Below are 111,718 nucleotides of genomic sequence, written 5' to 3' on the forward strand. Positions count from 1 at the left end.
TTCCTCGGTATGCAGGCGTCGGTGGAGGCGATGAAGGCCGCCGGCGGCGGTTCGATCATCAACATCTCCTCGATCGAGGGCCTGCGCGGCGCGGTGATGGTGCACCCATACGTGGCGTCGAAGTGGGCGGTGCGCGGGCTGACGAAGTCCGCCGCACTGGAACTCGGCGCGCACAACATCCGGGTGAACTCGGTGCATCCGGGGTTCATCCGCACTCCGATGACCAAGCATTTCCCCGACAACATGCTGCGCATCCCGCTGGGCAGGCCCGGCCAGCCCGAGGAGGTGGCGACCTTCGTGGTGTTCCTGGCCAGTGACGAATCCCGGTACTCCACCGGAGCGGAGTACGTGATGGACGGCGGGCTGACCAACGACGTACCGCACAAGTAGCGCATACGGCCCTGCGTAGAGTCAGCTCTCGTGAGCGCACGGGCCGGAATCGTGGTGACGGGGACCGAGGTCCTGACGGGACGGGTGAGGGACCTCAACGGTCCCTGGCTGGCCGACCGGCTGCTCGAACTAGGTGTCGAGCTCGGCCACATCACCCTGTGCGGGGATCGGCCCGCCGACATCGAGGCGCAGTTGCGTTTCCTGGCCGGGCAGGGCGTCGACCTGATCATCACCAGCGGCGGGCTCGGCCCGACCGCCGACGACATGACGGTCGAGGTCGTCTCGCGGTTCTGTGAGCGCGATCTGGTGCTCGACCCTGGGCTGGAAGCCAAGATCGCCGACATCGTGACCGGGTTGATGGCGCGCTTCCCCGGGGTCGATCAGGACGCCGTGCTGGCCGCCAACCGCAAGCAGGCCCTGGTCCCGTCCGGCGCCGAAATCCTCGACCCGGTCGGTACCGCACCCGGTGTCGTGGTCGCCGGCACCCCGACGGTCGTGGTGCTGCCGGGCCCACCTCGCGAACTGCAGCCGATGTGGGACGCCGCGGTCGCGACCGACGCCGTACAGCGCGCGATCGCCGGCCGGGTCACGTACCGGCAGGAGACGATCCGGATGTTCGGCCTGCCCGAGTCCGGGCTGGCCGACACGTTGCGCGAGGCGCAGACCCGGGTGGCCGGATTCGACCGGCTGGAGATCACGACGTGCCTGCGGCGCGGTGAGCTGGAGATCGTCACCCGGTACGAACCCGAGGATGCGGCCGTCTATTCGGAACTGCTGAAAGTGCTGCGGGACAAGCACTCCCGCGAGCTCTTCTCGATCGACGGCTCTTTCGTCGACGATCAGGTCGCCACGCTGCTGGCGGGCCGCACCATCGCCACCGCGGAGTCCTGCACCGCGGGGATGGTGGCAGCCCGGCTGACCGACCGGCCCGGGTCGTCGGCTTACGTCGCCGGGGGTGTGGTGTCGTATTCGAACGCGGCCAAGATCGAGCTGCTGGGGGTCGACGCGGCGCTGATCGACGCGCATGGCGCGGTGTCCGAACCGGTCGCCGAGGCGATGGCGGCCGGCGCGCTGCGCCGGTTCGGCGCCGACACCGCGGTCGCCACCACCGGGATCGCCGGGCCCGGGGGCGGCTCGGAGGCCAAACCGGTCGGCACCGTGTGCTTCTCGGTCGCGCTGGCCGACGGCACGTTCCTGACACGCACGTCACGGCTGCCCGGCAACCGCTCCGATGTCCGGGAACGGTCGACGACCGTCGCGATGCATCTGCTTCGTCGGGCCCTCACCGGCGACCGTTAGGGTGGGGCGCACGCCCGTGCACACGCATCCGAACACACCCCTGGAGAACACACACATGGTTGACACCGACGAGCGACAGGCGGTCTCCACGCTCGCCGAGGAGGCGGGCTGGAATCACCGCGTCGAAGACCGCAACGACTACTTCGACAAGGGCGTGGTCCGCATCCACATCGTCTGGCAGGGTGACGCGAAGATCAGCGGGGGGACGCTCTACCACGACGATCTGATGCAGACGTACAGCCACGACCTCGGGACGGTCAGGGGCTGGCTGAAGCGCTGACGCGGTGGGACGTCACCGCGTCTGCGCGTCGTCCCACAGATCGGTCATCGCCCGCATGATCGCCTCGGCCTCGCCGAGCCCACCGAGGTGGCTCTCGCCGGGCAGGGGATGGAACTCGGCGTCGGGCAGTAGGCCCACCACGTGCTTGCCGTGCTCGAACGGCACGATGTGGTCGCAGTCGCCGTGCCACCACCGGACCGGGACCCTGACCTCGTCGAGCCGGAATCCCCAGTCGCGGGCGAAGACGACGACGTCGGCGAACGGCGCTGCCAGCTGTTTGCGGCTGCCGTTGAGCAGATCGTCGAGGAACATCGCCTTGAACTCGGGGCGCACCAGCAGCCGGCGGTCCCCCTCCGGGGAGATGCTGGCGTACAGGTACAGCACGGGTTCGGCGACTGGTTTGATCAACCGGATCAGCCCGGTCGCGACGGCCGACAGCGGGGTTCCGACGTGCTCGAGAACCGGTGCCACGGGCAGTCCGATCTTGCCCATCACGCCGCCACCGATGCCGTCGGAGCCGCGGGTCGGGGCGACACCGCCGAGGATGCCGACCGCGACCACCCGATCCGGCATCGCCGCGGCACATCCCAGCGTGTACGGACCGCCGCCGGAGAGGCCGATGATCTCCATCTTGTCGATGCCGAGGGTGTCTGCGACCGTGCGCAGGTCGTCGGCGAAATCGATGACCTTCTGATACTCGTGCGGGGTGGAGGACCCGATCCCGGGACGGTCGACGCCGATCAGCCGGATACCGTTCTTCTCGGCGAACACCCGCGCCTCGACCGGGATCTGCCGGCGCGCACCCGGCGTGCCGTGCAGCCAGAAGATCGCCCGGCCCTGCGGATCTCCGAATTCGGCGAAACCGAGCTTGCGGCGGTCACCGACGGCCACGTTGCCTTCGAGTTTCGGGCGAGCGATGTCGACTGCCATGGGCGAAAGTGTCCCACGCCCCGATCGGGCCCCGGCTCGGCTCCGCCGAAACCCGGTCAGCGGCTCACGCGCCTCCGATCCACCCCGGGGGCCGACGGTCCGCCCACGGCAGGGCCTGCTCCAACTGCGCGGCCAGCTGCAGCAGGATCGTCTCGTCGGGCGCCATCAACTGCACGCCGATCGGCGTCCCCTCGGGGGTGGTACCGAGCGGCAACGACACCGCTGCCCAGCCGGTCACGTTGGCCAGCGACGTCCATCCGGTGGTGGCGAACTCGACGTCGAAGAACCCCCGGACGCTGCCGCGCGGCCGGTCGAGCAGCCCGTACGGCGGCGGGCCGGTCAACAGGGTCGGGACCAGCAGCACGTCCGAACCGCTCATCTGGCCGGCGAAGCGGCGTGTCTGGGCGTGCACCGTCGCGATGGCGCCGGCGTACTCCGCCCCGGTCGTGACGAATCCCTCCCGCACCATCTCCCATGTGCTGGGTTCGAATTCGTCCTCCCGTGGTTCCCGGCCGAGCACACCGCAGGCAAGCTCGTAGAGCGCCACGTTGCTGACGGCGTGCAGTACCGCGACCGCCGACGCCACGGCATCCGGGTCGACGGCGGGGAACCCCGGTTCGACGACGTGCCCGAGCCGTTCGAGTGTCACCCCGGCGTACTCGACGGCCGCGACCACCGCCGGTTGGGTGGCGGGCCCGGGGAACGGTGACTTGGTGGTTATCGTGATCCGTTGCGGTGGAGGGGTTTCGGAGATCGCGGCGAGGAAGGGCCGGGGTGGCGTGGGCGCGGAGTACGGGTCTCCGATCCCGGTGCCGGACACCGCGTCGAGCAGGGCGGCGCTGTCGCGCACTGTGCGGGTCAGCGCGTGTTCGTTGACGAGTCCTTCGAGGCCGTGTCCGCCGCCGGGGGCGAACGACGTGCGGGCCCGCCTCGGCTTGAGGCCGACCAGCCCGCAACAAGACGCGGGCACCCGGATGGACCCGGTGCCGTCGCCGCCGGATGCCGCGGGCACGACTCCCGCCGAGACCGCCGCGGCGGATCCTCCACTGGACCCGCCGGGCGACATCGTCGGCGACCACGGGTTGGCGGTGCGCCCGAACAGGGACGGCTCTGTCGTGCAATGGTTTCCCCATTCGGGGGTGTTGGTCTTGCCGAAGACCACCAGCCCCGCATCGAGATAGCGTTCGACGATCCACGCGGATTCGGCGGCCACATGGCCGCGAAGCGCGCGGGAGCCCATCGCTTCCGGGGCGCCGGCCAGTGAGGCGCCAAGATCCTTCAGCAGGAACGGAACTCCGCAGAGCGGGCCCGCGTCCCCGGTGCGCAGCGTGCCGGATGCGTCGAGGGCCGCGGCCTGGTCGCGGCCGCGCTCGAACAGGTCGGTGATGACGGCGTTGAGATCACGTGACTTCTCCAGCCGGATGATCGCAGCCTCGAGGAGTTCGACCGCGGTGACCTCACCGGCGGCGGCGAGGGCTGCTTGGCCGACGGCGTCCCGGGACGCCAGTTCGACCGCCGCCGATGTGTCCATGACGCGGATCATGCTGCTCCCTGGGCCCGCCGGCAACTCAGGGAGCGAAGGGATCCTCAGCCGACCGCGGTCGAATAGGCCACCACACCCGCGCCCAGGGTCAGGATGCACAGTGCGAACGTGCCGACGGCGAAGGGCCACGCGGTATTTCGCCGCACCAGCGCGACGATCGTCACCGCCATTCCGGCCACGCCGACGACGGCGCACGCGAGCAGCGCCGTGAAGACCGCGTTCACGGCACCGTCCACGCTGCACCGCGGCGGCGGGCAGTGGTCCAGGAAGGCCAACGAGAACAGCCCGAGGAACGCGGCCACGAGGCCGAGCAGCGCGGTTAGTACCAGCACGACGATCGAGATCGCGATGTCGGCGCCTGAGCGCCGTGGCGGAACCGGGGGCGGCGCGACGTGCGGATGACCCACCGCTTCAGCGCTCCGTCCGCGTCTGCTTGGCGACGATGCCGTCGGTGATCAGCAGCGCGATCAAGATGTCGGCGAAGGTGACGAGCAACCCCCACCAATACATCCAACGGAGTGTCGGATCTGGCTGCGCGGCGAAGTAGACGAACAGGAAGATGGGCCCGACGATGCCGAAGCCGAACGTCATCAGCTGAATTCGCACGTACACCCACAGTGTGGACATCGCGCGAAGTGTCCCGCGTCTTGGTCTGTCCGTCAACGCGAACTAATCTGACCAGGTGACGACCCGCGGGCGCCTCCGGGGACGCTGATCAGAATCGAGGACGACATGCGTCGTATCGCACGTACCTCAATGGCTGCGGTGATCGCGGTGAGCGGATCCGTGATCGCGGTTGCGGGAGCAGGAGGCGCCTCGGCTGAAACCGGTGCGGGCGCAGCGGCTGTCATTCCGTTCACACAGACCCTGCGGCGCTGTGATTTCTCGAAGTTCGCCTATACGGGCGGTGGGTACTACGGCAGGCCGAACGCTTTCATGCGGATCGAGGGTGCAGATGTCGTCGCCGACATCCAGTTCGCCACCGGGGTGCCCAACACCGCGTACGAGGTCAGGCTCATCCAGTTGCCGCGCTCGTCCGCGCGCACCTGCAATCCCGGCGATCCGGGGGTCTGGGTGGCGACGCTGTTCACCGACGGCGCGGGTGGCGGGGCCGTGACGGTGCGCGGGCCGGTCGATCCCGCAGCCACCGGCGCCTGGATCTCGATGACCCGTCCTGGACAGTTCACGCAGAAGCCCGAAGAGTTCTATACCAGCGATTTCGTCTTCGACTACTGAGGCGTGGGCTACGGGGATGGCTACCGGGAACCCCCGGGTGCTAGGCCGGCACCACCACGGTGATGTGGCTGTCCCGGCGTTCGACGCGCATCCCGGCGCGGCGGGCTACCGCAGCGACCGCGGTCGCGTCGCCGGGCTCGGCCCGGCTGCCTGCCAGCGCCCGCGCCAGCCGGCCTTTGTGTGCCTTGTTGAAATGGCTCACGGTGCTGCGCCGTCCATCGGAATGTTCGGCGACCACGTCGACTGTCACCGCACCGGGCACCTTGCCCAGTGCGGCGTAGGAGCCCGACCGTAGATCGACCACCAGCTCCCCTTCGGCGATTCCGGCCAGCACAGGCTCCAGGGCGGGCTTCCAGAAGGCCGCCAGCGTCGGGCGGCCCGGCAGTTTGGAGCCGGCCGACAGTCGGTATGCCGGAATACGGTCGCCTGCGCGGACCAGTCCGAACAGCGCGGAGACCACCGCCAGCCGCTGTCCGGCCCGCGCCGCGGCCGCACCGCGCAGCGTCTCGACGTCGAGCGCGTCGTAGAGCACCCCGGTGTATCGCCGGATCGCGGGCAGCGTCGGGGAGGTGTACAGCGCCGCGTTGCGTTCGATTTCGGCGTCCTGGGACTTCGACAGGCCGAGCGCTGTGCGGCACGCCGCCGGATCGGCCGCGAGCTTGACCAGGTCGTCGACCAGATCGTGGCGGGAATCGGTCAGCGCCGGGTTGGACAGCGAGTCCAGGTCGAGCGCGGGTCCGTCCCCGCCGTGGCGCTTGGTCTCAGAAGGCGGCAGCAGCACGATCACGGCACAGACCGTATCGTCTGCCGGGCTCAGACCGGGGCGCCGGGCGGCGGGGGAGGAACCGGGGCGCCGGGCGGCGGGGGAGGAACCGGGGCGCCGGGCGGCGGGGGGACCTCGTGGCCGGCCATCACGATCGGTTCCCCGGGCGGGGGCGGCAGCACGTTCAGCGGCGGTGCGAGCGTCGGATCGGGCGGGGGCGGCATGTCGGCGGGCATGGGCAGGAACATGTGGTTGGTGAACTGGTCCTGGTAGGCGCCTCCGCCTCCGACCTTCACCCCGCCGCCCTCGCCGGACGAGACCGGGGTTCCGTCGGGCAGCGTGACGGCGGTGTGGCCGCTGTTCCAGCCGACGACCAGCGCACCCGGCTGGGTGCCGTACTGGAAGCCTCGCGAGAGCAGCGCGCTTTCGATATTCCCGGTGTGGAACCTGTCGCCGTAGACCGGTCTGCCGGTCGCGGCGTTGGTCACCCACGACACGAGGCCTGAACAGTCCGTGCCGGCGGGGGAGTCACCGCCGACCACATACGGAGTTCCTGACACCTGGTTGACAAGTGTCAAGAGCGTGGCGATAGCAAACATGTCGACGGACGTTAACAGAGGGTCTCTAATACAGCCAAAATCTGTGACGGTCGGCACATTGCCCGCCGATCAATGCGCATCGTCACGAAAAGCGTTGAATCAGGGCCATTTTGGCTGATGTGTGCGGTGTGACCCGATCGCCCCGAAAGGCGTTGTCGACCAGCGTCGTTCACACTTATCGCGTGCGGACGTGGCGCGACACGGCCGAGTCACGTTTTGGCAAAGTTCTTTGCTGTGAGCTCGTGGGAATTGTGCCGGGCGGGTGCTCAGCGGTGGGCGAGGAGCAGCGGCACCCGTTGTTCGGCCGTCGTCAGAGATCCGTGCTGACCCACCAGCGAAGATTCGATCGGCTCGGCGGCCCGCCGCAGCAACCCGGTCGAGCCGCGGGCCGCGGCCACCACATCGCCGATCCTGGCGCGCACGGCGGGGCCGACCCGTTCGCCGAACCACCCGGCCGCGACCGCCTCGTCGCGGCTCACCACCCAGGCCCGGTCGCCGAGGGTGGTGCGCCACGCGGCGAGCACATCCTCGGTCGCGCCGTCGCGGGTGTAGATGTGCCGTGCCCTGACCTCGCCGCCGATCGCCTCGGTGCCGGCGCGCAGCTCGTCGCGCTCGTCGATGTCGACGACGGTGTCGTCGAGCGAGACCATGCCGTGGTCGGCGACCACCGCGAGCAGGCCGCCGAGCGGCAATCCCTCCACGATCGACTCGACCAGCCGGTCGACCTGGCGCAGCTGCATTCGCCAGGCCTGTGACCCCGGTCCGTGCAGATGCCCGACGAGGTCGAGATCGCCGTGGTAGCCGTAGCAGAATCCCCGATCGGCGAGCACCGAACGCACGGTCGCCGCCAGATCTCCGATCGCGTGCACACCTATATATCTGCCGCCACGCAGCACCGCCCGCGTCAACCCGGAGCCGGTGAACTGCGCGGCGGACACGACGCTGACCGCGACACCGGCCGACGCGGCGCGCTCGAACACGGTCGGGTCGGGCTGGATCTGTTCCGGCGGCACTTGTTCCCGAAGGTCCGGGCCCCACGGGTGCGCGGTCCAGCGCAGTGCGTTGATCACTCCGACGTCGGGGAGCCGGAACGACATGCCGACCATGCCGTGCTCTCCCGAGCGGCGCCCGGTGCCCACCGCGGCGAGACCGGCGGCTGTGGTGGCCGGGAATCCGACGTGCAGACTCCTTCCGCGCATACCGGCCAGCACCGGCGCGTCGGCGGCGTAACGGTCCAGCAGTTCGGCGCCGAGCCCGTCGACGAGCAGGACGCAGGCTCCCGCGACATCGAACGGCAGATCGATCCTCGGGTCGAAGCCGTCCACCCCCATGGCGGCCAGCACCGACGGGGCGACGTCCGCGAGGTGCGGGACGGAGTGGTCGGGGCGCGGTAGATCCATGGGCAGGACCAGGTCAGTACTGCGGAAGCCGGACCACCTGAACGAAGAACTCGTCGATCTGGCGCACCGCGTTCATGAACTGGTCAAGGTCGACGGGCTTGGTCACGTAGGCGTTCGCGTGCAGCTTGTAGCTGCGCAGGATGTCCTCTTCGGCGGCCGATGTGGTCAGCACCACGACCGGGATATGGCTCAGTTCGGCGTCCGATTTGATCTGCTCGAGCAGTTGGCGGCCGTCGTACTTGGGCAGGTTCAGGTCGAGCAGGATCAGATCCGGGCGCGGCGCACCTTCGAAGGGTCCGCGCTGGTAGAGGAAGTCCAGACCTTCCTGACCGTCGTGGGCGACGTGCAGGTTGTTCTTGATCTTGTTGTGTTCGAATGCTTCCCGCGTGATCAGCTCGTCGCCGGGGTCGTCTTCGATGAGCAGGACGTCGATTGCGCGTTCGGCCGGTGTCATGACGCCGATCCTTCCAGGGCGGTGTCGGCGGTGTCACCCTCGGTGACCGGCAGCGTGAACCGGAAACGGGTGCCTTCCTGGTAGGACGTATCGATCCCGATCGTGCCGCCATGGTGCTCGACGATCTTCTTGCACAGGGCCAGCCCGATGCCGGTGCCGGTGTAGGCGTCCCGGCCGTGCAGGCGCTGGAAGATCACGAACACCTTCTCGGAGAACTCCGGTGCGATACCGATCCCGTTGTCGGTCACGGTGAACGTCCAGTTCGAGGACTCATCGTCGGCTTCCCGATCGCAGTCGATGACGATGTGCGGCGCCACGCCGTCGCGGTGGAACTTCACCGCGTTGCCGATCAGGTTCTGCCACAACATCGTCAACAGCGTGGGGTCGCCGTTGATCGTCGGGAGCGCGACGGCGGGGCGCTCGATCACGGCGCCGGACTCCTCGATCGCCGCCGACAGGTTGCCCAGCGCGACGTCCAGCGCGGCTCCGAGGTCGACCTCGGACTCGGTCGCGTTGAGCCGTCCGACCCGGGAGAACGTGAGCAGATCGTTGATCAGCACCTGCATCCGCTTGGCGCCGTCGACGGCGAAACCGATGTACTCGACGCCGCGCTCGTCGAGCTTGTCGCCGTAGCGCTTCTCCAGCAGCTGACAGAACGACGCGACCTTGCGCAGCGGTTCCTGCAGGTCGTGGGATGCGACGTAGGCGAACTGCTCCAGTTCGGCGTTGGATCGGCGCAACTCCTCGGCGTGCTGGTCGAGGGTCTCCGTCGCAGCCCGCGACGCCTCCAGTTCGGCGACGATCCGCTGCCGCATGTTGTCGACGTCGACGCTGATCAGACGGATGTCCCGGGGTCCGTGCGGGACGATTTTCTCGCCGAAGTTGCCGCCGGCGATGCGCCGGCACGATTCGGCCAGCTGGGACAGCGGCCGCACCAGCGCGTGGCGTAGCAGCACCGCCAGCGCCACGATGGTCACCGCGAACATCACAGCCAGGCCCAGCAGCACCGCGTTGCGCAACGTCCGGATTCTCTGCAGTTCCGCGACGCCCTCGTCGCGGGCCTGGCTCAGATGCTCGTTCTGGGTGTCGAACAGCGCGCGCAGGGTGTCGAAATCCCGCTTGCCGATGTCGGTCAGCGCCGTGTCGACCGGCCCGGGCGTACCCGGTCGGACGCCGGCCATCACCGGTTCGGCGTACTCGACCCGCCACGCGCCGGACGCCTCCTCGATCGCGTCAAGATCCTGGAGCAGATCGGGCCGGGCCTGCTCCAGCCGGCGGATGTCGGCGGCGGCCCGCTGTTCGGTGACCCGGCCCTCGTCATAGGGCAGCAGGAACTGTTCGTCGGCGGCGATCAGATAGCCGCGCACCGCGGTCTCCTGGTCGCGAAGCGCCGCCTGCAACTGATAGGCGGCCACCCGGGCCGGCTGGATCTCGTTGATCAGCTGATTGGACACCTGGTCGGTGCGCTGCAGCAGCACCGCGACCGCGATGCCGCCCAGCAGCACCACCACGCCCGTCACTGCCAGCACGACGTACTGCCAGCCCTGCACCGTCAGGGCGCGTATGCCCCGCTGGTCGGGGCTCATGCGGTCCGGGTCCGCTCGACCCGGACGACGGCGATGTCGTCGCTGATGCCGCCGTGCGAGGCCGCGCGCTCCTCGACGGCGTCGATCAGCGCGTCGACGAATGCGGGGCCCGGCAGATGCGCCAGCGAGCGCGCCAGTTCGAGCAGTCCCGCCTCACCGAGGCGCTCGTTGCCGCGGCCGATGTGACCTTCGAACAGGCCGTCGGTGAGCAGCACGAGCCCCATCCCGTCGGGAAGCTCGACCTGTTGCTCCGCCCAATCGCTGCCGTGCAGGCCCAGTGCCGGACCGCTGGCCGGTTCCACCCATTCGACGGTGCCCCGGCCGTGCAGCAGCATCCCGGGGTGGCCGGCCCGAACCGAGGTGATCGCGGTGCCGGCGGGCGGGATCCGCAGGCTCAGCACCGTCGCGAAGATGCCGCGGCCGGCGCGTTCGGCCCGCAGGATGCGTTCCAGTTGCTTCATCCGCTCGGGACCTTTGAACCCGGCGAACGTCAGCGCGCGCCACGCGATGCGCAGCGCCACCCCGAGGGCGGCTTCGTCGGCACCGTGCCCGGCGACGTCACCGATCATCACGTGCACCGTGCGGTCGGGGGTCTGGACGAAATCGTAGAAGTCGCCGCCCAGCAGCGCGTTCTCCCGGCTCGGACGGTACTGGGTGACGATTTCGACGCCCGGGTTGTCGAGCAGCAGCGGCGACGGCAGCAGGCCGCGCTCCAGCCGGGCGTTCTCCCGGGCCCGTAACTGGCTGGCGTGCAGGTCGACGGCGGTGAGCTCGGCGCGCTTACGTTCGATCGCATAGAGCACGGCGCGGCGCAGCACCTCGGGGTCCACCCGGTCCTTGATCAGGTAGTCCTGCGCGCCCGCCGACACCGCGGACACCCCGAAGTGCTCATCGTTCAACCCGGTGAGCACCACGATCGGGATGGTCGCGTCGAGTTTGGAGATGCGATTCAGTCCGTCGATGCCGTCGGTGTCGTGCAGATGCAGATCGAGAAGGATGCAGTCGGGCCGGGCGATCGAGATCTCCTGTTCGGCCCTGGCCATCGACTGGGCCCACACCACGTCGATATCGGCACCTGCGTCGGCGATCAACTCCTCGACGAGGATCGCGTCTGCGCGATCGTCCTCCACCAGGAGCAGCGACAACGTGTCGCCGTTACTCGGGGCAAGCATGTTCCCCTGGCACCCTTGCCGGCGCGCGCACGGGGCACGGGCCTATGTGTGTGGTTGACAATTCCCCAGGAGGATACCCGTGCGGCGGGGTGCTCGGACACACCGCGGCGCGCGGCGTTGCGGGCCGACTCGGCGCCGGGCTCGCTGGTAACCTGCGACCCGTCGCCGGTTTTCACAGGCGCAGATCGGCCGGGGCCGGATGCGTCGTCCTGCCGAGGGGACCGGCATGAGAAGCCAGGGATTTCACGACCGAAACTCTGGGCCATTCGCTGAGATCTGACGAAATGAGTCGCGTGCGTACCGGAGAGATCAGGGCCCTGTCCGGGCTGCGCATCGTCGCCGCGCTCTGGGTCGTCCTGTTCCACTTCCGCCCGATGATCGCCGAGGCCGCGCCGGGCTTCAGCAGCGCGCTGGCGCCGATGCTCAACGCCGGCGCACAGGGTGTCGACCTGTTCTTCATCCTCAGTGGGTTCGTGTTGGCGTGGAACTACCTGGATCGGATGGGGGACCGCTGGTCGACGCGCTCGACGCTGCGGTTCCTGTGGCTGCGGTTGGCGCGGGTGTGGCCGGTGTACCTGGTCACGATGCACCTGGCCGCGGCGTTCGCGGTGTTCACGCTGTATGTCGGCGGGTTTCCGCTGCCGCCGCCGGTCATCGAATCGCTGAACGCGCTGAGCTGGCTCAAGCAGGTGTTCCTTGTCCAGCTGTGGTTCCAGCCGTACTTCGACGGCTCAAGCTGGAACGGGCCGGCCTGGTCGATCAGTGCGGAATGGTTGGCGTACCTGCTGTTCGGGGGGCTCGTGCTGGTCATCTTCCGGATCGCGTCGGCCACCCGGGCGCGCGGACTCATCTGGCTGGCCGTCGCCGCCGCGCTCGCCCCCACACTGCTGTTGCTCGCCCACGGCGTCTTCTACACCCCGTGGAGCTGGTTGCCGCGGATCATCATGCAGTTCACCGCCGGTGCGCTGGCCTGCGCGGCGGTGCGCAAGCTGGTCCTCACCGATCGCGACCGCCGGACCGCGGGCCTGGCGTCGCTGCTGCTCGGCGCTGCCATCGTCGGTGGGCTCTACGCGCTGGACACGTGGCCCCCGGGCGAGATGCTCGACGCCGGCGGGCTGGTCGACGTGCTGTTCGTGCCGTTCGTGATCGCGCTGTCGATCGGTGCGGGCACGTTACCGGCTTTCCTGTCGACGCGGGTCATGGTCTATCTGGGGCATATCTCGTTCGGGCTGTACATGATTCACGAAATCGTGCACACGGTGTGGAATTGGGCGGTGCTGCAGTTCCGCATCGAACTGGTGCCTAGTTGGTGGGCCAAACTCGTGGTCCTCGGATTGATCCTGGTGGCCGGCGTCGGCGCGGCGGTGCTCTACCACGTGGTCGAGGAACCGGCGCGGCGCTGGATGCGACGGATGATCGAGCCGCCGGCGAGGTCCGCCGACGCGGCCGAGCACACCGCCGGGCGGTTGCAATCCGTCGCGGCGCGGGCCGGGTGACGGTCGGCGAGCGGCGCGTCGTCGGGCCAACAAAGAGCGGCAACCCTAGGCTGGTGCAGTGAGTCGCCTTCTGTCAGTGGTGCTTTCCCTCGCTGTGCTTCTCAGTGCCGGCTACGCCCAGAGTCCGGAACCGCAGCACCGTGAGGTGCGGCACACCGATTTCGTCCGCAATCGCATCGCCGTGATCGGGGATTCGTACACGACGGGCAGTGACCAGGGCGGCAACGGCGCGCAGGGCTGGACCCCGCAGGTCTGGGAGGCGCTGACCGACCACGGCATCGCGGTGACCCCGACGGTGGCTGCCGAGGGCGGCGCCGGGTACTGCGTCCGGGGTAACCGCGGCGGGGTGTTCGAAGACCTGGTCGTCCGTGCTGTGCGACCCGATGACGTGTTGGTGGTGTTCTTCGGCTCCCGCAACGACATACCCGTCGATCCGTCACGGCTGTCGATTTCGATGTACGGCACGCTGCGGCTGGCCAAGCAGATCGCTCGGTCGGCGGACCTGTTGGTGATCGGCCCGCCGTGGCCGACCCCGAACCCGCCGCCGGAGGTGCTGCGGATTCGCGACGTGCTGAGCTATCAGGCCGAACTGGCCGGCGCCGACTTCGTCGATCCGATCGCGGCGGGCTGGTTCGCCGGACGGCCGGAGTTGATCGGCAAGGACGGTGTTCACCCCACCGATGCCGGGCACGCGTATATGGCGCAGAAGATCGCCCCGCTGATCAGTTCGCGGCTGAACCCGTTCTGAGGGAGCCGACAAAAAGAGGCGCCCGGAATCCGGGCGCCCCTTTCTGGTCGGGCTGTTACTCGAGTCCCTTGCCGATGTCGTAACGGTCGGCGTCGAGCACCTTGGTGAAGGCGGCGACGAAGTCCTTGACGAACTTCTCCTTCGCATCGTCTTCGGCGTAGACCTCGGCGAGCGCCCGCAGCTGCGAGTTCGAACCGAACAGCAGGTCGACGCGGGTGCCGGTCCACTTCTGCGCGCCGGTCGCCCGGTCGGTGGCGACGTAGGTGCCGTCGTCGGCGGGCGACGCCTTCCACTCCACACCCATGTCGAGCAGGTTGACGAAGAAGTCGTTCGTCAACGCGCCCGGCTTGTCGGTGAACACGCCGTGCTGGGTACCACCGAAGTTGGTGTCCAGCACGCGCAGGCCGCCCACCAGCACCGTCATCTCCGGCGCCGACAGACCGAGCAGGTTCGCGCGATCGACCAGCTTGAACTCGGCGGGCAGCACACCCGCCTTGCCCAGATAGTTACGGAAGCCGTCGGCCTTGGGCTCGAGGTAGGAGAACGACTCCACATCGGTCTGCTCGGCGGTGGCGTCACCGCGACCCGACGTGAACGGCACCTCGACCGGGAAGCCCGCATCCTTGGCGGCCTTCTCGACGCCGACGACACCGCCGAGGACCACGAGGTCGGCGAACGACACCCCGGTGCCGGAGGCCTGCTGGATCGCCTCGAGCTTCTTGATCACCTGGGCCAGCTCATCGGGCTCGTTGACCTCCCAGCCGAGCTGCGGCTGCAGCCGGATCCGGCCGCCGTTGGCACCACCACGCTTGTCGCTGACGCGGTATGTCGAGGCGGCCTTCCACGCGGTCGACACCAGCTGCGACACCGTCAGGCCGGACTCGGCGATCAGGTTCTTGAGCTTGGCGACCTCGTCGGCGGACAGCTGCTTGCCGGCCGGGACCGGGTCCTGCCAGAGCCAGGTGTCCTTGGGCACCTCGGGGCCGAGGTAGCGCACGACGGGGCCCATGTCGCGATGCAGCAGCTTGAACCAGGCCTTGGCGAACTCCTGGGCCAGCTCCTCCGGATGGTCGAGCCAGCGCCGGGTGATCTGCTCGTAGATGGGGTCGAACCGCAGCGCGAGGTCCGAGGTCAGCATCGACGGATGGGTCTTGCCCTCGCCTTGCGCGACCGGGACCGAGTTCGCCCAGCCGTTGTCCTTCGGCTTCCACTGGTTGGCGCCTGCGGGGCTCTTGGTCAGCTCCCACTCGTTGCCGTAGAGGATCTCCAGGAAGCTGTTGTCCCACTTGGTCGGGGTGTGGGTCCAGATCACCTCGAGGCCGCTGGAGACGGTGTCGTTGCCGTGGCCGGTGCCCTGCGGGTTGTGCCAGCCCAGGCCCTGCATCTCCAGGTCGGCAGCCTCGGGCTCGGGGCCGACGAGGGACGCGTCACCGTTGCCGTGGGTCTTGCCGAAGGTGTGGCCACCGACGATCAGTGCCGCGGTCTCGACGTCGTTCATCGCCATCCGGCCGAACGTGTCGCGGATGTCCTGGGCTGACGCCAGCGGATCCGGATTGCCGTTGGGGCCTTCGGGATTGACGTAGATCAGGCCCATCTGGACCGCCGCGAGCGGGTTCTCCAGATCACGCTCACCGGAGTAGCGCTTGTCGTCGAGCCATTCCTGCTCGGGACCCCAGTAGACGTCCTCCTCGGGCTCCCACCGGTCCTCGCGACCGAACGCGAAGCCCGCGGTGTGGAAGCCCATGTCCTCCAGTGCGACGTTGCCCGCGTAGACGATCAGGTCGGCCCACGAGATGTTCTTGCCGTACTTCTTCTTGACCGGCCACAGGAGGCGGCGGGCCTTGTCCAGGTTGACGTTGTCGGGCCAGCTGTTCAGCGGCGCGAACCGCTGCATGCCGGCGCCGGCGCCGCCACGGCCGTCGTGCACGCGGTACGTGCCGGCGGCGTGCCAGGCCATGCGGATGAACAGCGGGCCGTAGTGCCCGAAGTCGGCAGGCCACCAGTCCTGCGAGTTGTGCATGACCTCGACGATGTCGGCGCGCAGCGCGTCGATGTCCAGCGACTGGACCGCCTCGGCGTAGTCGAAGTCCTCGTCGAGCGGATTGATGACATCGGGGTTCTTCTGCAGGATCTTCAGGTTCAGCTGGTTGGGCCACCAGTCATGGTTGCCGCCGCCGGCGACCGGCGGCTTGAGCCGACCGAAACCTGCGGGGCAACCGCCTTCGGCCACATCCGACTGGGCTTCGCCGACCGGGGGGCTGTCTTCGATAGGACGATCGTCAGGCACTGCGACTTCCTTCCATGGTGATGTTGGTGGTGGTGAATCGGGCTGCGATCACGGGGTCGTGATCGAAGTACCTTGTGCGGCCGCGCAATCGGGGCAGAAGCCCCAGTAGACGACCTCGGCTTCGTCGACGATGAAACCGTCCAGTTCCCCGGTGGGGTCGGACGGCACCAGACACGGTGCGTCACCGACGGCGCAATCGACGTCGGCGATCACCCCGCAGGACCGGCACACGATGTGGTGGTGGTTGTCCCCGACACGCGATTCGTAGCGGGCGACCGAACCGGTGGGCTGGATCCTGCGCACCAGTCCGACCGTGGTCAGCGCGGCGAGCACGTCGTAGACCGCCTGGCGGGACACATCGGGCAGTGCGGCGCGGACGGTACCGAAAATCGTGTCGGTGTCGGCGTGTGGTTGACCGCTGACGGCCTCCAGCACAGCTAATCTCGGACGCGTCACGCGTAGGTGCGCGCCGCGCAGCTGTTGCGCGTAGTCCGAGTTCACACAGACGTTGTACGCCCTTTTCTGGACTCAGTCAAGATTGACGCGCGGAGTAATTCTGTCCTGTTAGGGTGCCCCGGTGATCCGAAGCGTGGTGCTGGCCAAGTTGAAGGCGGGCTACGACGCCGCCGAGTTGTCCTCGATCCAGGACGGGCTGCGGAATCTGAACACCCCGGGCACGGTGCGCTACACGATCGGCATCGACGCCGGGCTACGGGACGGCAACTGGGATTACGTCATCGTCGCCGACTTCGAGGACGTGGACTCCTACCGGAACTACGACGAGGACGCCGCGCACAATGCGCTGCGCGCGCGGCTGGCGCCGTTCGTCGAGCAGATCGCCCGCGCGCAGTTCGAGATCCCTGACGCCTGACGCGGACCTCACCGCGGCCGACCGCGGGCGGTGAGGACAAGTTAACGCGCTCTCAAAGCCGCGCGACGCGGCGCGTTACCGGGGTCGGCCAACCTCTCGTGATGAGTATCTTCGACCACATCGGTGGCCCGCCGGCCGTCACGGCCGCAGTCGACGACTTCTATCGCAGGCTGATCGCCGACCCCGTCCTGACGCATTACTTCGACGGTGTCGCGATGAACCGCCTCAAAACGCATCAGCGCTCTTTCATCGCCGCCGCGCTGGGCGGGCCCGAGCCCTACCTCGGCCGCTCCATGCGCGAAGTCCACTCGCACCTGGCCATCACCGCCGAACATTTCGACCGCGTGGTGGCCCACCTGGCGGACACGCTGACCGACCTCGGGGTCAGCACGGACATCATCGAACAGATCGGCGCAAAGCTGGCTCCGCTCAAGGACGAGGTCGTCAGCACCGGTGACGCCGCGGCTCGCGCCGGATGAGCGTCACAGGCTGCGCGTGTAGCGCTGCACGAAGGTGCGCAACACCGTCATCGGGTGCGTGACGTCGTATCGGCGGGCGTCGTCCTTGAGGGCATCCGCGGTCTCGGGAGCGAAGTAGCCGTGGTTCTTGTACACGTCGATGCGGGTGTAGAGGCCGTCCATGTCGAGTTCGGGATGGAACTGGGTGGCGTAGACATTCGCGCCGACACGGAACGCCTGCACCGGGCAGTCCCGCGAACTGGCCAGCCGGACGACTCCCGCGGGCAACCGGGCCGCGGCTTCCTTGTGCCCGCCGTAGGCGTCGAACGTGTCCGGAAGCCCGGCGAACAGCGGATCGCGGTGGCCCTCGTCGGTCAGATGCACGGTGACCCCGCCGACCGGCTCACTGTGTACCCGGTCGATCTGGGCGCCGATCACCGCCCCGACAGTGCCGACGCCGTAACAACATCCGAGGAACGGGAAGTCGCGGGCGACGACCTCGGTGAGCAGCGCCACCAGCTCGCCCTCGACGCGGGTCTGGGTCGAGGACTTCGTCGCCGCGTCATCGCTGACGTTGTAGGGCCCGCCGCCGAGCATGATGCCGGACCACTGCGCGAGGTCCACCGTGCCGAGCTCCTGCTGGGTCAACCGGATGCGGCGCATCCCGGACTCGTCGAGCCCGCCGAATTGCATCATCGCCGCGTACTCGTCGTCTGCGGCTTCGTCCTCGGCGCGGATCGACAGCAGCAGAAACGGGGCGTCGGCCACGCGGTAAGCGTAACGAGATCGGCGCTGCCGGCCGGATCATTCCGGCTTGCGATACACGACCATCTCGCGTGACAGCACCCGCCGTACCCGAGGGTCGCGGCTGCACGCCACCGCGAACACCGTCAGCAGTATCCAACTCAGCAGTGCACTGGCGAACACCATCGTGAAGGCCGCCCAGGCTCCGCCGGTGAGCTCGGTGGACGCCTTGTATTTCGCCCACAGCCGCCAATAGATCATCAGGTTCACGGTCAGGCCGACGCCGTAGGAAATCGCGAACGACAACAGGAAGGGCCGCCACGTGCCATCGTGCCAACGCGCCGACACCGGCTCGTGCCGTAGGGGATACACCACCGACAACACGTTGCCGACCCCCAGCCAGATGAACACCATCGTCACCAACTGGTCGATCATCGGCACCGGGTTGACCTCACCGGCCACCGCGAGCAGCGCGATCACGGGCAGCCCCGCCGCGGTGATCATCGCAGCCATCGCCAGGTTCTTCGCCACCAGGATCCGCCACAGCGGTTCGCCGCGCTCCAGCATCTCGCGGACCCGAGCCGCCTCGAAACACAGCGCGTTGGTGCAGATCACGCTGCCCACGACGGCCGAGAACAGGTACAGCGTCAACCGTCCGGCGTCGTCGTATCGGGTCAGGCCGGTCAGGTGATAGAAGGTCACCATCGACAGCGCGATCGCCAACGTGACCACGATGCGCGCCAGGATCGCGCGGGGCCGGTCGGCCAGCAGGTGGCGCACCTCTTGCACGACGGGGCCGCGGAGCGACCCGAGCTGGGTCAGCAGGTTCCGCGCCGCGGCGCTTCGCACCGGCGCGCCGGCGGCCTCGGCCGTGGCGCGCCGGGCCGCCGCGACGGCGATCACGGCTTCGGCGAGTGCGACCCGGGCCAGACCGACGGCGACGACGGCGTTCGCGCGCGCCTCCTGTGGCGTCGCCGCGCGCGGAGCGTCGCCGGCGCGACTCTGCGCGCGGGTCCGCCACCACGGATTCGCCGCCGCCGCGGCGATGTCGGGACCGCCGTCGACCGCCGCGAGTTCGGCGTGCGCCCGACTTTCCTCCCGCGCCAGCGCCGCATCGTCATCCCAGTCCGCCGCCGCGGCGGCCGCGTCGAGGTGGCGCAGGGCGTCGGCGAGGTGTCGTAACTCGTCGGTCGGCATGGCGCACACTCAATCATGTCGCGGGCGGCTAGCTTGTCCGACAGTGAGAACGCTGATTGATTTCGACGACGCCCCGGTCTTCGCCATCCCGACCGAGACGGGGGTGCGCGAGGGCGTGCTGCTCGACGGACCGCAGGGCTGGGGCGAGTTCTGTCCGCCCCCTGATGCCGACGACGCCGGAGCGGCGCTGTGGCTGACCGCGGCGATGGAGCCGAGTACCGTCGGCTGGCCCGATGTATGGCGGGGCCGGGTTCCGGTGTCCGAGGGCCGATCGCGGCCCATCGTCGTGATCGACGACGTCGACGACGCCGTGGCGCGCATCGCCGCGCTGGGATCGGTCGAACTGGTGGAGCTGGTGTGCCGGACACCGCAGGACGCCGCGGCGGTCCGGGCCCGGGTCGGCGTGCCGGTGGCCGCCGACGCCGCGTTGCTGGCCGCGGACCGGGCGTGCGCGGACGTCGTGGTGCTGCGGTGCGGCCCGCTCGGGGGAGTGCGCCGGGCGCTGCGCCGCGCCGAGCGGTTGGCGCTGCCCGCGGTCGTCGACTTCACCGGGACGACGAGCATCGGGCTGGCCGCCGACGTGGCGCTGGCCGCGGCGCTGCCGGAGCTGCCCTACGCCTGCGGCCCGGTTCCGCCGTGGCTCCACGATGCCGACATCGTCTCTGCCGCACGGTCACTCGTACCCGCCGACGGGTTCCTGCCGGCGGCCCCGATGCCGGCCGCCCCGGATCCGGAGCGGCTGGCACGGTTTCAGGTCACCGATCCCGAGACGACCGCACGTTGCCGCGGCCTGCTGCACCGCGCCGCCGCACTGCTCTGACGGGTCAGTCCTGCTTGGTGATCAGCCGGGTCAGCGCCTCCCGATCGGGGGCCAACAGCTCGTCGATCCTGGCCTGGTTCACGTCGGCGACGATGATCTCGCCGACCTCCTGGTAGACGTCGCTGAAGATGCCGTGGGACTTCATCTTGTCGGTCTGGTAGATGTTGTCCTCCGTCGGCGTCACGTAGTACACGATCTCGGCCTTGAAGCGGTGGATCAGCCACAGATGGATCACATCCATCAGCCGCTTCTGGCGCAGGTGCTCGGCGAAAGTGTTCTGGTCGCGCACCGTCAGGATGCTGCGACCGTGCCGGTCCTTGATCGGGTCGACGACGACGTTGGCCAGCGGTTCGTCTCCGTCGCCCAGGATCTGCAGGTCGAGCACATCCGAGCCGGCACGGCGCGGACGCAGCTGCACATGCAGCCGTTCCGGCAGCTGATAGTGCTCGCTCCACAGCGCCAGCCATTCCTCCAGCAGCTTCTTGGGCACCTCGGTCTGCACCAGGTGCTGATGCTGCGTGGAGCCCTTGCCCATCGACTTCGTCGTCGCCGTGCGGCCGGACGAGGCCGCCAGCGCGGCATCGCTGCGCGGTCCGCCGACGAGGGTTTGCGGTGTGCGGTAGGGGGATTCGACCAGCCGCATCTTGCGCTGCAACCGGGCCAGTGCGAGCATGCCCTCTTGCCGCAGCGAGGTCGCGAACTCTTCGGACGCCACACCGTCGACCTGGTGCCCGCCGTAGGTGATGAAGTTGAAGACGAACCCGAGCTTGCCGATCTCCTCGGGGAACGCCCGCATCTCCTCGTCGGACATCCCGGTGGTGTCCCAGTTGAACGACGGGGACAGGTTGTAGGCGAGCATCTTGTCCGGATACACCGCGTGGATCGCGTCGGCGAACTGTTTGGCGTCGGCGAGGTCGGCGGTCTTGGTCTCCATCCAGAGGATGTCGGCGAACGGCGCAGCCGCCAGCGATTTGGCGATCGCGTACGGAATACCGCCGCGCACCTGGTAGTAGCCCTCCGGGGTCTTGACCCGTTCGCAGTCCCACGCGACATCGGCACCGAGTTCCTTGGCCTTCTCCCGTGCGGTGTACAGCGGTGCCCGCTCGGCGAACTCCCGCCACTGGGCGACGCTCATCGCCGACGGTTCACCCTCGCGCTCGCGGAACTCCAGCAGCTCGGCGACCGCCTCGCCGTAGGTGTTCAGACCCGCGTCGTTCTCCCATGCCTCGACGAACCGCGACTCCACCTTGTCGAACGCGGCGTCGAGGGAGGATTCGGCGCCGTCCTGCCAGGCGGCGGCGGTGTCGTCGATCAGTGACAGCACGCCCTGGCGGTCCAGCCAGGCCTCGGCGGTCGCGTACTCACCCTCGGGCAGCGCATAGAGCAGATGGCCGTTCAACTCGGTCACGCCCCTGTCGTAGAAGCGGCGCACCATGGCCAGGAAACACGACTTGTACGACGGGATCTTGAGGTTGGTGGCGCCGAGCAGGAACGGCTGGTCGCGCTCGTCGGCGCGGCTGTCGATCAGATTGGCCGCCTCGGCGTCAGTGCGCGCGACGATGATGCCGGGCACCCGCATGACGTCGAGCTGGAAGCGGGCCGCGTTGAGCCGTTTGATCTGTTCGTCGGACGGCACCAGCACCTTGCCGCCCTGATGGCCGCACTTCTTGGTGCCCGGACGCTGGTCCTCGATGTGGTATCCGGGCACACCGGCCTCGACAAAGCGCCGAATCAGATTGCGCACGTGCGGATCTCCACCGTGGCCGGTGTCGGCGTCGGCGATGATGAACGGCCGGTAGTCCACGGGTGGCGTGGCCGCCCGTTGTTCCTCGGTCATCTGCAGTCGCAGGTACTGCTGGTTGCGGTCCGCGGTGAGCAGGGCGCGGACGATGCCCGCGGCCTCCTCGGGCACCTGGCTGAGCGGGTAGCTGGCCAGGTCGGGCCCCGGGTCCTCGCTGATCGACCCCTTCGCCGAGGTGGCCCAGCCGCCGAGGTAGATGCCCTCGATGCCCATCCGCTTCATCACGACGGCCTGGCCGGGGGAGTACGGCCCGAACGTGGTGATGCTGCGGCCCTGGGCGAACAGTTCCCGCAGGTGCGGGTAGAACGCGGCGGCCGCTTCCCGTGCGGTCGGGTAGTCGGCCGGGATGGTGCCGCGCTGCTCGGCGACCTGGCGGGCCGTGTAGAGGCGGGTGATGCCCTCGAACCGGGGGCTGTCGAAATAGCGTTGGGTCTCCGCGACGTCCCGCTCGAACGGGGTCTGAGGCTGGAGGTCAGCTTCGATGATGGCCATGCCCCACCCTACGGCGAGGACGGCGCGCCGGGGAGGGGTTGGGCAGCCCGGACGGGGACTTATTTGGTGCCGAAGATGCGGTCCCCGACGTCGCCGAGCCCCGGCAGGATGTAGCCGTGCTCGTCGAGGCCGCGGTCGATCGCCGCGGTGTAGATCGGCACCTCGGGGTGCGCGCCGGACAGGGTGGCGATGCCCTCCGGACAGGTCAGCAGGCACACGAACTTGATCGACTTGGGCCGGTATTCGCACAACCTGTCGATCGCCGCGACGGCCGAGTTCCCGGTGGCCAGCAGCGGGTCCACCACGACCACGTCGCGCTCGTGCAGATCACCTGGCATCTTGAAGTAATACTCCACGGCGACACGGATTTTCGGATCCCGGTACAGCCCGATATGGCCCACGCGCGCCGACGGGACCACGTCCAGCATCCCGTCGAGGATGCCGGTCCCGGCCCGCAGGATCGACACGAACACCAGCTTCTTTCCGTCCATCACGGTGCCGGTGGTGGCCTCCATCGGGGTCTCCACCGCGATCTCGTGCACCGCGACGTCGCGCAGCACCTCGTAGGCCATCATCGCCGACACCTCACGCACCAGGCGGCGGAAACTGTTGGTGGACGCCTCCTTCCGCCGCATCAGCGTGATCTTGTGCTGCACCAGGGGGTGGTCGACGAGGTGCACGCCGCCGGTTGTCATCAGAACACCGTCCCATCGCTGACGACGCGCAGCGGGGGCGATCCGCCGCGCAGCCGTTGTGCCGACACCCGCCCGGCCGCCCAAGTCCCGCCCTCAAGCACCCGCGCCAACGGCATGCTCTGTGCGTCGGTCCCGAGCCGTTCGCGCACCAGCGGTGCCAGTTCGTCGAGCAGTGCGACGGTCAGCGCGCGCCACTCGACCACCAGTTCGTCGGCCGGGGTCCAGTCTCGCTCGGCCAGCGCCGGGTCGCGCAGCCGCAACACCGCGGTGTCGAGCAGCAATCCGCCGTTGCGATACTCGGGCAGGCCGGTCAGTCCGTCGAGGTCGGTCACGTCGACTCCGGCCCACCGGAACGGTTCGATCAGCGAATAGGTCAGCCACTGGGACAGTTTGTGCAGTGGCATCCAGCCCGCACTGAGACCGGGGCCGGGCACAGCGTCGTGCCGCCAGCAGTCGCCGAGGGGGATGTCGCCGATCATGTTGTGAGACGGCCAGATCGGCGACAGCGACACCAGGACTTCGTCGAGGATGTCGTGTGCGGGCACCGAGTCGCTGCCCCCGAGCCGGTCGAACAGCGTCCCGGGTCGTCCTGTCCCGCCGGCCTGCGCGGCGAGGGTGTCGCCGAGCCGGTGCATCAGCGTGACCCGGCCTGCCAGCCCGACGACCGGGTTGTCCGGGGTCACCTGGAACGCGTCGGCGAGTTGGGCCTCGGTCAGCGCGCGCAGGCCGTCCGCGTCGGCCTGCAGCGGGTGCGCCGGATCGCAGGAGAACAGGCCCGAGACGAACGCATGCCAGCTGGCCACCCCCAGGCCTTCGGAGCGGGTGTACCGTGCGCCGCTCGCCTCCCGGTACTTCCAGTCGGGGCCGGCGCCGGCGTCGAGCAGCACGGCGATCACGGTCAGGTCGACCATCACGCGCGCCCGCTCGCCGGGGTCTGCGCCGGCCAGCAGAGTGTCGAGCTCGGCCCTGCGATCGATCCCGCCTGCCTCGAAATGCCGCCATCGGCTGTGGAACGGGATGTCCAGATCGGGATAGCGGCCGCGGGTCACCGTGGCGACGTCGTCGGCGGCCCCGGGGAGGGCCTCGTCGTCGACGGTGAACCACCGGGATTCGCCGGCGCGGGCGCGGGCGAGGAGGAAATGCGCACGCTCCCGGACGGCGACGGTGCTGCGCAACGCGGCCAAGACATCACCGTCGACCGGGTCCGTCATCGGGCTCTTCGCGCAAGCGCTCATCGGGACCCTCGGCTCTTCGCGCAAGCGCTCATCGGGATCCTCGGCTCTTCGCGCAAGCGCTCATCGGGACCCCAGCCCCCGGCCCTTGACCTTGCGGAGCTCCTCGGCGTCCGGGACGGCGCCGGGGGTGAAGTAGCCCGCCGCGGTCTTGGCGTCGATCTCGACCTGGGCGTCGGCCGGGATCAACTCCTCGGGGATCGAGACCCGTTCACCGACCTCGATGCCCGAACCGGTGATCGCGTCGTACTTCATGTTGCTCATCGACACCAGCCGGTGGATCTTGCGGATCCCGAGCCAGTGCAGCACGTCGGGCATGAGCTCCTGGAACCGCATGTCCTGCACGCCGGCCACACACTCGGTGCGGGCAAAGTACTGGTCGGCGGTGTCGCCTCCGGCCTGGCGCTTGCGGGCGTTGTAGACGAGGAACTTCGTCACCTCACCGAGAGCGCGGCCTTCCTTGCGGGAGTAGGCGATCAGGCCGACGCCGCCGCGCTGGGCGCCCTGGATACACTCCTCGATCGCGTGGGTCAGATACGGCCGGCAGGTGCAGATGTCGGAGCCGAACACGTCGGAACCGTTGCATTCGTCGTGGACGCGGGCGGTCAGCTGCACCGAGGGGTCGGCGAGGGCGCGGGGATCGCCGAAGATGTAGATCGTCTGACCGCCGATCGGCGGCAGGAACACCTCGAGGTCAGAGCGTGTCACGAGCTCGGGGTACATCCCGCCGGTCTCCTCGAAAAGCACACGGCGCAAATCGGATTCACTGCAACCGAACCGTTTCGCCACGCCAGGAAGGTGCCAGACAGGCTCAAGCGCGGCCTTGGTCACCTGTGCCGCACCGGTGTCGAGCAGCACCCGTCCGTCGGGGATCAGCCGCGCCTTGGCGAGGGCATCGTGCACCTCGGGCAGGATCACCTGCGCCTTGGTGACCGCGATGGTCGGGCGGATGTCGACACCGCGGGCGATCTCGCCGGCGAACGCGTCGGCGACGGTGGCGCCCCACGGATCGAGGCTGACGATGGTCGCCGGATCCGCCCACTGCGGATAAGGGCCGATCGCGTCGGTCGGGGAGGTGTTGGTCAGGTCGGCGCGATGGTCGCGCGAGAGCGCGCCCGCGGCGACGGCCAGCGCGCGGTACACGCCGTACGCGCCGCTGTGGGTGCCGATCACGTTGCGGTGTGCGCGTGAGGTGGTGGTCCCGACGACCGGGCCGCGTTCGGCGGCGGTCGGCGCGCCCCAGCACAGCGCCGGTGCGTCGGCGCCGCCACTGTGGGACGTCAACCTGATGTGCCCGCCGGTCATAGGACTCCTCGCTGGAGGGAATCCGCCAGCATAGTCGCGCACGGCGGGTCCCGCCGACGGAGCGAACGGGCCTCAGACGGGCCAGCACTCGCGGCGGTACGCGGCGTCGAAGAACATCCATTCGTAGCGCGACGTCGTCACGAAATGTGATCGGGCAACAGCCTCGTCGGCCGCGGTGAGGGTCGGGCCGATCCGGTCGGCGAGGCAAAGCACCTCGGCGACGGTCGCGGCGAACTCGTCGCCGCCGTAGCTGTCGATCCAGCGCTGGTATCGCTCGTCGACCGAGCCGCGGGTCAGTAGCGCCGCACCGACCTCGGCGTAGATCCAGTAGCAGGGGAGCACCGCTGCCAGCCCGTCGACGAAGCTGCCGCCGTAGACGGTGGCGAGCAGGTAGCTGGTGTAGGCCTGCGTGGTCGGCGACACCGGGACCGCGTCGACGGACTCGGCGGAGAGGCCGAGTGCGGGCAGCAGTTCTTCGTGCAGGGACAGTTCGACGTCGAAGACCTCTGCGGCGTGCCGGGCGAACATCGCGGTGTCGGCCAGTGTCGGCGCCTTGGCAGCGACCACCGCCAGCGCCCGTGAGTAGGTACGGAGGTAGTGGACGTCCTGGGCGACGTACTCGGCGAACACGTCGCGAGGAAGGCTGCCGTCGCACAGCCCGGTGAGGAACGGGTGCGCGAGGGTCGCGTCGAAGATCGCGGCGATGTCGGTCCACAGGCGCGAGGTCCAGGATCCGGGTTCGTGCGCGCCGATGCGCGGGGCCACGGGCATGTCCGAGGTCCTTTCAGCGATGAGTTTCCGTCGGGTGCCGGGTCGGTACCGGTGAACGCATCCGCTCAGCCGAACCGACCATGCTGGAAGGTGACTGTAATGACCGACAACGCCGCGCTGCCGCCCATCGTCGACGCCGAGACCTGGCGGGCCGCCCTCGCGGAGCTGCGCGTCCGCGAGAAGGCCGCCACCCGCGAACTCGACGCGATCGCCGCGCAACGCCGCCGCCTGCCGATGGTGCGGATGCCCGACTACACCCTGATCGGCGCCGATGGACCGGTCCGGTTGGTCGACATCTTCGACGGCAGGTCCCAGTTGATCGTCTACAACCACATGTGGACCGACGGCGCGGAATGGCAGTGCGGTGGCTGCACCGGCTACACGAGCCAGTTCACCCGGTTGGAGTTCCTCGACAACTACGACGCCCGGTTCGTGATCGTCACGGCGGGACCGATCGAGGAGGCGCTGGCCTATCGGAAGAAGGTCGGCAACCAGATGGAGTGGTACTCGTCGTCGCAGAGTTCGTTCGCGGCGGACGTGGACGCAGCTCCGGGGACCGGGTTCGGGGTCAACGTGTTCCTGCGTGACGGCGACGCCGTGTACCGCACCTGGCACACCAACGGCCGTGGGACAGAACAACTCAGCCACACCTTCGCATTGGTCGACGTACTGCCGTGGGGCCGTCAGGAGGTGTGGCAGGACTCCCCGGACGGCTGGCCGCAGAGTCCCACCTACTCGAAGTGGCTGGATTCTCCGGACGTGGCGCTCTGGTACGGCGCCTGACCCCGGCGCGACGGGACGGAACGCGCTTGGCAGACTGTGCCCATGGCACAGATCACTTTGCGTGGAAACCCGATCAACACCGTCGGAGAACTGCCCGCCGTCGGATCCGCTGCACCGAACTTCACCCTCACCGGTACCGACCTCGGCGCGGTGAGCGATGAACAGTTCCGCGGCAAGCCTCTGCTGCTCAACATCTTCCCGTCGGTGGACACCCCGGTGTGCTCGGCGAGCGTCCGCAGGTTCAACGAGGCGGCCGCATCCAGCGGCGTCACCGTGCTGAACGTCTCGAACGATCTGCCGTTCGCGCAGAAGCGGTTCTGCGGTGCCGAGGGCATCGAGAACGTGACGTCCGCGTCCGGCTTCCGCGACAGCTTCGGTGACGACTACGGCATCAAGATCGTCGACGGCCCGATGGCCGGTCTGCTGGGCCGCGCCGTCGTCGTGATCGACGCCGAGGGCAAGGTCACCTACACCGAACTGGTCCCCGAGATCGGCCAGGAGCCCGATTACGATGCCGCGCTCGCCGCGGTGAAGGCGTAACGCGCGACACACCTTAGAGGGCGACGCGCCGGTATAGGTCACCGTTCGGTTCCGGTACCGCATCTGGTTGATCCGCAGTCCTGCGACGACGGAAATGCACCCCATCGGGTGGTGTAGAAGTGGTCATAGTGACTGTTGTTAACCAATGAGTCCAGCGTCGAACGCGGCGCTGGCTTGCGGAAAGCGGGAAAGTGCCATGCGACGCGTCTTCGTCTTCGTGATCGGTTTCGCCCTGTTGTTGGCGACACCGGGCCTGGCGGCGGCTCAGCCCAGCCGTTCGGCGACCAATCAGAAAGCCGTCGACGCCGTGATCGCCCGCGCGCTGTCCCAGCGCGGAGTCCCGTTCGCCTACGGTGGCGGCGGGGCGTCCGGACCGAGCAAGGGCACCGTCGCGTTGCCCGAGCCCGCATCCTCGCCTGACAGCGGCGAGATCGACACGCAGGCACTGGACCTGACGCCCGGCCTGAACCTGCCCAGCGTGGCGCCCAACCCGATGGTGCCGAGCCTTCCGTCGGCGGTTCCCCCGCCGCGGGTCGAGGTCGTCGGATTCGACGCGTCGGGGCTGATGGTCTACGCGTTCTCGGGTGTCGGCGTGAAGCTGCCCCGTTCCTCGGGGGAGATGTACAAGGTCGGCCAGAAGGTGCTGCCCGCGATGGCGCTGCCCGGTGACCTGATCTTCTACGGCCCTGAGGGAACCCAGAGCGTCGCGTTGTTCATCGGCAACGGGCAGATGGTCGAGACCACCGACTCCGGTGTCGCCGTGTCCCCGGTGCGTACCAAGGACATGACGCCGTATTTGGTCCGCATCATCGCCTGACCTTCAGGACGCTTCTTCTGCCGTTCCGGCATCTGCTCCACCGCCGTGCGATCGATGCGGGGTCGGGCCCAGATGCCCGGGCGCTGCGACGCCGTGACGCCGGCAGCGATGGCGAATCGGCGGACGGCGCCCCGCGCGCCATCCGCACCTGACATCTGTGATCAGTCAAGTACCCAGCACATTCTGTAGCTCTGTGAAGCAAACCGATATGTTGTGGCACTACAAAGCATGGCGAGCGAACTCAGGAGATTGCTGAACTGACGGCGGGACAGGCCGAAAACCAGAAGGTGTAACAGCGCTCATGGCGTCTGCGATGTATGCGACTGGTCACTGTTCTGAACAGAACATTGATTAAGTGAGGCGAATTTCCGCTAACTTTTGCGGGATTCACGGCCGTAACTTAATCTCGACCTGCCTGTTAGCTGGACATCCGGGATTTCTGGACTGCCCCACCCGAAGGACCCTCCATGCGCAAGATCCTCGCTGCCCTCGGTGTCGCAGCAGTTGCTGCGATGTCCGTCACGGCGCCGCCTGCCTACACCCTGGCAGCAAATGTCCTGACGATGACTGGCTACACCGCCGGGGGTCTCATCGATCTGGACATGCGCAAAATCCTCAAAGGCGACTTCTGCTCGCCGGAGTCCGGGCACACCTGCAAGTCGGTCGATTACCTGGCGGGAATGCCCGGCGAACTTGCAGAACCGGCCGGCCTGTTGGCGCTGCGCTGGGTGATCGCGACGACGCCGTCGCCGAAGACGGTGGTGGCGTTCTCCCAGGGCGCCACGATTTCGACCCACTGGCTCCAGCAGGACGCCAAGAGCATCTTTGCGCCGAAACCGCAGGACCTGAATTTCGTCCTGCTGGCCAACCCGTTGCGCAAGTGGGGTGGGATCCGTTCGGACATCGGATTCCGGCCCACCCCCGACAACACGCAGTACCAGATCCTCGATATCGCCGTGGAATACGACGGCGTCGCTGATTTCCCCGACAATCCCTTCAATCTGCTGGCCGTGGCGAATGCACTTGCCGGAGCGCAGTACATCCACATCTACGGTTACAACGACGTCGACATCGCCGCAGCGGAAAAGCTGATCTGGAAAGAGGGCAACACCACCTACGTTCTTGTCAGGAGTGGGAATCTCCCGCTGCTGGAACCGCTGCGCAGGATGGGGCTGACCGAACTCGCCGACGAACTCGACAGCCGACTCAGGCCGATCATCGATTCCGCGTACGACCGCAGCTATCCGAACATGGTGGATCCCTCGCAGCACGGCGCTGTGCTGGCGCCGTTCAATCCCGTGTGGTCACAGGTCGGTGGCCCCGCCGCGACGAATGCCGCTGCCCGGACCACCCCGGTCGCGCTGCGCGCAGACGTCTCCGAGTCGGCGCTCGAAGACCTACCTGCACCAGACGACTCACCGGTCCCTGACGACTCCGCAGATCCGGTGGACGTCGAAACCGACTCCGGTTCAGGCGAATCAGACGAGGCCGTCGACATCGGGCCGGACGACGCGGTGGACGACACGGTGGACGACGCGCCCACCGACACCGGCACCGACACGTCAGACGACACCCCCCTCGCCGAGGACTCGCCCGTCACCGAAGACAGCGACGGCACTGACGCGGACGGCTCCGACGACCGCGACGCGGCAGACACCGACACCGGGTCGTCGTCCGGCTCCGGAGCGTCGTCGGACAACGACGACTCCGGCGACTGAACGCCGAATAGGCTGCCGATCACGGTCACTCGGCGCTTCAGCGGGGACTGTCACACAGCCGGCATCGCCCCGGCGACGGTGTACATCAACACCAGACCCGGCAGCAGATTGGTCACCTGGTGGGCGAGGATTCCGGCGCAGAGGTTGTCGCTGTAGAGGCGCGCGAGCCCGATCGGGATCGCCACCACGAGTAGCAACGGGATCCGGCTCCATTCGAGGTGGGCGACTGCGAACACGACCGTGGTGACCCCGAATGCGGCCCAGCGGCCCCAGCGTTGGTCCACCGCGCCCCAGAGCAGGCCGCGGTAGACGATCTCCTCGCACACCGGCGCGACAAGCGCGATGAGCACGAACACCGCGATCGCCCACCCCCAGCCGCCGCGCAGCCCGCCGAACACCTCGCCGGCCGCCGATGTCGCGTCGTCGCCGACGACGCGGATCCACAGCAGCGACGCGGGCACGGTGACGAACAGGCCGCCGACGCCGAACAGCACGCCGATTCCAGCCGCCCGCGAAGACCACTGCAGCCGTAGGTCGATCCGCGGGCCGTTGCCCCGCAGTCGTGTGATCACGACGGCCAGCGCCGCGGCCAGCAGAGTGGGCACACCGACGGCGATCAGTACGACCGAGATGTGGTTGGGCTGTGGTCCGGCGGCCGCGAGCGCCACGAGCATGGCGGTCAGCAGATAGACCGCTTCGACAACGACGAACGCGCCGATACCCCAGCGGTGCCGTCGCGCGGGCAGGTGTAGGTCGGTTGGCACCGCCGAACGCTAACGCACGCTAGGTGATCGGGGTGAACGGGCTGATCACGTCGCGGACGAACTGTGCGATGTTGGTGTTCGGATTGTTGTCCGGAAAGCTCACGGTGGCCAGCACATTGGCGCCGGCGTTCGCGAAGACGGTGTCCGCACGGTCCTGATGCGACGACGACGTCACCAGGATGATCCCCGACGTTCCCGCCTTCTCGGCCAGCGGCACCGAGAAGGCGGCGTTCTGCACGGTGCTGTTGGCCCTGTCCTCGACGATGATGCGCTCGGCCGGGATGCCGTAGAGCCGCAGCATCTTGCCCATCTGTCCGGCTTCGGTGTTGCCGTTGCGCGGGTTGCCTCCGGTCACGATGATCGGCGCCTGCGGGAACATCTGGGCCACCGCCAGACCGGCGAGCACCCGGGTGTGCAGGATCAGCCTCATGGTGCCGTTCGGTTTGAGCCCGTAGCCGAGGATCACGATCGCCGGCTTCGAGAAGTCCTTGGCGACGATCGGTGGTGCGGCCTGCGCGGTGCCGATCGTCGGACCGGCGGCCACCGGGACCACCGCCAGGATCAGCGCCACGATCAGCGCCGCGCAGCGGGCCGCCGAGAGACCGGCGGTCGGGGCAGATCGTTGAGTCATCACTCGGTTCATCGCCGCGCGGGCGCCGGTCATTACGGACCGGTCTCGAAACGTCAACGATGCGTGATCGTCGCGGGTCGCGATCCTCGGTTGTCACCTCGGCGTGGTCAGGTGGATGGCGATGTATCCGATCAGATCGATATCACGCGCGGGAGTGCTGGCCGGGGCCGGCGCGCTCGCCGCCATGCCCCTGGTTCTGCTATCCGCGCCGCAGGCTTCGTCCGCACCGGCCTATGACAGCCGTGGCTATGTCGATTCGACGGCGCGCTGCACGGGTGACAGCACCGTGGTCGTGTTCGGCAGCACGGCCGGCTCGCGGGTCGCGATCTGCCAAGACGGCGACGGCGGCTACCAGTATCGCGGGGTGCGGGTGCGCGACGGCGCCCGCCTGATCGTGCCCGCGTCGAAGTCCTCCGACGGTGCGTTCACCGCGACCAAGGACGGCGTCGAATACCTGGTCACGTCGAAGGCACTCGTGATCAGCCTGGGGGAGAAGGTGATCCGCGACGAGGCGATGCTGGACTTCCACCGCGCCGGATCCGCCGGCACCGGCTCCGGTAGCGCCGAGACGACCTCGACCCAGACACCGTCGACGCAGTCGTCCGCACCGGCGACCAGCGCGGCGCCGTCCACCCCGCTGCCGCCGCCGCTGCCCGCCGAGGTCGGCGGCGACGAGGGTAGCTGACGGTCAGGCCGCCGGGACCGTCACGTCGGAACCCACCTCGATCAAGCCCGAGGTGAGCACCCGGCACACCGAGCCGCCGCGTTGGCTCATCGCCCTCGCCGCCCCGCTGCCGATCCAGTCGTCGAGCAGCCGGCACGGCGCCGCGATGCGGACGACTTCGAGCTCGACCGCGCCGATCTGGAGGCGGCTGCCGGGCCGGGTCGGGATCGAGCCGGTGTCCACGGTCAGGTTGCGGCGGGTGGCACCGGCGTCGATGGGACGGCCGAGGTCGGCCGCGGCGAGGTCGAGCATCTCGCGGGACTGGATGGTCACGTGCCGGTGACGCGTGCCGTGATAGCGATCCCCGACCAGTCCCTTGCCGGCGTCGGCCTCGACGGACGTGACCGAGCGCGTCGGTATCTTGCGCCCCGGCGCGATGTGGATGGCGACGATCTTCACGACGTCCGAGTGTATTGACCCTGGCGACCGAACGGTTCCGCTACAGATACGGGTCGGCCCACGCGCTGATGATCCGTGCCGCCCGTGCCGCCTGGTTCTTGCCGGTGAGCAGATGGTCGGCACCCTCCAACGACACGAAGCTACGTGGGTGTCTGGCCGTCCGGAAGATCTCGCTGGCGTTCTCGATCCCGACGGTGTTGTCGATCGGTGAGTGCATGACGAGCAGCGCCCGCCGCAACGTCGTGATGCAGTCGCGCAGATCGGCGGAGCGGACGTCGTCGATGAAATGCTTGCGCAGCGTCAGCGCCTTGCCTCCGACGCGGAACGGTGCCTCACCGTCGGTTTCGATCCGGCTCAGCAACGCGTCATAACTCCGCTCGACGTGGGCGGGCTCGAACGGCGCGCCGATGCTGGCCACCGCGGCCACCGAAGGGCAGCCGTGGGCCGCCGAGATCACGGCCGCGCCGCCGAAGGAATGACCGACCAGAAGCCGGATGTCATGGCCGCGTCCGTCCATGAACTCGACGGCCCGGATCGTGTCCTGAACCTTGTGCGAGAACGATCCGTCGCCCCAGTCGCCTTCGGAGTCGCCGAGGCCCAGGTTGTCGAACCTGAGCATGCCGATCCCTTCGCTGGCCAACTGCTTGCAGATCCTGCTCGCCGCGGGGCTGTCCTTGCCGAGGGTGAAGCCGTGCGCGAAGACACCCCAGCCGCGGATCTCTCCGTCGGGGTGGTCGATCAGGCCGGCCAGGGTCGGGCCGCTGCTGCTGGGGAAGGTGACGCGTTCAGCCACCGCCACATCCTGTCATCGTCACGCATCGTTGGTGCCGGTGGGAACCCGCCGACCGGTTTCTCGCACGATCCTCAGATTCGCGGGCACAAAGGCGGACCGGGATACGTTGCGCATCGAGAATGCTCTGCGGAAGGGACCAACGCGTGAAGATCCGGTTCGGAGTCGGCCTGGGTGCCGACGTGTCTCCCGGGCACCTGCCCGCCATCGTCGACCGGCTCGAAAGCGACGGGGTCGACTCGCTGTGGCTCTCCGAACTGGTCTATTCGCCGGCGGTGGAGCCGTTCATCGGCATGACATACGCGCTGGCGCGCACCACCCGGCTCAAGGTCGGAACCTCGGTGGCGGTGCTGCCGGGCCGTCACCCGGTGCTGGTCGCCAAACAGCTCGCATCGCTGGCGGCGTTGGCGCCGAAGAGGGTGCTGCCGGTGTTCGGGCTGCGCTCCGCGATGACGGCCGAACGCGATGCGTTCCCGGTTCCCGCCGGGCGCCGGGCCGCGGTGTTCGACGAGTCGCTGCGACTGCTGCGAACCGCACTGGACGATTCCGACGTGTCGTTCGCCGGGGAGTTCTTCACCGTGCGCGACGTTCGGGTGCTGCCGAAACCACAGGCCCGCGTGGACATCTGGCTCGGAGGGGCCAGCGATGCGGGCTTCCGTCGGATCGGCGCGTACGGCGACGGTTGGCTCGGCAGCTTCGTCACCCCCGATGAGGCGCGCGCGGCGGTGCACTCGATCCGCACGGCCGCCGAGGCCGTGGGCCGGACCGTGCCCGACGACCACTACGGGATCAACCTCGCGGTCGGCGACGGATCGCTGCCCGCTCCCGTCGCAGACGCGATCCGCAAGCGCCGGCCCGATCTGGACCCCGACGAGCTGGTGGCCCGCGACTGGGATCAACTGCACCGGCAGCTGGATCGCTATCTCGACGCCGGTTTGACGAAGTTCGTGATCCGGCCCGCGGGGAATCGGAACATCGACGGTTTCCTCGACCGCTTCGTCACCGAGCTTCTACCCCGGGAGAACTGATCACCCACTCGCGCAGCGCTTTCCGGTTCAGCTTTCCACTGGGCAGGGTCGGAATCTGCGCGCTGTCGACGGTGATCCATCGGGTCGGGACCTTGTACGGCGACAACACCTCGCGGGTGCGGCCGGCGACCGCTGCGACGTCGACGGCCGCGCCCGTCGGCACGAGCACGGCGCAGACCTCCTCGCCGCGTTCGGCGTGTTCGACCCCGACGACCACGCACTGGGCCACCTCGGCGAAACCCTCGATCACGGCCTCGACCTCCAGCGGCGACACGTTGGCCCCGGAGGTCTTGATCAGATCGGTGGTGCGGCCGACGTAGAACAGCCGAGGGTCGCCGGGGCGGCGATACACCCGGTCTCCGGTGTGATACCAGCCGTCGGGGTCGAAGGTATCGGCGCGTTCGCGTTTGTTGTAGCCGGCCATCACCCCGATCCCGCGTACCAGCAGCTCGCCGACGACACCGTCCGGCACGAGGGCCCCGTCGGCATCGACGATCCGCATATCGGTGTAGGCGAACCCGCCCGCGGTCTCGGTCATGGTGCGGTGCACCGGAAACCCGTCGGGCACATCGGTCATCGCGATGTCGAGCGGGCCGTGGCGCAACATCGGTGCGCTGGACAGATCGCGGTCGGCGAAGCCGGGGTGGTCGCGCAGCCGCTGGGTGAAGGCCGGCCATCCCACGATGCCGGTGGCGCGCTCGTTCTCGGCGAGGTCCAGCGCGACACCGGGATCCAGGCGGGGCATCACCAGCAGCGTGACCGGTGAGTGCAATGCGCCCATCACCGCCAGCACCCCGCCGATCCAGAAGAACGGCATCGCGGACAGGATGACGGGATCGGCGGGCGAACCGGTGACCGCGCGGATCGCATCGGGCCACGTCGAGGTCTGGCGGACCAACGTGCCGTGGGTGTGCATTACCCCTTTCGGGTCGGCGGTGGACCCGGATGTGTGCACCATCAAGGCCAGGTCGGAGGGGAACACCTCGGCCTCCGCGGCACGCCGGACGGCCTCCGACACCGCGTCGGCCTCGTCGATCGCCGTCGCCCACGGAAGGTCACCGGTTCCGGTGAGCGCGATGGTGCGCAGGTACGGCGCGGCCGGGATCTGCAGCCGGTCGCGGCGGTGCCCGCCGAGGTCAGGGAACGCCACCTCCAACCGTCGCGCGACGTCGATGTCGAGCACCCGTTCGGGCGCCACCAGCATCGCGACATCGGCCAACCGCACCACCTTCGCAATCTCGGCGGGCCGGTACAGCGTGCTCAGCGGCACGGCGACGGCACCGATCCGCGAGACCGCCAGCCACCAGATCACCCATTCCGCACCGTTGGCGAAGAACAACCCCACCCTGGTTCCTTTGCCGGCGCCGTGCGCCAGCAGCCAGCCGGCCAGTGCCGCCGAGCGCCGGTCGGCGCCGGCGTAGGTGAGGCGCTCGGTGGGGGAGACGAGATAGGTGCGGTCGCCGGATTCGCGGACAGCCCGCTCGAGCAGGGCCGGGATGGTCAGGGGTGCGTGCTCCACCGTCTGATCTTCCCCAATTCCGGACCGCTGGTGTCGGATTCCGGTGGCAGGATCGTCAAGCATGACCGGATCCGAACGCGCGACGCCGTTGATGAACAGCGACGAGCGGACGACAGTGGAGTCCTGGCTGGATTTTCACCGGCACACGCTGCTGCTCAAGTGCGCCGGTCTCGATGACGACCAGGTACGCCGGGCCTCGGTCCCGCCGTCGCCGATCACGCTGCAGGGCCTCGTCCAGCACATGGCCGAGGTCGAGCGGAACTGGTTCCGGCGGATCCTCACCGGTGAGAACGCGCCGCCGATCTTCGATCCGTCGGCGGACACGTCGGGCCACGACGGCGGATTCGACCTCGTCGACGGTATGTCCTTCGCCGACGCGGTGCGGATCTGGCAGGACGAGATCGACGCCGCACGCGCCAATTGTGCGTTCTACGAACTCGACGGCACCAGCCCGTTCATGGGCACCGAGGTGTCGTTGCGCTGGATCTATCTCCATATGATCGGCGAGTACGCCCGGCACAACGGTCATGCCGACCTGATCCGGGAGCGCATCGACGGCGCCACCGGTGTGTGAGCACGAATCCACCGCGAAACGGCAACTCGCGGTGCCGATGTCGGCGTAGGGTGCCAGCCATGGCAGTCGACCGCGCAGCCCTGATCGTCGGCGGCATCCGTCTGGCATCGGGTGTCCAGTTCCTCATCGACCCGCTGCGGGCCAACAAGCTGTGGGGCGACCCGGATGAGCCGCCGCCGACGGCGCGGCTTCTGCTGCGCTCGATGGGCTACCGGGACGCGCTGATCGGAGGTCTGCTGGTCGCGTCCGGTTTGCGTGGCGCCGACAGCCGCGGCTGGTTCCTCGCCTCCGGTGGCGCCGACGCGTCGGATCTCCTCGGCGGGATGAGCGTCCACGACAAGATGCGGCCGTCCCAGCGGTACATCGGTCTCGGCGGCGCCGTGATCGGTATCAGCGTCGGCCTCTGGGGCGCGCTGCGCCGCCCCGGGACGACGAATCACGCTGCACAATAGGCTTTCTCACCGCATCCGGGCGAGCAGCCATGCCTCACCGTCGGATTCGTCCGCGGCGATGGGCTGCAAGGCGGCTCCGAACGCACGCACCAGTTCGCCGGCCTCGGCTCGGAACCGGCCCGGCTGTGCGCCGACCTCGCTGAGCACGCTGATCGCGAGCAACCCGCCCTGCGCGATGCGCGCGATCATCGGAGCGTACAGTCGGGGATCGCGGAACCTGTTGCACAGCAGCACATCCACCGGGCTGCCCGAGGGCAGACCGAGGTCGAGATCGGCCACGTCGAAGACACACTGGCCGGCAACGCCACAGCGCCGCGCGAGTTCGTCGGCGTGCGCGATCGCCACCGGCGACACGTCGTAGGCGCGCACCGCAAGCCCGCGGCGGGCCAGCCAGACGGCGGCGGTGCCGACGCCGCACGCCAGTTCGAGCGCGCGGCCGGCTACCGGGAACAGGTCGGCGTGCGGCGCGAAGACCGCAGGCGGTCCGACGTCGTCGAGGCGGGGCGCGGCGATCTCGCGGTACCGGCGATCCCAGCGGTCGTGGTCGTGGTCGGCCATGCCCTGCAGCCTAGAAGTGCTGGGCGCTAGGTTCGGATCCTGATCCTGATCGGACCGCGCCACTCGGCGCCGGGGTCGACCACCTTGCCGCGCTGAGTGATCTCGACGACTCCGGCAGTGGCCAGCTCCCGTGCGATGGCACGCGCATCGTCCATCAACGCCCGCCATCCGTCCTCGTCCCCGACGGCGCGCGCGGCATCCGACGGACAGGTGCTGCTGTCGGGCCCTCGATGTGCGGCCAGGGCTCTCATCGCCGCCTCGAGCCGTTCCCGTACGCGACCGTCGGAGAGCGCGATGCGTGCCGACGCAGAATCGGCACCCGAACCCTGTGCGATGCGCTGCAACTCGGCACGAAGCGGGTCGGTCATACGCCCAGTGTGCAGCAGCCCACAACGCTGCCGGGTTTACCGGTGCGGTCTTGTGGCTAACAGTGAGCCGTACTCGACGACTGCGGGTGCCAACCCGGGAATGGAGTGTTGACGATGAAGTTGAGCCAGGTCCTTGCCAGTGCAGCGGTGTTCGGTGGGCTGACTGCCGGTGCGATGGGAGTCGCGTCGACGGCCGCCGCCCAGCCGGGCTGGACGCCTCCGCCGGCCCCGCCGGCCGGCCCGAACGAGGGCACCCCGCCCGCGGGGGCGCCCCCGAAGCCGGTCGACCCGTCCTGGGCCAACGGCCAGCCGCAGGTCTGGGACGAGGGCTGGCAGCACTGGGGCGTGTGGCTGAACGGCGTGTTCGTTCCGACGTACTGATCGCCCGCGACGCCGAAGGCCACCGCAGACATCGTCTGGGGTGGCCTTCGGGTTTTCCGGGTCGTGGGTCTGTGGATGTCGTGGACGGGCTCAGGCGCCCAGCACCCGCTGGATGTCCGGCTTCATCGCGTTGAGTTGCGAGCCCCAGTAACCCCACCCGTGCGTACCGTTGGGCGGGAAGTTGAACACGCCGTTCCCGCCGCCGGCGCGCTGGTACTGGCGTTGGAAGTTCCGGTTGCTGTCCAGGGTGATGGCCTCGAGCACCTGGCCCGGGACGTCGCCGCCCCCGCCGAGGTCGCCGGGCCGCCCGGTGCCGCAGTACACCCAGATCCGGGTCCCGTTGGCGACCAGCTTGCCGACGTTGACGGTGGGGTCGTTGCGCTTCCACGCCGGGCCGCCGCCCAGCCCCCACATCGCCATGGAGCTGAACCCGCCTGCGTCGCGCATCGCGACGCTGACCAGCAGCGGCCAGACGCCCTCGGACAGGTTCAGGTAGCCCGACAGCGACGCGGCGTAGCTGAACTGGCTGGGGTGGTAGGCCGCGAGGATCAGCGCCGCGCTGCCGGACATGGACAGGCCGACCACCGCGTTGCCGCTTGGGGAGATGCCCTTGTTGGCGGCCAGGTAGGCCGGCAACTCCGAGGTCAAGAAGGTCTCCCACTGGTAGTTGTAGGTGGCGCCGTTGCCGACGGCGGGGTTCTGCCAGTTGGTGTAGAAGCTGGACATGCCGCCGACGGGCATGACCACCGAGAGGCCGGACTCGAAGAACGTCTCGAACGCCGCGGTCTCGATGTCCCAGCCGCTGTTGTCGTCGCGCGCCCGCATCCCGTCGAGCAGGTAGACCGCCTTGGGTCCACCGCCCTGGAACTTCACCGGGATGTCTCGGCCCATCGCCGCGGACGGCACCATCAGGGTTTCCACCGGAAGCCCGGGCCGCGAGTACGCACCCGCGGGCGCGGCGCCCGCGATCGTGATGAGGCCGGAAACGAGTAGTGCCGCGACAGCACCGGCGAAGAATCGTCGCAACACGTTGTGCATCAGATCCATGTGAACTGCCTGTCTTTCGTGCGCATCCGAGAGATGCGCGTGCCTGGTCGCGGCGCACCGGCTTCCCCCCGAACCGGTGCGCCGCATCAGGTACTTCGTCATGTGACGATTCGGCGTTACGCTCGGCGGGCATACGACGGCGATGACGATCTCAGCGCAGGACCTCCGCCGACTCCTCGACGCCGACGACACTTCAGCGCTTGTGCTGATCGAGGGCCGCACCGAGGTGATCAGCGCCGAACAGAAGCACGAGGACGCTTATCGCGGTGCGCTCGAGGTGATCTCCCGCGGCGAACTCATGGAGCGGATCGGCAGCGCGCAACCCAGCGAGGACCAGCTGGCCGCCCAGGCATCCACCCTGGACGTCTCGGTCAACGAGCTCGGCGGATAGCCCGCGCTACCTTCGGCGTACTCCGCTGACCACCGAACGCGGCAGCCGCCCCGCGCGGGAGTACCCCTCGAGCCGGTCACGGTCGACGCGGATGTCGAACCGCAGGTGCAGCCGCATAGGTCGCGTCACCGTCTGGCGCCAGGTCACGGTGTGCTCGCCGGTGCACACGATGTCGGTCACCGGGACGGTCTCGTGGGCGCCGGTCGCGGTCGCGCTGAGTACCCCGTTCCGCTCGGTGAACGTGTACGCCACCGCCAGGGTCCCGATCGGCGTCTTGATCCGCACATCCCAGTCGCCGACGAGCCCTGCGCTCACCACGCTTTCGGTTCCCTGCCGGACTCCGACCAGACGGTTCCCCGGCGCTCGTAGGCGAACATCTGCTCGACGGCGTGGGCGATGCGGGGACCGTACCCGCGCTCGAGCAGGTACAGCGCGAGGTCCAGTCCCGAGGTCACCCCGCCCGCGGTGATCAGATCCCCGTCGTCGACGACCCTGGCCGAGATCGGGACGACGCCGGTCGCCTCGAGGACGTCGACGCCGAGGTGGTGGGTGTTCGCGCGCCGGCCGTCGATCAGCCCGGCCATCGCCAGGGCCAGCGAGCCGCCGCACACCGTCGCGACGGTGACATCGGGGTGGCCCATCGCCGCACGCATCAGGTCGACGGCCGCGGTCTCGCCGAAGCGGGCCAGTAGCACCGGGATGGTCTCGACACCGTCGTCGGGGTCACCCGCCAGCGGACCTACGGCGCCGGGCACGATGACGTAACCGGGCTTGGCCGGATCCAGCCGGTCTGTCGCGCGCAGGGTCAGTCCGCGAGAGCCGCTGACGACCGTGCGAGGCCCCTCCGCGGTGACCAGGTGGACCCCGAGCTCGCCGCCGACGTAGTCGCTGCCGGCGACGAGGACCTCGTACGGCGCGACGACATCGAGCGGGTCGAACCCGTCGAACAAGACGATCTGTGCATCCATCACTTCAGCGTGCATGGCGGATCATGTTCGGCGAAACCGCATTTCGGCCAATCAGCGCCGCGATCCGGCCACCGGCGCGGTGGATCAGCCGGCGTGCCTGTCACGGAAGGTGTTGCGGTAGCTCTGTGGTGCGACACCACTGAGCCGGCGGAACTGCTCCCGGAAATTGGCTGCCGACGTGAATCCCACGTCGCGGCCGATACGTTCGATGCCGTGGGCGGAGCGCTCGAGCAGTTCCTGAGCCCTGCGTACCCGCACCCCGGTGAGCCACTGCATCGGGGTCTGCCCGACCTCGGCCTGGAATCGGCGGTTGAGGGTGCGCACGCTCATGGCCGCCTCCGCGGCGATATCCATCAGCGTCAGGTCTCGGTGGGCGTTCTCCTCGATCCAGGCCAGCACCGAGTCGAGTTCGGTACGCTCGCCGATGCCGTTGGCCGGCAGTTGGTTTCGGACGATGAACTGTGCCTGGCCGCCGCTGCGATGCAGCGGTGTGACCGCGATGCGGGCGGCGGTGGCCGCGGCGGCGGCACCGAAGTCGTTGGCGACCATGTGCAGGCAGAGATCCAGGCCCGCCGAAGCTCCCGCGGAGGTCAGGATCTGTCCTTCGTCGACATAGAGCACGTCCGGGTCGAGATCCACCGCGGGGAAGGCGCCGCGGAACAGGTCGGCCGCCATCCAGTGGGTGGTGGCCCGCCTGCCGTCGAGAAGCCCTGCCGCGGCCAGGATGAATGCGCCGGTGCAGATCGACGCGATGCGGGCGCCGCTGTTGAACGCTCCGCGCAGCGCCGCCGTCACCTCTGCCGGGACCTCGGCGTCGGCGTCGTTGCGGCCGGGTATCACCACGGTGTCAGCCCCGGCGAGTGCGTCCAGGCCGTAATCTGTCGCGATGCGTAGCAGCGGCCCGGCGGAAACGGCGGGTTCGGTACCGCACACCACCAGGCGATAAGCGTTGTCGCCGTTGCCGAGTACGACGCGGCCGAACACCTCGACGGGGACACTCAGGTCGAACGCGATCACGTCCGGCAACGCCAGGATCGCCACCGTGTGCATGGGCGGACCCTAACAGGGGAGAGGCCGAGCGCGGTCGCCCCACGGAGCGTTGTCGACGACGTCCCAGAAAGTCATCGGTGGGCCGCCGTTGACGAGTTGGTGGATGTGAGCAGGGAAGCTGAACGGCGGTGCCTTGTCCGGCTTCGCCGCGATGCCGCGCGCGACGCGGTGGGCGATGGCGTAGCCGAGATCGTCGCGGGGCCACTGCGCGTGCACCCGGTCGGCGAACCCGGGCGGCAGCGCATCCCTTTCGCGGCCGTCGATGTCGAGGGTGATTCCGAGGAATGAGACCGCCTGCACGGGTCCGAACCGGTGCGCCACCCCGAGGCTGGTGTGCAATGCGATCGCCTGCCACACCGGCGTAACCCGATCCTCGGCCACGGCACGGTCGCGCAGAAACCGGGCGGCGGCGTCGGCGCCGTCGACCTCAAAGCGCTGGTCGCCCTCGCCGTAGTCGGTGAGACCGAGGTCGTGCAGCGCGCAGGCCAGGAAGACGAGTTCTTCGTCGTAGTCGATGCCGCCGCGCAGGCCTCTGGCGGCGGCCAGTTCGCGACCGAACACGAAGCTGCGGACACAGTGGTCGGCGAGAAAGGCAGGCGATACGTCGTAGAGCAATCGCATTGCGGCGGAACAGATGTCGGAGTCGGGCAGATTCCATCGGGTGACGGCGGCATCGGTCATGCCTGCCACCATGCTCGATCGGGACGCTTGCCAACAGTGGCGAGATGGTCAGCCGTCGCCGGAATCTGGCCACACTCTCGTGCGGACTTGTCATCCGCCGTGACATTGCTATCGTGACGATACGTACCGTTTCGATAGAGGAGAGTCATGACTACCCCACATTTTCGTGACGAGGTCGGCAAGGTCGCCGTGGTCACCGGCGCGGCGAGCGGCATCGGACGCGCGACGACCCGACTGTTCGTCGAGCGCGGAATGTCCGTCGTCGCCGAAGACATCGACCCGAAGGTGGTCGACGAATTCGCCGACATCGACGCCGTCGTCCCAGTGGTGGGCGACGTGGCCTCCGAAGACACCGCCGCCGAGGCCGTCAGCACCGCCGTCGCGAGGTTCGGCAGGCTCGACACGCTGGTCAACAACGCCGGCACGATCGTGAACAAGACCGTCGTCGAAACCACGCTCGAGGACTGGAACCGAATGATGGCCACGAACGTCACAGGCGCGTTCCTGCACACCAGGGAAGCGATGAAGGCGATGATTCCGCAAGGCGGCGGCTCCATCGTCAACGTCGGCTCCTACGCCTGTTTCCAGGCATTTCCGACCATCTCCGCGTACGCCGCATCCAAAGGCGCGCTCGCCCAACTGACCCGCACCGCCGCCCTGGAGGGAATCGGGAACGGCATCCGCGTCAACGCCGTCGGTGTCGGGGACACCGTCACTAACATCCTCGGTGACCCGGATGCGCTCAGCGCGCACGGTAAGGGTGCGCCGATCGGCCGCGCGGCGGATCCCCGTGAGATCGCCGACGCCATCGCGTTCCTGGCCTCCGACGCGGCGAGCTATGCCGTCGGGGCAGTATGGATGGTCGACGGTGGCATGAGCGTGGCAGTTCCGAACTAGGACAGGGGTGGTCGTGGCATCGACCGGGGTGCGCCCACGGGGATCGGCGGTGACCGGCTCCATCCTGCGCGCAGCAAGGGATCTGATCGAGGAGCACGGGCTGGACTCGCTCACCGCCGAGAAGGTGGCCGCGCGCGCCGCGGTCGGTAAGACCACGGTGTATCGCCGGTGGCCGAACGTATGGGCGCTGGTGGTGGACGCATTTCTGGAGGACGTGAGCGCGCTGGCGCCGATCCGGGAGCAGGACACCGTCCGTGAGAGCTTCCAGTCGTCGATGAGGTCGCTGGCGCGAGCCTACCGGGGCCCGACCGGACAACTTCTGCGCGCGGTGATCGGCCGCGCGCAGGTCGATGCCGTTCTGCGGGAGGAGGTCCGGAACCGGTGGGTGGAGCCGCGCAGAGCCGTGGCGCGCGAACTCGTGCGGCACGGTATGGAGAGCGGGGAACTTCGCGGCGACCTGGATCCCGACGTCGTGCTCGACACGCTGTACGGACCGATCTATCACCGACTGCTCGTGCCCTATACCGAAGCCGGACTCACCGACGAGTACGTCGATCGTGTTGTCGACCAGGTGTTCTCAGGGGCCCAGCAGCCCGGTTGAGGCCGCGCCTCAGCGTGTCGAAGGTGTCCAGGGCTCTTCGTTGCGAGCGAGCCGCGCCAGTTCGTCGGCCCGGTCCTTGGCCCAGTGCTCCTCGAACCGCTGGCCCGGATGCACGTTGGGCAGCCGGTTCATCGCACGGCTGAACCAGGCTGGTGGCTGTTGCGGCTCCCACTGCGGGAGCGCGAAACTGAGCGCGGCGAGACTCTTGAGGACGACGAATACGCCGAACAGTGCATTCGGGGCGTCGGTGACGGCGATTGCAAAGAGTCCGAGGATCAAGGTGAGGTGGACGACGACGATACGACTGAATCCCTGCTTTGCCATCAGCTCGAGTCTGCGGAACGGCCAGCGGCGCACCGTGACCAGATCCACTGCGAGGTCCACACACAGGAAGCCGAGCACCAACAGGCATCCGAATCTAACGCTGTGCCAGTCGATTCCGGCGAGGTTCCGCTGGCCGTTTCGGCCCAGCAGGAAGACGATCACCACCAGGAACACCCCGTGCGCCGCGGTGAACGCGAGGCTGGTGATCAGGAACCCGGCCAGAAACGACGGCCTCGTGGGGCTTTGCGTCGTCGAGCCGGCGGCCTGATACCGGTAGTGCCCGCGGCACGGGGCCAGACGGCGGTGTACCAGAACGCGCGCCGCGATGAGCAGCGTCACCACCAGGGTCTCGAACCAGTACACCACCAGTGTCGTGCCGCCGGACCAGCCGTCGACGAACCACCCGACGAACGGAACGGCGACGATCGCCAGGACGGCGATGACGTGGACGAGGCGGCTCACCGGAGATCAGCCGTGCTGTGCGCGCCATTTGTCGAGGACCCGCCGGTCCCGCTTCGTCGGCCGGCCGGCGCCACGGTCGCGCACCGCGACAGGCACCGCGACCGTCGGCGGGGGCGGGGGAGTGCGGTCCAGATAGCACGTCACCGCGTCGGCTGCTCCGACCCGCTTCTGGATGATCCGGGACACCTGGACGATCCGGGTGACGTCGCCGACGCGGGCCCGCACCTCGTCGCCGGGGGACACCAGCGTCGAGGGCTTGGCCTGGCGACCGTTGACCCGGACCTGACCGCCCCGGCACGCCGAGGCGGCATCCGGGCGGGTCTTGGTCAGGCGGACCGCCCAGAGCCATCGATCGACGCGGGTGGATTCCATGGGGACATCATGAACCGCGTGCCCGTATCGGGGCTACCCGTCGGTCAACCGACCTCGACGGGCACGGCCATCTCGCGGCCGCCGGCGCGGGCGGCGCCGACACCGGCGGCCACCACCGCACCGATGCCGAGCAAGCCCGCAACGCCCGGATTCTGGTCGAGCAGAAGGAATCCGACCAGGGCCGCGAAGGCTGGTTCCAGACTCATCAGGACACCGAAGGTCGCAGTGGTCAGCCGACGCAGCGCGAGCAGTTCCAGCACATACGGGATCACCGGCAGCAACAGCGCCATCCCGAGGCCGATCAGCAACAGCTGAGGAGTCAGCAGCGAGAACCCGATGCTGTCGACGAAGAAGGTCGACACCAGCCCCGCCACGGGCATCGAGATCGCCAGCCCGTTGATGCCGGCGACCTGGTCGCCGACCCGCTGAGTCAGCAGGATGTAGATCGCCCAGCAGACGCCTGCCGCCAGGGCAAGGAAGGCGCCCTTCCCGTCGATGCCGCCGCCGAACGGATGGCTCAGCAGCACGACACCGAGCAGGGCGAGCGCGGGCCACAGCACGCGGGCCCGGCCGCGGCCGTGGAGCATCGCGATGGCAAGAGGACCGAGGAACTCCAGCGCAGTCGCGGTTCCCAGAGTCAGCCGATCCAGCGAGGCCATGAACAGCAGCGAGATCGCGGCGGTGACGCAGCCGAGGACCACGCACATGCCGAATGTGCGCCAGGTGAAGGCCGACGGCCGGGGACGCACGGCGATCAGCAAAATGACGCCGGCCAGCGACAGCCGCAGCCACGCGGTGCCGTCGGAGCCGATCTGGTCGATCAGCCCGACAGCGACGACCAGGCCGAGCTGGATACACATCTGGGCGGCGATCGCCATCAGGACGCCGTTGCGGGCATGGACGGTCGTCACTGGTGAGTTCTCACGTTCGTCGTGCAGTCCCCCCCGGGTACCTGGCTCCGTCAGCCGGTGGCGCCGAGAATCTTGATGGCGAAGATCAGGGAGTCACCCGGCAGGATGCCGGCGCCGGGCTGGCCCTGGGGGTATCCATCGGCGGAGGTCATCGCGACCGCGACGGTGGAGCCGACGTTCTGTCCGGCGATGGCCTTCTGGAATCCGGGGATGACACCGTCGAGCGGGAAGTCGACCGGCATACCGCGCTGATAGCTGCTGTCGAAGATCGATCCGTCCCGCCCGTTGACCCCGAGGTAACAGACCGAAACGGTGGCGGCGGGGGCGACGACAGGGCCCTCGCCTGCCTGCAGCGTGTGCACCGTGGTCTCGTCGACGCTGAACGGCGCCGTGACGCTGACCAGCGGAGAGGCCGTGTCGGTCGGCCCGGTCACCTCGACGCTGCCGGTCGCTCCGGGCAGCGTCCAGTCCGGCGTCCCGCCTTCCTGCGGCGCTCCGGTCGGGCAGGGGCTGGCGGGTGCGGGTGTCTGGGCCTCCGACGACGGGACCGTGCCGGAACCGCATGCCGTCAGGGCGAGAACGATTGCGGCGGCGGGGACGGTGTGGCGCAGGCGAAGGCTGGTCATCGTCGCCACGCTACCGTGGCCTCGTCCCGGCGGGTCACCAGACCAGCGCACACCGCGTCGACGTTTCCCGGTGGCCGAGTCGGGGCAGTGTGAAGACATGAGCGACGAGAACAAAGTCACGGTGGAACGAACCATCACAGCCCCCGTCGATACGGTATTCGACGTGTTGTCCAATCCGCAGCGGCATCCCGCCCTCGACGGCTCGGGATTCATCCGCAGCGTGGACCACGCCGACCGCATTCAGAAAGTCGGCGACGTGTTCACAATGAACATGCACGGCCCGCACATGGGCGGCGAGTACAAGACCGACAATCACGTCACCGGCTACGCGAAGGACAAGCTGCTGGCCTGGCAGACTGCCCCGGCCGGCACCACACCGCCCGGTTGGGAGTGGTTGTGGGAGTTGGAGTCCGAAGGCCCCAACGAGACCCTGGTGCGCCACACCTACGACTGGTCGAAGGTCACCGACAAGAAACTGCTCGAGAAGGTGAAGTTTCCGCTGGTCACGCAGGATCAGCTGAGCGACACCCTCGCTCGGCTCGCCGAAGAGGTGTCATCCTGACCGCTGTCGGGTGATGCGGAAGCCCGACGCCACGGGCCATCCTTGATGCGGGGACCGGTAGAGGTTCTCGGTACATCGTCGAGGAGTCGTCATGTCACAACCACTCGTTCCGCCGTTCACCCTGGCGGACGCCACCGCGAAGGTGCGTGCCGGGGAGAACCTTTGGAACACCCGCGACCCGCAACGGGTGGCGCTGGGCTACACGCCGGACAGCCGGTGGCGAAACAGGTCCACATTCCTGCGGGGTCGTGCAGAGATCATCGAGTTCTTGGCGGGCAAGTGGGCAGCCGAACTCGACTATCGGCTGATCAAGGAGCTGTGGGCCTACGGCGACGACCGGATCGCGGTGCGATTCGCCTACGAATACCACGTTGCCGATGGCCGGTGGTTCCGCGCGTACGGCAACGAGAATTGGGAGTTCGCGGCTGACGGTCTGATGAAGACCCGGCACGCCAGCATCAACGACGTGCCCATCACCGAGTCGGACCGACTGTTCCACTGGGACGACTCCGGGCCGCGCCCCGACGGTCATCCCGGGCTGAGCGAACTCGGGCTCTGACCGGGCTGTCAGCACGCCTGGACCCGTCGAAATCTCGGACGACGCCGTTTCGGGCATAGGTTCTCGCAACGAGTTGTTCCACCCTGTCGACGAATGTTGTGTTCGACGAAGCGAAGATTCGAGGGCTGAGGGAGCGCGACGATACCTCGCCCAAGGTCGTCGATGATGTTGTCGCCCAACGACGCCATCGTCGAGGATGTCGTGGGGGCTGGCGGTCAGGCCGTAACTCAGCGCGGGGAGGTGGGCACACAGCAATCGTTTGAGACGCAAGCGTATGACCACATCAGAGAGAGGTCCCTCAGAAGGGGCAAGTTCTCGAGGGGCAACCTGCGATGCTGACGAGCAGTCAAACACTCTGCGACAGAGCGTCTATTGGTCGAGGAAGAGCTGGATCGCCTCGGCGACCACGTCCGGTGCCACGTCGATAGCGAAGTGGGTTTGTCCGGGCCAGGACATGCGCTGTGCGTGCGGCAACACGGCGGCCAAGCGGTCCATGCCCTCGGGTAAGGGTGGCCAACTCTGGCCGCCTCCATGAGCAGCACCGGCACATCGATTGACGCCCACCGCTGCGTATCGGTGGATTCAGCCGCCATGCTCTCCAGGTCGGCCCGGACAGCGTCGGCGGCGATCCGGCTTGCTTCCGGATCGGCAGCATCCAGTGGGGCCTGTGCCAGCCAGCACGGATTCGGGAATACGCGCGACCTCACGTGCGAACATCTCCAGAGCAGCATCGTATTTCTCTGTTGCACACAGTGTTCGGAACCGGTCGAGAACCGGAGACAGGTGCTCGCCCACCAGAAGTATCGGTGGCTCGAACAAGGCCAATGACGCGACTCGTTCGCTGTCCACGGCGGCCACGTGCAACGCCACGGTGGCGCCGTAGGAGCCGCCGACGACGCGCGCCGCGGGAGCGTCGAGATACTTCAACACTTCGCGGAGGTCGTCGCCCTCTGCCGCGAAGGTGTTCGGCGACGTCCCGACATCGCTGGGCGGATGATTACGGCGCGCGTACCGCACAATCTGGTGGCCGCGCAGTCGCGAACCCACCTGCTGCCAAGTCCCCAGACCGCCGCCTGTTCCGTGGACGAGCACGACCGGCGGGCCGGAGCCGGTCACCTCTGCGACGAGCGTCGTGCCGTCCGGGGCGTCCAGTCCGATAGGCATCGGATCTGAGTATCGGCGGCGCCGCCGCCGGCGCGAAGGTCAAGGTTCAGCCTGCGAACGCCCGGAACACCGACAGACTGTCCTCGTAGATGTGGTGTCGCGTGATAAGTCCGTCCTCGACGGTCACGTGCAGCGCGAATGCGGCGTCGTAGCTGCGCCCGGTCGGTTCGGCGGTGTTGTGCAGTTCCCCGAGGACGACCGCGTCGTGACCGTCGACCAGAATCGAAATCACCTCCGCGGAGCTCAGTTTCGCGACGTGGTAGTCGGCGATGAGTCGGAAGTGTTCCTCGATCCCGCCACGGGTGGACCGCTGCTGGATCCAGGGGATGACGTTGGCGTAGTCGCCGGCCGGCCAGTTCAGTTTCCACGAAATCTGTTCGGCGTAGAGCTCAGCGATGTATGCCTGGTTACCGGACGCGATACGGCGAAGCAGCTCGTTGACTGTCTCGCGGGTGTTCACAGAAACAAGTCTTTCAGTCCGATGAGCGCCGGACCATTACCTCTCAGGTCATCCCCGCCATAATTTCTTCCCGTGGAGGGGCCCGCGGGCGGACACTGGGTAGATGTCCACTGCAGTTTGGATCGTCATTGCGGTCTTCGCGATCGGGACCGTCGTCGGAGGATTGCTGCGAATTCGGGCCTGGCTGCAGAAGCCGGCACCGCCAGAGATCATCGAAGCCGCGCGCCGCAACAACGAGGACGAGAACGAGGACGACTGACGTCACCGGCGCGCGCAGCTGCAGTGGTCAGCCGTTGTCTCGCCAGGCGATCACCTGCTTGAGCGAGGCGACGTCGTAACCGTTGTCGGCGGTGAGTTCAGTTTGGAACAGTGTCACACCCGCCTCGCGGAAGGCATCGGCGCTGTCCTCGCTCTCCCAGAGCGTTGACCGTTCGATGTCGGCGCCGTCGCGGCCGAACGTCGCCGCCAACTCGTCGACGCGGTCGCTGGATCTGCGGAACGCATCGAGATCCTGGAACGCGTGCCAGATGTCGGCGTGCCTGGCGATGGCCGGCAGTGAACGCTTGGGTCCGGTACCGCCGATGAGAATCGGCAGCTTACGCACCGGTGGCGGAATCAGTGCGCCAAGCCGTTTCTCGATACGGAGCAGACTCTCGTCGAACAGATCGAAGCGTGAACCGAATGTTCCGAAGTCGTAACCGTAAGTGGTGTAGTCCTTTTCGTACCATCCCGCACCTAGGCCGAGAATGAGCCGTCCGCCGCTGATGTGGTCCACGGTGCGCGCCATGTCGGCCAGCAGGTCGGGGTTGCGGTAACCCACGCCGGTGACGAGGAGCCCGATTTCGGCGTGTGAGGTGATCTCGCCCCACGACGCGAGTGCAGTCCAGCCCTCGAAGTTGGAGACGTCGGGCTGATCGTCATACATGACGGGTTTGCCGTCGACGATGGCCTTCATCGCCGGGCGGTGGAAGTGGTCGTAGCCGAAGATGACGTCGACGCCGAGGTCATCGGCCGCCAGGACGGCGTCGCGCCACGTGGCGTAATCGGGTGTACCGCCGGGTTGGATCTGTACGGCGACGCGGATGGGACGGGTCATGGCTGCTCCTGGGTCGGGGGAGGGCGACTCTCCAGCCAAGGCATCGGGCGCGTGGTTTATTCCGGACCCTTCGTGCGGGAATGCCCGACCGCAGAGGGCTGTTCCACCGGGTCATGACGACCGAACACCCGTCGGGTGGAGACCCGACTCTCGTCATCGGCGCCGGTGAGCTCGGCGGCAGCGTGGTAGGCGCGCTGACACGACGGGACGACCCGCCGCCAGTGACGGTGTTGCTGCGACCGACGAACAACCCGAGACACGTCGCCCTACGTGCCGGACTCGCCGCCAAAGGAGTGGCTGTCGTGGAGGCCGATATCGGCACGGCGACCGTCGGTGAACTGGCGGGGATCTTTGCCCGGTTCCACACGGTGATCAGTTGCCTCGGATTCGCAGCGGGGCCGGGAACCCAACGCAGGATCACCGAGGCCGTCCTGCAGGCCGGGGTCCGCCGATATCTGCCGTGGCAGTTCGGAGCCGACTACGACGCGATCGGGCGCGGAAGTCCGCAGGATCTGTTCGACGAGCAACTCGATGTCCGTGACCTGCTGCGCGCACAGGACGTCACCGACTGGGTGATCGTGTCCACCGGAATGTTCACCAGCTTTCTCTTCGAGCCGGACTTCGGTGTGGTCGATTTCGCCACCAGTACGGTCAATGCGCTGGGCGGATGGGACAACGCGGTCACTGTCACCACCCCGGAGGACATCGGCATACTGACCGCGGAGATCGTGTCGGCCCGGCCACGCATCGCGAACCAGGTCGTCTATGTCGCCGGTGACACGATCACCTATCGACAACTCGCGGACATCGTCGAACGGGCCCGGGGCGTGCCGGTCATCCGCAGGGAGTGGACGGTCGCGCGCTTGCTCGACGACCTCACCCGACACCCCGACGACTCCATGCGCAAGTACCGCGCGGTGTTCGCCCAGGGCAGGGGCGTCGCGTGGCCGAAAGCCGCTAGCTTCAACGGATCTCGTGGCATCCCGACCACCACGGCGCAGGAGTGGTTGCATGAACGCCTTGCGTGACGGCTCATCCCAGGATCGACCGCGCCGCGCGCTCGGCGATCAGCATGACCGGCGCGTTGGTGTTCCCCGACGTGATGGTGGGCATCGCCGACGCGTCGATCACCCGTAGGCCCGCGACGCGGAATACGCGGCAGTCGGTGTCGAGCACCGTGGCCGCCGACCGTGGCACGCCGTGGGTGTCGAAGGCGCCCATCGCGCAGGTGCCCACCGGGTGGAAGATGGTCGTCCCCAGTTCGCGAGCCGCGGCCTGCAGGTCGTCGTCGCTCTGTAGGTCTGGGCCGGGGAGCATCTCTTCGGGGCGGTAGCGGGCCAGCGCCGGTGACGCCATGATCTGCCGGGTCATACGAAGCCCGCGCACGGCGATCTCCCGGTCGGCGTCGGTGGACAGGTAGTTGCAGAGGATCTTGGGGTGGGCCAACGGGTCCGCGTCGGCCATCCGGACATGGCCGCGCGAGGTGGGCCGCAGGTTGCAGACCGACGGCGTGATGGCGCTGTACGGGTGAAGCGGCTCGCCGAACTTCGGCAGTGACAGAGGCTGCACATGCCACTCGAGATCGGGACTGCTCAGCGCAGGGTCGCTTTTCGCGAAGGCCCCCAGGGTGGACGGGGGCATCGTCAGCGGTCCCGATCGCAGCAGCAGGTACTGCAGGCCCATCCCCGCCCGGGTGATCCAGTTGCGGTACAGCGTGTTGACGGTGCGCGCTCCTCGGATCCGGTAGACCGTTCGCAGTTGCAGGTGGTCTTGAAGGTTCTCGCCCACTCCGGGTAGGTCGACGGCGACCGGCACCTGATGGCGGGTGAGGAGTTCGGCCGGGCCCAGGCCGGACACCTGCATCAGATGTGGTGAGCCGATCGTTCCCGCGCTCAGGAGCACCTCCCGGCGGGCTCGCACCGTGACGATCTGACCGTCCTTCAACAGCCGTACCCCGGACGCGCGGTGCCGGGCCGTGGTCCAGGCACCGCGACGCTGGTTGTCGCTGACCTGATCGTCCAGCAGCAGCCCCAGCCCCTGGGTCTTGGTGTAGACGGTGAGATTGGGGCGGTGGGCGACAGGGTGCAGGAAGGCATCGGCCATCGACCAGCGTCGGCCGCGTTTCTGGTTGACGTGGAAGTACGCGCTACCGGAATTGTCACCGCGGTTGAACTCCTCGATCGGCGCGATACCCCACTGGGCGGCGGCATCCTGCCAGGCGTCCAGGATCTTCCAGCGCACCCGCGGTCGCTCGACCCGGATCTCGCCGGCGCTGCCGTGCCAGTCGTCGGCGCCGCCGAAGTAGTTCTCCAACTCCTTGTAGATCGCCAGGGTCTGGCCCATACGGTCCGGGCCGCCCCAGAGCCACCGGTCGTCACCGGTGGCCTGTGCCCACTGTTGGTAATCGCTGGCCTGCCCGCGCATGTGGATCATCGCGTTGATCGACGAACAACCGCCGATCACGCGGCCCCGCGCGTAATTGATGCTGCGCCCGGCCAGACCCGGGTCGGGTTCGGTGGTGAAGCACCAGTCTGTGCGGGGGTTGGCGATCGTGTACAGATAGCCCACCGGCACCTTGATCCAGAACCAGTCGTCCTTGCCGCCGGCTTCCACGAGGAGCACACGGTGAGCGGGGTCGGCGCTGAGCCGGTTGGCGAGCAGGCACCCCGCGCTTCCCGCGCCGACGATGACGTAGTCGTACTCGGCGTCGTACTCGGCGTCGTATTCGGGCTTAGGGCTGGTTTCCGGCACCGTTCCTCCATTGCGCTCCGTTGCGCGTCCCAGTGTGCGCGACGGCGGCTCAGTAGAGGAGTAGCGCAGGTCGCGTGCCGCGGTCGTGACGCCCCGGCGCCTGCTGATCAGACCAGTACGTCGCGGATGGCGGCATCCAGGAACTCGGCGAACCCGGCATCGTTGCCGGGGCTGGCGACGCAGTGGCCGAGCGGTGAATCGTAGGGCCGAAGCTCGGCGTTGGGCATCTGCACGACCTCGAGTCCGTTGTCCTCTGGCGGGAAGTACAGGTCCTGGGTGCACGGGATCAGGATGGCGCGCGCGGTGGTCGCTGCGAGCGCGGTGTGAAAGTCGCCGTGGTACAGCGGGTTTGCGCTGATATCGCTGGTCTTCCAACTCCAGATCTTGGCCAGCAGGTCGTGGGCGTTCCAGTTGTCGACGTGGTCGTGCTCCCAGTCGACCAGCAGGTCCTCGACCGTGTCGTAGCCGAGGGAGCGGAAGTGCCCGTCCCGGTAGAACGTCTGCGAGTACGCCCACCCGGCGTAGACCCGGGCGAACGCCTTCAAACCTCGGATCGGTGACCCGTGCTCCCAGAGTGGGTCCGCCCGCAGCGCCGCCTTGATGCCCTCCAGGAACACCACGTTGTGCGGTGAGGTCCTGGCCGAGGCGCAGAACGGGACGATCGCGTCGACCACCTCGGGATACATCGCACCCCAGTGGTAGGCCTGACAACCCGCCATCGACCAGCCGGCCACCAGTGCGATCCGCTGCACACCGAGTTCCTCGAACAGCAGCTGGTGCTGGCACCGAACGTTGTCGTAGAGCGTCACGTGCGGGAATGCCGCGCCCTGCTGCGGCGGGGCCGCGGTCGACGGTGAGGTCGACAGCCCGTTGCCGAACATGTTGACCGACACCACGAAATGACGTGCGGGGTCGATGGCCCGCCCCGGACCGAAGAAGCCTTCGTTGCGGATGTGGGTTCCGGTGTAGAACGTGGGCAGGACGACGACGTTGTCGCCTGCCTCGTTCAGTCGACCATAGGTCTTGTACGCCAGTACCGCATTCGACAGCGTCTCACCGCTGAGCAGGGGCACATCGCCGAGGTCGAAGTTGTCATGGTCAGTAGAGGCGTAGATACTCTTCGACCTCCCAGTCGGTGACGGTCTGGTGATAGCGCTCCCACTCGTCGAGCTTGTAGTCGACGTAGGACTTGAGCATCGTCTGTCCCAGGACGCCTGCGATCAGCTCATCCTTCTGGAGATGGGTCACGGCGTCGAGCAGGTTCCGGGGGAGCCGGCGGATGCCCAAGGCCTCACCCTCTTCCGCCGTCATCGAGTACAGGTCGCGATCGGTGGGCTCGCCGGGGTCGGTGCCGGTGACGATGCCCTCGACGCCGGCCGCGAGCGTACAGGCCAGGGCCAGGTAGACGTTCATGCACATGTCGGCGGCGCGGTTCTCGATGCAGTAGCGGCTCTGCGGCAGGCGGAACTGGGCGGCTCGGTTGTTGTGGCCGTAGGTGATGTTGGTGGGCGCCCAGGTGAACGTTCCACCTTCGAGGCCACCCACTCGGGGTACAAGCCCGTTGTAGGAGTTGACCGTTGGGCAGGTGATGGCGGTCAGCGCCTCGGAGTGGGCGAGCAGGCCGCCGACGGCGTAGCGGGACTCGTCGCTCCAGCCGCCGCCGGGGCTTTCGAACAGGTTCTCGTCGGGGGCATCCACGGAGCGCAACGAGAAGTTGATGTGCGCACCTGAACGCCAGTCACCCGTCGTGGGTTTCGGCATGAACGTGACGAACATGCCGTGCCGTTTGGCAACCTCTTTGAGCGCCAGACGCAGGAAGACGAGACGGTCGGCCATCTGGAGCAGGTTCGTGTAGTGGAAGTCGAGTTCGAACTGGGAGTAGGCGCCCTCGGCCACCACGTCGTGCAGGTTCCAGCCCAGTTCCTCGAGCATGTCCATCATGTCTTTGAGGAACGGCATCGCGTCCAGGGAGTGTTCGACGTCGTATCCGTAGGCCTGCCGACGCGGACGCAGACCACCGACCTGCTGGGGATCGGTGTCGAAAGCCTTGACGGGCCTGCCGTTCTCGTCATAGCGCATGACGATGAACTCAGGTTCGATTCCGGCGTAGCCGATGTAACCCTGTTGCGCCGCTTCATGAATGGCGCGTTTGAGTGCTTGTCGGGGGCAGACGTTGTAGGGCTTGTCTTCCCAGAACAGGTCGGCGAAGATGATCGCGGTGCTGGTATCCCAGGGGCAGATATAGACCGCGTCGAGGTCGGGCACCGGGATCTGATCGGAGTCGGCCGCGCTCAGTTCCGGCACGAAGGACACCGAGTGCACGGCGAACTGCGGGCCCTTGCCCTTGCAGAGCGCTTCGAAGTCGCTCATCGGCACGGGCTTGGTCTTCGGGACGCCGAACAGGTCGATCCAGCACGACAGCACGTACTTGACCCCGGCGGCTTCCAGTTCGGCGCGAACGGCGGCGATTTTCGCGTCGTCGGGCAATGCCTGCGCCAAGGTGTCTGCGTAGAGCGGCGCGGTGCTGGTGTCGGGATCGAGCGTGCTCGTCATGACTCTCTTTTCGACGCAGGGTTTCTTGCCGAGAGTCACCGTATCGCCAGATGAAACGGGTCGCATCTGGAAGCGGAGGGAAAACACCGACATACCGTTGTCGTGGCGGTGGCCGACGCTGAGGTCATGACTGAGAACCTGAACACGGTGGAGACAGACACGGCTGCTGCGGATGCGGGGCTGGCGGTGTGGTTGGAGATGTGGAACAGCGACAGTGCGATCGCACGTCGGATCTGCAGTGAGGATTTCCGGATTCACTTCTTGATCCCCGATTCCGACGGATCGAACCCTGGCGACGATGTGCTGGGCGCGCAGAGTTTCGTTCGGTTTCTGGATCGGTGGCGCGAGCGACATCCGGGTGTGGTCTTCACCGAGGTGGCGCGGGCGGTGGACGGTGCGCACGGGCGGATGCTGTGGAACATGCAAGCCGGGGACGTCGTTGCGGGTGGGATCGATGTCTTCGACTTCACAGAGGACGGGATGATCCGCGAGGTGTGGTCGGTGAACGGAACGCGCGCGCACCTGACTTGAGACCGGGAGACTTGAGCTCGTGAGGAGAGCCGAGCGGCTGTACGCGCTGGTGGATCTGCTGCGGGGGTCGCGCCGGCCGTTGTCGGCTGCGCGGCTCTCCGAGGAGTTCGACGTTTCCAAGCGCACGATTGAGCGCGATATCCAGTCGCTGCAGCTTGCGGGGGTTCCGATCTATGCCGACCACGGGGTGTCGGGCGGATACTCGATTCTGCGGGAGCACTCGTTGCCGCCGCTGAATCTCACGGTGCCGGAGTCACTGGCGGTGCTTGCCGGGCTTGGCTTGGTGGAGACCTCACCGTACGGTGCCGCGGCACGCCGGGCGCGGGCGAAGATCCTCGCAATCAGCCGCGAGGATCAGCTCGCGCCGATAGACGAGGCGTTGGCGTCGATGTTCGTCATCGACGCCCAGCCGCCGACCGAGGCAGCGGTCGCCCTGATTCCGGAGGCGATCGCCGCGCGCCGGGTCGTCCGGTTGAGCTATACCGCCAAAGACGGTGCGACCCACACCATCCGTGACGTAGAGGCGATGGGACTGCTGCGCGGAGGTGCCGCCTGGTTGTTCGTCGGGTGGTGCCGGCTGCGCGAAGGCATCCGCGGATTCCAGCTCGACCGCATCCGGCAGTTGGAGATCACCGATGAAGTGTTCCCCGAACGTGATTCGGCGGTCCTGGAGGCGGATCTGTCGCGGTGGAGCACGCGGCGGCTCGGGTGACCCGGGGTTATGCGACGCTGCTGATGATCGCGACGACCAGCCCGCCCAGCGTCAACACCCCGACGATCACCGCGGCGGCGATCGCCTGGCGACGCCGGCGCCGACGGGCACCGTCGACGGCCACCGCGAGGATGCCGAGGATCAACGCCGCGTAGACCGCCAGCCCCACCGTCAGCGCCGGCGCGGTGCTGGCCGCCAGTGTCACAGTGCGCATGGCGTGAGCCTACGACGGGCGCGGATTCGTCCGACGCTGAGCCGGCGGCAGACTGCGCACCTGCACTGTGCACTGGCGGATGCGGGACACACCGGCACCGCGTGACCATCGGTTGAAGCTTCGATCAGCCATGCGACCGCCGAGGAGTCAACATGACGGCGCCATCCGTCGATCGTCCCGGCCGCAGCGGGCCGGGACTGTGCCCGCGATGATGCGGGCCGTCGGCGTCACCCGCTATGGCGGCCCCGAGGTGCTGGAACTCGTCGAGGTGCCCCGTCCAGACACCGGGCCGGGGAAGATCCGGGTCCGGGTGCACGCCGCGACGGTGAACCCCGGTGACACCCTGCTGCGCATCGGCGACCTCGACGAGGTGTTGCGCGCCGGCCCGCTGTACCCGCCGTACCGACCGGGTATGGAGGCGGCCGGCGTCGTCGACGAGATCGAACCCGGCGCCGCAACCGATCTCGCGGTCGGGGACCGGGTGATGACCGTCGTCATGCCGATCGACTCCACTGGGGGCGCCTACGCCGAGTATCTGGTCGTGGACACCGATCAGGTCACCCGCGCCCCGGCGGGCAGCACGCACTCCGAGGCCGCGACGCTACCGATGAACGGACTCACCGCCCGGCTTGCGCTCGACGTACTGGCGCTGGAGCCAGGGGAAACGGTGGCGGTCACCGGCGCCGCCGGCGCGGTCGGCGGATACGCCATCCAGTTGGCCAAGGCGGACGGGTTGCGGGTGATCGCCGACGCTGCAGAGTCCGACGAGGCGCTTGTCGCCGCGCTCGGCGCCGATCAAATCGTGGCGCGCGGTCCGGGAGTGGGGGAGCGCATCCGCCGATGGTGGCCGGGCGGCGTCGCCGCGGTAGTAGATGCGGCGCTACAGGGCCGCGAGGTGGTCCCGGCCCTGCGCGCCGGCGGCCAGATCGCCGCCGTCCGCGGCTGGGAACTGCCCGACCCCGCTGCGCTGGGCGCCGACCATCACATCACCGTCCGGGAGGTGTTCGTACCGGAATACACCCACGCCCACGACAAACTCGACGAACTGCGCAAGCTCGCCGAGGACGGGTCACTCACGCTGCGAGTGGCCCGCACGTATCCGGCGCACCAGGCCGCCGAGGCGCATCGAGCCCTCGAAGCCGGCGGCATCCGCGGACGCCTCGTCCTCACCTTCGACTGACAGGAGATCCCTCATGGCACTCGCCAACAAGGTTTGGTTCATCACCGGATCCTCTCGTGGCTTCGGACGCGCCCTGGTCCAGGCCGCCCTGGCCGCCGGCGACCTGGTCGCAGCGACCGCACGTCGCCCCGAGCAGGTCGCCGATCTGGGACGCGAACACCCGGACCGGTTTGTGGCGCTGCCCCTCGACGTCACCGACCGTGCTGCCGTCGACCGGGCCGTCGCGGCTGCCGCGGAGCGGTTCGGCCGGATCGACGTGGTGGTCAACAATGCCGGCTACGCCGATGTCGCACCGATCGAAACCGGCGCTGAGGAGAACTTCCGCGCCCAATTCGAAACCAACTTCTGGGGCGTCTACCACGTCTCGCGAGCAGCGATTCCGGTGCTGCGGGGCCAGGGTGGGGGGCTGGTCATCCAGTTCTCCTCGATGGGCGGACGTGTCGGCGGCTCGCCGGGTATCGCCTCGTATCAGGCCGCCAAGTTCGCCATCGACGGGTTTTCCCGGGTGCTGCAGGCCGAGACCGAGCCGTTCGGCATCAAGGTGCTCGTCGTGGAACCCAGCGGCTTCGCCACCGACTGGGCCGGCTCCTCGATGGCCGTCGAGGACATCCCCGACGTCTACACCGACACCGTCGGGGCGATGTCGGAGGTCCGGCGCAGCGCGGCCGTCACCGCCGGGGATCCGGTCCGGGCCGCCGAGATTCTGGTGCGTCTGGCCCGGCACACCGACATCCCGTATCACCTGCCCCTCGGGGTGAACGCCGTGGAGGGATCCATCCGCCAGGACGAGTTTCTGCTCGGCGAGGACCGCAGGTGGGCCGCGGTGGGCCGGTCGGCGGACTTCGGCGAACCGTACCCGGTCGACTTTCCGGCCGCCTGAGATGTCTGCCCCGGTTACGTCAGCACTTGGGGAAGTTGGCTGCGGGAGCTGATCCCGAGCTTGGTGAACACCTTGCGCAGGTGGTACTGGACCGTGCGGGCACTGATGAAAAGCCGGGCGCCGATCTCCGGGTTGGACAGCCCGTCGCGGGCCAGCCGGGCCACTTGTTCCTCCTGTGCGGTCAGCGCCGCGCCTCCGACGGCGGAGGGTTCATCGGCCGCGACACCGTAACCGGTGGCCCGCAGTTCACGTCCGGCACGCTCAGCGAAGGCCTGCATCCCCATCGCGATGAACATGTCATGCGCGGTCTGTAACTCGGTGCGGGCCTCGCCGCGCCGGCGCTGCCGCCGCAGCCATTCGCCGTACACCAAGTGCGCGCGGGCCAGTTCGGTACGGATCCGGGTGCGGCCGAGCCGATCGATGGCCTCGACGTACAAGCGTTCGGCCGCAGCATCGTCGGCAAGTAACGCCCGCACCCGCGCCTCGGAGCCCAGCGCCCAGTCCGTCCCGCTCGACCGGCTGATCTCGCTGAATCGACGCAATGCGGATTCGGCCTCGTCCTGCAGACCCAACCGAGCTGCCGCCTCGACCAGTTCGGTGAAGGCCCAGTTGGCTGAGCTCAGCCCTGCCGGATACTCGATGGCTTGACGCGCTGCGTCGAGTGCGGCCTGGAAGTCACCGAAACCGTTGTGCAGCAGCGCTGTTGCCCACATCGCCACCGAGATGCCGTTGCCCTCGCCTCGAGCGGTGACCTCCGAGATGGTGCGCGAGCTCAATGCCAGGGCGGTGTCGCGGGCTCCGCGCAGCGCCGCGAGGCCGAGCGCGGCGTAGGGCGCGATGGTGCTCTTGACGGCGTGCTGGGCCGTCGCCAGTTCCTCGACCAACGCTGCGGCAGCGGATAACTCGCCGGTGAACATGGTCATGAAAGCATGGGTGTTCAGCGCCAGCGGGATATCGCTCAGGATGCCCGCGACCCGCACATAATCGACGTAGCCGCTGGACATCTCATGCCAGCGCCGGTCATCCCAGGCCCGGAGCGCAGCGACGGTGGCCAGCCAGGCGCACCGGCGTCCTTCCCACTCTGGGACATCCCCTTCGGCAGCGTCCAATGCCCGGTTCAGGGCCGGTAGGGCCGCGGCGTGACCGTGCGTGAAGAACTCGACCAGCCAGTCCAGCAGCAGATCTCGTAACTGCGGCGCGCCCGGGAGACGTGGCGCGTCCGCCGCGGATCGCGCGATCTCCTCGGCGTCGGCGCCGACGGACAATCGGCCCGCGAACATCGCCGCGGTGAAGGCCTCGATGTAGGTGGTGCGGCACAGGTCGGTGTCGATCGCCCGCAGCCCCTCGGCGGCCTTCAGTAACAGCGGGGGAGCGTCACTGCCGCGCTGGGAGACGAAAGCGATCCGTGCCTGCAGCAGATCTGCCCGTGCCCACTGCAGGTCGCTGAGATGTTCGGAGCGGGCCAGCGCCAACAGATCGACCGCGGCGTCGAACGCCCCGGCCTCGGCCTTGGCCTCCGCCGCGGCCAGCACCCGTTCCGCGCGTTTGTCCCGGTCGGCGGTCACTGCCGCCGCCCGCTCCAGGAAGGCCGCCGCCGCGCTCACCCCGCCGCGGCGGTGCGCGCGGTCAGCCGATTGTTCGAGCGCGACGGCGACATCCTCGTCAGGCCCCGTCGCCGCATGCGCCAGATGCCAAGCGCGACGGTCGGAATCATGTTCGGGGTCGGTCGCTTCGGCCAGTGCTCGATGCACCCGCCGGCGGTCCTGTGCAGTGCCTGCCCGGTAGGCCGCCGAGCGCACCAGGGGGTGCCGGAATCGCACCCAGGTGCCGAATCCGGCCAGGTCGGCCTCGACCGCGGGCACCGCCGACTCGGCGGCGATCTCGAGGAGTTCGGCGGCCCGCCAGACCAGGGCGGCATCGCCGGTCGGCTCGGCCGCGGCGAGTAGCAACAGCAGCCGGGACGGTCGCGGCAAGCCGGCGATGCGTGCCCCGAACGCGGGCTCCACACCCGTCGAAATCCCCGCGGCCCCAAAGAATCCGAATCCGCCGGCAAGGTCCTCGGCGGTCATCTGCCGGGGCAGTTCCAGCAGCGCCAGCGGGTTACCCCTGGTTTCGGCGACGATCCTGTCGCGCACCCGCACGTCGAGTGGACCGATCAGCGCCGCCTCGAGCAGTGCCCGCGCGTCAGGAGCGTGCAGGCCGCGGATGACCAGCGTCGGCAGTCCGGACACCGCGTCGGTCGGTTCCCGGGCTGCGAACACCACCGCCACCGATTCCGCACCCAACCGCCGGGCCACGAAAGCCAGCACCTGCGCCGAGGCCCGGTCGAGCCACTGCTCGTCGTCGACGAGACAGATCAGCGGTCGTTCGGCGGCGACGTTCGAGAATAGGTTCAACACCGCCAGGCCGACCAGGAAGCGGTCCGGCACCGGGCCTTCGGCGATCCCGAGTGCAGTGCCGAGGGCGTCGCGTTGCGGCGCCGGCAATCTCCCGAGGTGGTCCAGGAACGGCTGACACAGCTGGTGCACGCCGGCGAAGGCCAATTCCATCTCGGCTTGCACACCGGCCGTACGCACCACCTGGAACCCGTCGGCGGCCCGCGCGAGATGGTCCAGCAGCGCAGTCTTGCCGATGCCGGGTTCGCCGCGCAGCACCAATGCCCGGCTCTCTCCGGCGCGCAACGCGTCGACGATGCCGTCGACGACCGCGCATTCGTCGCGGCGTCCGATCAGCTCGTCGTTCGCTGCCAAGCGGGCCCCCCTGTGTCAGAAGTCATCCCACGTGCACGTCCAGGCCCATATGATGCCCCACGATCCGCCCCGGAGGCCATTGCCGTGGAGCCGAATAGCTCGGGCTTCGAGGTCTACTGCAACGGCTCGGGCGTAAAGGTGGCGTCGATGCCACCCACGGTCATCGTCACCTGACCTTCCATCACCATGACCTGCGCCGAGACTCGGCGATCGACACTCTGGGCCAGTTGTTGCACCGGCGCGTGCGGAATCTGCACGACAGACAGATTGGGCACGCCCGACACTTTGGGCCCCACGGTGCGCCACCAGGTGGCCACGCCGGCGGCGAAGGGGAACAGCAGCACCTGGTCGGCCTTACTGGCCGCCTTGCCCAAGACCCGTTCGTCGGGCTGGCCGACGACGATCCACTCCAGGATCCGCTCCGTGTAGTCCGAGAGCCTCAAGTCCGGTACGCCGGGGGTGGAAAGGCCTGCCCCGAACGCCAACTCACCGTCGACTTCGCCGAGCCGGTGGGCGCGCAACCCAAAAGCCAGCAACCGCACCACCATCCGCTCATCTGTCTCACTGGGGTGACGAGCCACGGTCAGTGCGTGATCGGCGTAGTAACCGTGGTCGACGTCGGAGACGCCGAGTTCGACTTTGAACACTGTCGCGGAAAGGGCCACGCCCTAGTGTCCACTCTGGTGACGCTGACCATGTGATCAGGCCGCGGCAGGGGATACTGGCCGCGGACCGGCATGCACACAGACAGGGACACAACATGACCTCAGCACGCGATGTCGATGTCCACCATGGTCGGGCCTGGGTTGACCCGCAGCAGACGGTTCGTATCGGCTATACGGTGGCCACTCCACCGCAGCCCACCAAGACGGTCGTGCTGCTCCACGGGGCCCCCCAGACCCGCTACGAGTGGCGCAAGGTCATGATGCCACTGGCCGCCGCCGGATATCGGGTGATCATGCCGGACTACCGCGGCGCCGGCGCATCTGACAAACCTCGTGACGGATACGACAAGTGGACGATGGCCGGTGACATTCACAGCCTGGTGCGCGAGACCCTGAGCGTGGCGGAGCCCATCTCGCTCGTCGGCCACGACCTGGGGTCGATGCTGGCTCTGAGTTTCGCGCTGCGGTTCCGCGAGGATGTCGTGAGCGCCACCTTCATGGAGGCTCCGCTGCCGGGCACGGCCTACTACGAGTGGCGAGTGACTCAGAAGTCGGCGTGGCAGTTCGCCTTTCACGCCAACCCGGACATCGCGGTGTACCTCACGCACGGACGTGAACGTTGGTACATCAGCCGGTTCTTCGACGAACTGGCCTACCAGCCGGATGCGATCTCCAATGATGACCTTGACGTGTACGCCCGCGCGTACGAAGCGCCAGGAGCCATGCGCGCGATGTGTGAGATCTACCGGGAACTCGACCGCGACGCCGCCGACAACCGCACCGCGCTGGGGGAACACGGCAAGCTCACCATCCCGGTGTTGGCTTCCGGAGGTGCATCCGGCCCACTCGCGCACAACTTCCGGGCGATGTGTGAGGAGGTAGCTGATCGGGTGACGGATCAGCTTGTCCCGGACTGCGGCCATTGGGTAGCCGAGGAGCAGCCTGAGTTCTTCACCAAGATGTTCTGCGAATTCGACGCGGCCGCCCGGGGCGTCACCGCATAGCGCAGCCCCCAGGGCTCGGTCCCAATTCAGCGGCCACCGCGTCGAACGCGCATAGCGTGTCGGCGAACATCCGCGGGACGCCGGCGTCGTCCTGGGTCGACACCTTGACGGCGATCATGTCGGCGGCCCGGTTGATGTAGATCATCTGCCCGCGCATGCCCTGACACAGGGCGACGGTGTCACCGGGGTAGGGAAACCACACCTGATTGCGGTACATCCCGCCCGGCAGGTCATCGGTGCCGGGCCCGGCGTCGAACGCCTGCCTCGAGTCGGGACCGCCTAGCAGAGTGTCGGTGATCCACGCGGCCGGAATCACCTGCTCACCGGTCAGCGAGACGCCCTCGCGGAGGAACAGCGAACCGAACCGGATGAGGTCGGTCAGGCACGCGCTGACACCCCCGTCGAAGAACCCGGTACCGGCGGCGTCGACGGCCAGGGAGGCGTCGCATTCGGCGCCGATGCGGCTCCACAACAGCTCGGACATCAGTTGCGGCATCGGCTGCCCGGTGGCGGCCTCGCAGATCCAGCCGAGCACGTCGGTCTCACACGAGCGGTATTCGAAGGGACCGCCGTGTGGCGATTTCTGCTGAAGGGTGAGGAGAAAGTCGTAGAGCGTCGCCGGCACATCCGGACTCGTTCTGGGCGCCCATCCGACTGCCTGGTCGAGCAGGTGCACCTCCGCGGTGGGATGCATGTAGTCGTCGCTGAACGCGATCCCCGACTTCATGTCCAGCAGGTGCCGCACCGTCGCCCCGGAGTATCCGCAATCGTTCAGGGCGGAAACGTAAGCCGTGACGGGGGCGTCCACGTCGATCACGCCCGCGCCGTGCAGGGCGCCGGTGACCGCACCGATCAGCGACTTGCTCACCGAGAACAGCAGGTGCCGGGTGTGCGGGGCGAAGCCGTCGAAGTACTCCTCGGTGAGCAGCGCTCCATGCTGGGCGAGGGCCCATCCGTCGGTGGTGGTGCGGGCCAGCACCTCTCCGACTGTCACCGGCGCACCGGCGCTGTCGGTGAGGCGGATGTCGGCGAGCGGCACCTCCACGAGGACCAGCCGGGCAATATCCCCGGTGCCGCGCGGGATCACCGCGGTGGGTACGAAGTCATCGACGTGCTGCAACGACCAGTGCGCATAGGGTTGCGTCAGCCAGTTGGCCAGCGAGATACTCGCCGGGGCGCCGGTCATGCTCGTGCGACGAGTCGCGACACCATCGGGTTGGTCGATACCAGCGGTATCGACCTGAACTGTGCTTTCAGGCCGAAAATCCAGCGCCTGCACCGCTCGGTGAGCTGATAATCCTCGGTCTGTAGATGCCCACGGGTCACAAGGACGCCGAGTTGCGCTCCGGCGCAACGGATCTCACCGGGCGCGGCGACGCGCATGTAGAAGGCTTCGGACTCATCGAGCAGGGTCGCCCAGTCGTTGCCTGGCCGGGCGAACGAAACCCCGCCCTCCTCGTGGAGGCGCCACACCCCGGTGCGGGGAGTGGAGGTGAAGATCTCCACGTCCGGAGAGGTCTCCGAGATGATCAACTGGGCGTCCAACTGTCCGCCATGCCGCGTCGGCGCGTCACACGTTGATCGCAAACAACTTTTCTGCGTTTCGGAAGGCGATTTTCTCCTTGGTCTCACGAGGCAGATCTACAGACCGAAACCAGTCGGTTCCTTCCTTCATATTCGCAAACGGATAGTCGGTCGCAAACATCACCCGGTCCACACTGATGTACTTCAGCAAGAGCTCGAGCAATTCATCTTGAAAGAATGCGCTGGTTGTGAACCAGAAGTTGTCATCGAAGTACCTGTCGATAGGCTTATTCAGAGAACGTTCGGTCGAATCTCCCAAATCCTCCACGATCCGCTCGTAGTAGAACGGAAGACCCTCGCCCATGTGACCGACGATCATCTGCAGTCCAGGGAATCTGTCGAAGACACCGGTCAGGATCAATCGCAGGCTTTGGGTCAGCACCTCTTGGTGCCAACCATATCCTGAGCCACTGAAAATGTAATCCTGATACTGATCGTTGTATCCTGGGCGCTCGATACCGTAGTAGATATCGAAGACCTGCTTCGGCGGAAAGCCCGGGTGTAGGTATATCGGAACCTCAAGTGCCTCGGCACGTGCCAGAACGGGCTCGAAATCCCGGTGGTCAAGAAATTTGTTACCAACGAACCCATTCGTCATGGCGCCTACGAAGCCGTCTTCGCGGACAGCGCGTTCCAGTTCGTCCGCAGAGGCCTCAGGGTCCTGCAGAGGCAGGGTCGCATAGGCCTGGTAGCGTCCCGGATGGGTGGCCATCGGGCCGCTGGCGATCATCTTGTTGAGACGATACGCAAAATCGTTGCCCTCTTGACCGACGAGATTCTGCACGCCCGGTGTATGTGCTGAAAGAACTTGAACATTTATTCTCGCCTCATCCATTGCGGCGATGCGGCTGGGCCCGAGTTCGGCAAGGCCAATTTCCTTGAGGTACTCGGTATGATCATCGTTAATCGCGTTCAGGGCAATCAGCTCATCGGTGGTATAGGTCTCTTCCGTGGCGATGAAGGGTAGGTCCTGGTCCCGCGCGGAAACATGTGAAGGCTCTCGCGTTGACTCGTTGGCGCCGGCGGCACATGCCGATAATCCGGCACCAACGCCGAATGCGGCGGCGCCGATCATAAAATTGCGGCGTCTTGTCGAAAATTCCTGCAGGGGTTGTATGCTCGTCCTCATATCAGCCTGCTCTGCCGTTGCATTGTCCAATTCGGTACAGCCCTTTCGCTTGAAACGGGTTTCGCTGACAATGTGGCTACCAAAACACGGGGCATAGACCACAGGATGCCCCTCAAAAATTCGAGTGTCGCGGGGGATGACCTCCCGATTGAGTAGGGAAAACCGCTGATTTCTTTACGTACCGGGGTGGGTGTCGCATGCCGGGTAACGCGGGAACGCGAGATGAAGTCGAGCGGGCGACAGGGCATTGCCGGATCTTGCGCGGGAAGCGAGACCCGTTGGGCAACAGGGCTATTCGGCCTAGTTTGGTTGACGCAGCGTATTCGAGTGCAGCACCGTCCCGAACGTGTCAACAGGGAAACCGTTGTCCCGTCGGAGCCTGCATGCAATTCACCAGCAAATTTTTGGGGGGTATAGCCCCGGTCCACTGCGGGGAGCCTGCCGGGGCCCAGATCTTCGGATTTGGCCAATCTCGGCCGATCGCATACAGTGCTGGCAACCTTGATAACTCGGGTTATGGCCAGTCTGATGGCCGAAATCACAGTGTGGCAATAGATGAGTCGCTTGCCACACGCACAATATGTCAGCGCCGGGTCGACGTGCGGTCGTTCCCGCCCTGACGCATACAGCAAACCTCTCGGTCTGGCTGCGCCGCGCTCGCGGCTGCCCAAATGTCGGCAGTTGCCCGCTGCCTTCGCTCGCCACCGAGGGGAGGGGCCGTGTCCGACCCGGCCCCGCATGTTCAACGCGTAGAGAAGTGAGCAGGACCATGCCGAGAACCGGCCGCCCCACGACGATGTTCCGTCGCCGCAAGCACTCGACAGCACTTGTCACGGCCCTCCTCGTGGCCGCTGGTCTCGGCGGCGTGTCTGTGCTTTTGGCGCCGACGCACCGGCATGCGGAGATCGCCGTGGAGCACGGCTCAGCCGACGCCGCGGAGGTGGCACCCCAAGCCGCTGCGCCGGAGAAGCCGACTGTCGTGGCCGCAGCACCGGTGGTCGCGGTCCGCCCGCCGGTGGTCGTGGTGACCAAGGAATCCGACGCCCACGACATCGTGAAGGCCATCGTCAGCCACGGCCGGTACGCGGGGTTGACCGACGACCAGATCACGACCGTCATCGCTACCGCCAAGATCGAGTCCAGCTTCCGTCCGGCGGTGTCGGGCGGGGTGCAGGCCTATGGCGGTCGGGGGACCGCCGCTGACGAGGTCATCGGGTTGTTCCAGGAGAAGGCCAGCTTCGGCACTGTCGCCGAACGTCAGGATCCGAACTCCGCGATCACCCGGTTCATCACCCGGTTCCTCGAGGCGTACCGCAAGCACGGCATCACAGGCGACCATGTGCAGGCGGCGACGCTGGCGCAGAACCCGCAACTACTCAAGCGCAATCGGGGGGTCGGGACGCAGTACTACCGGACGATCCAGGCCGCATTGGGCGACGCCGCCGGCCTCCACCGGCAGGCGCTCGACGCACTGCGCCCGATCGCCTGACGGCAGACCGATTCATCGAGGGATCCTCGGGCGCACGCATCAGGGAGGGGGACCCTCGTGGTACCCCTCCTCTCAGGATCTCCTCGGTGCCTGGCGTGCTGTTTAGCGTTGAGAGGGAAGCGGTGAACCGGAGCGCGAGAAAGGCGACACGTGGTAGTAACCCAATTGGCGACGCACACAGAACTTTTCGATTTGAACGGCAAGCGCGCCCTCGTCACCGGTGGCACGAGGGGCATCGGGATGATGATCGCGCGGGGGCTTGCGCAGGCCGGGGCCCGCGTGGCGATCAGCTCGCGCAACGCAGACGCATGCGCTCAGGCGCAGGAACAGCTCTCCCGATACGGCGACGTCTGGGCGGTCCCCGCCGATTTGTCCCGGCACGCGGAATGCGAACGCCTCGCGGACCTCGTCACGGCCGACTCCGAGTGCCTCGACATCCTCGTCAACAATGCAGGTGCCATGTGGGACGAGCCCTTGGAGACGTTTCCCGACGCGGCCTGGGACACCGTCATCGACCTCAACCTGAAGTCGCCGTTCTGGCTGGTGCAAGCGCTGCTGCCGGCCCTACGCAACTCGGGGACCGTCGACGATCCAGCGCGGGTCATCAACATCGGCAGCATTGCCGCCATCCACATCCCCCAGCGTCCCAACTACTCGTACTCCAGCAGCAAGGCTGCACAACACCAACTCACCCGGGTGCTCGCCAAGGAACTCGGTCCGCAGCACATCACGGTGAACGCGGTGGCACCGGGACCGTTCCCGTCGACGATGATGGCCGCCACCCTCGACGAATTCGGTGAAGCGATCGCAGCGTCGGCTCCGCTACTGCGGATCGGCCGCGACGACGACATGGCGGGGGTCGCGGTCTTCCTCGCCAGCCGGGCCGGGGCTTACCTGACCGGGACCATCATCCCCGTCGACGGCGGGATCGCCACGACGGCGTGACCCCCGGGGGTACTGGCGGTACCTCCCTTCCCGTGCGGTGCAGGCCTACGGTGAGGGGATGGACTCCACGCTTGATCTGCGCACCGAGATCCGAGAGTTTCTGAGGTCACGTCGCGCCCGCATCGCGCCAGAGATGGCCGGCCTTCCCTCCTACGGCGGGAAACGTCGCGTCGAGGGTCTGCGGCGCGAGGAGGTTGCCCTCCTTGCCGGGGTGTCGGTCGAGTATTACGTACGGATTGAGCGCGGCAGCCTCGCCGGCACCTCCGAGGCCGTGCTCGACGCACTCGCCACGGCGTTGCAGCTCGACGACGCGGAGCGTGATCACTTGGTGCATCTGGCGCGGCAATCCGGAGCATCCGCCGGCCGACGGCGCTGCACACCTCCGACGACGGTACGCCGGGCGCTGCAAGAGATGCTCGACGCCATCACCGGAGCGCCGGCGTTGATCCGCAACGGTCGCCACGACGTGCTCGCCATGAATCACCTCGGTCGCGCACTGTATGCCCCGGTGCTGGCAGACTCCCGACGGCCCGCCAACACCGCGCGGTTCGTGTACTTGGACGCCGGCGCGGCCGAGAAGTTCTTCGTCGACTACGACCAGGTAGCGCGAAACACCGCGGCGGTGCTGCGCATGGAGCTGGGCATTCATCCCCACGACGATGAGCTCATCGCCTTGGTTGGCGAATTGGCAACGCACAGCGAGCTATTCCGGAAGAATTGGGCGTCACAGGACGTGCGGGTGCATGGATATGGGAGCAAGCAGGTGAACCATCCGGTGGTGGGCCGGCTCGATCTGAACTTCGAGTCCATGGATCTGCCGACCGACCCCGGCCTGCATTTGAACATCTATACCGCACCCGCAGGATCGGCGTCCGCCGACAATCTGGCCCTGTTGGCGTCGTGGGCGAGCTAAGAGAAACGTCACCTCTGGGCGTCGCCGCCACGGGATAGCCGAATTGGAACGGGCCGAGGCTTGACAAGACTGGTGACGTCACCGTCCACCTACTCGTCTGACACAGTTGAAGGGCACAGCAACACGACAGGAGACCACCAATGTCCGTCACCGTTTTACTCGAGCTGAGGTTCAAGCCCGAATCCCTCGCCGATGCCCGCGACGTGTTCGTGCGCGAACTGCAGAAGACACGATCGTTCCAGGGAGCGTTGACGGTCGAGGTGCTTGTCGACGAGGACGACGAGGCGCACTGGGTCATCTACGAAGTCTGGGAGAGCGTCGCCGACGACGAGGCATATCGTGCCTTCCGCGCCGGCGAGGGCAAGATCGTCGACCTGCCGCCGCTACTGGCCGCACCCCCGGTCAAGACCCGGTACGTCACTACCGACGTCTGACCGCCGGCGCGGGCGCCGCCTCGACATGAGAGGGCCGATGTGGAACTCAGGGTCGGGGAGCAGGGCGCCTGGTTCGTTTCCTCAGGGAACCAGGCAGTTACGTGTGCGGGCGGGGCCGCGGTGCACCGCTGTGGGAAAAGTCAGCTGAATGCAGGACATTCGCGAATATCAGCGGCCGAAAATGTTCACCGGGTCGAGCCGCGTGAGCGCGACCGGGATGGCGCGGTCAGTTCCCGGTGGAATCCTGAGCAGCCTACTCCGGCGCTCCGCGCTGCATGCGCTAACAGTGCGGCCTGCGAGGCGCGACTGAGCCAGACAATCCAAATCCGTTGCCGGCGTGCGCAATATCGCCAGAATCGCATGGCCTGAATCTGTCGGTCGGGCCAGGGGAGCGGGCGGTGGTAACCGGGCGTCCTGTTCGCACCCGTTCGTTCAGCCAACGTCGGGTGCGGGTGCCCGCACACGGGCGCTCAAACCCCTCCCTAGGGGTGTAGTGCGCTACCCCCCGACGGTGGTCCACTGAGTGCGCGCCGAGAGCACCGGGTCGACAGGGAAGGGCGCCGAGAACCCATCTCAGCGATGCCGGACCTCGCGAGGGCACCGCCATGATCACTTGCCGAGTAATGCACGACGCGCTTCGGCGCGGCCCACACTCACCCGGCCGTATTATGTTGTGCGACAACAGTTTCAGAATAGTCTGGACTCAATCCAGAAGTATTGACGTTTGTGTTGAAAAGCCGCGGGGTACGCCCTGCTCAGCATAGGAGGTACATCGAAATGCCCAATTGGATATGGATACTGGTCGCAATCGCCGTCGTGATCGTGATCGCGGCGGTGGCGTTTATCGCCACTCGGGGTCGACGCGACTCCGACCGGCTCAAGCAGCGCTTCGGTCCCGAGTACGACCGTACGGTGTCCGAGGCCGGCGACGAGAGGGCTGCCGAGAAGGAGCTCATCGCGCGGGAGCGCAAGCGGGACAAGCTCGACATCCGGCCCCTGAGCCCCGCGGCGCTGGACGGCTTCGCCAACCGGTGGAGGGCCGTACAGACCGCGTTCGTCGATCATCCGTCGAGCGCGGTGGGGGAAGCCGATCTGCTCGTCACGGAGGTGATGCGGGAGCGTGGCTATCCGGTGGACGACTTCGACCGCCGGGCCGCCGACATCTCGGTCGACCACCCCACGGTGGTCGCGGATTATCGCGCAGCACACGACATCCACCTCGCGCAGCAGAAGGGGGACGTCGGCACCGAGCAGCAGCGTCAGGCATTCGTGCACTACCGCGCACTGTTTACGAAGTTGCTCGAATCGGAGAAGGACAATTCACAGGAGGCACGCGCATGACCGCCCACGATCAGCACACCGATTACGACCCCACGCGGAGGGATCTCGACGCGGCGACGGCACAGCATCCCGCCGACCGGCAGGACTATCCCACCGATCAGGGCGCCGCACCGGGGTACGACCAGAACTCCGGCTACGCCGATCGGTCAGCGGGCCTTGGCGCTCGTTCCCCGTCGGAGCCGCCGTTGACTGAGACGGTGGCCCCACCGAGTGGGGAGCGTCTCGCCCAGCCGACGGACGAGCGTATGAGCCGTTCGGCGAACGACCCGACGACCGGGCCGACCGGCGACCACCTCTCGCAGCAGGGACGGGCTACCGATCCGTCAGCCGTCCAGGGCGTGTCATCGAGTACGGCCACCACCGACGCGGCGGGCGGAAGCTCGTCGGCGACGGGGGAGGAACTCTTCGGCGACGATGAGAGGGTGGGACTTCGCGCCCGGTGGGACAGCGTCCAGGCCAGCTTCGTCGACGACCCGAAGGAATGCGTGCAAAAGGCCGACGGCCTGGTCTCCGATGTCGTCGACCAACTGACGTCCAGTTTCGCCCATGCCCGTTCACGTCTCGAGGGGCAATGGGCCCGCGGCCAGGAGGCATCGACCGAAGATCTGCGGATCGCGCTGAAGCGGTACCGGGAATTCTTCGACCGCCTGCTGTCCGTCTGACTCCACGCCACTGCGGCGCCGGCCTCCGCCCGACGGCGGGGCCGGTGCCCGATTGTCGAGGGTGCGTCCGGGTCGGTCATCGCGTGTACATCGCGGCCTTCAGTCCGGTAGTGCAGTCTGCGCGGCACCTAGTGCGAAGGCGGCATAAGCGTTGACACGCATCCGATTTCCTAACCAGAGAGGCCGGCCAGGTGGCCGTCGGTCTCCGCCCGCCAGGGCCACGATCAGGCCTGGTTCAAGTGAGAAGGCCGGCGAACAGGCGTACCGCACTGTCGGGCGTGTCAGGTCCGAAAAACTGTTCCAGATTGCTTGCGCTGCGTCGGGCCGCCTCAGCGGCGCGCGGGAAAAGCGCGTCCTCATACGCCGACAACGCTTCCTCAATGTGGCCGCGGCACGCGATCATCTGTGCGGCCAGCGCTGCGCCGTCGAACATCGCGAGGTTGGCGCCCTCGCCGGCGAACGGTGACATCAGATGCGCGGCGTCGCCGATCAGCGTCACGCCCGGCAGCCGCTTCCAGCGATGCGTCGTGGGTAGCGCATAGATGGGACGCAGCACTGGATCCTGGATGTTGTCGGACACCAATGAGGAGAGTGCAGGCGTCCAATCCTCGAAGCGCTGCCCGATAAATGCTCGCATGGTCGCTGGGCCGCCGATGTCGACAGATTCAACGAGGTTGAGTGGTGCGATGATGGCGACGTAGCCGCTGAGCGTGTTGTTGGTGTTGTGGTGAGCGAGAATGCCCTGACCGGGCGCTAGCGCCATGAGCGTGCCGCGACCGATAAGCGCTGCGCCTTCACGAGACAGCAACTGTCCATGGGCAGAACCAATCTCGATGAAGCAGGTGCCCGTGTAGACCGGATCGACGCCGGAGACGCTCCGGCGCACTTTCGACCACGCGCCGTCAGCACCCACGACGAGGTCGGCTGCAGTCGATGAGCCGTCGGCGAAGTTCACCTGAGGGCGCTGCCCCGGAGCGGTGGTCACCCTGCTCACCTTCCGTCCCCAGCGGATGGTGCCTATAGGCAGCGAGGCAATCAACATGCGGCGAAGATCGCCGCGGTCCACCTCAGGGCGGGTGCCGAGGCTGCTTCCCGGCCAATCGAACAAGATGGTGCCGTCGCGTCCGGCGATACGTTTGGCGTCGTGACCTGGACGGATGAGGGCCTGGAAGTCTTCGAACAACACCGCGTCGCGCAGCGCCGCCTGTCCAGTGTGTGGGTGGATGTCGAGCAGGCCGCCCTGAACACGCGCGGCGTCAGATTCTTCAGCGTCGTAAACGGTAGTGGCGACGCCGTGGACGTGCAGAGTGCGGGCCAGTGTGAGGCCTCCAAGTCCAGCCCCAACGATGACTATCAACGACATCAGGCGCTCCCCGGCTACGGCACGACACATGTCGAGCTCCGATGAAAAGACGCTGGGCGGCTGAGACCTTTGGCCTAAGCACCGTGTCGGCGACCGCTTGATCGGTCGATTTTCGCGATGGCTACGACGCTACCGGAGTCTTCCTGATGTCGCGAGACAGGAACTGTGGTCTTCGTTCGCGAGTTCTGCGACTCTCGGGGCGTGGTCCACGGTTCGGTCCATCATTGCCGAGGCAGTAGTGGCCCCCGCTATAAACCTGCCTCCGCCGGAGAAAAGCGGGTTGGAGGTCAAGATGATTCACGATGGGCTGCGCGACGGTTTGGTTCGTGAGCTTCGCTGTGCCGTCGCGGACGATGAAGTCAATGAGTCGTACGGGATCCCGGTGATGTCCGATCCTTCGGGACGGTAGGTGGACGGGCGTGGGGACCTCGGGTGATCGCGTTGAGACAGATTTCCGGCATGTCCACTGCGGCAGGAACCGTGTCGAGGAACACCACGGCCTGCGCTACATCGTCAGGGGTAACGGCGTACATCGCGAAGGGGACATCGGTCAGCATGTCGGTCTCCACGGGTCCCGGTGTGACGATGTTGACGTTGATCCCGTCTCGGTCGACCTCTAGAGCCAGGGCTCTGGCGAAGGCATTCATGCCCGCTTTGGATGCCGAATAGGCCGTCCGTCCGGGCATGGGTTCGTGTGCCGCGGACGACGAGATGAAAATGAATCGTGAACCGGCCTGCATCAGGGGAAGCGCGGCCTGGGTCACGACGAAACAGGAATCGAGATTGGCCGACATCGTCGTCCGCCATTGGTCGAAGGTCTGTTTGCGGGCGTAGGTGCCGTCGAGGACGCCCGCGGCGTGCACCAGCAGGTCGATGCGGGACAAGCTGGAGACCGCGTCGCCGAACGCGGCCGGTGAAGTGACATCCGCGACGATGTGGCGTGCGCCGATCTCGTCGGCGGCTGCGCGCAGCGGAGCCTCCCGGCGGGCAATGAGGACGACGTCGTAACCGCTCGCGGCGAGGTGGCGCCCGCAGGCCTTGCCGATTCCTCCACTGCCGCCGGTGACCACCGCGGTGCGTGTCAGCATCGGTGGATCCGTTCGGCGTTGGTGGCGAATGACTTCTCTCGCGCCTCCGGTGCTAGAAGTGCTCCCTGCTGGGCGCCCGTCGGGCGGACACCGCGGAATGGGGAAGTGGCCATCCAGTCACCTGTCTCGGCGCGATAGTCGGCGACGTCGAACCGGCGCATGGCACCGACGTCGCCCAGGAAGAGTTGCGCCTGCTCGGGATACCAGTCGGATCGTGCCGGATCCCATAGGTGGACATGGGTGTCGACGATGCGTGCGGGCCGGGGTGTGTCGGTCATTGCGGCACCAATTCTGGCAGAGCTGCACCGAATCAGGGCGGAAAATCCGGGTGGCAGCTTTTCGTCAACACGCGCCCTAAGCCGTTGTGGACTGCAACATCAACCATGTCGTCACGGGGCTCACCCCCCGCGGTGCCGCATCGTCGCGTGACGGTTGTCGACGACGATCCGGCCGTCGAAGATCGTCATGGCGAGTTCTCGGACATTGCTGATGTCGCGGGTGGGGTCGGCGGTCAGGACGATCAGGTCGGCGCGTTTACCGGGGGCGGCCACACCGAGATCCGGGCGGCCGCAGTGCCGCGCTGCGGCACTGGTGGCGGCGACGAGCGATTGAACGGGCGACAGCCCGGCCGCAACCATCAGCTCGGCCTCCTCCAGTGTATTGGCGCCGAAAAGCCCTCGGCCGCTGAAGGTGTCGCTTCCCAACGCGATGGTGACGCCAGCATCGGCGACCTTCTTGACGTTGTCCCGACTATCGGGATGAAGAGCGTCGTCGATCCAGAGCGTCGGCGTGTAGGTGATCCCGCGATCGAGCATGAGGTCGATCAAGGCGTGGTCGGTGAGGGGTTCGACGGTGATACCGTGCTCGAGGCCGTCCGCACCGGCCTCCACGGCCTCGCGCGCGGCGACCTGCTGGGTGGTGTGGACGGTCACCCGCAGGCCGCGCTCGTGTCCCGTCTCGATGCCTGCGCGAAGGACGTCCGACGGCAACCGCACGAGGTCGACGGAGGCCGGGAACGCCGGGTTGTGCCAGACGTACGTCGACGAGGTGGTGCATGCGCACGCACCCTCGGACAGCAGTTTGATCGCGTCGACCTTGCGATCGGCTAAGTGGTGCACCACATCACGCATCTGCTGAGCGTTGCCGACTTCGGCGGTGAATCGGCTACGGGCCCAGGGGTTCCCGGCGAAGATGGTTGCGGCGGGATGGCCGTCGCGGCCGGTGATGCCACATCCGGTCGCCACCAGCCGCGGCCCTTGCAACGATCCCGCGGCGATCTTCGCGCGGGTGTTCAGTATCCCGTCGGTCGGGTCACCCACCGACTTGATCGTCGTCACCCCGTGCTGGAGGAAGAGCGCGAGCTTGCGGGGGAGTTCGGTCTCCTCGAATGCCCTCATGGACTCCTCGTCTGACACCGCGCCGACATCGTAGAAGTGCAGATGCGTGTCGATCAGACCCGGGAGGACCCAGCCTTCGGAGGCGTCGACCTCCGTTCTGCCCCGCAGTGGTTGACGTGACACCGCAGCGATCTGACTGCCGTTGATCGCGATGTCGTACAGGCCGGGGAGCGGTCGGTGCCCGTCGAAAACGTGCCCGCGGCGAACGACGAGATCGTGCTGCGCCGAATCGTGATCCTCGGCCGTTCGCGTGACCGCATCGCCCATCGGTTACTCCTCAAGCTCCAGAGCGCCGCGGCGACGCTCGAGAACTAGGTTACTTTTAGTAATCTAATAAGGGAAGCCGAACGACGGTCTTACCATGAGGAATGACCGAATCCCGGCCGCCGCTGCGGGCGTGCTCCTACACCGAGGAGGTCTTCGGCCTACTCGGCAAACGCTGGACGGGACTCCTTGTCGACCTGCTTCTTCAGCGTCCGGCGCGGTTCAACGAACTGCACGCGGCACTGCCGGCGTTGTCCAAGCGCGTCCTGAGTGAGCGCCTATCTGAATTGCAGGCCATTGGCGTGGTCGAGCGCGACGTCGACCCCGGCCCGCCGGTCACCGCGACGTATCGGCTCTCCGAACGTGGACGGGCGCTTGGACCGGCCATGGACGCCCTACGTGCATGGGCCGGTGCACCAGTCGACGAGCACGGTCGTCCGGCACCTCCCTGATCACTATGTCGCTGACGCATTTTGGACAGCTCAACCCAACGCGGCGGGCGAGGGCCACCACTCAAAGCATTCCTGATCCATCCAAGGAAACTGCCGTATCTTACTGGTAACACTGCATATTCGATTTCTGCATATTCCCCGATGTGTAGAACCGGCATAACAGTCTCCGTACGCCTCGTGGTTCTTTCACCCGGCTCCACTGACGGCTGATTAAGGGTGAGCTGTGCGATGGCGACAGCACCGCGCGGGCTCACGTCCAGAAGACGCATTCCACGCGCGGTATTAACCGGCACAACCGCTCCTCGTTGCGCTGACCACCGTCCGAAAGCGCCGAAACGTAGTCATCTGACGGATGCCTGGTCGGCTGACGATGGCCCAGAGTCATCGTGTGGAGCTGAACTGAATCAGCTCCTTTCCATCGTGAATCCCACCGGGGATGTGCCTTTCGAGGAGACAAGATGTCTGACTTGGTTGATGTGATGCTTGATGCGCACGGCGGTCTCGACCGGTTCCGCCGGTTCGCGTTCCTGAACGCCCGACTGCACCAGTGATCGCGCTCATCGGAAGTCCTCAGGTGTGCTCGCCGAAATTCCTCACCTGTGAGCAGCGATCAGTGTAGTTGTTGGCGGTTGCCGGTGGTGGTTCGGCGCAGGGTTTCGGCGGCGGCTTGGTGGTCACGCAGGCGGTAGGACTCGCCGTCGAGGTTGATGACTATCGAGCGGTGCAGTAAGCGGTCGAGCATGGCGGCTGCGACGGTGGTGTCTCCGAGGATTTCGCCCCAGGCGCCCACTCCACGGTTGGTGGTGATGACGATGCTGGTTTTCAGATAGCGTTGGGAGACAACCTGAAACAGTGCCGAGGCCGCCTCTGCCGGTAATGGTAGATAGCCGAGTTCGTCGATTACGAGCAGCGTCGGCCCGGCGTAGAAACGCATAGTGGTAGCCCAGCGGCCTTCGATCGCGGCGCGATGGCAGCGCCGCGAGATCCGCGGCGGTGGTGAAGTAGGTGCGGTAGCCGGCATAGGCGGCGGCCCTGGCCAATCCCACGGATAAGTGGGTTTTGCCGGTGCCTGGTGGGCCGATGAGCAGGATGTTGGTCGCCGATTCGAGGTAGCGGCAGGTGCCCAGCTCGTCGATGAGGTTGCGGTCGATCCCGGCGGCGGCATCGACGTTGAAGTCGTCGAGGGTGGCCGGGGTGGGCAGGCAGGCGAACCGCAGTCTCCCGGCGAGCCGGCGGGCGGTGGAGGCTTCCACTTCGACGGCCAGCAGCCTTCCAGGGCGGCGGTGAGCGAGAGCCCTTCGGCGCTGGCCTGGTCCAAGACCGCGGGGAGGGCTTCGGCGGCGGCAGCCAGTTTGAGTTCGGCCAGGTGCGAGCGCAGCTGCTGGTAGCGGCTCGCCGCTGCTGAGGGCGATTCCTCGGCGATGGTCGTGGTGGTGGTCTTCGGGGTGCGGCCGGTAGGGGTCACTGAATGGTCCTTTTCTGGGCGGCCCGCTCGTAGGCGGACAGATCGATCACGGTGGAATCGGTGGACGGAGTGCGGGATTGGTCAATACCTTTAGCGGTGTCGTGCTGCTGAAGCAGTTGCGCGGCAGCGGCTTTAGCTGCCGGCCCGGGTGGGATGCGTTCCTTGCGGCGGTGCGGGCGCCCGGTCATGGAGGTGGCCATCGCGGCGCTGTCCAACGCGATGACATGGCCGCTGTCACGCACCATCTCCGAGCCCGTCAGCGGCCATCCGATGCCGGGCGATCACGATCCCGCTGGCGGTGGCGATATCGCAGAACTCGCCGCCGACTGGATGTGACACCACCACCTGGGCGGCGGCCAGTTCCGGGGGCACCGAGTAGCGGTTGCCGCGGTAGGACACCAACGCTTGGCGCGACGCGGTGCGGGTCTCGGAAACGATCATCGGATACGGCACCGCCGGCACCGGAGCCAGCGGTTCGGTCTTGGCCACCGCGGCGACCGAGGACCGGCCGTCGGCGGTGGCCCGTAGCCGGGTATCGCCACGCACTTGGGCGAAGCGGTCCAGGCTGGCTTGGGCCGCCTCGACGGTCATGTCGTCGGCCAGAGTGCGCCACCAGCGTTGCGCGGCAGTGTGGTTGGCCTTTCCACCACACCTTTGCGGTTGCCGCGCCGCGGCGGGCAGATCGCCACCGAAACCCGTAGTGCTTGGCCACCCCGGCGAACGAGGCGGTCACCCGGCCGCTGCCGGGGTCGCAGACTGTGGCCATCCGGTCAAACCGCCACACCCGTGCACCCACCCAAGCCGCGGGTCACGCGGTCAAGGCCGGAGACCAGATGCGGTTGGTCCTGCGAGGGCGACAACGACCCTCGCCATTTGGCCGAATGAGCCAGCGAGCCCACCAGCAGGTGCGCGGTCTTGCCCCACCCCCAGAACTCGGGCGGATCGGGCAAATCCAGCCAATCCCATTGGGTTTCATCACCGGGCTCGTGCGGGATCACCGCGTTCGGACGCTGGGTGACCGAGCGGCACGCCTCACACACCGGGCGCAGATTGCGGGCTCGGATGTTGCGGGTCAGGCTTTGATACGACAGCGCGAACCCGAGATCCTCGAGCTCGTCGTAGAGGGTGCGGGCCCATAGATGCGGGTCCTCGACCAGGCGGGCGGTGACGTAGTCGACGAACGGCTCGAACGGGTCCGGGCCGCGGCGAGCCCGGACCCCGGGCTCCCCGTCACCGTCGAGGTACTTGCGGACCGTTTTGCGATCGAAGCCGGTGTGGCGGGCGATCGCCGAGATCGACCAACCACGTTTGCGTAGGGCATGTACTTCCAAGTCGTCCTCCCATGTGAGCATGAGAAAGCGGGCCTCCTTCGATGGAGCAACTGGCGTCAGACACCAGCAGCTTCGAGGGAGGCCCGCCCTTCTCGGCGGAGCCACACGGGTGGGGAATTTCGATGAGCGTAAGTGGGGAAATTCAGTGAGCGCGGTCACCAGGGCGGTGTGCTGTGGGGAGTCAAGGGTCAGCCGACGGTATTGCAGGAGGCCAACGTCCGCGTCGACCTCAACCGAGAGTGGGTGTCGCACTGGCCTTTCGCCCCCACCGATCACCGGTCCCAGTTCACCCCGAAGCGAGTCACCATTGAAACACCCGCGGGCGAGGTCGTCGAGCAACTCGACGAACCCCGTGATTCATTTGCCGGGTACGTCATGGAGACCCCGTGGAGTAACGCGCAGGTCGCCTACTTCGCCGGATACACGATGTGGACCTACCTGACATCTCCGTTCATCCTGGCCCGACCGGGGGTGTTGACCGACGAGATTGAGCCGTGGGCGGAGAGACTTGGCGACGGCTGCGCGTGACCTTCCCCCGGGACATCGCCACCCACAGCACGGTCCAGACCTTCTATGTCGACGACACGGGGCTGTTGCGTCGCCACGACTACGACGTGGATATCCAAGGCAGCAATCCCGCCGCTCGCTATCTGCTCGATCCTGTCACCGTGCAGGGAATCGTGTTGCCCTCCAGATTGCGCATCTTCCCGCGCAACGATGACAACACGGCGGCCGCTGATCCGCTGATCGTCTCGGTGGACCTATCCGACTTCGCGTTCGAGTAACCGTAGGCGACACATCCTGCTTACGGGTGGTCAGATCCGACGGCGGCGTCGCCGGATGGAAGACAGTCAATGTGCCTATGGCTCTCGCGGTCTGCAGGCAAGAGAATCCGGAGATGACGCGGATCCGAGGCGATCTCGCGAGCGATCGATGAAGGGTGCACAGCATATGGAGAATTCGTTGTCGTTGATGGCCGAGACCCGCTATCTGGATGGGCCGAGCGCACGGTTCGCCTACCGTCGCTTCGGTGCGGGTACCGGTGTCCCGTTGGTGCTGGCGTTGCGCTTTCGCGGCACCATGGATCACTGGGATCCGGCGTTCCTGGACGCACTGGGAGCCGAACGTGAGGTGATCCTTTTCGACAACATCGGGCACGGTAGGACCAGTGGCGTCGCGCCGGCCAGCATGGCCGCCCTGGCCGGCGGACTCACCGAGTTCGTCGACACCTTGGGGCTGTCCGAGGTCGATCTGCTCGGTTGGTCGTTGGGCGGGATCGTGGTGCAGGCGGCCACGTTGCAACGTCCTGATCTGGTGCGCCGGCTGATCGTCGCGGGCAGCTCTCCCGGTGGTGGTGTCCCCGGCATGCCGCAACCCGATCCGAAGATCTGGCAGGTTGCCACCAAGCCTGTAAACGACGACGATGACTTTCTCTATCTGTTCTTTCCCGATGAGGATCCGGGTCGCAAGCGGGGACTGGAGTCGTTGCGGAGGTTGGACGACCGTGTCCTGTCGCCGGAGCATGTTCCGGTGTCGATCGAGACGATGCAGGCGCAGTTGGCCGTCATTGCCTCGACCGGTTCGAGTATCTGGGATCGCCTGAGGGAGATCACCATTCCGACCTTGGTTGCCAACGGTGCGCACGACCGGATGATCGATGCCTACGCCACCTTCGCGATGGTGGGCCGGATGCCCAATGCCAAGGCCATTCTGTACAGCGATGCCGGGCACGGGTTCCTCTTCCAGCACGTCACGGACTTCGCCCGCGAGATCGTCGAGTTCCTCGCGTGACCCCGCAGGTGATTGAGGTCGATCTGCTCGTCATCGGATTCGGCAAGGGCGGCAAGACGTTGGCGACTGAGGTGGGCCGACAAGGTCAGCGTGTCGTGCTGGTGGAGGAGTCGGCGCAGATGTACGGCGGCACCTGCATCAACACGGGCTGTGTGCCGACGAAGTCGATGGTGTACCGCAGTGAGCACTCGCCCCGCGGCTCGTCCGGAACGTCGGTTTACGCGGATGCGGTCGCTGCCACAGAGCGGCTGACCACCGGGTTGCGGGCTACGAATCTCGCGGCACTGCAGTCGGTCCCGTCATTGCGGGTGCTCACCGGTCGGGCGAGCTTCATCGATGCGAACTCGGTCGCGGTAGAGACCGAGGACGGTCTCGCCACGGTGGTGGCGCGCGACATCGTCATCGGTACCGGCTCAACACCGGTGATTCCCGACCTACCCGGCGTGCGGCATAGTCCGGTCGTGGTCACCAGTGCGGAGTTGCTGCGGCGTGCCTCGCGCCCGGACCGGCTTGTGATTCTCGGCGGCGGCTACATCGGTTTGGAGTTCGCGTCGATGTACGCCGGATACGGCACCTCCGTGACCGTTCTGGAGCAACGTCCGGCCGTTCTGGCACATGAGGACCCAGACATCGCCGACGCTGCAGTTTCTGTCCTGTCCGGGAGGGGAGCCACGATCCTCACCGGCGCCGAAGTCACTGAAGTGCAGACTGTTCCGCGGCCGGGCGCCCCCCCATTGGCACGCGTGGCGTATCGCATCGGCGGACGCGCCGCCACCGTCGAGGCCGACGTCGTGCTGATCGCGCTCGGACGCACGCCCAACTCCGCCTATCTCCGACTTGATCGGGCCGGGGTGGAGATGACCGACACCGGTGCCGTCGTGGTCGATGACTACCGCCGTAGCAGCCAACCCCACATCTATGCGGTCGGGGATGTCAACGGCGGACCGCAGTTCACCTACATCTCTCTCGACGACTACCGCATCGTGCTCGATCAGCTCGGCGGTGCTGCCGAACCCAGGTCTGCCGCCCAGCGCCGAGCAGTTCCGAACTGCCTGTTCCTGAGCCCCCCACTGGCACGTGTCGGCCTTACCGAAAACCAAGCGCGCACCGCGGGTTACGACCTCAAAGTGGCGGCCAGCCCGGTGGTGAACCTGGCCACCGTGGCAAGAGCCCGCATCGTCGATGACACGGCCGGGATGATGAAAGTGGTGGTGGACGCGGAAACCGACAGGATTCTCGGCGCTGCCCTGCTGTGTCACGACGCACAGGAGGTGATCAACATCGTCGCCCTGGCGATGCGCCACGGCATCACCGCATCGGTATTGCGGGACGAGATCTACACCCATCCGTCCATGTCGGAGTGTTTCAACCAGCTGTTAGGACTGCTGCAATGAAGTTCGACCCTACGAACACCGCGGTCGTGGTCATCGATCCGCAGATCGACGTCCTGAGTCCCACCGCACGCAACTGGGCGTCCGTCGGCGCGAGTGTCACCGAGAACGACACAGTGGCCCACCTCGCCCAACTCATGGAAACCGCCGTCGCCCAGGGGTATCCGCTGATCATCTCGCCGCATTACTTCTATCCGTCTGATTCGCAGTGGTTGTTCAACGGGCCGCTGGAGTCCGACGAGTTCGCCACCGGAACGTTCGCCCGCGTTGGGGCCCTGGATTTGACCGACTTCGCGGGTTCGGGCGCAGACTGGCTACCTGCGCTGGCGCCCTATATCAACCGCCCGACCACCACCGTCGCGAGCCCCCACAAGGTCTTCGGGCCGCAGACCAACGACGTTGTCTTACAGCTACGGAAGCGAGGATGCGACCGCGTCATCCTCGCCGGGATGTTGGCGAACATGTGCGTCGAGTCTCACCTGCGTCACCTTCTCGAGGACGGATTCGAAGTTGCGGTGGCCGTGGATGCGGTGGCGGGCCCCCGTCACCCCGCCTGGGGCGACGGGTATCAGGCAGCGCTGGTGAACTATCGGTTTCTCGCGCACGCGGTGTTGCCGACCGGAGAAATCGTCTCGGCGATGACCGGCGCGGCATGAATCACTGAGCGAGGGTGAAGTCGAGGACGACGCGGAATCGTGCGCGGCCGGACATCATTCGGTCGTAGGCGCGCGGTGCTTCGTGAAAGGGGAGTGGTTCGATCATCGGGGCGATCTGGTGCGTGAGGCTGAATGCGAGGTTGTCTTCGTTATCGATGGCGGATCCGGTGAGGCTTCCGATGATGCTGCGCCCGCCGAAGATCAGATCGGGTGTGTGGACCGGTACCGGTTCTGGTGAGGCTCCGACGACGATCATTTTGCCCCGTGGTTGGAGTCCGGCTACCAGTCCGGCCATCGATGCTCCGTTGGCGGCCGTGGCGATGATCGCTGTCGCCCCGCCGAGTGCGGTTAGCGCGGCGGCGGGGTCTTCGGCGGCGCTGTCGATGTAGTGGTCGGCGCCCAACGTCGAGGCCAGTCGAGCCTTTTCGGTGCCGCGGGCTAGTGCCGCGACGCGGTAACCCATTTTCTTGGCGTACTGCACGCCCAGATGTCCTAATCCGCCGATACCCTGTACCGCCACCAGGGAGTTCACCGGCGCCTGGGCGACGCGCAGGGCGTTGAACACGGTCACCCCGGCACACAACAGGGGTGCGGCCGTCAGCGCGTCGAACGCCTCCGGAACCCGCACCAGCCCAGAGGCCCTGGCGTAGACGATCTCGGCATACCCGCCGTCGACGGTTGTCCCGGGCTGGGGTTGGTCGGTGCAGTTGACGAAGTCACCGCGGCGGCAGAAGTCGCACTGACCGCAGTGGCCGCCCAGGAATCCCACCCCGACGCGGTCACCGACCTGCCACCGAGGTTCCACCCCGGCGCCGACGACATCAATGGTCCCGACTACCTCGTGACCGGGAACCATTGGGGTCGTCGGGTCTGGACGCTGTCCCTCCACGGCCAGAACATCGCTGTGGCATACCCCGCACGCGGCCGTCCGGATCCGCACGTGCCCGGGGGCGGGGTCGTGCAGTTCGCGGTCGACGAGGGAGAATTCGCGATGTCCAGTGACCTGATATGCCCGATAAGAGTTCATGTATCCATGCCATCAGCTCCAGCGGCGTCGCGGCATAAGTACGTTGACCACAAGTACGGCTACTCGCCGGCGGGCGTGGCGTTGTCGAGTTCGATGGCGTCTCGTAGTTGAGCGCGGCGAGTGATGCCGAGCTTGGGGAAGATCTTGTACAGGTGCGCCGCAACCGTCCGATGTGAGATGTAGATTTGGTCGGCGATCTGGCGGTTGGTCAGTCCGGCCGCTGCGAGCCGTGCGATCTGTAATTCCTGCGGCGAGAGTTTGGTCGTGAGCACGTCGATTGCCGATGCCACGCCTGGCACCTGCACGCCGGCGGCGCGCAGTTCGCCTCGTGTGCGTTGAGCCCAGGGCGCTGCTCCGCGGTGTTCGAAAAATCTTAGTGCTGCGGCTAACTGGGTGCGTGCGTCGATGATGCGTCGTTGTCGTCGGAGCCATTCGCCGTAGCTCAACTGGGTGCGGGCGTACTCCAACGGCGCTTGGGCCTCGGCGTCCTCGATGTCCAGCGCGGCGTGGAAGTGGTGCTCTGCGTGCTGGTCCGTACCGGCGATCAAGGCCCGGCTGCGGTGTACCAGCATGACGATGTGTGGGGAACCCAGCGCGCTCGCCTCGGTGTCGATCTCGTCGACAAGCTGGCAGATCACTCGGGTGTGGCCACTGGCGACGGCGGCTTCGGTGAGGTCGGCGATAGCCCAGCGACGGGAACTGCGGTCACGGTTCATCTGCGAAAGTTCGGTGAAGGCGCGCTCGCTGTCGTGTGTGCTCAGAGCAAGCAGGCCACTGGCCCAGGCCAGGTCGTCGAGCCACAGTAGGGGAGTGTCGCTGGGCAGGTTCTGTTGCGCTGTCGCCAGTGACTGCTGAGCGGATTTGGTATCGCCCTGCCATGCTTGGATCCGCGCCAGCAGGGCGGCTGCAGCGCCCATGCTGAGCCCGAGATCCGCATCGGTGGCGATCCGGAATGCGTTGTGCGCGCTGACGGCGGCCTCGGTCAATTGCCCGGCGATGATCTGCGATCGCGCTGAGCCGCGCAGCGCCTCACACTCGATCGCGGGCGCACCTGTCCTTCGGGCCACCTTGATGGAACCGTCCCAGCATGACTGAGCGGTCGCCAGATCAGAAGCCGACTCGGCGGCCAACCCCATCGACATCAGCGCCGTCAGATCATCACTCAGGGCATCCTGCAATGTTGCGGCGCGGCAACGGAACTGGCGGGCATACTTGGTGTCCTCAAGGGTCGCCAAGGCCACTTCGACTGCCGGGTGGTCCAGGTGCTCGATTTGGTGCAGGCGCTCGGCGATCAGATCACGGTCACGTTCGTCGAGTCCGTGCATCCGACACTGCGCTGCCGCGGCGGCGAGCAGGCGGATATGGGTGTCCAACTCACCGTGGCTTCCCAACCGGTCCGCCAGCGCCACCAGATCCTCTACCGGCGGCGCCGTTACGCCGGTTGTGACGGCGAGGGTGAAGCGCGCGAACGCAAGATCGAACTGGTGCCCGAGATCAATGGCCAACGGCTCGGCCTCATCGAGGATGTCCATCGCTTCGGCGGTCAGCCCTGCCCGGTACGCGGGTTCGATTGCGCGGACGAGGCGGCGGATGCGATCGTTCGCCGACGGCGACAGCGCGGCCGCACGCCGCCATGCGCGTGCCGCTTCTGCATTGGCGCCACGAAGTTGTGCGGTCTGGGCCGCGGTTTCGAGGTCGGCGGCGACCCCCTCATCGGATCTATAGGCCGCCGCCGACCGGTGCCAGGCGGCTCTCATCGCATCGGTGGTCGCGTCGGCCAGCGCCTGGTGGAAGGCCGAGCGTTGCGTCAGAGGTATCGCCCGGTAGGCCACAGACCGGATCAGGGGATGGCGCACCTGGAGCGATCCGGCGACGACTGTGATCAGCCCGCACCGCTCGAGTGGATCCAGATCGGCATCTGACAGACCGACGTGCCGCGCCGCGTCGGCAAGTTCAGCCATTGCAGTATCTCCGCCGGCGGCGATCAGTCCCAGCATCCGGCGACTGGGTTCAGGAACGCCATCCAGTTGCTCCCGGAAAGCGCGTTCGATGCGACGCGTCGTCGGCAGAGGCGTCGGCGACGGGTTTCTCTGTTCCTCGCCGCCGGCCAACAGTGCCTTCGTGAGTTCGGCGATGGCCAACGGATTTCCCGCAGCTTCGGTCAAGACGCGCCGTTGGGTAAGCGCGCTGACCCCGTGCCCGTCGACACCGGCCAGCGCCTCCTCCATCAGGACGCGCGACGTCGCGATATCCAGTGCCTCCAACTGGAGGTGCGGCAACGACGAGAGTTGTGACGATTCCCCGTCGATGCGGGGCCTTGCGGCGCACAGCATCATCACCGGCGAGTTCGTGATGCGGCGCCCGATGAAGGTCACAACGTGCAGCGTGGAATCGTCGAGCCACTGCGCATCGTCGATCACGAGCAGCATGGGTCGGGTGGCCGCGGCCTCCTCGATCAGCCCGAGCGTCGCGACGCCGATCAGCAGCGGGTTGGGCACGCCGGCCTCAGCGAGGCCGAGGGCGGCCAGCAGGGTCGTCCGCTGGTGCTCTGGCAACGCGTCGGCGCTACTGAGAATCGGGTGCACCAATTCGTGCAGACCCGCGTAGCCCACCGTGGCCTGCGACTGCACCCCGGCACACGACAAGACGATGAACCCCTGGCGCTTCGCCCACCCTGTGGCAGCCGCCAGCAGGGTGGTCTTCCCGATCCCAGGCTCGCCTTCTACGACCAATGCACATCCGCGCTCTGCCAACGCGGTGGCGGCGGCGGTGATCGCCTCCAGCTCGTTGTCGCGGCCGATCACGTGCCGACGGTACCACCCTGGATTGGAGATGCCAACTCAGATAGGGTGTGGCGATGCGTACCGATCCGTGGTCCGACGATCCCTGTCCTATCGCGCGCGCTATGGCGGTCATCGGGCAGCGGTGGTCGATGCTGATCATTCGCGAAGCATTCCTCGGCAGAACCCGATTCTCGGAGTTCAAGGAGCAGTTAGGAATTGCCTCGGATATCCTCAGCGCCCGGCTGGCCGAACTTGTGTCGGCCGGCGTACTGGAGACCGTGGAATACCGCGAGCCGGGCGACCGCACCCGCAGCCGTTACGAGTTGACGCAATCCGGTCGCGACTTGGTCGTGGTCCTTGGAGCAATCGGCCAGTGGGGCTACAAACACGCAGACCGAAGCAAAGGCACGCCGTATCGATTCGTCGACAGCAATGGCGAGCCAGTCATCGCAGGCTTCCGGCACCGTGACGGTACCGCGGCGGCCAGCACGGATGTCCGCCTGGTCAGCGCCGCCGCGCCGATCTCGCAATGACAACACCCGGATCTACCTGCCGGCCGCACCCGCGACGTGACGCGACCTGCCACTGAAGCGAGCAAGTTCGCGCATTACCCGGCGCTGCAGCCGACACGAGTCCCGCTGAGCACGGCCTTTGCCGGGAAGTATCGCAACACGGGAAGAACGAACGACGGGAGGGCTATGGCCGCACGAGGCCGGTGTCCGTTAACGGCTGATTTGACGGCGTAATACAGCGAACTGCCGACCCGAGTGAGAAAAAATCCTTATGCTCTCCTCCTCAATTGAGTTGGCGGACCGGGGCAGCTGCCCTGCGGTCAGCGCGAACTGGCCGCATCAAGAGACCGGACAACAAGAAGAGCAGCCGAATGATCTGTTCCTACAATGGAATTGAGCAGTTACTGGTAACCCGCCATATTCGATTCCTGCATATTCTTCCAGTTGGTCTGGCCGGGCAGACTGCGGCGGTCGGTACTGGATCGAACTAGCTCCGCCCGAGGCGGACATGATCATGGATACCGTCCTGCGGTTATCCACGCCGATGTCCATCCTGTGGGGCCGTGAGGTTCACGCCCCTGTGCTGGGCTAAGTAGTGTTATCCGTCGCAATGATCGGAGGTTGCGGCACGCTCCTGACGTTTAACGATCCCTCGGCGATTCCGTGATGAAAGCTCGCTGCGCGTGGGTTAGGTGGCACCGTGAAATCCTCGCTCGGCGGCGCAGTGCTCACCATCAAAGTGTCGAGGTGATCTAGGTCCGGCCACGCAAAGACAATTGACTTCCAACTCGTGACGGGAAATCCCTTACGCATGAAATAGAGGCCGTGGGGGCGGTAGAGCCGCCTGACGGGCGGTGTCTCGAAACCTATCAGGAACTCGATGCCAGCGATTTGAACGTACCCGCCCAGTATTTCGCTGCTCATATTCGCGAGGCGCAGGCGCGCGGATTTGGTGATGATCGGTTGGTCGTTGTCGCGATCAAGCAGCATGTACATGCCCCAAGTGGGAGGCCAGTCGGCTCCACGCCACAGGATCTCAGCCAATTGTTCGGTCGTAACCCCTAGTCGAAAGCGGTATGCAGGCGAGCCGTCGATCTCCATCGTTCCTGACTCGATGGCACCCCATATGACTTTGAGGAGCCAGAGCTCGAAGAAGGGTCCGCTGGCCAAAACGAACCCGCGCGAGAATTCGCTCCTGCGGTCATTGCCGAGGTATTTGAAAATGTCGAGCTGGTCCTCCACGAGGTACCGGAAAAATTCAGCGGCCATCTTGTCCAACGGCCAGAGTGCGCTGTTGTGTCGGTGGCACAGCATCCGCGTCGAGAGACCCTGCCGACCAACAGTCTTTGACCGTTGAGCCTTGTCCTGCCAGGACGCGCCTTCGACGATGACGACCTTGCCGTCGTGAGAAATGGCTTCGAGCACATCATCGGTGATGAAGTGCTCACGGGTGAGCTTGTCGTCGCAGTCGTTGCTTCTGCGTGCGTAACAGCCAGGGTTGGCGTACCCGGTCCGCGGTCCGGTCAGTAGCGGCGGAGGTCGCGTGGCGATCCAGCGTTGCCCCTCCCCGAGATGGCATTCCCGTGACTGACGGCCGGATCCGCAAGGGCAGCGGTGTTCTGGTGCCGGGTGAAAGTACTGATTGAACTCGACGTCGGCGGTACGCACCACCCCGACCAATGGCTCGATGGGCTCCTGTAAGCCTTCGCTCATGGAAAAACGATAGCGTCCGCCTCCGACACTGAATCCCAATGCGAGGCGGTTCCGGCGGCCTGTGCTTCTGGCTACGTCGCGAAGGCAGCGCAAAGTAGCCACCAGCGTGGCCATTTCTAGCACTGCAGCCGAGCAGTGCCTTCCGTGTCCGAGGGTCTGCCATGCGATTATCTGTGGGTGGATTGGCTAGTCAATTGGTGGCACGGTCTATTTTGGACACAAGCGTGGGGGAACGCTGCCGAGTGGTTCGGGGCAATCGGAACCGGGGGAGCCTTCATAGCGGCCGTGGTGTTCTTTATCCACGAGCGGCGAACTGCAAACCGAGGCCAAGCATCGTTAGTCTTCGTCAGAAAAGTAAAGGGCGCTTACGTCGAGATCACGAACAGGTCCGATAAATCGATCTTCGATGTCCGCACGGTAGTAGATCCGATGTCGATGATGACTGCTCTGACAATTGGTGAGGTCAATCAAACGCCGGCAATGGGTGTAGGCGGATCCAACACCTACAAATATCCGTCGCACGAATACTATCTCCTGATGCGGCGTTTGCTAAAGGAAAAAGCGCGAAGGTTTAGTGCGAACTCACCCAATCAAGGGGATGTTGAGATACCGGCGGGTGAGAAACACGAAATTTTTGTGCCCGAGCTGATGTTCAATTTGGACGAAGCGTACGTCTTATTTCTCGACGCCTACGGCAGGAGTTGGGCGGTCAATTCTCGCACCCGGAAAATTATCGGCGCGGGTCAGTACAGGCCTAAATCAGAGAGATTCAAGGAACGATTTTCCTCTCGGTGGTGGATTGCTAAAAATGAAGTCCACTATATATGGGACAATTACATGGATCACCGCAGCGGGAAGCCGGGCCCTCCGGAGTAAACGTGCTAGCCTCGTTCCCCAACTAGCTCGTTACCATGCATGTGAATGCTGGCTAGCCATTCGGTAGTTTGGATTCGTGCATAATCGGTCTGCATAGCCCGCGATAAGAAAGGGCGGGCCCAATGCTCTAAAAATAGGAAATCGCGGTTTGGCACCGCTAAACGAAACTACCCCGCACTCCGCGAATTAGCCGCTTAGAAATCCCTTGCAAAAGAACTTCGGGGGCGCCACCGTCCTCTTCGTTCACGAACACCATGACATCCCGTTCGGCACGACTGATCGCCAGGTAGAGCAGCGACAGCAACCGGCTTTTCTCGTTAGGGGCAACGTAGGGGGCCTGAAGGTCGGGAATGCCAGCAACAATGACCGTCTCGAACTGCAAACCAGCAAGATACTCTGCAGGCCCAACCAGTAACCCACGGCGCCGATAGCCTAAGCCATCAACGTCGCCCCGGCCGGTGATAGACGCGACGTGATAACGCCCTGACTGAGAAATTTGATGCGCTAAATTGGTAAATCGAGGCCATTGGCGCGTATCAACAACTGCTAACGCCACCCGCCCGTGCGGGTAGACATCCCGAATTACGCGGTATATGTCAGTTTCTTCTGAATTATGAGATTCCGAAGTTGTTAATGTTGGAATAGGGCCATCGTCCTTAGTCGATTCCACTTTTGAAAAATCGATATCCCACTCATGCCCTAAGTTGTGAGTCGGAAAGAACAAGTGAATATGTTTGATCAACTCCAAGATCTGCGGCGTGAAGCGGTGAATTCTAGTTAGCTCAAGGTTGGTAACCTCCCCGAAAGAAATTTCGGGAGCAAAATTAGTGGATGACTGCACGTGGTCCGCAGCGATTCCAATAAATGATTCCGACGGCGACTGTCGTGGATCAAGAGCCATGAATATCTTCGGATAACTTCTCACGTCGCGGGTCAAGTAGTGCAGAACCTGCCGTTCAAGCGGACTAAACAAATGAAACTCATCGACAAAAACAAGATCATACCCCTCATCTTTGCGTGACCTGTTCCATGCATGGGTTTCGAGGTGGCTCAGAAAGTCTGCCAGTACCTGGTCTGAAGTCATTAACGAGCGCGCTTCGAGACCCTCCATGAAGCGCGTGTACAGCAGAAATACAACCTCTAGGTCAGCCCTCGATGAAAGGGGCAACATCCATGGTGCTCGCGGAATCTGAAAATACCTTGTGTCGGAACCCGCTCCGGGGAATATCGCGGCTGCGCCTATGACCGAACCGAATTCAACCAAGAGGTCCCATGCCAAAGCGCTCCGGTCCTGTTCATTAGCGGAGTCGAGTCTCGATCGAAGTTCACTAGAAGCTTTTGCACGGTATGTAACCCAGTCGCCCTCGACAAAATTATCGATCACGTCCATAATTTCGTCTAACTGTGCCTGCTTTCCGCTGAAGCTGTCCTCTCCAAGTACGGTGAAAGTCGAAACACTTGATGCATATGCGGGTGAAATATTCTCGGCAATTTCAAGCAGCGGGAAGACATCTATTTCTGGCAGCGGCCCGAGGCTCATCGAATCAATGGACTCGGAAATCTCTGTGGCTAGCGACCAACTATGCGTTGTGACAAGGACGCGGATGTCCTGATCTACCTGCCTCGCTCGAAGGACCTCCGCAATCGCCTTCATGGTGAGAGCGAGGGTTTTCCCAGAACCTGCGGGGCCGCGTAACCGAATTGAACTTGTCGCCGGCGCGTCGATGAAGGATCGCTGATCGTCACTAATCGCCTCAAGCCATCGATCATATGACCAACCCTTGGTTGGCGACTGAGATAGCGCAGGCAGGTACATATCCACATCAGCTGCGCTGGACTGGCCTTCGAAGAAATCCGTTGCTGACTGGATGACTCTGTTCCACTGGGCTTCCAAATCAGGAAGCGTGGGCCTGCCCGCGAGATCGAAATCTTCGAGGGTGGTTTTGCTGTCCGATGTAGTAGTGCGCCAATACACGACATCTGACCGGGTCCCGGGCAATACCTCCGCAATCCAGCGTGTTTCACTCGCCCCTCTGGGAACCGCGAAAAATGCGACAAGATTGCCGTGCTTGTACTGGTGCCAACCTCTGGGTAAGGATAGCTTCCCAGAAATCTTGACGCGGTCAACAAAAGAGGCCATCCGCCCTAGAACGCTGCGACGAGATCTAGCTAGATCCGCCGGAGTGTGCTTGTCCGTCCATCCTTCGTCGCGAATAAGTACTACACGCTGTGTCTCGAGATCATCGTTAGCCGTAACCAAGTACTCAGCTTCGTCTGTCTCGCTCAGGTGGAGGTCGACGGATGCATCTACCGCCTCTGGCGCCAAACCTGTCGCTAGAACGCGGAGTGCGTTCGCGGACGTAACAAGAGGCTTCATTTCAACGCATCTCCCATGAGCTCAAAATAGACATCGCGGGCCTCTTCGTACTCATGAGGTAGCCCAATAGCCATGAACACGGTGGCAAAGCGCTGAACCAGCGCATGTGTGTAGCGATCGCGTAGTCGGGAGATGCGCTTGTATTTGGCATCCCTATGTTTCGGGCCGATGGCAACTTCAGGCTCCCAGACCTGCTCTAGGTGGCGGAGGTATGCGAAGTATCCTCTGTCGTGAGATGCGGCAAATGTGCTGATGAACATCGCATCACCAGGAGGGCGCTGATAGGCCTCCCTTACCGGATCCAGCACTCTTGCGACAGCATTCTTACGCGTAGGCGGTTTATCGCCGCCCAATTGGCCGTCGACGAGGTTTCTCAAGGCCTGATTCAGTTCGTCCGCGGACGCGTCTAATTGCTGAATCGATTCGATTGCAGCCCTGGCGATTACGGCATCTTTCTCAAGCAGCTTCAAGGCTTGGATTATGGAGTCCGCGGACTCTTCCGTGGTCCAGTGCCGCAATCGCTCCGCAGACACTCGCGGCCCGCCGATGCGGTCTAGTATTTTGAGCAACTCGCCAACAGGCTTCTCCACGAGTCGGTTTCGCACACGAGGGACTACCATCTCGAGAAGATACTCTTCGGCTGTCAGTAGTGGTATGCAAGTGACTCGACCATGATGCTTGTTGAAAGCGAGGTCGCAATCGGCCGTAATCACCATTAGGTGGCGCTCCCACATTGCAGCATTGATATCAATGGCCTCCAGAATGTCACCTTGGCGAAGAGGCTCCGATGTGCTGAAATCACAAAATTCGGCAAACACATCGGCCATCGGTGCGTCCCCTTGATGTCTGTTGGTACCGATCATGCGCCGCTGCCACCACGACTCTCGACTCGAATCGCCGAATACCGAACCCAAGGCTGCGCTGCGAGTGCAGCGTGCCAATGCACCACTTGGTCGCTGTAGCCCAACATCTCGGCAACGACCGGAGGCGGTACCTGGATCACGAGTTCGCGCAGTGCAGTGTTACGAGCCCCCAGCAGGTCGATCCCGAGCCACCGAAGACGATCCATCAGTGTGTTGGGGTGTAGGTGCTCGCCGGGCCGATACCCCGGAAACAGCCAGGGATTGTCTGCTCCTGCTGTGCGAAGGTTTGGCCTGTTGGTGACGTGGCTCTTGAGCAGTGCAGCGAATGGCTCAGGAACGGGCGAGGGAGTAACGCCGAGTTCGAGCGATAGTCCGTCGGGAGAGACAAGCACCTTGCTCATCGGTATGGCTGCGACCTTCACGAGTGGCTGGGCGTAGAGCAGTAGCAGCGTTCCGGCGACCCGGTAGGGGAGCGATTCGCTGTCGCCGGACAGAAGCTCTCGAATCCACTCGAGCCGCTGATCTTGCGTGAGAACCCGGACCGTCTTGGCCTGTCGATGTCCGAGCGTGATTGATCGGTTGACCCGCATCTTTTGGCACCAAATGATGAACGTCCGGATGAGGTGCCGTGTGGTCGGACCCCCTGCGACCCAAAGGTCCACGTCTTGCTGTGTGCAGTCGGCGATAGTTCGGCCACGTTCAGTTCGAAGCCACTCGAGGAACTTCAGTGCCTCAGTGATGTCCTGCTTCGAGGCGTGAACGGGTCCGCGCGTCGGCTTCCCGGCGAGTGCCAACTCGTTGATACGTTTGAGGTGGTGCCAAAAAGCGAATTGCCTTATCGGCTGCGCTATCTCGGCGTCAGACACCGGGCGCAGCTTGTCTTCGATCCACCGCTCGAAGTAGGCAAGATACTTATCACGTGCGGTAATTACGTCATGGTGCTGCAGGATGGCCCGTAGGTGGTCGACGTGCCGGCCCGCGGGCTCGTACTGGTCCAGGCCGTCGTGGGTGAGGGGAGTGGTGCCATCTCCGAGGGAGCGTAGGAGTGCTTGAACCTTGTCCGATCGTTTCCACGTGATGATGCTCTCGGCGCGATCGGCTGCGCACAGGGCGTCGATAAGTTGTGTGAAGCTCGCGGGGGAGTCCGGGTGGAGGAACGCCCGCTCAAGGTCTTCGCGGAGGCTGCAACGTGCGCATACATTGCCGCGGTAGGGTCGCCGCTCCTCGTTGCACGACGTGCAGTAGAAGTTCTGCCGGATACGTGCGCAGTCTCGGCAGACCGCTTGATCGCTGATTTCCAGCCGGCCCGGCAAAAGGCGGTGGAATCCGCAGCTGGGACAGTCGCCGTACAGGCTGGTTGCTTCGTAGTAGCAGGAATTGCAGATGCAGCCTTCTGGCCATGTTGCTGCCGTGCGCCGCATCTCGCGGTGGCAACGAGCGCACTCCATTGATCCGTCGGTGACTTTGGGACGTCCGCGAACGGTATTCCGGCGCAGCGGTTCAATCGTCATCGCTGAGGATCCGAGCACGTTTGGGGCGGATGGCCTTGTTGAGTTCTACGACGTTCTCTCGGCCGGCGCTGGCGGCCTTCTTGCGGGCGTCGGCAGCGGTGACAGTGACGAGATCGTCTGGGCCGCAGTCGAAGATGTCGCAGAGGGCGGCGATGAGCTTCAGAGAGACCCGTTCGGGTCGTTGGTGGACGAGTCGGTAGACCTGTGGCCGTGACAGCGTGATGCCGCGTTCATTCAGCCGTGGGATGAGGTCGGTACTGTTGTGCATCTGATTACCCGCCATGAGCTCGGCGAGCCGCCATTGGTAGTCGACATCGCGTTTCATCCGGCGCCGCCGTTCAGCTTCGACTCAAGCGCTGCGGCGATAGTGGCGTCGAGCGCATTTCGCAGCGTCCGGGTGCGGTAGTCGCTGCTGACACAGCTGTAGATCGCTGTGGTCGACGCGTGCTCATGACCCATTTGGTGCTGAACGAACATCGCATCCCAGCCGGCTTCGAGCAAGTGCGTTGCATAGGATCGCCGGAACGAGTGGAGATCGAGGCCGGGCGAGAGGTCGAGATCGTCACAGTACCGGCGGAACCGCCTGATGAGTGTGGTTTCCGAGACGAGATTTCCGCGTTCGCTGGGGAACAGGTCGATCCCGTCGTCCATATGGGGCTGACCATTCTCCAGCCAGTCGACCAGCACTTCGGGCGTCCAATCGAAGACTGTCAGGACGCTGCGCCGCTTCGGCGGGGAGCCCTTCTTCGCTTTGCCGTATCGCACATGAACCAGGCCGAACTTTCCGAACTCCTTAGCGTGGGGGTTCCTTGCTAAGTCGACCGTCTGCAAGTGGGCCAGTTCGTTGAACCGCAACCCATACGAGTAGGCGATCTTGAACATCACGGTGTCGCGGTATGCGGGCAGCCAACCCTTTCTGCTCGAAGCTACGACGGCAGATACCTGCTCGTCGGCATGATCGAAGAAGTCTTGAAGTTCGCGCTTGGTGAATGCGCGTTTCTCGGGCCGGGCCTCGTTCTCCTGGACGTGTCGAGCGGTATTCCAGTCGAAGAAGACTTGGGAGGGGTGAGTCCCGAACAGTGCTTCGCAGACGCGGTCCCAGCCGTAGTCCGGATTGCTGACATAGGAGCAGAATTGTCGCAGGCCGACCTGATACGAACGGATCGACGACTGGGCGAGTCCGTGGATACTCCGAAGATCGCCGAAGAACTCGTCGACCATGGCGACGGTCCAGGTCCATGGGAACTCGTTCGAGTGCTCGATGAAGCGCTGCACCTGCGTGATGCGTGAGTCGATAGTCTCGAACTGCAGATTGCGGCTGAGCTGCTGGTTGCGCCAGCCCTGGAGCATTTCGGCGACTGTCTGTTCTTCGGGGTGCAGGCGTTGATTCATCTGATGCAATATGCAGTGGGTTAACTTGACATAATGTGGCTTATCGGTGAACGCCTCAACAGTAGACCGCCCGAGCCGGCCCCGGCCGTCCGCCCATCCGGATGGCCGATCCGAAACTAGTTGGGAGTAATCCGGGAAAACCAACTCCCAGTTCGAATCAGATTTCAATCACTTAATGATTGATTTATCGGTTAGGTGTCGAGATGCGGATGCTGGTCAGTGCGGGCCCGCCTGTCGATTCTTCGGCGGCCCACCCTCCGTCAGTCGGCCGCCCCATCAAAGCGTCACAGTGACGAATTGATATGTCCCGCTGGGTCATTGACCATTCAGTATGCGACGTTACGAGTGACACCCACATGGTTAGATCGGCTGTCAGGCGGAGGCGACGATGGCTCCTGAGGAGCCGACTGTGGCTGAGCTGTCACTGGACGTGGCCGAGCGTTGCGTCTGATGGCGGATTTGGCGTGACCGGCGGCCTTACTCCTGTTGAGCCTTTCGCGCCGCCGCCAGCGATTGCCGCAGCGCTTCAGCGAGGCGGTCGACGTCATTATCCGCTGTCGTCCAGTTGGAGAAGGACACGCGTATCGCCGCTCGACCGTGCCATTCGGTTCCCGCGACCCACGCCTCTCCGCTTCGTCGCACGAGTTCTGCTACAAGCCAAGTGCGCTCGTCGCTGTCGTCAGCACGGATCAGGACCTGGTTGAGCACGACGTCATTGCACACCACAAAGCCGTGCGTGCCCTGGATCATCTGGGCCAGACGGTCGGCATGGTCGCAGCAGCGTTCGATCAGTTGTCGCAGCCCCTCCCTGCCTAACGAGGCGAGCGCTGCGTAGACGGGCACCGCCCGTGCACGCCGGGACATCTCGGGCACCAGGACACCGGGTTCGCGCTCGCTACTCGTGGGCAGATAGCTGGTGTTGGCTCCCAGCGCCGAGCGGGCAGCTTGGGGATCGGCAACGATGGCCAGGCCGCAGTCGTAGGGAACGTTGAGCCACTTGTGCGCGTCGGTCGACCATGAGTCGGCCAGCTCGACACCTTGAACCAGTGTCGACAGTCGCGGCGATGCGCTAGCCCATAGTCCGAACGCGCCGTCAACGTGAACCCATCCGCCGTGCTCGTGGGTTGCCGCGACGATCTCTGACATCGGATCGCACGCTCCGGAGTTCACGTTGCCGACTTGTGCGCACACGATGGCGGGTTCGGAATCAGCGGCGAGCGCCTCGGCGAGCGCGTCCGCTCTCATGGCTCCTTGTGCGTCGACTGCTACGCGCTCGACGCGGCGCGCTCCCAAACCAATCATCTGCAACGCCTGCAGTACCGAGGGATGGACCTCGTCGCCCACCAGCACGCGAACACGGGGTGCCTGCGCGAGCCCATCGGCCTCGACGTCCCAACCTTGCCGCGCTAACAGCACGTGCCGTGCGGAAAGCAACCCGACGACGTTTCCCGCCGTGGCTCCGGTCACGAAACCCACGGATGCGTCCGTGGGCAGCCCAAGAGCGTCAAGAACCCAGCGCTCGGCGACGGCATCGATCGCAGCACCCGCCGGCGACGACATCCGGCTGTACGCCGTCTGGTCCCAGGTCGATACCAGCCAGTCGGCAGCCAACGCCGCGGGTAGCGTTCCCCCGACGACGAGTCCAAAGTAGCGGGGACCGGCGCACGCAATCGTTGCCGGACCGAGAGTGGCGGCTAACTTCTCGACTACCGAGACCGCATTCGTGCCTTGGTCGGGCAGCGGCCCGCTCAGGGCATCGACTACTTCGTCGTAGCTGGTACTCGCCGCGACCGGTCGGTGTGAGAGACCCGTCAGGTATTCCGTCGCCAGTTCCATCGCCCTTGGCAGAGCCGCGTACATGTCGGTTCGAACCGGGGCAGAATTCTGATCCATTGAAACTATCCTTTGTCCGGCTCGTTCTGGATTCTGTCCGACACTCTCTGTTGGTTCTGGACAGTAGCGAGCCCACCGGGTTCCACCGATGCAGAGAGCTTTCTGGGCTGTCTGATGTGCTGCCGGAGAACGGCACCGCATGCCGATCTTCTCCAGGATGACGTCGATAGTGTCCTGGCCCCTACCGGCGCCGTACGCACCCAACGTCGAGACGAACCCCCCCAGGTTCGAGCTGATATCGCTTGCTGGGTCGAGCCTGAAGGACAAGCTGACATAACGTACGGGCGCGTGCGACGCCCGTTACCGCGGAGCGTGTTGCCCACCCACGGCCCGAACCCATGGTCGTCATGAGAAGTACGCGCGACTCCCCATCGGGGGCCTTTCGAATGGTGTGCGGATCTTCGAGGTCGGCTATCGCCAGTTGGGCTCCAGTCGATGCGCCGACAACTGCTTTTTTTCCGGAGTATTTATTCCGGATAATGCTAGGGTAATCGAGTACGACCAGCAAGGGCGAGCCTGAACGAAGTTCCGCGCGCAGGAAGAAGCGATGCATGTCGGGAATGAGCCGTGACTTCTTGGCGCTACCAGGCAGCGAGGTGTATCGCGCGGGAACCACGCCCCACAACTCCTCGGTGGCGCAGCAACCGATCGCCGTCGCGCAACCACAACGTCCCGAGGACGTTGCCGAAGTGGTGCAGTGGGCCGCCGAAAGCGGTGTCGGAATTGCCGTCCAAGCGAGCGGGCACGGTGCCGGCGCAGCCATCGACGAGGACCGGGTGCTGATCGACACATCGGCGATGACGCAGCTGTCCATCGACCCCGACGCCGGCATCGCGCACGTCGGCGTCGGCATGACCTGGTCGGCCCTCAATGCGCAGGCGGAGAAGTTCGGGTTGATGGGCTTGGCCGGCTCCTCGCCGTCGGTGTCGATCGCCGGGTATACCTTCGGGGGTGGCGTGGGATGGCTGAACCGTCCGTATGGGATGGCCAGCAACAGATTGCTGAGGGTCGACTATGTCGACGGGCAGGGACGGCGACGCCGCGCCTCAGATGATGCCGACGACCCGGTGGACCGCGAGGCGCTGTGGGCGTTTCGCGGAGGTGGCGGAGTCGGCGTGGCCACGTCTGTGTCCATCGAGCTCGTAGCACCGCCGGAACTATGGGCCGGGTTTCACCTGTGGCACATTGATGCGCTGAAACCGGTTGTCGCCGCGTGGAGTACCGCCATGGACCGCGTCGGCGACGCGCTATCGACAAGCATCAGCGTGTTACACACGCCGCCGGATGCGCCGTTGCCGCCACCCCTGCGCGGGGTTCCTGTTGTCCATCTGGCGTTCGCTTCGCCGATGGGCGCCGAGGCGGCCTCGCCGTTGACGAACGCACTGCGCGTGGCGCCGCCTCCGGCATTCACCAGCACCTGGGCGCCGGCCGACGCCGCCCGGCTCGCCCAAATCCATCTGGACCCCCCTGATCCGGTACCCGCCCTGGGTTTGGGTCGGTGGCTGAATGTCGGCGCGGCCGGCGTGGCCATCGAGATGCTGTCGTGTGCAACCGCGCTCGATTCGCCGGTCAAGATGATCGAGGTACGCAACGTGCAACACCCGGGCTCGGGGCGGCGGGGCGCCCTCACCTCAGTCCCGGGAGCATATCTTCTCCACGCCGTCGGACTGGCCGCTGACGACCACTCACGCGCGGCAACCGACGATCTGCTCGCCCGAATACAAAGCACCGCGGCACCTGTCGACATCGGCATGGCAGCGGCCCCGTTCGCCGAAGGCCGCGTTGAGATCCCCGACGGGTTACCGATGGAAGCCCTGCAGCGCCTGGCGGCGATCCGTGCCGCGGTCGACCCTCAGGCTCGCATCCTGCCGACGCGGCTCATGGGTGGCGCCACCGGTGCATGAGATCCTTGGTCATGCCCACCGATTCCGCACCCACAGCGCGACGTCGCTCCCGCGCTCTTCGCAGCGACGCTGTGGCCAACCGCGAGAAGATCCTCACGGTGGCGGCCGAATTGATTTCGCAGCGTGGGCCCCACGTGCCCCTGGCCGAGATCGCGGAGGCCGCTGGCGTCGGCGTCGGCACGCTGTACCGCGGTTGGTCCGACCGTGTCGCGCTTCTGCATACGCTCGAGCATCGAGCCTACGATCAGCTGATAGCGATACTTGATCGCATCGAGGACGCGGGACAGACCGGCGCCGATGCCGTAGAGACCTACCTTCACGAATCCTTGAACCTCGGCGATCAGCTCGTACTGCCGTTGCGCGGAGCTCCTCCCTTGTTCGACAAGGACGCAATTGCCGCCCGCGCACGCATTTTCGCCGCGGTGGAACGGTTTCTCGATGACGGCAAACGCAACGGCAACGTGCGCGTCGACGTCCACGCGTCCGATGTCGTCTATTGCGCGTCCCAGATCACGAATCCGGCGCCCGACACGCCTGCGTTGCAGAAGCTCGCACGCCGCCACATAGCGCTGTTCGTCCACTCGATCCGCTCGCCGGCAGACCAGCCGCTCGCCGAGTCTGCGGTAAGCCCGCGAGATATCGAGAAATCGCTCGCCAAACGCGCATCGCGCTTCGGTAAACCCGACCACTGAAGAGCCGCGGCGCTGATCAGAGCATGAACACTCCCCCGTCGACGTTGAGGGTCTGTCCGGTGATGAAACCTGCGTCGTCCGAGGCGAGAAAGAACACCGGCCCGACGAGATCGCCGGCCAGCTGGTCGCGCTGGAGGGCACGGCGCTCACGTTGCGCCGCCAAGATCTCCTCGGGAAAGCTGTCGCGCACCGCTTGGGTGACCGTAAGTCCCGGCGTGATGACGTTGACCGTGATGCCGTAGCCCCCGAGTTCGCGAGCAAGCGACCGGCTCAAGCCGATCACACCGGCTTTGGCGGCCACATAATGCGACTGACCGGCGGTGCCGTCGAAAGTCGACCCGGATCCGAAGTTGACGATCCGGCCCCAGCCGAGGTTCTTCATCAGCGGCAAGACCGCCCGCGTCACGAGGAACGTGCCGGTGAGGTTGATGTCGAGGACCTGGCGCCACTGATCACTGGACATCTCCTCGAACGACACAATAGGAAACCAGCCCGCACAATTGATCAGCACATCGACCCGACCGGCATGCTGTCGCGCCTGTTCGGCCAGATCGGCGGTCCCGTCGGCCGTGGCGATGTCCGCCGCGGCGGTGACGAGCCGAGGATTGAGCCGCCCGTGGGTGTCCCAGCGTGCCCGCCATCCGCCAAGTGTCTCCTCGGACACGTCGCACGCGATGACAGTGTCGCCGTTGTCGAGGAAGCGGTCGACAAGTTCGGAACCGATGCCGCCTACCGCTCCGGTGAGCAGGACGACGCGATCAGTATTCATTGGCCTTCCTCTCGTCATCTAGACGTCGTTGCCGGCGACCTGCTGCGCCAGGGTCGGATAGTCGGTGTAGCCACGCTCGTCACCGCCGTAGAAGGTGTCCTTGTCGGGGGCGTTCAGTGTTGCGCCGGTCTTGATTCGCTCGACGATGTCCGGGTTGGCGAGGGTGCGCGTCCCGACAGTGATCACATCGCCGAGCCCGCTGGAGAGGTCCGCGGTGCGCTCCACCACACTGGCCCCGGCGCGGTTGAGGACCACCGGGCCGCCGAATGCCTGTCCCAAGGTGCGCCGTAACTCGTCGTCGCCGAACGAGATGTTCAGGTAGGCCAACCCGAGCGGGGCCAAGGCCGAGATCAGGGTTTCGTAGAGTTGCGGGACGTCGTCTTCGGCGACGTCGTTGAACGGATTGCCCGGCGAGATCTGGATTCCGGTTCGGTCGGCACCGACCACGTCGACTACCGCCTCGGCGACCTCGACGGCGAAGCGGATTCTGTTCGGAATGGAACCACCGTAAGCGTCGGATCGTTGGTTGGCATTACTCGACAGGAACTGGTGCACCAGATATCCGTTGGCGCCGTGAATCTCGACACCATCGGCGCCGGCGCGCATCGCACATGCGGCGGCGTGGCGGAAGTCGTCAATTGTCTTCTGCACCTCGGCGAAAGCCAGGGCGCGCGGCTCAGGTATCGGCACCAGCCCTTGCGCTGTGAACATCTGGGTGTGCGGCGCGACCGCCGAGGGAGCCACGGGTTGACGATGATGAGGGGTGTTGTCCGGATGGGAGATTCGGCCGACGTGCATCAGTTGCAGGATGATCCGTCCCCCGGCTTGGTGCACGGCATCGATGACCCGGGTCCAGCCGGCCACGTGCTCGTCGGTGTAGATGCCCGGAGTGACCAGATAGCCCTGGCCGTCGGCTGAGGGCTGAGTGCCTTCGGTAATGATCACAGCCGTCGACGCGCGTTGCCGGTAGTACTCGACGTTCATGGCGGTCGGCGACCCGTCGGGCGCTGAGCGGTCCCTTGTCATGGGAGCCATGGCAAGCCGGTGCGGCAGCGAGATCGCCCCGAGATCAGTCGGTGTCCAGAGCACGCTGTCAGGCGCGACATGCTCGGCGGGCAGTTGCGACAGAGCGGTGTTCATGGTTGCTCTCCTCTTCAAGGTTTCGGTTGTCGTGAGATCAGCCGCCATAGATCGGAAGCGGATCGGCGGATGTTGATGTCGTTGGCACTCTGATGAAGCATAACCATTATTCGGACGAATTATTCCGCTTAATGCCCCTGCAGCACTGCGACCGGGCTCGACTGCGACACGGCAAAGCCGTCACGGTGACGAAGCCGCCGGTACTGCGTGGAGGTCAGGTGACCGCCAAAGTAGTTGCTACACAGTCATTTTCAAGATCATGGGGCCGCCACGCCGATCGCGATCGCGGCGTCTTCCCGCGCGCACGACGCGTCGTGGCGATAAGTACCATCGGCGGTTGCCGACTCTGTCATAGTTCACGAGGGATTATCGGGGGGAAGAAACCAGTGACCTTTGGGATGCGCTTCGTCGGGCGAATGGTCGTCGCTTCCGCGCTGGCCATTGCCGCGCTGCCGGTGATCGTCCCGACGGCCGGATCGCAAGCATGTCCCGACATCGACGTCGTCTTCGCTCGCGGTACCGCCGAGCCGCCCGGAGTCGGCGGCGTCGGCCGGCGGTTCGTCGATTCGCTTCGTGCGCAGGTATCTCCGCGAACGGTGGATGTGCACGGCGTCAACTACCCGGCGAGCAGCAACTTCACCGGCGGGACGGTATTCAAGATGAACGTCGTCGAAGGCGTGCGCGACGAGTCCAACCATGTGCGGAGCGTGGCGTCGGTGTGCCCGAACACCAAACTGGTGTTGGGCGGTTACTCGCAAGGCGCGGTGGTGACGGCTCTGGCCACGTCCGGCGTGGTGCCGACCGGGATCGCCCGCGGAGCTGCGCCACTGCCGCTTCCTGCGCGCGTCGCCGACAACGTGGCGGCCGTGGTGCTGTTCGGGACTCCGGCGGGCTGGTCGGCGGAGAAGTACGGCGCCGCCGATATCCACGTCGGCCCGGCATATGCGAGCAAGGCACTCGAGTTCTGCGCGCCCGGCGATGCCGTCTGCACCGGTACGGTCCCGAGTCAGGATCACGGTCCGCACCACCAGTATGGTGTCAACGGCATGGCCGACCGGGCTGCCGCGTTCGCCGTGAGCCGGCTGAGCGCCCTGTCGCAGGGATCACCGGCGAGCTGAGAAAAGCCGGTTCGATTGACGCCGCTTGATTCCGCCCCGCTACGTGCGGTCGGGAAAGTGCGGCCCCGCACACGGCGGCGGCCAAGTGATCGTCGCGCCGCTTTCGCGGACACCCCACTTACGTCTGCCGGGCTGCCGCAGGTCCGGGTGTGAATCCTTCACCGGGGTGATCGCCACCGCGACCCACACTGCGGTGAGTGTCGCCGCAGCCACCGCGGCAACCGCGGTGGATGTCGCCAGGATCGGGCCCGCCGAGCCGGTTCGTGACCACCAGAACGCGCCGACACCGGCGACCGTCGACACCCCGGACAGGTAAGCGGCCGCGACACACCACCGGAACCGGCGGCGCCGCAGCGTGACGACCGAACAGGCCGCGGCGCCGGCGCCCAGCACCGATGCGGCCACCGGTACAGAGCCGCCCACAACCCACGCCACGATGACCGTCACGACCAGCGCCGTGGTCGCCGCCCACGCCGCGCGACGGGCCCACGCGGGCAGATGGACGTCGTCGAGGACCCGGTGTTCGATCTGTTTGAGCGTGGCCTCGATCGACTGACCGCGCGACCGCAGATGGAACACCGTGCTCACCTCTTCGAGAAAATGCCTGGTCTCGAGGATAGGCGCGTACGCAAATCCGCTGCTCAGATCCTGCCGTCGAGGTACTCCGCATACGCGGGCAGATCCAGCTGTCCATGCCCGGACAGCCCGATGATCACCACCTGCTCGCGCGGGTCGTCGGCGACATGCCTGGCGGCGGCTGCGATGGCATGCGTCGACTCCGGTGCCGGCACGATGCCCTGCGTCCGCGCGAACTGCACACCGGCGGCGAATGCGTCGTGTTGCGAGATGGCCACGCCTTCGACCAGGCCGAGCTCGACGGTGTGGCTGAGCGCCGGCGCCATACCGTGGTAGCGCAAGCCGCCGGCGTGAATCGGGTCAGGCACGAAATCCATACCGAGTGTGTGCATCTTGAGCAGCGGGGTCAGTCCGGCGACGTCGCCGTGGTCGTAGCGGTACTCGCCCTGGGTGATCGACGGACACGCGGCCGGCTCGGCGGCCACGACCCGCGGGTTCGAACGGCCGTGGATCTTCTCCCGCAGGAACGGAAACGACAGTCCGGCCAGGTTGGAACCACCACCGGCGCAACCGAACACGATGTCGGCGCCGTCCGGTTCGGCCAGCGCCAGCTGCGCGACGGCCTCTTGCCCGATGACGGTCTGATGCAGCACCACATGGTTGAGCACGCTGCCCAGCGCATAACGGGCGTCCGGGTCCGCCGCCGCGACCTCGACCGCCTCGCTGACCGCCATACCGAGGCTGCCGGTGGTGTTCGGGTCCTTGGCCAAGATGGCGCGGCCCGAGGCCGTGAGCGTCGACGGGCTCGAGTGCACCGTGCCGCCGTAGGTCCGCATGAGGTGTCCGCGATAGGGCTTGGACTCGTACGACGCGCGGACCTGCCACACCTCGATCTCCAGGCCGAACTGCGCCCCGGCGAACGACAGCGCGCTCCCCCACTGCCCGGCGCCGGTCTCGGTGGTCAGCTTCCGGACACCGTCGACGGAGTTGTAGTAGGCCTGCGCCACCGCCGAGTTGGTCTTATGGCTGCCCACCGGGCTGACACCTTCGTACTTGACGTAGATGTGGGCGCCGGTGTTCAGCGCCTTCTCGAAGCGCCGGGCCCGAATCAGCGGTGACGGCCGCCACATCGCGTAGATCTCCCGTACCTCGCGCGGGATCTCGACATAGGTCTCGGTGGACGCCTCCTGCGCGATCAACCCGCTGGCGAACAACGGCGCGAGGTCATCCGGGCCGACCGGTTCCCTGGTCCCCGGATGCAGATGCGGCGGGATGGGCTCGGAGAGCTCGGCCGCCAGGTTGTACCAGTGCGTCGGCACCTCGACGGCGACGAGGTCCGGATGGGTGGCATCGAGCTGTTCGGTCATGGCGGCCACTCTAACGACCACCTCGCCCCGTCCGAGGACGCCGCCTATTGCCTGCCGAAGTTGGTCGCCAACGGCAGAAAGATGTCGTCGACGATCTCGCGGATGGTGGCTTCGGGCACTGCGGTCATCGTCATCAGCATCTCGTGCCGCACCAGATCGACCGGAAGCGCGACGACGCGATCCGAAGGCGCCGCGGTCAGCTCACCGCGGCTGACCGCGCGCTCGACGATGGTTTCCATCGCGCTCGGCCCGTCGGTGAGGAACATCGTGCGCAGCTGCTGCGGCGACCCTCCCCCTTCGTCGAAGTACGCGCCGAGCCGTGCGGTGATCAACCCGATGATGCGTGAGCGCCGGTCGGCGAACTCGGTCAGGACCGCCACCACGTCGTCGCGCAGATTTCCGGTGTCGGGAGCCTCGATCCTGTCGTGTGCACCCCGGTGCCGGAGCACCGCCTCCAGCAGCTCCGCCCGGGACGGCCACCGCCGATACAGCACCGACCGCGCCGACCCCGACCTCGCGGCGACGGACTCGATGGTGAACCGCTCATAGCCCGCCTCGAGGAGTTGATCCCAGCCGGCCTCCAGGATCGCGGACTCCAATGCCAAGCCGCGACGACGCTGCCCGGACACACCTTTAGAGGACACTTGCGTAGCTTATCCCACGAAGGTACGTTCACGGATAAGCGACAGAAACGTAGCTTATTTGCAGCGCTCAGCGCATCACCCGATCCGGAGGATTCATGACGACTCGTAGTGCGCTGATCAGCGGCGCCGGCATCGCTGGACCGGTTCTGGCCTTCTGGCTCACCGAAGCCGGGTGGGACGTCACCGTCGTCGAGCGTGCCGAGCGGTTACGCACCAGCGGCTACCCGATCGACATCCGGGGCACTGCAATCGAAGTCGTGGAACGCATGGGCCTTTCCACCCAGATCGCGGCCCATCGCTATCAGCACGTCCCGCTGCAGGTCCTCACACCGGGCGGCCGTCGTTTGTGCCGACTGGATCTCGGCCAACTGGCCAACGACGCCGAGGCCGGTGACGTCGAGATCACCCGAGGTGAGCTCACCCGGATCCTGTTCGACGCGAGCGCCGACCGGGCCGAGTGCCTGTTCGGGGACAGCATCACCGCACTGACCGATACCGGAGACGGCGTCGACGTCACCTTCAGCCGTCATGGACACCGGCGGTTCGACGTGGTGATCGGCGCCGACGGGATCCACTCGAAGGTCCGCGCCCTGGCCTTCGGTCCCGACGCAAGATATCTCCACCATCTCGACGCGTACGTGACGATCTGGGACATCGACAACGAGATGTTCTCCCCCGCAACGGGTTACCTGTACTCCCACCCGGGCCGCACGCTGATGGTCGAACGCCTGCCCGACGGCGGCGCCGCTCGGGCATATCTGACGTTCGTCCATCCCGCCCCGGGCACGCTGAACCGGCACAACACGGACCAGATCGTCGCCGAGATCCGGCGGGCGTTCGCCGGCGACCGCTGGCGCACAACCGAAGTCATCGACACCCTGCCGGACACCGAGGACGTCTACTTCGACACCGTCAGCCAGGTGCGGATGGACCGATGGAGTCATGGACGGGTCGCACTCATCGGCGACGCCGCATACGCGCCGGCGTTCCTGTCCGGACAGGGCACCAGCATCGCGATCACCGGCGCGTACGTGCTGGCCTGTGAACTTGCCCGTCACACCGATCCGGAAGCGGCGTTCGGGATCTACGAACAGCGGATGCGCGAACATGTGATGAGAAACCAGGAGCTGGCGCTGCGCAACGACTCCACGGTGCTGCCACGCAACCGACGACAATTGTTGCGCCGCAACAGCATGGTGGTCGCCCTGCCCTGGCTGCGGCGGCTCGGCATCGACCGATGGCTTCGCGCTGATCTCCGCTCAGCTGCCACTGAGCTGTCCCTGTCCCCACATGATCTTCGGCGCTCCCCCAGCCGGCAGACATGAGCGTCGCGCTGCGGCGACCCCCTGGCGAAGTTCGAAACCAATGGAGCAAGCGGCTGGTCCTCTGGGTGGTCGTCCTGCTCCTTGCCAATGTCCTCGCCGATGTGGTCATCGGCGCGCCGCTGATGGTCCTGCCCGAGCTCTTGGACCGTTTCGACACCGATCAAGCCGCGTGGCTCAATGTCGGGGCGATGCTGGCCGGAGCCATCTGGTCGCCGCTGCTGGCCAAGAGTTCGGACATCGCCGGTAAGCGGCGCGTGCTGGTCATCACGCTGCTGGTAGCAGGCGCCGGAGCGCTGATCTGCCTCGTCGCGCCGAATCTCTGGACCTTTCTGGTCGGCCGGTTCCTGCAGGGCGCCGGCTTCGGCTCTGTATTTCTCACCGTCGCGCTGGTGCGGGAGATCAGCGCACCGCCGGTCGCGATGACCCTCGTAGGACTGTTGACGTCCGGTGCGTCGGTCGTCGGCGTGCTGGAGCCGTTCCTGATGAAGCCCGTCGTCGACGCGTACGGGTATCGGGGCGTGTTCACGGTGGCGGCGCTGCTGGCCGCCGGTGCCGCGCTCGGGGTGCGCTGCCTCGTCCCGGAGTCGCCGGTGCGCGCCGGTTCCCGGGTCGACGTGGCCGGGGGCGTCCTGCTCGGCGGCGGCGTGGGCGCACTCCTGGCCTACCTCACCCTCGCGCGGTCGGTCGGCTGGTCGGACGGGCGCATGATCGCGCTGGGTCTCGCAGGCATCGCCGCGCTGGCGCTGTGGGCGGTCTCCTCGCTGCGGCTGGCCGAACCGATCGTCGACCTGCGGGCGCTGCATCGCCCGGTGGTGCTGACGTTGGTGGCGTTGCTACTGGCGGCGGGCGCATTCCGGAGCGTGCTCCACCTGATCGGCATCGTGGCTCACGTGCCCGCGGATCTCGGGCTCGGCTACGGACTCGGCGACGGGGAGGCGATCGCACTGCTACTCGCCGTCCCGAATCTCGGCATCGTGGTCGGCGGTGTGTGCGCCGGTTGGCTGTCGGGGCGCCATTCCGGTCCTGCCCTTCCCCTGCTCGGTGGCATCGCGTTGGGGACGATCGCGGCGGTGACGATGCTCGCCGGTGTCTCAGCTCTTCCGCTGGCGGTCGGCTGCGCCGGTATGCTCGGCGTCGCCGCGGGGGCGATCGGCGCATCCGGTTACAACCTGGCGATGGACCACGCCGCACCCGCACAGCACGGCACGATCGCCGGACTGGTCTCGGTGACGCTCGCACTGGGCTCCGTCGTCGTCACCTTCGCCGGTGGTGAGGTGCTCAAAGCCACCGAGAGCGCCGCGGTCATCTCCGGGGGCGCTCCGGTCAGCACCGCGTTCGGGGTGTACCTCTACGTCGCCATGGCCGGTGCGTGTTTCGCTCTTGCCGCGATCCCCGCCGCGATGGTGTGGCGGACGAGGTCGACGGCCCGCGGTGCAGCCCCCGGCTCAGGCGGTGATCGGTGAGGCGATCTTCTCCATCCCGCGAGATCGCAATCGCTCCATCTCCACAACGTCACAGACGTTCTCGTCGCCGATCAGATCGTCGTTTCTCAGCCGCAGCACCGGCGCGCCCGGCGTGACAGTCGCGGCTTCCCACGGCGAGACATCGCGCCAATCGGCAATATTCAGCTCTGCGGCCGCTTTCCGAAGTATGTCGCCCAGCTCGCCGCCGAGCAGCTGGCGCACCGCACCGGCGCCGCGTTGCGGTTGCCCGATCAACCACGAATGGCAGGCGTTCTGGACCTTGTAGAGCGCGGCGCCGGCGTCTTCGGCTACCGCGTGGGCGTTCTCGAACGGGATGATGGCGTCGTCGGCACCATGAAGCACGATGGTCGGGACCGCCCGCTGCTGGAGCAATTTCAGCAATGCAGTGGAATCGCCGGCCCGCATCAGCGCCTGCGTGGCTCCGCAGAATCCGGTCGGCGCCATGACCTTGCCCATCAACATGACGCGCAGCATCTGCAGGTAGCGTCCGACCGCCTCGACTTTCATCCTCAGCGGATCGCGCGACAGATCGTAGAGTGCGCCTGCCACCGTGTGCAGCATCTGGCTGGGTGAGCGCATCACGGTCCGCAGCGCCGCGTCGAACGGCGCCCCGGCGGCGGCATCGAAAAGCAGTGTCGCGAGGATGCGTTCGGGTGCAAGGGCGGCGATCTGGATGGCCATCCGCCCACCCATGGAATGTCCGGCCAGCACCGCTCTGTTCACACCGAGAGCGTCCAGGGTGCGCAGAAGGACACCCGCCCTGTCGGTGAAATCGGCTGCGGTATCGGGAAGATCGTGGGTATCGCCGTGACCGGGCGCATCGATCGCCACAACGAGAAACCCGAGCCCAGCGATACGGCTCAGCGTCCTGAGGTAAGCGCGACGGCCCAGTCCGAGCCCGTGCAGGAACACCAACGGTATGCCACGACCGCCCACCGAGACGCCGACCCGGTGGCCATCTTCGAGTTCAATCTCGTGATGGCTCAGCCGGACTCTGCGACCAGCGAGCTGGGGCGTTGCACGTTCCATCGGCGCCACTCCTCCGTCAGTGACGGGTGGCTACCCACTGCCCGCGCGCATAAACCCGCCGGTGGCGCAATCAGAACCCGGCGCGATAGCGCAGGCGGGGAAGCTTGTCGACCGTGACGATGCCTGGCGGCGCGGCGATCACATCCGGAATACGGTTCACGATCTGGGTACATGTCGTCGCCTGGGTCGGCACGGTTCCGTTGGACAAGAACAGGTTCGGCTCGCCCTCGACCGCCCACTCGTTGATGTCACCCTCGCCCGGCCCGTAGACCCGGCCCGACATCTCGAAGACGAATACCGGCCCTTCCTGTGTCTCGATCCGGTCGATGTCGGTGAATCCCACTACGTCTCCGGGCGCGAGATCGATACCGAGTGCCTCCGAACGCATTGCCGTAGCGGCGATGTCGGGTCGCGTCGAGGTGCTGATGGACCTCACGGTCAATCCTGTGTCGGCGACCAACGCATCCAGCACGTTACGGCCGAACGTCGGCGGACGTTGCGCGCCCTTGACCCACTCGTCGAATTCCGCGACGGTGCGCCCGACCTGTTGCGCGGTCGCCAGCTCGGGACCGAAGTCGTCGACGTTCCAGCTGGCCTTGCCGCGGACGGCGTCGATCCGGTGCGCGGTCCCCATCAACAGGGCGACCATGTTCACCCAGAAGGTGTCCTGGAAACCGGTGCCGGTCAACGTCGCCCCGGTGGACTTGGCCAGCGTGTCCAGTTCGGCGGCCAATTCAGGTGAGGTGTCCCAGGGGTAGAGCATCTCTTCGGACAACGTGACCGCGTTGACGCCGTGCTCGGCACAGATCCGAAGCTGTTCGACGGCATCCGTGAGGTAACTGTTCACCGCGATGACGGCGATGTCGGGCCGCGTCTGCTGGAACACCGCGGCCGCATCGTCGCTGACGGTGACGCCGAGTTCACGGCCGAGGCCGGTCAGATCGCCGAGGTCTTTCCCCACCTTCTCCGGGCTGCGGGCGATCGCACCGACGATCTCCACCC

115 protein-coding genes and 3 pseudogenes (2 of these 118 cut by a window edge) are annotated in these 111,718 nt (G+C 66.4%); 49 read left to right on the forward strand and 69 right to left on the reverse strand.

What is annotated here, in order from left to right:
• The 3 genes in view from NTM_RS20780 to NTM_RS20790 are tightly spaced (at most 55 nt apart) and all read left to right on the forward strand, a layout consistent with a single transcriptional unit that may run on beyond the window.
• Positions 1-390, forward strand: the 3' portion of a protein-coding gene (locus NTM_RS20780; protein ID WP_104861125.1) for a glucose 1-dehydrogenase. The gene continues 357 nt to the left of window position 1, outside the view; the window shows 390 of its 747 coding nt (coding positions 358-747); the start codon falls outside the window, past its left edge; its stop codon occupies positions 388-390.
• 30 nt (positions 391-420) lie between these two features.
• The gene (locus NTM_RS20785; RefSeq protein ID WP_163767474.1) at positions 421-1,689 is read left to right on the forward strand and encodes a competence/damage-inducible protein A; all 1,269 of its coding nucleotides are present in this window, start codon (positions 421-423) and stop codon (positions 1,687-1,689) included.
• Between the two features lie 55 nt (positions 1,690-1,744).
• Entirely contained in the window at positions 1,745-1,969 is a 225-nt protein-coding gene (locus NTM_RS20790) for a hypothetical protein (RefSeq protein ID WP_083146918.1), read from the forward strand.
• Between the two features lie 12 nt (positions 1,970-1,981).
• Here the strand turns inward: NTM_RS20790 and NTM_RS20795 are convergent, their stop codons facing one another.
• The 4 genes from NTM_RS20795 to NTM_RS20810 all read right to left on the reverse strand — a co-directional run bounded on the left by NTM_RS20795 (position 1,982) and on the right by NTM_RS20810 (position 5,069).
• The gene (locus NTM_RS20795; protein WP_104861123.1) at positions 1,982-2,899 is read right to left on the reverse strand and encodes an alpha/beta fold hydrolase; all 918 of its coding nucleotides are present in this window, start codon (positions 2,897-2,899) and stop codon (positions 1,982-1,984) included.
• Between the two features lie 64 nt (positions 2,900-2,963).
• Positions 2,964-4,430 (reverse strand): amidase, encoded by a 1,467-nt coding sequence (locus NTM_RS20800; RefSeq protein ID WP_163767477.1) that lies wholly within the window; start codon positions 4,428-4,430, stop codon positions 2,964-2,966.
• Positions 4,431-4,486: 56 nt separating this feature from the next.
• The gene (locus tag NTM_RS20805; protein WP_104861122.1) at positions 4,487-4,849 is read right to left on the reverse strand and encodes a hypothetical protein; all 363 of its coding nucleotides are present in this window, start codon (positions 4,847-4,849) and stop codon (positions 4,487-4,489) included.
• A gap of 4 nt (positions 4,850-4,853) precedes the next feature.
• Positions 4,854-5,069, reverse strand: a complete 216-nt coding sequence (locus NTM_RS20810; RefSeq protein ID WP_163767480.1) for a hypothetical protein — start codon at positions 5,067-5,069, stop codon at positions 4,854-4,856.
• Positions 5,070-5,198: 129 nt separating this feature from the next.
• On the opposite strand from NTM_RS20810, the gene NTM_RS20815 reads away from it, so the two are divergent.
• On the forward strand, positions 5,199-5,678 hold the full coding sequence (locus NTM_RS20815) for a hypothetical protein (protein ID WP_232079787.1): 480 nt from the start codon (positions 5,199-5,201) through the stop codon (positions 5,676-5,678).
• Between the two features lie 40 nt (positions 5,679-5,718).
• Here the strand turns inward: NTM_RS20815 and yaaA are convergent, their stop codons facing one another.
• The 6 genes from yaaA to NTM_RS20845 form a co-directional block, all read right to left on the reverse strand.
• Positions 5,719-6,465, reverse strand: coding sequence for a peroxide stress protein YaaA (gene yaaA, locus NTM_RS20820; RefSeq protein ID WP_163767486.1), 747 nt, complete (start codon positions 6,463-6,465; stop codon positions 5,719-5,721).
• 26 nt (positions 6,466-6,491) lie between these two features.
• A complete protein-coding gene (locus NTM_RS20825; RefSeq protein ID WP_163767488.1) occupies positions 6,492-7,040 on the reverse strand; it encodes an NlpC/P60 family protein in 549 nt (182 codons plus the stop codon).
• A gap of 266 nt (positions 7,041-7,306) precedes the next feature.
• Complete coding sequence (locus NTM_RS20830) at positions 7,307-8,440, reverse strand: alkaline phosphatase family protein (protein WP_163767491.1); 1,134 nt, start codon at positions 8,438-8,440, stop codon at positions 7,307-7,309.
• A gap of 13 nt (positions 8,441-8,453) precedes the next feature.
• On the reverse strand, positions 8,454-8,894 hold the full coding sequence (locus NTM_RS20835) for a response regulator (RefSeq protein WP_104861116.1): 441 nt from the start codon (positions 8,892-8,894) through the stop codon (positions 8,454-8,456).
• Positions 8,891-10,480 carry a sensor histidine kinase gene (locus tag NTM_RS20840; RefSeq protein WP_104861115.1) on the reverse strand — a complete coding sequence of 530 codons (1,590 nt, stop codon included), beginning with the start codon at positions 10,478-10,480 and terminating at the stop codon, positions 8,891-8,893. The genes NTM_RS20835 and NTM_RS20840 overlap by 4 nt, the downstream gene beginning before the upstream one ends.
• Positions 10,477-11,652: a PP2C family protein-serine/threonine phosphatase gene (locus tag NTM_RS20845; protein WP_104861114.1), complete on the reverse strand. Its 1,176-nt coding sequence runs from the start codon at positions 11,650-11,652 to the stop codon at positions 10,477-10,479. The genes NTM_RS20840 and NTM_RS20845 overlap by 4 nt, the downstream gene beginning before the upstream one ends.
• Before the next feature lie 284 nt (positions 11,653-11,936).
• Between NTM_RS20845 and NTM_RS20850 the strand changes: the two genes are divergently transcribed.
• The gene (locus tag NTM_RS20850) at positions 11,937-13,148 is read left to right on the forward strand and encodes an acyltransferase family protein (RefSeq protein ID WP_163767494.1); all 1,212 of its coding nucleotides are present in this window, start codon (positions 11,937-11,939) and stop codon (positions 13,146-13,148) included.
• Between the two features lie 58 nt (positions 13,149-13,206).
• Positions 13,207-13,896, forward strand: coding sequence for an Rv0518 family GDSL lipase (locus tag NTM_RS20855; protein ID WP_163767496.1), 690 nt, complete (start codon positions 13,207-13,209; stop codon positions 13,894-13,896).
• Positions 13,897-13,951: 55 nt separating this feature from the next.
• On the opposite strand, the gene katG is transcribed toward NTM_RS20855, so the two are convergent.
• Both katG and NTM_RS20865 read right to left on the reverse strand, forming a co-directional pair.
• On the reverse strand, positions 13,952-16,183 hold the full coding sequence (gene katG / locus NTM_RS20860; RefSeq protein WP_104861111.1) for a catalase/peroxidase HPI: 2,232 nt from the start codon (positions 16,181-16,183) through the stop codon (positions 13,952-13,954).
• A gap of 48 nt (positions 16,184-16,231) precedes the next feature.
• Entirely contained in the window at positions 16,232-16,684 is a 453-nt protein-coding gene (locus tag NTM_RS20865) for a Fur family transcriptional regulator (RefSeq protein WP_104861110.1), read from the reverse strand.
• Positions 16,685-16,760: 76 nt separating this feature from the next.
• Here NTM_RS20865 and NTM_RS20870 point away from each other — a divergent pair, with 76 nt between their 5' ends.
• Together NTM_RS20870 and NTM_RS20875 are read left to right on the forward strand one after the other, a co-directional pair.
• Positions 16,761-17,054, forward strand: coding sequence for a Dabb family protein (locus tag NTM_RS20870; RefSeq protein WP_104861109.1), 294 nt, complete (start codon positions 16,761-16,763; stop codon positions 17,052-17,054).
• Between the two features lie 101 nt (positions 17,055-17,155).
• Complete coding sequence (locus NTM_RS20875) at positions 17,156-17,533, forward strand: group I truncated hemoglobin (RefSeq protein WP_104861108.1); 378 nt, start codon at positions 17,156-17,158, stop codon at positions 17,531-17,533.
• Between the two features lie 3 nt (positions 17,534-17,536).
• On the opposite strand, the gene NTM_RS20880 is transcribed toward NTM_RS20875, so the two are convergent.
• Positions 17,537-18,280, reverse strand: coding sequence for a glutamine amidotransferase (locus NTM_RS20880; protein WP_163767499.1), 744 nt, complete (start codon positions 18,278-18,280; stop codon positions 17,537-17,539).
• A 36-nt stretch (positions 18,281-18,316) separates the two neighbouring features.
• Complete coding sequence (locus NTM_RS20885; protein ID WP_163767502.1) at positions 18,317-19,453, reverse strand: ABC transporter permease; 1,137 nt, start codon at positions 19,451-19,453, stop codon at positions 18,317-18,319.
• 43 nt (positions 19,454-19,496) lie between these two features.
• Here NTM_RS20885 and NTM_RS20890 point away from each other — a divergent pair, with 43 nt between their 5' ends.
• Positions 19,497-20,273, forward strand: a complete 777-nt coding sequence (locus tag NTM_RS20890) for an O-succinylbenzoate-CoA synthase (RefSeq protein WP_163767505.1) — start codon at positions 19,497-19,499, stop codon at positions 20,271-20,273.
• Between the two features lie 4 nt (positions 20,274-20,277).
• Here NTM_RS20890 and aceA read toward each other — a convergent pair whose 3' ends face one another.
• From aceA to tenA, 5 genes are all read right to left on the reverse strand, one after another.
• Positions 20,278-22,566, reverse strand: a complete 2,289-nt coding sequence (gene aceA / locus NTM_RS20895; RefSeq protein ID WP_104861104.1) for an isocitrate lyase ICL2 — start codon at positions 22,564-22,566, stop codon at positions 20,278-20,280.
• A gap of 59 nt (positions 22,567-22,625) precedes the next feature.
• The gene (gene upp / locus NTM_RS20900) at positions 22,626-23,261 is read right to left on the reverse strand and encodes a uracil phosphoribosyltransferase (RefSeq protein ID WP_163767510.1); all 636 of its coding nucleotides are present in this window, start codon (positions 23,259-23,261) and stop codon (positions 22,626-22,628) included.
• On the reverse strand, positions 23,261-24,472 hold the full coding sequence (locus tag NTM_RS20905; RefSeq protein WP_163767513.1) for a URC4/urg3 family protein: 1,212 nt from the start codon (positions 24,470-24,472) through the stop codon (positions 23,261-23,263). Before NTM_RS20905 ends, upp begins: the two co-directional genes overlap by 1 nt.
• An 84-nt stretch (positions 24,473-24,556) precedes the next feature.
• Entirely contained in the window at positions 24,557-25,798 is a 1,242-nt protein-coding gene (locus tag NTM_RS20910) for a GTP cyclohydrolase II (protein ID WP_163767515.1), read from the reverse strand.
• A gap of 72 nt (positions 25,799-25,870) precedes the next feature.
• The gene (tenA, locus tag NTM_RS20915; protein ID WP_163767517.1) at positions 25,871-26,569 is read right to left on the reverse strand and encodes a thiaminase II; all 699 of its coding nucleotides are present in this window, start codon (positions 26,567-26,569) and stop codon (positions 25,871-25,873) included.
• Positions 26,570-26,668: 99 nt separating this feature from the next.
• Between tenA and NTM_RS20920 the strand changes: the two genes are divergently transcribed.
• The 4 genes from NTM_RS20920 to NTM_RS20935 all read left to right on the forward strand — a co-directional run bounded on the left by NTM_RS20920 (position 26,669) and on the right by NTM_RS20935 (position 30,427).
• Positions 26,669-27,352, forward strand: a complete 684-nt coding sequence (locus NTM_RS20920) for a DUF899 domain-containing protein (RefSeq protein WP_163767520.1) — start codon at positions 26,669-26,671, stop codon at positions 27,350-27,352.
• A gap of 42 nt (positions 27,353-27,394) precedes the next feature.
• Positions 27,395-27,892: a thiol peroxidase gene (gene tpx, locus NTM_RS20925; RefSeq protein ID WP_163767523.1), complete on the forward strand. Its 498-nt coding sequence runs from the start codon at positions 27,395-27,397 to the stop codon at positions 27,890-27,892.
• A 196-nt stretch (positions 27,893-28,088) separates the two neighbouring features.
• Complete coding sequence (gene ripD, locus NTM_RS20930) at positions 28,089-28,709, forward strand: NlpC/P60 family peptidoglycan-binding protein RipD (protein WP_163767527.1); 621 nt, start codon at positions 28,089-28,091, stop codon at positions 28,707-28,709.
• 467 nt (positions 28,710-29,176) lie between these two features.
• A complete protein-coding gene (locus NTM_RS20935) occupies positions 29,177-30,427 on the forward strand; it encodes a PE-PPE domain-containing protein (RefSeq protein WP_163767530.1) in 1,251 nt (416 codons plus the stop codon).
• A 50-nt stretch (positions 30,428-30,477) separates the two neighbouring features.
• Here the strand turns inward: NTM_RS20935 and NTM_RS20940 are convergent, their stop codons facing one another.
• Positions 30,478-31,191 carry a CPBP family intramembrane glutamic endopeptidase gene (locus NTM_RS20940; RefSeq protein ID WP_232079789.1) on the reverse strand — a complete coding sequence of 238 codons (714 nt, stop codon included), beginning with the start codon at positions 31,189-31,191 and terminating at the stop codon, positions 30,478-30,480.
• A 19-nt stretch (positions 31,192-31,210) separates the two neighbouring features.
• A complete protein-coding gene (locus NTM_RS20945) occupies positions 31,211-31,822 on the reverse strand; it encodes a YdcF family protein (RefSeq protein ID WP_104861531.1) in 612 nt (203 codons plus the stop codon).
• Between the two features lie 121 nt (positions 31,823-31,943).
• Here NTM_RS20945 and NTM_RS20950 point away from each other — a divergent pair, with 121 nt between their 5' ends.
• Positions 31,944-32,507, forward strand: a complete 564-nt coding sequence (locus NTM_RS20950; RefSeq protein WP_163767532.1) for a hypothetical protein — start codon at positions 31,944-31,946, stop codon at positions 32,505-32,507.
• 3 nt (positions 32,508-32,510) lie between these two features.
• Here NTM_RS20950 and NTM_RS20955 read toward each other — a convergent pair whose 3' ends face one another.
• Both NTM_RS20955 and NTM_RS20960 read right to left on the reverse strand, forming a co-directional pair.
• The gene (locus NTM_RS20955) at positions 32,511-32,945 is read right to left on the reverse strand and encodes an MOSC domain-containing protein (RefSeq protein ID WP_104861094.1); all 435 of its coding nucleotides are present in this window, start codon (positions 32,943-32,945) and stop codon (positions 32,511-32,513) included.
• A gap of 40 nt (positions 32,946-32,985) precedes the next feature.
• The gene (locus NTM_RS20960) at positions 32,986-33,738 is read right to left on the reverse strand and encodes an alpha/beta hydrolase family protein (RefSeq protein ID WP_163767535.1); all 753 of its coding nucleotides are present in this window, start codon (positions 33,736-33,738) and stop codon (positions 32,986-32,988) included.
• Between the two features lie 143 nt (positions 33,739-33,881).
• Here NTM_RS20960 and NTM_RS20965 point away from each other — a divergent pair, with 143 nt between their 5' ends.
• Positions 33,882-34,763: a TIGR03854 family LLM class F420-dependent oxidoreductase gene (locus NTM_RS20965; RefSeq protein ID WP_163767538.1), complete on the forward strand. Its 882-nt coding sequence runs from the start codon at positions 33,882-33,884 to the stop codon at positions 34,761-34,763.
• Here NTM_RS20965 and NTM_RS20970 read toward each other — a convergent pair.
• Positions 34,735-36,282, reverse strand: coding sequence for a class I adenylate-forming enzyme family protein (locus NTM_RS20970; protein ID WP_163767542.1), 1,548 nt, complete (start codon positions 36,280-36,282; stop codon positions 34,735-34,737). The genes NTM_RS20965 and NTM_RS20970 overlap by 29 nt on opposite strands.
• A gap of 61 nt (positions 36,283-36,343) precedes the next feature.
• Here NTM_RS20970 and NTM_RS20975 point away from each other — a divergent pair, with 61 nt between their 5' ends.
• Together NTM_RS20975 and NTM_RS20980 are read left to right on the forward strand one after the other, a co-directional pair.
• Complete coding sequence (locus NTM_RS20975) at positions 36,344-36,856, forward strand: DinB family protein (protein WP_104861091.1); 513 nt, start codon at positions 36,344-36,346, stop codon at positions 36,854-36,856.
• A gap of 59 nt (positions 36,857-36,915) precedes the next feature.
• Positions 36,916-37,308: a DUF4267 domain-containing protein gene (locus NTM_RS20980; protein ID WP_104861090.1), complete on the forward strand. Its 393-nt coding sequence runs from the start codon at positions 36,916-36,918 to the stop codon at positions 37,306-37,308.
• Between the two features lie 6 nt (positions 37,309-37,314).
• Here the strand turns inward: NTM_RS20980 and NTM_RS20985 are convergent, their stop codons facing one another.
• Both NTM_RS20985 and NTM_RS20990 read right to left on the reverse strand, forming a co-directional pair.
• Positions 37,315-37,866: a class I SAM-dependent methyltransferase gene (locus NTM_RS20985; RefSeq protein ID WP_104861089.1), complete on the reverse strand. Its 552-nt coding sequence runs from the start codon at positions 37,864-37,866 to the stop codon at positions 37,315-37,317.
• A gap of 26 nt (positions 37,867-37,892) precedes the next feature.
• Positions 37,893-38,234 carry a DUF3253 domain-containing protein gene (locus NTM_RS20990; protein WP_163767545.1) on the reverse strand — a complete coding sequence of 114 codons (342 nt, stop codon included), beginning with the start codon at positions 38,232-38,234 and terminating at the stop codon, positions 37,893-37,895.
• Between the two features lie 114 nt (positions 38,235-38,348).
• On the opposite strand from NTM_RS20990, the gene NTM_RS20995 reads away from it, so the two are divergent.
• Positions 38,349-38,615, forward strand: coding sequence for a hypothetical protein (locus NTM_RS20995; protein WP_163767547.1), 267 nt, complete (start codon positions 38,349-38,351; stop codon positions 38,613-38,615).
• Positions 38,616-38,705: 90 nt separating this feature from the next.
• Here the strand turns inward: NTM_RS20995 and NTM_RS21000 are convergent, their stop codons facing one another.
• Positions 38,706-39,662, reverse strand: a complete 957-nt coding sequence (locus tag NTM_RS21000; RefSeq protein ID WP_163767550.1) for an alpha/beta hydrolase — start codon at positions 39,660-39,662, stop codon at positions 38,706-38,708.
• 142 nt (positions 39,663-39,804) lie between these two features.
• Here NTM_RS21000 and NTM_RS21005 point away from each other — a divergent pair, with 142 nt between their 5' ends.
• A complete protein-coding gene (locus tag NTM_RS21005; RefSeq protein ID WP_104861087.1) occupies positions 39,805-40,053 on the forward strand; it encodes a hypothetical protein in 249 nt (82 codons plus the stop codon).
• 6 nt (positions 40,054-40,059) lie between these two features.
• On the opposite strand, the gene NTM_RS21010 is transcribed toward NTM_RS21005, so the two are convergent.
• From NTM_RS21010 to NTM_RS21025, 4 genes are all read right to left on the reverse strand, one after another.
• Positions 40,060-40,371, reverse strand: a complete 312-nt coding sequence (locus tag NTM_RS21010; RefSeq protein ID WP_179963968.1) for a hypothetical protein — start codon at positions 40,369-40,371, stop codon at positions 40,060-40,062.
• Positions 40,365-41,021 carry a DJ-1/PfpI family protein gene (locus tag NTM_RS21015; protein ID WP_104861086.1) on the reverse strand — a complete coding sequence of 219 codons (657 nt, stop codon included), beginning with the start codon at positions 41,019-41,021 and terminating at the stop codon, positions 40,365-40,367. The genes NTM_RS21010 and NTM_RS21015 overlap by 7 nt, the downstream gene beginning before the upstream one ends.
• A gap of 84 nt (positions 41,022-41,105) precedes the next feature.
• Positions 41,106-42,071, reverse strand: a complete 966-nt coding sequence (locus tag NTM_RS21020; RefSeq protein WP_104861085.1) for a GlxA family transcriptional regulator — start codon at positions 42,069-42,071, stop codon at positions 41,106-41,108.
• A gap of 9 nt (positions 42,072-42,080) precedes the next feature.
• Positions 42,081-42,752: an HD domain-containing protein gene (locus tag NTM_RS21025; protein ID WP_232079790.1), complete on the reverse strand. Its 672-nt coding sequence runs from the start codon at positions 42,750-42,752 to the stop codon at positions 42,081-42,083.
• 147 nt (positions 42,753-42,899) lie between these two features.
• On the opposite strand from NTM_RS21025, the gene NTM_RS21030 reads away from it, so the two are divergent.
• Together NTM_RS21030 and NTM_RS21035 are read left to right on the forward strand one after the other, a co-directional pair.
• On the forward strand, positions 42,900-43,649 hold the full coding sequence (locus NTM_RS21030) for an SDR family NAD(P)-dependent oxidoreductase (RefSeq protein WP_163767556.1): 750 nt from the start codon (positions 42,900-42,902) through the stop codon (positions 43,647-43,649).
• Positions 43,650-43,698: 49 nt separating this feature from the next.
• Positions 43,699-44,250, forward strand: a complete 552-nt coding sequence (locus tag NTM_RS21035; RefSeq protein ID WP_232079791.1) for a TetR/AcrR family transcriptional regulator — start codon at positions 43,699-43,701, stop codon at positions 44,248-44,250.
• 9 nt (positions 44,251-44,259) lie between these two features.
• Here the strand turns inward: NTM_RS21035 and NTM_RS21040 are convergent, their stop codons facing one another.
• The 4 genes from NTM_RS21040 to NTM_RS21055 are packed head-to-tail and all read right to left on the reverse strand — an operon-like array spanning position 44,260 to position 46,945.
• Positions 44,260-45,036 carry a DUF6498-containing protein gene (locus tag NTM_RS21040; RefSeq protein ID WP_163767559.1) on the reverse strand — a complete coding sequence of 259 codons (777 nt, stop codon included), beginning with the start codon at positions 45,034-45,036 and terminating at the stop codon, positions 44,260-44,262.
• Between the two features lie 6 nt (positions 45,037-45,042).
• Positions 45,043-45,408 carry an Hsp15 family ribosome-associated heat shock protein gene (locus tag NTM_RS21045; RefSeq protein ID WP_163767561.1) on the reverse strand — a complete coding sequence of 122 codons (366 nt, stop codon included), beginning with the start codon at positions 45,406-45,408 and terminating at the stop codon, positions 45,043-45,045.
• Positions 45,409-45,452: 44 nt separating this feature from the next.
• Complete coding sequence (locus NTM_RS21050; protein ID WP_232079792.1) at positions 45,453-46,319, reverse strand: EamA family transporter; 867 nt, start codon at positions 46,317-46,319, stop codon at positions 45,453-45,455.
• A gap of 50 nt (positions 46,320-46,369) precedes the next feature.
• Positions 46,370-46,945, reverse strand: a complete 576-nt coding sequence (locus NTM_RS21055; protein WP_104861525.1) for an FKBP-type peptidyl-prolyl cis-trans isomerase — start codon at positions 46,943-46,945, stop codon at positions 46,370-46,372.
• Positions 46,946-47,042: 97 nt separating this feature from the next.
• On the opposite strand from NTM_RS21055, the gene NTM_RS21060 reads away from it, so the two are divergent.
• Entirely contained in the window at positions 47,043-47,507 is a 465-nt protein-coding gene (locus tag NTM_RS21060) for an SRPBCC family protein (protein ID WP_163767564.1), read from the forward strand.
• 91 nt (positions 47,508-47,598) lie between these two features.
• Complete coding sequence (locus NTM_RS21065) at positions 47,599-48,066, forward strand: nuclear transport factor 2 family protein (protein WP_163767567.1); 468 nt, start codon at positions 47,599-47,601, stop codon at positions 48,064-48,066.
• 582 nt (positions 48,067-48,648) lie between these two features.
• Here the strand turns inward: NTM_RS21065 and NTM_RS21070 are convergent.
• The gene (locus NTM_RS21070; RefSeq protein WP_232079793.1) at positions 48,649-49,230 is read right to left on the reverse strand and encodes an alpha/beta fold hydrolase; all 582 of its coding nucleotides are present in this window, start codon (positions 49,228-49,230) and stop codon (positions 48,649-48,651) included.
• A 46-nt stretch (positions 49,231-49,276) separates the two neighbouring features.
• The gene (locus NTM_RS21075; protein ID WP_163767570.1) at positions 49,277-49,690 is read right to left on the reverse strand and encodes a nuclear transport factor 2 family protein; all 414 of its coding nucleotides are present in this window, start codon (positions 49,688-49,690) and stop codon (positions 49,277-49,279) included.
• A 103-nt stretch (positions 49,691-49,793) separates the two neighbouring features.
• Between NTM_RS21075 and NTM_RS28605 the strand changes: the two genes are divergently transcribed.
• On the forward strand, positions 49,794-49,949 hold the full coding sequence (locus NTM_RS28605; protein WP_170311990.1) for a hypothetical protein: 156 nt from the start codon (positions 49,794-49,796) through the stop codon (positions 49,947-49,949).
• 27 nt (positions 49,950-49,976) lie between these two features.
• Here NTM_RS28605 and NTM_RS21080 read toward each other — a convergent pair whose 3' ends face one another.
• Positions 49,977-50,786 carry an LLM class F420-dependent oxidoreductase gene (locus NTM_RS21080; RefSeq protein WP_104861077.1) on the reverse strand — a complete coding sequence of 270 codons (810 nt, stop codon included), beginning with the start codon at positions 50,784-50,786 and terminating at the stop codon, positions 49,977-49,979.
• 113 nt (positions 50,787-50,899) lie between these two features.
• Here NTM_RS21080 and NTM_RS21085 point away from each other — a divergent pair, with 113 nt between their 5' ends.
• Positions 50,900-51,814: an aromatic alcohol reductase gene (locus tag NTM_RS21085; protein WP_104861523.1), complete on the forward strand. Its 915-nt coding sequence runs from the start codon at positions 50,900-50,902 to the stop codon at positions 51,812-51,814.
• Positions 51,815-51,818: 4 nt separating this feature from the next.
• Here NTM_RS21085 and NTM_RS21090 read toward each other — a convergent pair whose 3' ends face one another.
• The 3 genes from NTM_RS21090 to NTM_RS21100 all read right to left on the reverse strand — a co-directional run bounded on the left by NTM_RS21090 (position 51,819) and on the right by NTM_RS21100 (position 56,090).
• Positions 51,819-53,537, reverse strand: coding sequence for a GMC family oxidoreductase (locus NTM_RS21090; RefSeq protein WP_163767573.1), 1,719 nt, complete (start codon positions 53,535-53,537; stop codon positions 51,819-51,821).
• Between the two features lie 107 nt (positions 53,538-53,644).
• Positions 53,645-54,610: an alpha/beta fold hydrolase gene (locus NTM_RS21095; protein ID WP_232079794.1), complete on the reverse strand. Its 966-nt coding sequence runs from the start codon at positions 54,608-54,610 to the stop codon at positions 53,645-53,647.
• Between the two features lie 25 nt (positions 54,611-54,635).
• Entirely contained in the window at positions 54,636-56,090 is a 1,455-nt protein-coding gene (locus NTM_RS21100; RefSeq protein WP_163767576.1) for a glutamine synthetase family protein, read from the reverse strand.
• Positions 56,091-56,216: 126 nt separating this feature from the next.
• On the opposite strand from NTM_RS21100, the gene NTM_RS21105 reads away from it, so the two are divergent.
• Together NTM_RS21105 and NTM_RS21110 are read left to right on the forward strand one after the other, a co-directional pair.
• Complete coding sequence (locus NTM_RS21105; RefSeq protein WP_083143751.1) at positions 56,217-56,621, forward strand: nuclear transport factor 2 family protein; 405 nt, start codon at positions 56,217-56,219, stop codon at positions 56,619-56,621.
• Between the two features lie 19 nt (positions 56,622-56,640).
• Complete coding sequence (locus NTM_RS21110) at positions 56,641-57,333, forward strand: helix-turn-helix transcriptional regulator (RefSeq protein WP_083143641.1); 693 nt, start codon at positions 56,641-56,643, stop codon at positions 57,331-57,333.
• Positions 57,334-57,340: 7 nt separating this feature from the next.
• Here the strand turns inward: NTM_RS21110 and NTM_RS21115 are convergent, their stop codons facing one another.
• Entirely contained in the window at positions 57,341-57,547 is a 207-nt protein-coding gene (locus NTM_RS21115) for a hypothetical protein (RefSeq protein WP_083143642.1), read from the reverse strand.
• Positions 57,548-57,758: 211 nt separating this feature from the next.
• On the opposite strand from NTM_RS21115, the gene NTM_RS21120 reads away from it, so the two are divergent.
• Both NTM_RS21120 and NTM_RS21125 read left to right on the forward strand, forming a co-directional pair.
• Entirely contained in the window at positions 57,759-58,727 is a 969-nt protein-coding gene (locus tag NTM_RS21120; protein WP_083143752.1) for an NADP-dependent oxidoreductase, read from the forward strand.
• A 13-nt stretch (positions 58,728-58,740) separates the two neighbouring features.
• Entirely contained in the window at positions 58,741-59,607 is an 867-nt protein-coding gene (locus NTM_RS21125; RefSeq protein ID WP_083143643.1) for an SDR family NAD(P)-dependent oxidoreductase, read from the forward strand.
• 14 nt (positions 59,608-59,621) lie between these two features.
• On the opposite strand, the gene NTM_RS21130 is transcribed toward NTM_RS21125, so the two are convergent.
• Together NTM_RS21130 and NTM_RS21135 are read right to left on the reverse strand one after the other, a co-directional pair.
• A complete protein-coding gene (locus tag NTM_RS21130) occupies positions 59,622-62,357 on the reverse strand; it encodes an ATP-binding protein (protein WP_197746364.1) in 2,736 nt (911 codons plus the stop codon).
• Between the two features lie 113 nt (positions 62,358-62,470).
• Positions 62,471-63,022 (reverse strand): YaeQ family protein, encoded by a 552-nt coding sequence (locus NTM_RS21135; RefSeq protein WP_083143645.1) that lies wholly within the window; start codon positions 63,020-63,022, stop codon positions 62,471-62,473.
• A gap of 32 nt (positions 63,023-63,054) precedes the next feature.
• Between NTM_RS21135 and NTM_RS21140 the strand changes: the two genes are divergently transcribed.
• Complete coding sequence (locus NTM_RS21140; RefSeq protein ID WP_163767580.1) at positions 63,055-64,026, forward strand: alpha/beta fold hydrolase; 972 nt, start codon at positions 63,055-63,057, stop codon at positions 64,024-64,026.
• Here NTM_RS21140 and NTM_RS21145 read toward each other — a convergent pair.
• The 3 genes and pseudogenes from NTM_RS21145 to NTM_RS21155 form a co-directional block, all read right to left on the reverse strand.
• Positions 64,016-65,212: a serine hydrolase domain-containing protein gene (locus NTM_RS21145; RefSeq protein ID WP_163767583.1), complete on the reverse strand. Its 1,197-nt coding sequence runs from the start codon at positions 65,210-65,212 to the stop codon at positions 64,016-64,018. The two genes, NTM_RS21140 and NTM_RS21145, sit on opposite strands and share 11 nt — an antisense overlap.
• Positions 65,209-65,562: pseudogene (locus NTM_RS21150) on the reverse strand (biotin carboxylase); the annotation flags it as partial. The pseudogene NTM_RS21150 and the gene NTM_RS21145, both read right to left, overlap by 4 nt.
• A 34-nt stretch (positions 65,563-65,596) precedes the next feature.
• Complete coding sequence (locus NTM_RS21155) at positions 65,597-66,841, reverse strand: amidohydrolase family protein (RefSeq protein WP_197746365.1); 1,245 nt, start codon at positions 66,839-66,841, stop codon at positions 65,597-65,599.
• 763 nt (positions 66,842-67,604) lie between these two features.
• Here NTM_RS21155 and NTM_RS21160 point away from each other — a divergent pair.
• From NTM_RS21160 to NTM_RS29065, 6 genes are all read left to right on the forward strand, one after another.
• The gene (locus tag NTM_RS21160; protein WP_232079796.1) at positions 67,605-68,228 is read left to right on the forward strand and encodes a hypothetical protein; all 624 of its coding nucleotides are present in this window, start codon (positions 67,605-67,607) and stop codon (positions 68,226-68,228) included.
• 150 nt (positions 68,229-68,378) lie between these two features.
• Complete coding sequence (locus tag NTM_RS21165; protein WP_163767589.1) at positions 68,379-69,173, forward strand: SDR family oxidoreductase; 795 nt, start codon at positions 68,379-68,381, stop codon at positions 69,171-69,173.
• Between the two features lie 58 nt (positions 69,174-69,231).
• The gene (locus NTM_RS21170) at positions 69,232-70,086 is read left to right on the forward strand and encodes a helix-turn-helix transcriptional regulator (protein ID WP_163767592.1); all 855 of its coding nucleotides are present in this window, start codon (positions 69,232-69,234) and stop codon (positions 70,084-70,086) included.
• Positions 70,087-70,226: 140 nt separating this feature from the next.
• Positions 70,227-70,520: a putative quinol monooxygenase gene (locus NTM_RS21175; RefSeq protein WP_083143651.1), complete on the forward strand. Its 294-nt coding sequence runs from the start codon at positions 70,227-70,229 to the stop codon at positions 70,518-70,520.
• A gap of 777 nt (positions 70,521-71,297) precedes the next feature.
• Complete coding sequence (locus tag NTM_RS21180; protein ID WP_083143652.1) at positions 71,298-71,861, forward strand: hypothetical protein; 564 nt, start codon at positions 71,298-71,300, stop codon at positions 71,859-71,861.
• 185 nt (positions 71,862-72,046) lie between these two features.
• Positions 72,047-72,523 carry a hypothetical protein gene (locus NTM_RS29065; protein ID WP_420872573.1) on the forward strand — a complete coding sequence of 159 codons (477 nt, stop codon included), beginning with the start codon at positions 72,047-72,049 and terminating at the stop codon, positions 72,521-72,523.
• 235 nt (positions 72,524-72,758) lie between these two features.
• Here NTM_RS29065 and NTM_RS21190 read toward each other — a convergent pair whose 3' ends face one another.
• From NTM_RS21190 to NTM_RS21205, 4 genes are all read right to left on the reverse strand, one after another.
• Positions 72,759-73,886, reverse strand: coding sequence for an FAD-dependent oxidoreductase (locus NTM_RS21190; protein ID WP_083143653.1), 1,128 nt, complete (start codon positions 73,884-73,886; stop codon positions 72,759-72,761).
• A 359-nt stretch (positions 73,887-74,245) separates the two neighbouring features.
• Positions 74,246-74,974 carry an SDR family NAD(P)-dependent oxidoreductase gene (locus NTM_RS21195; protein WP_083143654.1) on the reverse strand — a complete coding sequence of 243 codons (729 nt, stop codon included), beginning with the start codon at positions 74,972-74,974 and terminating at the stop codon, positions 74,246-74,248.
• On the reverse strand, positions 74,968-75,252 hold the full coding sequence (locus NTM_RS21200) for a hypothetical protein (RefSeq protein ID WP_104861069.1): 285 nt from the start codon (positions 75,250-75,252) through the stop codon (positions 74,968-74,970). Before NTM_RS21200 ends, NTM_RS21195 begins: the two co-directional genes overlap by 7 nt.
• Positions 75,253-75,372: 120 nt before the next feature.
• Positions 75,373-76,638 (reverse strand): amidohydrolase family protein, encoded by a 1,266-nt coding sequence (locus tag NTM_RS21205; protein WP_083143656.1) that lies wholly within the window; start codon positions 76,636-76,638, stop codon positions 75,373-75,375.
• Positions 76,639-76,739: 101 nt separating this feature from the next.
• Here NTM_RS21205 and NTM_RS21210 point away from each other — a divergent pair, with 101 nt between their 5' ends.
• A complete protein-coding gene (locus NTM_RS21210; protein ID WP_083143657.1) occupies positions 76,740-77,087 on the forward strand; it encodes a winged helix-turn-helix transcriptional regulator in 348 nt (115 codons plus the stop codon).
• A gap of 610 nt (positions 77,088-77,697) precedes the next feature.
• On the opposite strand, the pseudogene istB reads toward NTM_RS21210, so the two are convergent.
• Positions 77,698-78,552, reverse strand: a pseudogene (gene istB, locus NTM_RS21215) (IS21-like element helper ATPase IstB).
• A pseudogene (locus NTM_RS28875) lies at positions 78,549-79,904 on the reverse strand (IS21/IS408/IS1162 family transposase). The pseudogenes istB and NTM_RS28875 overlap by 4 nt, the downstream one beginning before the upstream one ends.
• A 111-nt stretch (positions 79,905-80,015) precedes the next feature.
• Here NTM_RS28875 and NTM_RS28700 point away from each other — a divergent pair.
• From NTM_RS28700 to NTM_RS21240, 5 genes are all read left to right on the forward strand, one after another.
• A complete protein-coding gene (locus NTM_RS28700) occupies positions 80,016-80,411 on the forward strand; it encodes a hypothetical protein (RefSeq protein ID WP_197746366.1) in 396 nt (131 codons plus the stop codon).
• Positions 80,408-80,668, forward strand: a complete 261-nt coding sequence (locus NTM_RS28705; RefSeq protein ID WP_197746367.1) for a hypothetical protein — start codon at positions 80,408-80,410, stop codon at positions 80,666-80,668. The genes NTM_RS28700 and NTM_RS28705 overlap by 4 nt, the downstream gene beginning before the upstream one ends.
• A gap of 187 nt (positions 80,669-80,855) precedes the next feature.
• The gene (locus NTM_RS21230; RefSeq protein ID WP_231983899.1) at positions 80,856-81,674 is read left to right on the forward strand and encodes an alpha/beta fold hydrolase; all 819 of its coding nucleotides are present in this window, start codon (positions 80,856-80,858) and stop codon (positions 81,672-81,674) included.
• Complete coding sequence (locus NTM_RS21235; RefSeq protein ID WP_066830198.1) at positions 81,671-83,068, forward strand: FAD-dependent oxidoreductase; 1,398 nt, start codon at positions 81,671-81,673, stop codon at positions 83,066-83,068. Before NTM_RS21230 ends, NTM_RS21235 begins: the two co-directional genes overlap by 4 nt.
• Positions 83,065-83,721, forward strand: a complete 657-nt coding sequence (locus tag NTM_RS21240) for an isochorismatase family protein (protein WP_066830195.1) — start codon at positions 83,065-83,067, stop codon at positions 83,719-83,721. The genes NTM_RS21235 and NTM_RS21240 overlap by 4 nt, the downstream gene beginning before the upstream one ends.
• Before the next feature lies 1 nt (position 83,722).
• On the opposite strand, the gene NTM_RS21245 is transcribed toward NTM_RS21240, so the two are convergent.
• Both NTM_RS21245 and NTM_RS21250 read right to left on the reverse strand, forming a co-directional pair.
• On the reverse strand, positions 83,723-84,748 hold the full coding sequence (locus NTM_RS21245) for an alcohol dehydrogenase catalytic domain-containing protein (RefSeq protein ID WP_163767595.1): 1,026 nt from the start codon (positions 84,746-84,748) through the stop codon (positions 83,723-83,725).
• A gap of 59 nt (positions 84,749-84,807) precedes the next feature.
• On the reverse strand, positions 84,808-87,552 hold the full coding sequence (locus NTM_RS21250; protein ID WP_082929338.1) for an ATP-binding protein: 2,745 nt from the start codon (positions 87,550-87,552) through the stop codon (positions 84,808-84,810).
• A 53-nt stretch (positions 87,553-87,605) separates the two neighbouring features.
• Here NTM_RS21250 and NTM_RS21255 point away from each other — a divergent pair, with 53 nt between their 5' ends.
• Positions 87,606-88,064 carry a winged helix-turn-helix transcriptional regulator gene (locus tag NTM_RS21255; protein ID WP_066830397.1) on the forward strand — a complete coding sequence of 153 codons (459 nt, stop codon included), beginning with the start codon at positions 87,606-87,608 and terminating at the stop codon, positions 88,062-88,064.
• Positions 88,065-88,631: 567 nt separating this feature from the next.
• On the opposite strand, the gene NTM_RS21260 is transcribed toward NTM_RS21255, so the two are convergent.
• On the reverse strand, positions 88,632-89,756 hold the full coding sequence (locus NTM_RS21260; RefSeq protein ID WP_133057223.1) for a hypothetical protein: 1,125 nt from the start codon (positions 89,754-89,756) through the stop codon (positions 88,632-88,634).
• Between the two features lie 144 nt (positions 89,757-89,900).
• Here NTM_RS21260 and NTM_RS21265 point away from each other — a divergent pair, with 144 nt between their 5' ends.
• Complete coding sequence (locus NTM_RS21265; protein ID WP_133057224.1) at positions 89,901-90,632, forward strand: hypothetical protein; 732 nt, start codon at positions 89,901-89,903, stop codon at positions 90,630-90,632.
• Between the two features lie 157 nt (positions 90,633-90,789).
• Here the strand turns inward: NTM_RS21265 and NTM_RS21270 are convergent, their stop codons facing one another.
• From NTM_RS21270 to NTM_RS21295, 6 genes are all read right to left on the reverse strand, one after another.
• Positions 90,790-92,772 (reverse strand): UvrD-helicase domain-containing protein, encoded by a 1,983-nt coding sequence (locus NTM_RS21270; protein WP_163767597.1) that lies wholly within the window; start codon positions 92,770-92,772, stop codon positions 90,790-90,792.
• Between the two features lie 233 nt (positions 92,773-93,005).
• Positions 93,006-93,872, reverse strand: coding sequence for a hypothetical protein (locus NTM_RS21275; protein ID WP_133057225.1), 867 nt, complete (start codon positions 93,870-93,872; stop codon positions 93,006-93,008).
• On the reverse strand, positions 93,869-95,383 hold the full coding sequence (locus NTM_RS21280; RefSeq protein ID WP_179963969.1) for a site-specific integrase: 1,515 nt from the start codon (positions 95,381-95,383) through the stop codon (positions 93,869-93,871). Before NTM_RS21280 ends, NTM_RS21275 begins: the two co-directional genes overlap by 4 nt.
• On the reverse strand, positions 95,373-95,708 hold the full coding sequence (locus NTM_RS21285; protein ID WP_065070328.1) for a helix-turn-helix domain-containing protein: 336 nt from the start codon (positions 95,706-95,708) through the stop codon (positions 95,373-95,375). The genes NTM_RS21280 and NTM_RS21285 overlap by 11 nt, the downstream gene beginning before the upstream one ends.
• Positions 95,705-96,775 (reverse strand): tyrosine-type recombinase/integrase, encoded by a 1,071-nt coding sequence (locus NTM_RS21290; protein ID WP_163767600.1) that lies wholly within the window; start codon positions 96,773-96,775, stop codon positions 95,705-95,707. The genes NTM_RS21285 and NTM_RS21290 overlap by 4 nt, the downstream gene beginning before the upstream one ends.
• A 477-nt stretch (positions 96,776-97,252) precedes the next feature.
• A complete protein-coding gene (locus NTM_RS21295) occupies positions 97,253-98,668 on the reverse strand; it encodes a pyridoxal phosphate-dependent decarboxylase family protein (RefSeq protein ID WP_232079797.1) in 1,416 nt (471 codons plus the stop codon).
• A 560-nt stretch (positions 98,669-99,228) separates the two neighbouring features.
• Between NTM_RS21295 and NTM_RS21300 the strand changes: the two genes are divergently transcribed.
• Positions 99,229-100,572: an FAD-binding oxidoreductase gene (locus tag NTM_RS21300; RefSeq protein ID WP_272955251.1), complete on the forward strand. Its 1,344-nt coding sequence runs from the start codon at positions 99,229-99,231 to the stop codon at positions 100,570-100,572.
• Between the two features lie 71 nt (positions 100,573-100,643).
• Positions 100,644-101,264, forward strand: coding sequence for a TetR/AcrR family transcriptional regulator (locus NTM_RS21305; protein WP_163767606.1), 621 nt, complete (start codon positions 100,644-100,646; stop codon positions 101,262-101,264).
• Between the two features lie 16 nt (positions 101,265-101,280).
• On the opposite strand, the gene NTM_RS21310 is transcribed toward NTM_RS21305, so the two are convergent.
• Both NTM_RS21310 and NTM_RS21315 read right to left on the reverse strand, forming a co-directional pair.
• Entirely contained in the window at positions 101,281-102,033 is a 753-nt protein-coding gene (locus NTM_RS21310) for an SDR family NAD(P)-dependent oxidoreductase (protein ID WP_163767609.1), read from the reverse strand.
• 18 nt (positions 102,034-102,051) lie between these two features.
• Positions 102,052-103,173, reverse strand: a complete 1,122-nt coding sequence (locus tag NTM_RS21315) for an alkene reductase (RefSeq protein WP_163767612.1) — start codon at positions 103,171-103,173, stop codon at positions 102,052-102,054.
• Positions 103,174-103,391: 218 nt separating this feature from the next.
• Between NTM_RS21315 and NTM_RS21320 the strand changes: the two genes are divergently transcribed.
• Complete coding sequence (locus NTM_RS21320) at positions 103,392-104,291, forward strand: cutinase family protein (protein WP_232079799.1); 900 nt, start codon at positions 103,392-103,394, stop codon at positions 104,289-104,291.
• Between the two features lie 39 nt (positions 104,292-104,330).
• Here the strand turns inward: NTM_RS21320 and NTM_RS21325 are convergent, their stop codons facing one another.
• The 3 genes from NTM_RS21325 to NTM_RS21335 form a co-directional block, all read right to left on the reverse strand.
• Positions 104,331-104,870 (reverse strand): hypothetical protein, encoded by a 540-nt coding sequence (locus NTM_RS21325; protein WP_083143756.1) that lies wholly within the window; start codon positions 104,868-104,870, stop codon positions 104,331-104,333.
• 62 nt (positions 104,871-104,932) lie between these two features.
• Positions 104,933-106,234, reverse strand: coding sequence for a TrpB-like pyridoxal phosphate-dependent enzyme (locus NTM_RS21330; RefSeq protein WP_163767615.1), 1,302 nt, complete (start codon positions 106,232-106,234; stop codon positions 104,933-104,935).
• A 44-nt stretch (positions 106,235-106,278) separates the two neighbouring features.
• Positions 106,279-106,863 carry a TetR/AcrR family transcriptional regulator gene (locus NTM_RS21335; protein WP_104861045.1) on the reverse strand — a complete coding sequence of 195 codons (585 nt, stop codon included), beginning with the start codon at positions 106,861-106,863 and terminating at the stop codon, positions 106,279-106,281.
• A gap of 110 nt (positions 106,864-106,973) precedes the next feature.
• Here NTM_RS21335 and NTM_RS21340 point away from each other — a divergent pair, with 110 nt between their 5' ends.
• Together NTM_RS21340 and NTM_RS21345 are read left to right on the forward strand one after the other, a co-directional pair.
• A complete protein-coding gene (locus NTM_RS21340) occupies positions 106,974-108,203 on the forward strand; it encodes an FAD-dependent monooxygenase (protein ID WP_083143703.1) in 1,230 nt (409 codons plus the stop codon).
• Positions 108,204-108,268: 65 nt separating this feature from the next.
• Complete coding sequence (locus NTM_RS21345) at positions 108,269-109,666, forward strand: MFS transporter (RefSeq protein ID WP_232079801.1); 1,398 nt, start codon at positions 108,269-108,271, stop codon at positions 109,664-109,666.
• On the opposite strand, the gene NTM_RS21350 is transcribed toward NTM_RS21345, so the two are convergent.
• Together NTM_RS21350 and NTM_RS21355 are read right to left on the reverse strand one after the other, a co-directional pair.
• Positions 109,649-110,716, reverse strand: a complete 1,068-nt coding sequence (locus tag NTM_RS21350; RefSeq protein ID WP_163767620.1) for an alpha/beta fold hydrolase — start codon at positions 110,714-110,716, stop codon at positions 109,649-109,651. The two genes, NTM_RS21345 and NTM_RS21350, sit on opposite strands and share 18 nt — an antisense overlap.
• Before the next feature lie 70 nt (positions 110,717-110,786).
• Positions 110,787-111,718, reverse strand: partial view of an NAD(P)H-dependent amine dehydrogenase family protein gene (locus tag NTM_RS21355; protein WP_104861041.1) — the 3' portion only. The gene runs 76 nt beyond the window's last position; 932 of the gene's 1,008 nt are visible here — the last part of the coding sequence; the start codon falls outside the window, past its right edge; it ends in the stop codon at positions 110,787-110,789.

Source organism: Mycolicibacterium parafortuitum (genome assembly GCF_010725485.1).
Lineage (GTDB): Bacteria > Actinomycetota > Actinomycetes > Mycobacteriales > Mycobacteriaceae > Mycobacterium.

Bases quoted from the DNA above. Each gene is read 5' to 3' on its own strand.
- NTM_RS20790 (WP_083146918.1), top strand. From the start codon at position 1,745: ATGGTTGACACCGACGAGCGACAGGCGGTCTCCACGCTCGCCGAGGAG.
- NTM_RS20795 (WP_104861123.1), bottom strand. From the start codon at position 2,899: ATGGCAGTCGACATCGCTCGCCCGAAACTCGAAGGCAACGTGGCCGTC.
- NTM_RS20800 (WP_163767477.1), bottom strand. From the start codon at position 4,430: ATGGACACATCGGCGGCGGTCGAACTGGCGTCCCGGGACGCCGTCGGC.
- NTM_RS20810 (WP_163767480.1), bottom strand. From the start codon at position 5,069: ATGTCCACACTGTGGGTGTACGTGCGAATTCAGCTGATGACGTTCGGC.
- NTM_RS20815 (WP_232079787.1), top strand. From the start codon at position 5,199: ATGGCTGCGGTGATCGCGGTGAGCGGATCCGTGATCGCGGTTGCGGGA.
- NTM_RS20825 (WP_163767488.1), bottom strand. From the start codon at position 7,040: ATGTTTGCTATCGCCACGCTCTTGACACTTGTCAACCAGGTGTCAGGA.
- NTM_RS20830 (WP_163767491.1), bottom strand. From the start codon at position 8,440: ATGGATCTACCGCGCCCCGACCACTCCGTCCCGCACCTCGCGGACGTC.
- NTM_RS20835 (WP_104861116.1), bottom strand. From the start codon at position 8,894: ATGACACCGGCCGAACGCGCAATCGACGTCCTGCTCATCGAAGACGAC.
- NTM_RS20840 (WP_104861115.1), bottom strand. From the start codon at position 10,480: ATGAGCCCCGACCAGCGGGGCATACGCGCCCTGACGGTGCAGGGCTGG.
- NTM_RS20845 (WP_104861114.1), bottom strand. From the start codon at position 11,652: ATGCTTGCCCCGAGTAACGGCGACACGTTGTCGCTGCTCCTGGTGGAG.
- NTM_RS20850 (WP_163767494.1), top strand. From the start codon at position 11,937: ATGAGTCGCGTGCGTACCGGAGAGATCAGGGCCCTGTCCGGGCTGCGC.
- NTM_RS20875 (WP_104861108.1), top strand. From the start codon at position 17,156: ATGAGTATCTTCGACCACATCGGTGGCCCGCCGGCCGTCACGGCCGCA.
- NTM_RS20885 (WP_163767502.1), bottom strand. From the start codon at position 19,453: ATGCCGACCGACGAGTTACGACACCTCGCCGACGCCCTGCGCCACCTC.
- aceA (WP_104861104.1), bottom strand. From the start codon at position 22,566: ATGGCCATCATCGAAGCTGACCTCCAGCCTCAGACCCCGTTCGAGCGG.
- upp (WP_163767510.1), bottom strand. From the start codon at position 23,261: ATGACAACCGGCGGCGTGCACCTCGTCGACCACCCCCTGGTGCAGCAC.
- NTM_RS20905 (WP_163767513.1), bottom strand. From the start codon at position 24,472: ATGACGGACCCGGTCGACGGTGATGTCTTGGCCGCGTTGCGCAGCACC.
- NTM_RS20910 (WP_163767515.1), bottom strand. From the start codon at position 25,798: ATGACCGGCGGGCACATCAGGTTGACGTCCCACAGTGGCGGCGCCGAC.
- tenA (WP_163767517.1), bottom strand. From the start codon at position 26,569: ATGCCCGTGGCCCCGCGCATCGGCGCGCACGAACCCGGATCCTGGACC.
- NTM_RS20920 (WP_163767520.1), top strand. From the start codon at position 26,669: ATGACCGACAACGCCGCGCTGCCGCCCATCGTCGACGCCGAGACCTGG.
- tpx (WP_163767523.1), top strand. From the start codon at position 27,395: ATGGCACAGATCACTTTGCGTGGAAACCCGATCAACACCGTCGGAGAA.
- ripD (WP_163767527.1), top strand. From the start codon at position 28,089: ATGCGACGCGTCTTCGTCTTCGTGATCGGTTTCGCCCTGTTGTTGGCG.
- NTM_RS20935 (WP_163767530.1), top strand. From the start codon at position 29,177: ATGCGCAAGATCCTCGCTGCCCTCGGTGTCGCAGCAGTTGCTGCGATG.
- NTM_RS20945 (WP_104861531.1), bottom strand. From the start codon at position 31,822: ATGACTCAACGATCTGCCCCGACCGCCGGTCTCTCGGCGGCCCGCTGC.
- NTM_RS20950 (WP_163767532.1), top strand. From the start codon at position 31,944: ATGTATCCGATCAGATCGATATCACGCGCGGGAGTGCTGGCCGGGGCC.
- NTM_RS20975 (WP_104861091.1), top strand. From the start codon at position 36,344: ATGACCGGATCCGAACGCGCGACGCCGTTGATGAACAGCGACGAGCGG.
- NTM_RS20980 (WP_104861090.1), top strand. From the start codon at position 36,916: ATGGCAGTCGACCGCGCAGCCCTGATCGTCGGCGGCATCCGTCTGGCA.
- NTM_RS20985 (WP_104861089.1), bottom strand. From the start codon at position 37,866: ATGGCCGACCACGACCACGACCGCTGGGATCGCCGGTACCGCGAGATC.
- NTM_RS20990 (WP_163767545.1), bottom strand. From the start codon at position 38,234: ATGACCGACCCGCTTCGTGCCGAGTTGCAGCGCATCGCACAGGGTTCG.
- NTM_RS20995 (WP_163767547.1), top strand. From the start codon at position 38,349: ATGAAGTTGAGCCAGGTCCTTGCCAGTGCAGCGGTGTTCGGTGGGCTG.
- NTM_RS21000 (WP_163767550.1), bottom strand. From the start codon at position 39,662: ATGGATCTGATGCACAACGTGTTGCGACGATTCTTCGCCGGTGCTGTC.
- NTM_RS21005 (WP_104861087.1), top strand. From the start codon at position 39,805: ATGACGATCTCAGCGCAGGACCTCCGCCGACTCCTCGACGCCGACGAC.
- NTM_RS21015 (WP_104861086.1), bottom strand. From the start codon at position 41,021: ATGGATGCACAGATCGTCTTGTTCGACGGGTTCGACCCGCTCGATGTC.
- NTM_RS21020 (WP_104861085.1), bottom strand. From the start codon at position 42,071: ATGCACACGGTGGCGATCCTGGCGTTGCCGGACGTGATCGCGTTCGAC.
- NTM_RS21025 (WP_232079790.1), bottom strand. From the start codon at position 42,752: ATGACCGATGCCGCCGTCACCCGATGGAATCTGCCCGACTCCGACATC.
- NTM_RS21030 (WP_163767556.1), top strand. From the start codon at position 42,900: ATGACTACCCCACATTTTCGTGACGAGGTCGGCAAGGTCGCCGTGGTC.
- NTM_RS21045 (WP_163767561.1), bottom strand. From the start codon at position 45,408: ATGGAATCCACCCGCGTCGATCGATGGCTCTGGGCGGTCCGCCTGACC.
- NTM_RS21055 (WP_104861525.1), bottom strand. From the start codon at position 46,945: ATGACCAGCCTTCGCCTGCGCCACACCGTCCCCGCCGCCGCAATCGTT.
- NTM_RS21060 (WP_163767564.1), top strand. From the start codon at position 47,043: ATGAGCGACGAGAACAAAGTCACGGTGGAACGAACCATCACAGCCCCC.
- NTM_RS21065 (WP_163767567.1), top strand. From the start codon at position 47,599: ATGTCACAACCACTCGTTCCGCCGTTCACCCTGGCGGACGCCACCGCG.
- NTM_RS21070 (WP_232079793.1), bottom strand. From the start codon at position 49,230: ATGCCTATCGGACTGGACGCCCCGGACGGCACGACGCTCGTCGCAGAG.
- NTM_RS28605 (WP_170311990.1), top strand. From the start codon at position 49,794: ATGTCCACTGCAGTTTGGATCGTCATTGCGGTCTTCGCGATCGGGACC.
- NTM_RS21080 (WP_104861077.1), bottom strand. From the start codon at position 50,786: ATGACCCGTCCCATCCGCGTCGCCGTACAGATCCAACCCGGCGGTACA.
- NTM_RS21085 (WP_104861523.1), top strand. From the start codon at position 50,900: ATGACGACCGAACACCCGTCGGGTGGAGACCCGACTCTCGTCATCGGC.
- NTM_RS21100 (WP_163767576.1), bottom strand. From the start codon at position 56,090: ATGACGAGCACGCTCGATCCCGACACCAGCACCGCGCCGCTCTACGCA.
- NTM_RS21105 (WP_083143751.1), top strand. From the start codon at position 56,217: ATGACTGAGAACCTGAACACGGTGGAGACAGACACGGCTGCTGCGGAT.
- NTM_RS21115 (WP_083143642.1), bottom strand. From the start codon at position 57,547: ATGCGCACTGTGACACTGGCGGCCAGCACCGCGCCGGCGCTGACGGTG.
- NTM_RS21120 (WP_083143752.1), top strand. From the start codon at position 57,759: ATGCGGGCCGTCGGCGTCACCCGCTATGGCGGCCCCGAGGTGCTGGAA.
- NTM_RS21125 (WP_083143643.1), top strand. From the start codon at position 58,741: ATGGCACTCGCCAACAAGGTTTGGTTCATCACCGGATCCTCTCGTGGC.
- NTM_RS21145 (WP_163767583.1), bottom strand. From the start codon at position 65,212: ATGACCGGCGCCCCGGCGAGTATCTCGCTGGCCAACTGGCTGACGCAA.
- NTM_RS21170 (WP_163767592.1), top strand. From the start codon at position 69,232: ATGGACTCCACGCTTGATCTGCGCACCGAGATCCGAGAGTTTCTGAGG.
- NTM_RS21175 (WP_083143651.1), top strand. From the start codon at position 70,227: ATGTCCGTCACCGTTTTACTCGAGCTGAGGTTCAAGCCCGAATCCCTC.
- NTM_RS21180 (WP_083143652.1), top strand. From the start codon at position 71,298: ATGCCCAATTGGATATGGATACTGGTCGCAATCGCCGTCGTGATCGTG.
- NTM_RS21190 (WP_083143653.1), bottom strand. From the start codon at position 73,886: ATGTCGTTGATAGTCATCGTTGGGGCTGGACTTGGAGGCCTCACACTG.
- NTM_RS21195 (WP_083143654.1), bottom strand. From the start codon at position 74,974: ATGCTGACACGCACCGCGGTGGTCACCGGCGGCAGTGGAGGAATCGGC.
- NTM_RS21200 (WP_104861069.1), bottom strand. From the start codon at position 75,252: ATGACCGACACACCCCGGCCCGCACGCATCGTCGACACCCATGTCCAC.
- NTM_RS21205 (WP_083143656.1), bottom strand. From the start codon at position 76,638: ATGGGCGATGCGGTCACGCGAACGGCCGAGGATCACGATTCGGCGCAG.
- NTM_RS21210 (WP_083143657.1), top strand. From the start codon at position 76,740: ATGACCGAATCCCGGCCGCCGCTGCGGGCGTGCTCCTACACCGAGGAG.
- NTM_RS21230 (WP_231983899.1), top strand. From the start codon at position 80,856: ATGGCCGAGACCCGCTATCTGGATGGGCCGAGCGCACGGTTCGCCTAC.
- NTM_RS21240 (WP_066830195.1), top strand. From the start codon at position 83,065: ATGAAGTTCGACCCTACGAACACCGCGGTCGTGGTCATCGATCCGCAG.
- NTM_RS21245 (WP_163767595.1), bottom strand. From the start codon at position 84,748: ATGAACTCTTATCGGGCATATCAGGTCACTGGACATCGCGAATTCTCC.
- NTM_RS21255 (WP_066830397.1), top strand. From the start codon at position 87,606: ATGCGTACCGATCCGTGGTCCGACGATCCCTGTCCTATCGCGCGCGCT.
- NTM_RS21260 (WP_133057223.1), bottom strand. From the start codon at position 89,756: ATGAGCGAAGGCTTACAGGAGCCCATCGAGCCATTGGTCGGGGTGGTG.
- NTM_RS21270 (WP_163767597.1), bottom strand. From the start codon at position 92,772: ATGGCCTCTTTTGTTGACCGCGTCAAGATTTCTGGGAAGCTATCCTTA.
- NTM_RS21275 (WP_133057225.1), bottom strand. From the start codon at position 93,872: ATGATCGGTACCAACAGACATCAAGGGGACGCACCGATGGCCGATGTG.
- NTM_RS21280 (WP_179963969.1), bottom strand. From the start codon at position 95,383: ATGACGATTGAACCGCTGCGCCGGAATACCGTTCGCGGACGTCCCAAA.
- NTM_RS21285 (WP_065070328.1), bottom strand. From the start codon at position 95,708: ATGAAACGCGATGTCGACTACCAATGGCGGCTCGCCGAGCTCATGGCG.
- NTM_RS21290 (WP_163767600.1), bottom strand. From the start codon at position 96,775: ATGAATCAACGCCTGCACCCCGAAGAACAGACAGTCGCCGAAATGCTC.
- NTM_RS21295 (WP_232079797.1), bottom strand. From the start codon at position 98,668: ATGGATCAGAATTCTGCCCCGGTTCGAACCGACATGTACGCGGCTCTG.
- NTM_RS21300 (WP_272955251.1), top strand. From the start codon at position 99,229: ATGAGCCGTGACTTCTTGGCGCTACCAGGCAGCGAGGTGTATCGCGCG.
- NTM_RS21310 (WP_163767609.1), bottom strand. From the start codon at position 102,033: ATGAATACTGATCGCGTCGTCCTGCTCACCGGAGCGGTAGGCGGCATC.
- NTM_RS21315 (WP_163767612.1), bottom strand. From the start codon at position 103,173: ATGAACACCGCTCTGTCGCAACTGCCCGCCGAGCATGTCGCGCCTGAC.
- NTM_RS21330 (WP_163767615.1), bottom strand. From the start codon at position 106,234: ATGACCGAACAGCTCGATGCCACCCATCCGGACCTCGTCGCCGTCGAG.
- NTM_RS21340 (WP_083143703.1), top strand. From the start codon at position 106,974: ATGACGACTCGTAGTGCGCTGATCAGCGGCGCCGGCATCGCTGGACCG.
- NTM_RS21350 (WP_163767620.1), bottom strand. From the start codon at position 110,716: ATGGAACGTGCAACGCCCCAGCTCGCTGGTCGCAGAGTCCGGCTGAGC.